The sequence below is a fragment of the Lentzea sp. DG1S-22 genome (assembly GCF_036321065.1).
Lineage (GTDB): Bacteria > Actinomycetota > Actinomycetes > Mycobacteriales > Pseudonocardiaceae > Lentzea > Lentzea jiangxiensis.
On sequence record NZ_CP143276.1, the window covers coordinates 1663361 to 1772227 of the forward strand.

Consider the following 108867-nt stretch of genomic DNA (forward strand, 5'->3'; position numbering starts at 1 on the left):
GAACGGGGCGAAGCGGCCGGGGTGGCCGCCGATGATCGCGAGCATCAGCGAGAAGCCGTACGAGGCCGCGCGCACGACCGACTGCGGGCTGCCGCCGACACCGATCCACGTCGGGAACGGCTCGGTGTGGGGCACGACGTCCTGCTCGTGCAGCGCCGCGCGGGTCTTGCCCTGCCAGGTGACCGGCCCGCCCCCCAGCAGCTCGGCGAACAGGTGCGTCTTCTCCTCGAACAGGTCCTCGTAGTCGGCGAGGTCGTAGCCGAACAGCGGGAACGAGTCCACACTGGACCCGCGCCCGAGGATGATCTCCGCGCGGCCGTCCGACAGCGCGTTGAGCGTCGAGAAGCGCTGGAACACGCGGACCGGGTCGTCGGAGCTCAGCACCGTGACGGCCGAGCCGAGGTGGATCGACGACGTGCGGGCGGCGATCGCGGCCAGCACCACGTCGGCCGCCGACAGCGGCATGTCCGCGGTGTGGTGCTCGCCGATGCCGAAGAAGTCGAGGCCCACCTGGTCGGCGAGCACGCCCTGGTCGACGAGGTTGCGGATGGTCTGCGCGTGCGACAGCGGGGTGCCGGAGGCGTCGTGGGTGACGTCGCCGAACGTGTCGAGCCCGAACGTGGTCATGACTTCTCCTTGATGTGCGTCTCGAACTCCTGCCTGCGGGCCGCGACCCCGAACAGCGGGCTGCCCGGTTCCAGCAGCCGTCCCGCGGCCAGCGGTCCCACCGGCACCGGGTCGAACCCGATGTCCCGCAGGAACGCCGCGACGACCTCGACGGCGCCGGGTGAGTCGCCGGCGACGCCGACGGCACGGCCCGCGGCGGGTTCCATGTCCTGGTAGGCGACGTGGTTGAGGGACTTGACGACGTCCGCGCCCGCCAGCCGCGCCGCCACCTGCTCGCTCGTGCCGAGGGGCTCGGCGGAGGGCGGCCAGTGGTTCATCGCGTCGACGACGACCTTGCCCGCGAACGCGCCCGGCTCCAGCGAGGAGAACCGGTGCCACGGGATGGCGAGCACCACCAGGTCCGCGTCGGCGACCGCGTCGGCCGCCGTGAGCGCCTTCGCGCCCGGCGCGAGGAAACCGACGATCATCTCGATCCGCGAGGGATCACCGGAGCCCGCGATGGCGACCTCGTGACCCGCGCCGAGGGCGAGGCGCGCGAGGACGGGACCGACGTGGCCCGCTCCGAGAACAGCGATCTTCACAGCACACCCGACCTGGTTGGTTGATGTGTCATCCGTATTAACCGGACCAGACCCCGTTTATTCCGGCGGGTCGCTTGCCGCGCAGACCGGCTGGGTCGTTGCGGTGCCCTTCTCCTCCGTGAGGGCGTTGTTGCCAGGTGGTCTGCGCGGCATCGCTTCGCTCAAGCGGGTGGTCGGTGATCCGCGCGAAGAACACCCCGGCGGTTCTTCGGCCGCGTTCCGCACCGCAGGTGACGCAGGGAGGAGTTTGCGTCCGGCCGGGTCCGAACAATGGCGCGGCGAGACGTTCCCCGGTGATTGCTGCGGTGAAACCCCGGATTTCCGCGGGTCGCCCCACCGGGCGAACCACGGCTGCTGACCAGCGTGATCTTCTCCGGTCGGGGTGCGCTCCGACGAGGGGAAATGACATTGCCGAATCGCGAAAGGATAGGCTCCCCTAATTTCTCCCGAATTGCGGGCTCCGCGCCGCGGTGGCATCGTCGCGATTACCGAACCTTTCCCACCACGGCAGGAGCGGACATGACCACTCTCGAGAACCCGGCGATGCCCGCAGTCCACGATTGCACTGTGAGCGACTGCTCCTACAACCACGACGGCTGCCACGCCTTCGCGATCACCGTGCGCGGTGACAACGGCGCGGCCGACTGCGGGACGTTCATCCCGCTGGGCACGAAGGGTGGCCTGGACAAGGTCATCGCCCAGGTCGGCGCCTGTTCGCGCACCGACTGCAGGCACAACGCCTCGCTGGAGTGCACGGCGCAGAGCGTGCGGGTCGGCCAGGGCGAAGGCGCCCACCACGCGAACTGCCTGACGTACGAGCGGCGCTAGGAGCGACCGGAACGGCGCAGGGCGGTGCACGCGGAGCCTCGACGCTCCCCCGTGCACCGCCCTGCGCCGTTGCGGCCCTAGCCCTCGTCGTCCTTGCGGTCGACGGCCCGGCCGAGCTCCCGCAGGCCGACGTTGACCGCGATGATCGCCACGGTCCCGGCCGCCGCGACGGCGTGCAGACCGGCACCCGCCAGCGACCCCACCGCCGCCGCGCACCAGAGCGTGGCCGCGGTGTTGAGCCCGCGCACCGACAGCCCGTCGCGCAGGATCACGCCCGCGCCGAGAAATCCGATGCCGGACACCACCTGGGCGGCGACCCGCGTGGGGTCGCCCTGGCCGTCGAAGCCCTGCGCGGACAGCAGGACGAACAACGCGGCCCCCACCGCGACGAGGACGTTGGTCCGCAGACCCGCCATCCGCGAGCGGTACTGCCGCTCGAAACCGATCAGCGCGCCGAGGCCCATGCTCTCGGCGATGCGCAATGTCATGTCGAAGACGTGCATCGTGTGACTCCCCTCGAGTTCAGGGGGTGTGCGTCACACGCCAGAACTGGAGCGTGCGAGGTGAGGGGACCTGCGCGGGCTACTGGCGCCTGGCATGTGTCGCTCACCTCGCTTCCTGTGCCTGGTGTCGGGACCGGGACTCAACGGTAGCGAACCGCGCGGGAGCCGCCCCGGAAGTGGGACGCGCGTCTCACTCCCAGTGGAAGTTCTCGCGCTCGAACACCAGCCGGTGCCCGGTCTCGCCCCGAAGCGCCCGCAGGGTGTCGTCGAGCATCGCCGTCACGCCGGGCCACACCGGCTTGTCGTCGGCACCGCTGTACTTGCCCCACTCCGTGACGCAGCCGTGCAGCGGGCCTGGGCGCAGGTCGACGAACAGCTCGTGCCCGGAACCGTCCGCCGCGACGGGCAACCACGCCGGCAACCAGATGTCCACGCACGGCGTTCCCGCGGGCTCGCGCAGCGCCACCGCCTCGTAGTCCTTCTCCTCGCCGATCGTGGCGAACGCGATGCCGCTGATCGCCTGCATCATCAGCGTGCGGAAGTGTAGGGCGCGGTCGAGACCGTGCGGCTGCCAGATGTCGGGTACGAGCGGCCAGTGGTGGTACGTCTCGCCGATGCCGCCGAACCGCCGCCACCAGCCGGTGACGTCGTCCGGCAGGGCGTAGCCGATCGCCTCCTCGGCGTCGGCGAGGTCGGTGGCCGTGGAAGGCGGGAGCAGCGCCGCGTCCAGGGCGGGGGCCTTTTCGCCGATCCAGCGCTCGATCTCGGTCCAGCTCATCCGCGGTACTAAAGCACGGCGAGCGGGGTGGGCCCGGAAGGGGGAGGGAAGGCGGTGTCGAGGTCGGCGAGGTCCTGGGTGGTCAGTCGCAGCTCCAGCGCCCGCGCGTTCTCCCGGACGTGCTCGGCGGTGCCCGCCTTGGGGATCGCGTTCACGTGCGGGAGCCGCAGCACCCACGCCAGCGCGACCTGGGCGGGGGTGGCGCCGTGCCGTCCGGCGACCGAGGCGAGCGCGGGGGAGTCCAGCAGCCGGCCCTGCTCGACGGGGGAGTAGGCCATGACCGGGATGCCGGTGGAGGCGTGCCACGGCAGCAGGTCGTGCTCGGGGCCGCGGCGGGAGAGGTTGTAGAGGATCTGGTTCGCCTGGCAGGAGCCCGGCAACGCCGTCAGCTCGCGCATGTCGTCCAGGTCGAGGTTGCTGACACCCCAGTGCCGGATCTTGCCGGACTCGACCAGCGCGGTGAAGCCCTCCAGGGTCTGCTCGAACGGCACACCGCCGCGCCAGTGCAGCAGGTACAGGTCGAGGCGGTCCGTGCCGAGCCGGCGCAGCGACGCCTCGCACGCCCTCACCGTCCCCGCGGCGGACGCGTGGGAGGGCAGCACCTTCGACACCAGGAACACCTCGTCGCGCCGGCCCGCGATCGCCTCGCCCACGAGCTCCTCGGACGCGCCGTTCGCGTACATCTCGGCCGTGTCGACGAGGCTCAGCCCCAGGTCGAGGCCGGTGCGCAGCGCGGCGATCTCGTCGGCGCGCCTGCCGGGGCGCTCGGCCATCATCCAGGTGCCCATGCCGAGCGCGGGGATCGTCTCGCCGGAGGGGAGCAGCACGGTCATGCCCTCCAGCTTGCCGGGTACGTTGGTCTGATGCGACGTACGGGCCTGGCCCTCCTCGTGCTGCTCGTCGCCGCCCTGGCGGTGGCGGCGCAGCTCGTGGACCTCCCCGACGGCGCCGAGCTCCGCGCCTTGGTCGACTCCGCGGGCGCCGGGGCACCGGTGGTGTTCGTGGCGGTGTGCGCGCTCGGCACGGCGGTGTTCTTCCCGAAGCCGGTGCTCGCGACGGCGGCGGGGCTGCTGTTCGGCGTGGGGTGGGGAAGCGCGCTCGCGATCGCGGGGTTCACCGCGGGGGCGATGATCGCGTTCGCCGTCGCCCGCGGGCTCGGCCGCGACGCGGTGGAGGGCTGGCTCGGGGAGCGGTTCGCCGTTCTCGAACGGGTCTTCTCGCGGCGCGGGGTCGAGGCGACGCTCGTGATCAGGTTGTTGCCGGTCCTGCCGTTCACGCTGGCCAACTACGGCGCGGGCGTGACGTCGGTGCGGGGCGGGCACTTCGCGCTCGGCACCGCGCTCGGGCTCGTGCCCTCGACGGTGCTCGCCGCGGTGCTGGGGGACGCGCTGAGCGACCTCGGCTCACCGCGTTCGATCGTCGTGTTGTCGATCTGGGCGGTCCTGGCGGCCGTGGGGGTGTGGTGGGGCCGGAACTTGATCACAGCGGCCGCACGGGCCTCCTAGGGGCCTTGACGAGACACGCAAAAAGCCGCCCCGGCGGGAGACCGGGACGGCTTGGAGCGTCTGCGACCTGTCAGGTCGAGATCAGGCCGTGCGGGTGCGGCGTCCGCGCAGCTCTTCGAGGCGCTCGTCGAGCAGCTCCTCGAGCTCGGGGATCGACCGGCGCTCCAGGAGCATGTCCCAGTGCGTGCGCGGCGGCTTGATCTTCTTCACCTCCGGCTCGACGCCGTCGATGATCTTCGACTCGGTGCCGTGGAGACGGCATTCCCAGGTCGGCGGCAACTCGGCGTCGTCGGAGAACGGGACCTCGAAGTCGTGTCCCTTCGGGCAGGCGTACCGCGCTGCCCGGCGCGGAGCGAGATCGTGGTTGCGATCGGTCTCGTAGCTGACTGCTCCGAGCCGGCTGCCACGCAAAACGCGGTCGGCCATGGCGGTGTCCTTTCGCTCGGCTCAGGGCCGGGGCCCAGGCTTCTTGCTCACCGTGTGCAACGCCCGGATTGCTCCGTTTGTTTCCGGTTCGCTCTCATGGTCGCCCACAGTGACGTCGTTCACTCGTCAACGAAGGCTTCCTACTAATGGATGCGATCGCCACAGGATCGTGACGCGTTATCAAGCTCCTGCGCTCATGCATCACTCTAATGGCCCAATGCAGGCCGTGGATAGCCGCCTAGGCCAACCGGAGTTGGCCACTTTGTGCGACGTCAGGCCCCAGGTCGCCCAACCGAAAGTGACGCCTGCAGAGCACCTGATAGCGCACAGTAGTTTCCGTGTTGTCGGTAACACCGTCGCTCTCCGTACCCGATCGGTGCTGTTCCGTGTCCGGAACCGTGTCGGCGACGAGAACGGTGTCCCCGGCCCGGATCACCTCTCCGGCGCGCACCCGTGCGTTGAACCTCCCGGGTACCCCGCACCAGCACAGGACCTCGACCTGGATGGCCTTCAGCTCGTCGGCGAGTTCGAACAGCCGCCGCGATCCGGGGAACATCTCCCCGCGGAAGTCGGTGGCGAGCCCGAAGCAGTAGACGTCGACCTGGACGTCGTCCGCGAGCTCCGCGAGCTGCTCCACCTGCGCCGCCGACAGGAACTGCGCCTCGTCCACGATCAGGTAGTCGACCCGCCGGCCCTCGGCCCACTCGGCGCGGACCAGGTGGCGGAGATCGTCGTCGCGGATCTCCGAGGCCGCCCGCGTGATGCCGATGCGGCTGGAGATCTGCGGCCTGCCGGACCGGTCGTGCCGGACCAGCAGCAGCCCGCGCCGGCCCTGGCGCGAGTTGTTGTGGTCGATCTGCAGGGCGAGCGTCGACTTGCCGCAGTCCATCGGACCGAAGAAGAACTTGAGGTGCCCGACCACCGGCGTCGAGCGCCGGGAACCAGCGACAGGGACAGCGGAAAGGGCGTCTGTCGGATCGGGGAGGGCGTCCACGGCGGGTCACCCTAGTGCCTGGATCCCGATCATGAGGAATCCCCACGGTCCGTCCCTCTCCATCGTCCGCCCCTCCGGGTGCAACCTGCTACTTCCGGGAAGGCATAGCCGTTGCCGCCGGTTTCGAAACATTGACTCTATTTATAATCTCTATTGCTTCAGTGTTAACTGAACTCAACCGTTACCGGTGGTTGACGAAGCGTTCGGCCGGGGGAGTGGACGTCGCCCCGAGGCGCGGCGGCACGTCCGGTCGTTGGCGGGTGGGCAACGTCAGGGGCGGAGGTCGTGTCGGGGCGGGGCAGGGGAGGACTGCGCCGCGTCGACAAGTGTGGTCCCAGTCGCCGAGCACTCGTTTTGGCTGATGAGATCCGGCTGTGCGTGCCGGCGCCCGTGTGGCAGAGCATGAAGTCGCCTCTCCGGCTCCTCCGTGCTCCTTAGCGTTCTTGATAATTTCAGTGTTGACTAAATAAAAAACCACCGGCAGTTGCTTCCCGGTATAGCTCGCGTCGCGATATATTCCGCGACATGAGTGGTCGAGTCATGTCCGAGCAGGCGTTCCTGGTGCTCACGGCACTGGCGGAGGAGCCGCTGCACGGGTACGCGATCGTGCAGGCGGTCGAGCAGCTGTCCGAGGGGCGGACGGTGCTGCGGGTGGGCACGTTGTACGGCGTGCTGGACCGGTTGGTGGCGGACGGGCTGGCCGAGCGCGACCGCGAGGAGGTGCACCAGGGGCGGCTGCGGCGCTACTACCGGCTCACCGACTCCGGGGTGCGGGCGTTGCAGGCGGAGGTGGCGCGGCTGAGCGCGAACGTGCGCGCGGCGAGCGCGGTGCTGCGGGGAAGGGGGTTGCAGGCGTGGGCGGGTCGGGCGTGAGGAACCTGGAGCGGCGGTACCGGTCGCTGCTGAAGGTGCTGCCGGGGTGGTACCGGCGGGACCGCGAGGAGGAGATGGTCGGGATCTTCCTGGCCGAGCGGACCGACGACCTCGACCTGGAGCACAGCTGGCCGGGGTGGGGGGAGACGTGGGCGGTGCTCGGGCTCGCGGTGCGCACGCACCTGGCGGCCGGTGCGGCGTTCACGGGTGTGCCGGCGAGGGTGGTGTGGCGCGGGGAAGCGGTGCGGGCGCTGGGGGTGCTCGGGTTGCTGCTGGGGCTGTACTACGCGACGGCGGCGGTGGTGGTCGTGCTCGCCGGCCGGCACGGTTCGGATCCCGTGTGGTGGCGGGTGCTGGAGCTGGCGCCGTTCGTGGCGTTCGCGGCGTTGCCGGACGGGCGGCGGACGTTCGCCAAGGTCGCGGCGGCCGCGCCGGTGGTCGTGTCGGTGCTGTCCGTCGGGGATGTGCGGGCGGCGTTGATGTCGGCGACGTTCGCGGTGCCGTCGCTGGTGACGTTCGCCTGTCTGTGCCTGGGGTTCCACCGCGAGGCGCCGACGCCGCCCGCGCGCAGGCTGCTGTGGTGGGGTGGGGGAGCGGTGCTGCTCGGCGTGGTCGGCGGGTTCGCCACGGGGACGGGGTTGCTGTTCGTCGGGCTGGTCACCGCGGCGGTGCGCGTCTTCGCGTTCGTGCGGGGTGACGCGGTGTTCGGGCGGGCGTTGTCGGTGTTCGCGTTGCTGCAGCTGGTTCCGCTGATGGTGCTGGCGGCGGCGTGGGGTGAGGTCACCACCGAGCGGAACGTGCTGGCGGCGGTGCTCCTGCTCGCGGTGGTGGCTCCTGTGCGGCGCGGGCGGCGGGTCCGGGCGTGACGAAGGGCGGTGCGCACCGGCACCGCCCTTCGTGGAGTGGTCAGACTAGTTCGGGTTCCCTGTTGCCGACGGCTTTGATGGCGCGCCGGACGGGGACGAAGATCAGCAGGACGAAGCCGGCGACGAAGAAGATGATCAGGGCGAGGATGGCGGGGCGCAGGCTGCCGGTGGCCTGGCCGACGCCGGCGAACACCAGCGGGCCGAGCCAGCTGGTGGAGCGCTCGCCGACCTCGTAGAGCGAGAAGTACTGCGCTTCGCGGCCGGGTGGCACCATCTGGCTGAAGAGGCTGCGGGACAAGGCGTTCGTGCCGCCGAGCACGATGCCGATGCCGGCCGCGACGAGGTAGAACGACGTCTCGTCGCCCGCTTGGACGAAGAACGCCGCGGTGATCACGACGATCCACACGACCAGGGAGCCGAGGATCGTCTTCTTGGCGCCGATGCGCTTGGCCACGGCTCCGTGCAGGACGCCGCCGATGAAGGCGACGAACTGGACGATCAGGATCACGGTGATCAGCGTCTGCTGCTCGAACTTGAGCTCGACGCTGCCGTACTGGGCGGAGACGTTGGCGACGGTGGCGATGCCGTCGGTGTAGATCAGGTAGGTGCCGAGGAACGCCAGGGTGAGCGGGAAGGCCTTGGCCTGCCTCAGGGTCGTGCCGAGTTCCTTGAAGCCGGCGGAGATGACCGAGGCGCCGTGTTCGCGGCCGTGCGGGCTCTGGTGCTCGGTCAGGGCGCGCAGCGGGATGATCGTGAAGGCGGCCCACCAGATGCCGGAGATGACGAACGCGATGCGGGCGGCGTCGCCGGAGGTGATGCCGAGGGCGTCGGCGGACAGGGTGATGCCGAGCTGGATGGCGAGGGCGACGCCGCCGCCGAGGTAGCCGAAGGCCCAGCCGCGGCTCGAGACGGCGTCGCGTTCGTCGGGGGCGGCGATCTCGGGCAGGAAGGCGTAGTAGACGACGACGCTGGAGCCGTAGCAGATGTTGGCGAGGACGAAGAGCAGGACGCCGAGCTTCCAGTTGGTGCCTTCGACGGCGGCGAGCGCGATGGTGGCCGCGGAGCCGGTGAAGGCGAAGAAGCCGAGCATCTTCTTCTTGTTCTGGGTGCGGTCGGCGATGGCGCCCATGACGGGCAGCACGATCACCTGGATGACGGTGGCGGCGGAGAGCAGGTAGCCCCACAGCGAGCCGGAGGGGAACTGCAGGCCGAGGAGCGTGACGTCGCAGCGGTCGAAGGCGTTGTCGTTCGCGCAGGGGTTGGCCCCGTTGAGCGCGGTGTCGGCCTTGGCGGCGTTGGTCGCGATGCTCGTGAGGTACAGCGAGAGGAAAACGGTGATCACGGACGTGGGGAACACGGAGTTCGCCACGTCGTACCAGACCCAGCCGCGTTGTTCCCTGCGGCGGCCTGCGGTGTTGGCGTCGGCGGCGTCGTCGCCCTTGACCTTCATGTCGGCGGACTGTACTTGTCCGCCGACGCCTCCCATGATCGGCTGTCCAACCTGTTACCAGCTGTTGCGGGACTGGAGAACTCGGCGCAGGACGTCGGGCCGGTCGGTCACGAGTCCGTCCACCCCGAGGTCGAGCAGGGCGCGCATGTCGGTCTCGTCGTCGATGGTCCAGACGTGGACCTCGAGGGCCCTGCGGTGGGCGGCTCGGACGAAGCGGCGGTCGACGATGTGCAGGCGTCCCTGGCTGACGGGGACCTGGGCGACCTGGCCGCGGACGGCGAGTCCGGCGAAGGGGACGCGGCCCGCGGCCCAGAGGGCGCCGGCGGAGCGGGGGCCCATGGAGGTGAGGAGTCCGGGTCCTGCGAGGCGGCGCAGGCGGGCGAGGCGGTTGTCGGAGAAGCTGGCGAGGCAGACGCGGTGCAGGGACTTGGCCTTGCGCAGCAGGGTGATGACGGGTTCGACGGCGTTCTCTGACTTGACGTCGATGTTGAAGAACGTGTCGGGGAGCTCCTCGAGGACGTCGGCGAGGCGGGCGATGGGTTCGCGGCCGCCGACGTTGGCGCGCTTGACCTCGGTCCAGGGGAGTGCGGAGACGACGCCGGTGGCGTCGGTGGTGCGGTCGAGGGTGTGGTCGTGGTGGACGACGACCTCGCCGTCGGCGGTGGCGTGGACGTCGGTCTCGATGTAGCGGTAGCCCTCCTGCACGGCCCTGCGGAACGAGCTCAGCGAGTTCTCCATGCCGGTGAGGTCGTCGACGTGCCAGCCGCGGTGGGCGAAGGCGCGGGGGTGTGGGCCTGCGAGGTAGGGATGTGTCACGCCGTGGAGTCTGCCTTCCGGCGGTGGCTCCGGGGTGGACGGTGGGTGGCGACACACTTTCTTCTTGTTCCCTATTATTTCAGTGTTGACCAAAATAAAACCCATCAACACGCAACGTGAACACATCCGCTCGACCTGAAATCACGCAAAGACGCAAGGGGCGATCGAAGTTGATCAAAATCGCCCCGGAAACGACACCAACGGACCGCCGGGTACTGTCCGGTTCCCTACGAAGGTCGGGCTTTCTGGCGCGTCGCTGGAGACCACCCACCGGCATTCGCTACCGTCGCGCGCCATGGAGCGCTCCATGGAGGCGGATGAGCCCAGGCACTGTGCGTGGTGCGGGAGGCGGTTGCCGGGGAGTGGGCGGATCGGCCGGCCGAGGCGGTACTGCGCGCAGCCGTGTCGTCAGCGGGCGTACGAGCGCAGGGCGGCGTTGCAGCGCGGTGGTCTGCCGGAGGACGCGGTGGTGCTGAGCACCGCGGAGCTGGCGGACCTGCAGGACAGGTTGTTCCAGCTGCGCTGTGCCGCGGAGGACGTGGTGACGGCGGCGCAGGACGGGGCGGAGAACGAGGAGCTGAGGAAGCTGGCTGCCGAGCTGGTGGAGTCGGCGAAGGGTTTGGAGCGGCTGCGATAGCCGTTCGCCAAGTAGCGAACCTACCGGCGTAGCGGGTTGCTTACGTCCGGTGATCGGACGATCATGACGCGCGTGACCTCCTACTGCCGCACGGTGCTGGACCGGGCGGGTGTCGGCTATGCCGTGACGGATGCGCGCGGGAACCTGTTGTGGTGCAACCGCGCGCTGGGTGCTGTGCTGGGGGTGCCGGTGGAGCAGGCGTACGGGCGGTCGTTGCCCGCGCTGCTGCCGGGGGTGCCCGAGGTGCCTGCTCCGGTGCGGGAGGTGCTGGCACCGGGGCCGAAGTGGCTCGAGGTGCGGTGCTCCCGGCTGGGTGACGACCTGATGTACGAGGTCGTGGACGTGTCGGCGTGGCGTGATCGTGAGCTGACGGTGACCCAGGAGGCGGACGCGTTGCGCCGGGCGCAGGCGTTGGGCCGGATGGGGACCTGGGAGTGGTCGATCCGCGAGGACCGGGTGACGTGGTCGGACACGTTGCTGGAGATGTTCGGGTTCGAGCCGGGGACGGCGTTCGACTTCGGGTTGTACTCGCAGCTGGTGCACCCGGAGGACCTGCCGATGATCGAGGAGACGCTGGACTCGGCTCTGAAGACGGGGTCGGTGTTCACGTACACGCACCGGATGTTGCGTCCGGACGGCAAGGAGCGGGTGTTCGAGTGCTTCGGTGAGGTCGTGCTGGGTGATGACGGCTCGCCGTTGCGGGCGTTGGGCACGGCTCATGACGTGACGCAGTCGTCGCGGGTGCACGACGAGCTGGTGCGGATGGCGGAGCAGGACCCGTTGACGGGGTTGCCGAACCGGCGGGCGTTGACGCGGGCGTTGGAGCGGGAGCTGGCGAACAACGGTTCGGGTGCGTTGCTGGTGCTGGACCTGGACAACTTCAAGGACGTCAACGATCTGCGCGGTCATGCGGTGGGTGACCGGGTGATGCGGATGTTGGCGTCGGCGTTGCAGTCCCGTTTGGGTGACAGGTTGATCGCTCGTCTGGGTGGTGATGAGTTCGCGGTGGTGCTGCCGGGGGCGTCGCCGAAGGACGCGTCGGAGGTGGCGGACGGGCTGCGGGACGCGGTGGCGGGTTTTCCGCTGGCGGGGACGGGGACGCCGGCGCGGATCACGGTGAGCACGGGGCTGGCGGAGTTCGGTCCGGGGGATTCGTGGGAGCTGGTGCTGGCGAACGCGGATCTGGCGTTGTACGCGTCGAAGGCGGCGGGCCGGGACCGGGTGACGGTGTACGAGCCGAACCACTATGCGGACACGGTGAAGCGGGTCAGTGTGCTGGACCGGTTGCGGGCGGCTCTGGCGGGTGGCGGTCTGGCGTTGTACGGGATGCCGATGGTGGAGTTGTCGTCGGGTGTGACGCTGGGTCATGAGTTGTTGTTGCGGTTGGAGGACGGGCAGGAGCCGTATCTGGGGCCTGCGGACTTCCTGCCGGTGGCGGAGCGGTCGAACCTGATCCTGGACGTGGACCGGTGGGTGTTGTCGACGGCGATCGACGCGTTGGTGGCGCAGCCGGATTCGCGGTTGCGGTTCAACGTGAACGTGTCGGGCCGGACGTTGGAGGACCCGGAGTTCGGGGATTTCGTGCTGGACAGGCTGGGGTCTGCCGGTGTGGCGCCGGGGCGGCTGGGGTTGGAGATCACGGAGACGGCGGCGGTGACGAACCTGGACGCGGCGGTGGCGCTGGCGACGCAGCTGCGGGGTTTCGGGTGCCGGATCACGCTGGACGACTTCGGTTCGGGGTTCGGGTCGTTCGTGCACCTGAAGCACTTGCCGATCACGGGGATCAAGATCGACGGTGAGTTCGTGAAGGGCATCGAGACCAGTGACGCGGACGCGGTGCTGGTGTCGGGGATCGTGCGGATCGCGGACGGGCTGGGGTTGTCGGCGGTGGCGGAGTGGGTGGAGCGTCCGTCGCAGGTGGAGGCTTTGCGGGCGTTGGGGGTGCGGGTGGGGCAGGGTTTCCACCTGGGCCGGCCGGTGCCGTTGCGTGATGTCGTGGACGCGGAGCGCGTGCGTCCGAATGGCGCATTGTCGTCTCGGGTGGTCGGAGCAGAGGATGGTGCGCGCTCCTGATCCCCGCCCGATGGGATGCCCGTGTCGTCTTGTGGTCTTCGTCGTCTTGAGTTGAGCGTTGCCGAGTCCGAGTTGTCGGTGGACTTCTTCGCCGGGGTGCTGGGGTGGACGGTGATCGCGGAGCCCGGTGGGTCGTTCTCGGGTTTCGTGGGTGATCGGCTGGCGGCTCGGGTCGTTGCGGGGGATCAGGGTTGGCACGTGTTCTTCGGTGGTGACGGGGCGCGGGCGTTGCGGGCGAATTCCTCTGTGGACGGTGGGCGGGTGTTGCACGGTCCGTGGGCGCCGCCGCCGCGGCATGGTGAGCCTTGCTGGGTGCAGTTGCTGACGAGCGCGCCGGCGGAGGACGACGCCTACTGGACCGCGGAGCTGGGTTGGGGGTCGGCGGCCGGGGATCGGGCGCTGGGGCTGTACACGTCGGCTCGGCACGGTGGGTCGCGGCCGGTGGCGGGGACGATGCGGTCGTGTCTGGGCGCGGTGTCGCACTGGGGTGTGTTCTTCGCGGTGGGCGACGTGGAGGCGGCGTGCGCGCGGGTGGTGGAGCTGGGGGGCGAGGTGGGTGCGGGTCCTGGTCTGCTGCCGATCGGCAGGGTGGCGTCGGTGGAGGGTCCGCACGGCGGGTACTGCGGGTTGCTGGAGAGGCCTGCGGGGTGGGGCGGGAACTGGGCGGGTTAGTGGCTCGGCGCAGCGCGTTGCCGGGCGGGTTCGCGGTCGGGCTGCCGCGAGGCGCCCGGCTGGGCGTGGATCACCTCGCCGGTGTTGCGGGCTTGAGCCGTTGGGTCATTGCTGCAGTTCGGGTGGGAAGCCGCCGGTGGCGATGGGGCCCCAGCTGTCGATGGTGATGCGGATGAGGGCTTTGCCCTGGCGGAGCATGGCGGCGCGGTACTCGTCCCAGTCGGGGTGTTCGCCTGCGATGCAGCGGTAGTAGTCGACGAAGTCCTCGAGGGCGTCGGGGAGGTCGAGGACTTCGGCGGTGCCGTCGACCTGGACGTAGGCGCCGTCCCAGTCGTCGGAGAGCACGCACAGGGTGACGGCGGGGTTGCGGCGGGCGTTGCGGACCTTGGCGCGCTGGGGGTAGGTGGAGACGACGATGCGGCCCTGTGCGTCGACGCCGCAGGAGACGGGGGAGACCTGCACTCCGTCGGTGCTGCTGCGGCGGGTGATGAGAACGCCGTGGTGGCGGGGGCGCAGGAACTCGAGCAGCTGTGGCCGGTCGACCCGGTCGGACGTGGCGATCTTCGGCATGATGTGCAGCATGGCACGGTTCACCTCGTTCGACGGCACGGAGCTCGCTTACCGGGAGGTCGGTGGGGGTGCTCCGCTGGTGGTGCTGGCCGGTGGTCCCGGCCGGGCTTCGGAGTACCTGGAGACGTTGGGCGGGCTGGAGGGGTCGCGGCGGCTGGTGGTGCTGGACAACCGGGGGACGGGGGAGTCCGGTGAGCCGGCGGATCGGGTGACCTATCGGCGGGACCTGCTGGTGCGGGACGTGGAGATGTTGCGCCGGCACCTGGGGCTCGCGGTGGTGGACGTGCTGGGGCATTCGGCGGGTGCGGGGATCGCGATGGGGTATGCGGCGGATTTCCCGGATCGGGTGGGGAAGCTGGTGCTGCTGGCGCCGGCGTTGCGCAGTGTGGGGTTGTCGCCGGAGCGCGGTGACTGGGAGGTGTTCCTGGCGGCGCGGGCCGGTGAGCCGTGGTTCGAGTCGGCGACGACGGCGTTGCGGCGCACCGGGGAGGGGGACGGTTCGGTGGAGAACCGGGTGGCGGTGTCGCCGTTGCTGTACGCGCGGTGGGACGAGCGGGCGCGGGCGCACGCGCGGGCCGAGCTGGGGCAGTGGAACTGCGAGGCGGCGCGGGGCTACAACGCCGAGGGGGCGTTCGTGCCGGGGGTGTTGCGGCGGGCGTTGGTGGAGTTCGACCACCCGGTGCTGGTGTACGCGTGTTCGGAGGATCCGATTTCGCCGGTGCGGCGGTGCCGGGAGTTGGCGGAGCTGTTTTCCGATGTGACGGTGTTCGTGCACGAGGGTGTGGGGCACTACCCGTGGGTGGAGGATCCGGGCACGGTCGCGCGGCAGGTGGAGGCGTTCCTGCGGGGCTGATCGGGTGGGGGCTGGTCGGGAGGAATCAGCGGGCTGCGGCGGTGGCGACGCGGTCGCGGCCGTTGTTCTTGGCCTGGTAGAGGGCTTCGTCGGCGGCGAGCAGCAGCGGGGACAGGTCGGTGGCGTTGTCGGGGAACACGGCGGCGCCGACGGAGGCGGTGAGGCCGGAGACGACCTGTTCGCGGCCGAGGCGGTCGACGGCGACGATGTGCAGGCTCGCGATTTCGAAGCGGATGCGTTCGGCGGTGGCGCGGACCTCGTCGGTGCTGACGCCGGGCAGCAGGACGGCGAACTCCTCGCCGCCGAAGCGGCCGACGAGGTCGTAGGAGCGCACGGAGTGTTTGAGGGCGTCGGCGACGGCGCGCAGGACCTTGTCGCCGGCGAGGTGGCCGTAGGTGTCGTTGATCTGTTTGAAGTGGTCGAGGTCGAGGATGAGCACGCCGACGGTGGACAGCAGGCGGCGGGCGCGTTCGATCTCGCGGCCGGCGACGTCGTGCCAGAAGGTGGCGTCGACGAGGCCGGTTTTGGAGTCGGTGCGGGCGGCGACGCGGAACTGGGGCAGCAGCAGGCCCATGTGCAGGGCCAGGACGGTGAGCAGCAGCAGCGGGGTGAGCCAGGGGCGGCTGCTCATCATGATCGCGAGTACGGAGCCCAGGCCGATGGAGGCGAGGATGATCAGCTGGTCGGAGGCGTTGCCCAGGGCGGCGCGGGCGGGCTGGTCGCGGTTGGTCATGACGATGGCGCCGACGACGAGGGCGTAGTTGACGAGCCAGTAGGCGAGGCCGGCGCTGGTGAGGGCGAGCAGTCCGAGGGGTCCGTCAACGTCAAGAGGCCGGTTCGAAAAGATGCGAAGAATGAGTTGCGCGGCGGCGCATGCGAGTACGACAGTGGCCGCGGAGAACACCTTGCGGAACAGGATCGCGCGTCGTTTGTAGACCCGGAGCCACGCGTGCAGGTAGCTGATGGTGATCAGCGCGACCAGCAGGGGCGTCGGTAGTACGAGTACGCCCGCGAACAGCCACACGGACTGCATGTGGGCGTGCGGCGAGCCTTCGCGGGAGATCTCGCGGATCCGCTCGATTCCCTGGGCTGCTTCGAGGTGCAGCACGGCGCCGCCGGCGAGCAGCAGGAACGACGGCCAGGTCAAGGCCTCGGCAGGGGTACGCCATGCGGTGGCGATCGTGACGAGGGACGCCGAAACGACCACCGTCACGACATAGGCCAGCACCGCAGGAGGAAGCGACCATAACCTCCATCGGCGCGGGTCGAGCCCAGGCACGCTGCCACCCCCACACCACCGTCAGGAAGAAACAACTGTAGCTACCGGGTAACTCAAAGTCGTGGCTCCATGTGGGGGACCTCACCCTGAGTAGTACTCACGATTTTCCGCACCCCTTTTTTCGAAGGAGATCCGTCATGATCGTTCGCACTTCCTCCCCGCGTCCCGTCCGCCCGAACGACTGGCAGCGTCCCAACGACTGGCAGCGCCCTAACGACTGGCGTTCGGGCGAGACCCGCTGACCCACCACACGAGCGCCGCACCGCCTGCCGCGAGCACGCCGAGTGCTCCGGCGGCGGCGACGACGAGGTGCGCGGCGAGTCGTTCGGCTGCCAGGCCGGCCAGGGCCACCCCGAGGCCCTGGGAGACGCGCAGCGCGGTGACGGCCAGGCCGAACGCCTGTCCGCGTGAGGAGTCCGGGACCGCGCGGATGAAGGTGGTGTTGGCGACCAGGTGGTAGGCGCTGGCCGCTCCGGACAGCGCGAACAACGTCACGCTGAGGGCCAGGCCCGGCCGTGTCGCGGCCGGGACGAGTGCGGCGCAGGCGGCGATGGCGAGCCAGGGCATCAGCCGCAGTTGCCGCTGGTGGTCCAGGCGTGCGACGAGGAGCATTCCGACGGCGGCTCCGGCGGCGTAGGCGCCGAAGATCAGGCCGACTCCGGCCGGTCCGGCTCCGAGCTGGGCCGAGTAGGGCGCGGCGAGGGCTTCGCCCGCGATGTAGAACCCGGAGACGCAGGCGAGGGCGACCAGTGCGCGCAGTCGCCGGTCGCCCCACACCAGTCGTGCCCCGCCGACGAGGTCGGCGGGCCAGGCCCGTGCGTGTGTGCCGCGTGGTGCGGGCCGGTCGAGCAGGAACACCCCGGTGAGCAACGCGGCGAGCAGGAACGTCACGGCGTCGGCGATGAGCACGGGGCCGGGTCCGAGCAGTGCCACGAGGGCTCCGCCGCCGACGAACCCGGCGACCTGCGCGACCTGGGTGACGGTGCTGAGCACCGCCTGGCCCAGGGGGTAGCGCTGGTCGGGCAGGATCTGCGGCAGCAGTGCCGCCCGTGCGGCTCCGTGGGGTGCGCCCGCGAGCTGGACGAGCACCAGCACGGCGGCCAGCAGCCACAGCGGCATCGCGGGGATGACCATGGCGAGCAGCAGTGCGGCGCGGACGAGGTCGGCGGTGACCATGACGTCCTTGCGGGCGAACCGGTCGGCCAGGCCGGACAGCAGCGGCCCGCCGACCAGGTCCGGCAGGAACGTCAGCGCGTAGGTCAGCGCGGTCAGGCCGGTGCTGGCGGTGCGGTCGTAGACGTGCACCGTGAGCGCGACCCTCGCGAACTGATCTCCGGCGACCGATACCGCGTGCGCCACGAACAGCGCGCGGAACTCGGTGTCACGGGCGAGGTCGCGGTATCCGGGCACGCCCTACAGGATGGACGACCAGAACCCGCACCGGTGATCGCGGACGAAGTCGGTCGCGCCGGTCGCGCCGGGTGCGAAGGACTGGACGGGGGCACGCCAGCCCGGGTCGCCGGTGCGGGCGAACCGTCCCCACGCCGCGATCATGTGGTCGGAGACGCGGCGCTGTGCCGGTGTGAGGGTCTGACCCAGGTCGAACAGCATCAGCAGCTCGGAGCCGTGGTAGGCGCCGTACTCGGGGAACGGCGGCAGGCCGGGGAAGATCATCGGCACGTCCGGGTCGGCGAACTCGTAGCCGGACACGCGGGTGTGCCGGCCCAGCTGGTCGCGGGTGTCCTGGGAGGGGCAGGCCCACGACCGGTCGGTCAGCACGTGGGCGATCTCGTCGCGCGCGTCGCCGTTGCCGTTGACGGGGTAGCGCGCGGCGACCGGTGCCGCGTGCGTTCCGAAGATCGCGGTCAGCAGCTCGCCGTAGGAGGTCTCGGGCAGCCCGGACGTGCGGGAAACCGGATGAAGAGGACTGGTGGGGTCCTTCGAAAGTCGTTGCCGGCGGCACCGGTTGCCGACATACCGACCGGTCGGTACCCTCCGTGCCGTGGGTGACACAACGCTTCCGCGGCGACCCGAGGTCGACGCGCTCGTCTTCGACTGGGGCGGCGTCCTGACCGTCTCCGTACCCGAGTTCGTCGGCTCCTGGCTGCACGCCGAGGCCATCGACCGCGACGTCTACGGCCGCATCATGCGCGACTGGCTCGGCCGCGACGCCCTGCCGGACAACCCCGTGTTCCGCCTGGAGACCGGCGAGCTGACCGTCGCCGAGTTCGAACGGCTGCTCGCCGCCGAGCTCATCACCACCAGCGGCGCGAAGATCGACGAGAACGGGCTGCTCAAGCGCATGTTCGGCGGCGCCACCCCCGACCCGGCGATGGTCGAGCTCGTCCGCGCCGCCCGCGCCGCCGGCCTGCACACCGCGCTGCTGTCCAACAGCTGGGGCGAGGGCTACCCCAAAGACCTGCTGCTCGAGCTGTTCGACACCATCGTCATCAGCGGCCGCATCGGCCTGCGCAAACCCGACGAGCGCATCTACCGGCACACCCTCGAGCGGATCGGCGTCCCCGCCGGCCGGGCGGTGTTCTTCGACGACGCCCCCGTCAACGTCGAAGCCGCCCAGGCCGTGGGCATGCACGCCTTCCGCCACACCGGCGCCGACGCCACCCGCGCTCACCTCGCCACCCTCGGAGTGAACCTGTGACCGACCTCCCCGGCCTCGACCTGGCCGCGCTCGCCACCCACCTCGGCACGGGCCCGCTGACCGGCGAGCTGTTCCGCGGCGGCCGCTCCAACCTCACCTACCGCGTCAGCGACGGCACCGACAGCTGGGTGCTGCGCCGCCCGCCGCTGGGCCACGTCCTGGCCACCGCCCACGACATGGCCCGCGAGTTCCGCGTCATCTCCGCCCTGGCCGGCACCACCGTGCCCGTGCCCGGAGCCCGCCTGCTCGTCGAGGACACCTCCGTCATCGGCGCGCCGTTCTACCTCATGGACGAGATGCCCGGCGCCGCCCTGCGCGAACGCTCCCAGTGCCCGTGGCTCACCGCCGAGCAGGCCACCGCCCTGTCCGCACGGCTGGTCGACGTGCTCGCCGACCTGCACTCGGTCGACCCCGCCTCCGTCGGCCTGCAGGACTTCGGCCGCCCGGAGGGGTTCCTCGCCCGGCAGGTCACGCGGTGGGGCAAGCAGCTCGACGCCTCCCGCAGCCGCGACCTGCCCGGCATCGACGAACTGCGCGACAAGCTCGCCGGCACCGTGCCCGACTCGCCGCGCGCCGCGATCATCCACGGCGACTTCCGCCTCGACAACGCCCTCGTCACCCGCGACCCGCTCGGCATCAGCGCCGTGCTGGACTGGGAGATGGCCACCCTCGGCGACCCGCTCGCCGACCTCGGCCTGCTCTACGTCTACTGGGAGGGCCTGGGCGCCGACCCGCGCGCCGGCAGCGACCCCATCACCGGCGGCGTCACCTCGCTGCCCGGGTTCCTCACCGCCGACGAGCTCGTCGCCCGCTACACCGCCCGCACCGGCACCGACACCTCCGGACTGGGCTGGTACATCGCCTTCGGCTACTTCAAGCTCGCCGTCATCGTCGAGGGCATCCACTTCCGCTTCGCCAGCGGCAAGACCGTCGGCGCCGGCTTCGACAAGCTCGGCGCGTTCACCGTTCCCCTCGTGCGGCGGGGACTCGCCGCGGCCCACAAGGAGCTCTGAGTCATGGACTTCGCCTACGACGCCAAGACCGAGGAACTGCGCGGCAAGCTCCTCGCGTTCATGGACTCCCACGTCTACCCCGCCGAAGCGGTGCTCGAGCAGCAGCTGCACGCCGCCGCCGACCCGTGGCAGCGCCAGCCGGTCCTCGACGAGCTCAAGGCCGAGGCCCGCCGCCAGGGCCTGTGGAACCTGTTCCTGCCCGACGCCGAGCACGGCGGCGGCCTGACGAACCTGCAGTACGCGCCGCTCGCCGAGATCACCGGCCGCAGCCCCCACCTCGCCCCCGAGGCCCTCAACTGCGCCGCCCCGGACACCGGCAACATGGAGGTGCTGGCGATGTTCGGCACCGACGAGCAGAAGAAGCAGTGGCTGCAACCGCTGCTCGACGGCGAGATCCGCTCGGCGTTCTGCATGACCGAACCCGACGTCGCCTCCTCCGACGCCACCAACATCGCCACCCGCATCGAACGCGACGGCGACGACTACGTCATCAACGGCCGCAAGTGGTGGTCCTCCGGTGCGATGAACCCCAACTGCGCCATCTTCATCGTCATGGGCAAGACCGACCCCGGCGCCGACCGCCACCGCCAGCAGTCGCAGATCCTCGTGCCCCGCGACACCCCCGGCGTCACCATCGAGCGCGAGATGCGCGTCTTCGGCTACGGCGACCACGCCCACGGCGGCCACGCCGAGATCGTCTTCGACGACGTCCGCGTCCCCGCCACCAACCTCATCGCCGGCGAGGGCGAGGGCTTCGCCATCGCCCAGGCCCGCCTGGGCCCCGGCCGCATCCACCACTGCATGCGCCTGATCGGCATGGCCGAACGCGCCCTGGAGCTGATGTGCCGCCGCGCCGTCTCGCGCGTGGCGTTTGGCAAGCCCATCGCCACCCAGGGCGTCGTGCAGGAGTGGATCGCCGAGGCCCGCGTGCGCATCGAGCAGGCCCGCCTGCTGGTGCTCAAGACCGCGTGGCTGATGGACACCGTCGGCAACAAGGGCGCCCACACCGAGATCCAGGCCATCAAGATCGGCACCCCGCTGATGACCGAATGGGTCCTCGACAAGGCCATCCAGGCCCACGGCGCTGGCGGCGTCAGCCAGGACACCCCGCTCGCCGAGCTGTGGGTCGCCGCCCGCACCCTGCGCCTGGCCGACGGGCCCGACGAGGTGCACCGCATGTCGCTGGCCAAGCGCGAGCTCAAGAAGTACCTCTAGTCCAGGAACAGGCAGAACGGGTGACCGTCCGGGTCGAACAGGACCCGGACGTTGTCCTGCGGCTGCACCCCGGCGAGCACCGCCCCGCACGCCAGGGCGTGCCCCACCGCCGCGTCCAGGTCGTCGACCTGCACGTCCAGGTGCTGCGACGCCGTCTGCGCGCCCGCCCGCGCCGGCCACACCGGCCGCCGGAAGTGCCGCTCGAGCTCGAACCCGAGCGACAACCCGCCCGGCGTCCTCACCAGCGCCCAGCCCTCGTCGTCGGTCTCGACGGTGCCGCCGAGCAGCCGCGCGTAGAACGCGGCGAGAGCCCGCGGCCGGGAGGTGCCGACGGTGACCGAGGTGAGGCGCACGGCTCGACGCTAGTGCGCCGCCTCGCGCGCCGCGAGCGCCGCCCGGCAGGCGTGCACGAAGTCCCAGAACACCTCGGTCGTGGTGTGCTTGCGGTCCGAGCGGGAGTTCTCGGCGAACATCGCCGCGCGCAGGGGAGTGGTCAGCTCCAGCTGGCCGCCTTGGCGCGAACGGGTGCGGTTGGCGATGTTGGACCGGTCGGAACCGCCCAGCACCGGGTGGTCGGCCGCGTCGACGGTGTGGAAACCGGCGCGGCGCAGCCGGGTCAGCAGCTCCAGGCGCAGCAGCGCGTCGCGGCCGCCGACCAGCACCGCCCGGTCGTGGTCCTCCAGGCCCGCCGCCGCGGCCGTGCAGCCGTGCAGGCCCAGTGCGTGCGCGGCGCCGGAGACCAGGGCGCGGGCCACGCGGTCGTCGCAGTTCGACGACGTCACGTGCAGCTCGTCGTTCGCGACCGGCCGCAGGCCCTCGAACATCCAGAAGTCGTGCGTCTGGCCGATCGGCACCCGCGTGGACGGGTGGAAACCCGCGATCGCCAGGCACAGCTCCGAGGTGCCGACTTCGATGCCGCCGCCGTGCGGGGCCAGGACGACCGACGGGGTGCGGGGACGGTGCCGCCTGAAGCGGCGCCGGTAGTCCACCCGTTCCACCAGTCGGGGATCGGCGTAGAGGTCGGAATTGGACGCGTAGACGTCCAACGCCGCCCACTGAGGCTGGGGTCTCATGGCGGGCGGAAGCCTACCCGGCATCACCCGGTCGGCCGCCGCCCGCCAGGGGGACTCACGCGTCGATCTGCTTGGGCGTCTCGTCGCCCGAGGTGATGGCGATCTTGCGGGGCTTCGCGCGCTCCGCGATCGGGATCCGCAGCGTCAGCACACCCGCGTCGCACTTCGCGTCGATGTGGTCGGTGTCGAGCGTGTCGCCGAGGAACAGCTGCCGCGAGAACACACCCAGCGGCCTCTCCGACACCTGCATCTCGACGTCCTTGCCGACCGGGCGGCGCTCCGCCTTCACGGTCAGCACGTTGCGCTCGACGTCGAGCTCGATGGCGTCGGGCGCAACGCCCGGCAGGTCGAACGACACCACGAACTCGTCACCGTCGCGGTAGGCGTCCATCGGCATCGCCGTCGGCCGCGACCACGTCCCGGTCGTGCCGAACATCTGCTGGGTCAGCCGGTCGAGCTCGCGGAACGGGTCAGTGCGCATCAACATCTGACACCTCCAGTCATCTCTCGTGGACTGTCAATGCGCTGCACCACTGTTGTAGCATGTCGTCGGAACGATGACAAGCAGGGATTGTCGTCGGAAGGATGACACCATGACGAGTGACTACGAGACCGTCCGGTCCGCGGCCGCCTCACCCGGCAGCGCCACCGAGGTGCTCGCGGCGTTGATGCTGCTCAGGCAGCTGCGCGACGAACTGTCCGGGTGGGAGCCCCAGCTCATCGAAGCCGCACGGGAACTGGGCACCAGCTGGGCCGACCTCGCCCCCGCCCTCGGCGTCGCCAGCCGCCAGGCCGCGGAGAAGCGCTACCTGCGCGTGCGGCGCACCGGCGAGAGCGGCACCGGCGACGAACGCGTGCAGGCCGAACGCGACCGGCGCGCCGGCGACAGGGCCGTCGCCGCCTGGGCCCGCGAGAACGCCGCCGTGCTGCGCGGTCTCGCCGCCCGCGTCGGCCCGCACGACGCCGCCGTGCAACAGGCCCTCGGAGAAGAGGACGCCGCCGGGCTGCTCGCACCCCTGGCCGACGCCGGACCCGGCCTGCGCGCGGGCCAGCCCGCGCTCGCCGAGCAGATCGCCGGCATCGGCGAGCACACCGACAGGCTGCGCGCCGACGCGCTACAGCAGCGCCAGCGAACCGGCTGAGGCGTCCAGCTCGGCCGGCACGCCCAAGGGCAGCGACCACGAACCGGCGCAGTGGCCGAACCCGAACTCGCCCAGCACCGGCACGCCCAGCCCGCCCAGGCGGTCGGCCAGCACCGCCGAGACGTCACCGCAGTCCGTCCACGACCCGAGCACGATGCCCGACACCGGCGCGAACCAGCCTGCCCGCAGCAGCTGGGTGAGGATCCGGTCCAGCCGGTAGGGCTCCTCGCCGACGTCCTCGAGCACCGCGATCGCCCCCGGCACCGGCACGGCCCACCGCGGCCCGCCCACCGACGCCGCCAGCAACGCCGCGTTCCCGCCCGTGAGCACCCCGCGGGCGGTACCGGGCACCACTGTCGTCCCGGCCCGCCACGACCGCCTGCCGGTGAACAGCACCTCGTGCAGCCGCCGCTGGGCCAGGGGGTCGTCGACGAAGTCCGCGGTGCCCGGCATCGGCCCGAACACCGTCGCCATGCCCACCGCGTTGAGCTCGGCGTGCAGCACCGTCACGTCCGAGGACCCCACGAACACCCGCGGCGGCAACGTCTCCCACGGCACGAGGTCGGTCATCCGCAGACACCCGTAGCCGCCGCGCACGCAGAACACCGCCGACACGTCCGAACACCACGCCGATACGAACTCCTCGGCCCGTGCCCCGTCGGAGCCCGCGAGGTACGGCAACGACCACGACCCCACCACAGGTGTGGTGACCTCCAGGCCCCACGAGCGCAGCACCCGCGCGCCCGCGGCCACCCTCGACGCCAGGGCCGGGCCGGCCGGGGACACCAGCGCGACCCGGTCCCCGGCGGACAGCAGGCCCACCCGGTCCTGGATCAACGGCTCAGGTCCAGCACCGGCACGCCCGGCGGCACGAACCCGAACGCCTGGCCGTAGAACGACAGCTCCGCCTCCAGCGCCGCCTTGATGTTCTCGGCCTTGCGGAAGCCGTGCTGCTCGCCTTCGAACGTGAGGTACGCGTGCGGGATCCCCGACCCCGCGAGGTCCGCGGCGAACCGGTTCGCCTGCTCCGGCGGGCAGATCTCGTCCTCCAGGCCCTGCAGCAGCAGCACCGGGCCCGACGCCGACCGCGCCTTGGTCGACGGCGAGCGTTCGGCGTAGCGCTGCGCGGCCTCGGGCAGCGCGCCGGCCAGGCCCTCGACGTAGCGCGACTCGAAGTCGTGCGTCTCGCCGCCCTGCGACGTCCAGCCCGCCAGGTCCAGGATCGGAAACGCCACCATGCCGCACCGGTAGACCCGCGTCGAGGTCAGCGACGCCGCCGCCGTCCAGCCGCCCGCCGAGCCACCGCGGATGCCCAGCCGCGCCGGGTCCGCGGTGCCCTCCTGCGCCAGCTGCCGGGCCACGAACGCGCAGTCCTGCACGTCCACCACACCCCACTGCCCGCGCAGCCGCTCCCGGAAGGCCCGCCCGTAGCCGGTGGAGCCGCCGTAGTTCACCGCCACCACGCCGATGCCGCGGCTGGTGAAGTACGCGATGTCGGTGTCGAGCTTGGGCAGCGCCCGGCCCGTCGGACCGCCGTGCACGTGCACCACGTACGGCGGCAGCTCGTCCTGCGGCCCGGCGAAGTCCGGGTTGGACGGCGCGTAGACGTAGGCCGGGATGTCGCCGAACACGCGCTCCACCGGCACCGGCAGGTACGCCGAGACCGGCGACCGCTGCCCGCCGGTGAGGTAGGTCAGCTCCCCGTTGGACAGGTCCAGGCGCACCACGGCGTAGTCCGACGTCGGCCCCGCCGCGCCGCACACCACCACGCCGTCGCGCACCGACAGGTCCGCCGCCCACGTCGGCAGGTCGGTCTGCACGTCGGTCACCGTCGCGCTGCGCTCGTCGAGCACCGCCAGGTGACCCGAGCGCACCACCAGGTAGCGCCCCGGTGAAAGCGTGGCGAACCAGCGGTTGCCCAGCCGCCACATCGGCCCGCCCAGCTCCTGCTCGCACGGCGCCAGGTTCACGCGGCTGCCGTCGGGGCGGACGCGGAAGAGGTTCCACCAGCCGTCCGGGTCGGTCAGCGCCAGCAGGTCCTCGCCCTCCCACTCGAACTGGCACACCGCCTCGGTCTTCGAGCCCGTGACGACGCGGTGCTCCGACGAGCCGACGTCGGCCACGCACAGCTCGGTGCCGTCCCACGGCATCTGCGGGTGGTTCCAGCCGATCCAGGCGAACCTCCTGCCGTCCGGACTGAGCTTCGGGCCGGTCATGAAGTGGTGCGACGCCCCCAGCACCCGGATCTCACCGGAACGGGTGATCGCGACCAGGTCGCGGTGCACGTCGGTGCGCGCGTCACCGGTGACGCTCTCGCGCACGCACCACACCTCGCCGTCCGGGCCCGCGGACAGGTCGGAGTAGCGCACGCCGTGGTGGCGCCGCGGCGCCTCGGTCAGCGGCACGGGCTCGGGCGAGGCGGGGTCGAACACGTAGACGCGCTGGTCGTCCCAGTGCGTGAACGCCACCCGGTCGTGCGCCAGGACCACGAACGGGCGGCCGCCGTACTCGTGCACCCGGTTGCGGGCGTTCCACGGCGCGGGCAGCACCTCCACGCCGTCGCGCACCAGAGCCACCCTGCCGCCCTCGGCGGGCCTGCTCTCGGCCCACCACACCTGCTCACCGTGCAGGTCGGCCCACTGGAACCCACCGCCGGCCGCACCGGTGTCGCCGGCCGTGATCGGCGAGGTCCAGGTCCCGTACGAAGCGATCTTCACCACAGCCCGACCCTATACGCGGAGTGTTTGGTGGGGGAGGACCTGCCGACGATCTCCGCGTGGCCTAGGGTCGTAGGTGCCATGGCTCGCGTCATCCACGTATTCCGCGCACCCGACCGGTTCATCGCCGGGACCGTCGGGCAGCCCGGCGACCGCACCTTCTACCTGCAGGCCTCCGAGCAGAGCAGGTTGATCAGCGTCGCGCTCGAGAAGCAGCAGGTCCAGGTCCTCGCCGAACGCATCGGCTCGCTGCTCGAGGAGGTGCACCGCCGCTTCGGCACCGACGTGCCCGACGACGCGCCGCCCGACGACCTCGACACCCAGCCCCTCGACGTCCCCGTCGAGGAGGAGTTCCGGGTCGGCACGATGGGCCTGGGCTGGGACGCCGAGTCCAACGCCGTCGTCATCGAGCTGCTCGCGATCTCCGAGGAGGAGGTCGACGAGGCCGTCGTGCTCGACGACACCGAGGAAGGCCCCGACGCCGTGCGGGTCTTCCTGTCGCCCTCGGCCGCCCGCGCCTTCGCCGAACGCGCCGACCGCGTCGTCAACGCGGGCCGCAAACCGTGCCCCCTGTGCGCCGAACCGCTCGACGCGGAAGGCCACATCTGCCCGCGGCAGAACGGCTACCGCCGCAGCGAAGAAGACTGACGTGGACACCTCCGCGGCCCTGCAGTTGCTCGAACACGGCCGCATCGAGGTGGAAGGACGCCTCGTCGACGCCTCCAACGCGACCCTGTTCTGCAAGATCTCGCTCGACGGCGTCGACGCCCAGTGCGTCTACAAACCCGTGCGCGGCGAGCGTCCGCTGTGGGACTTCCCCGACGGCACCCTCGCCGGCCGCGAGGTGGCGACCTACCTGATCTCCGCCGCGTCCTTCGGCCTCGTCCCGCCGACCGTGCTGCGGCCCGGCCCGTTCGGCACCGGCATGGTGCAGCTGTGGGTCGAGACCCGCGAGGAGGACGAGCTCGTCGACATCGTCGGCGTCGACGACGTCAAACCCGGCTGGATCCCCGTCTTCCACGCCCACGACCGCTTCGGCGACCCCGCCGTCCTCGTGCACGCCGACCACCCCCGCATCGCCGCCATGTCCGCCTTCGACGTCGTCGTCAACAACGCCGACCGCAAGGGCGGCCACGTCCTGCACGCCGTCGACGGCTCCGTGCACGGCGTCGACCACGGCATCTGCCTGCACGTCGAGCCCAAGCTGCGCACCGTGCTGTGGGGCTGGGCCCGCGAACCGCTGCCCGACCACGTCCTGGAACCGCTGCGCCGGCTGCGGCCCGCGCTGAACGGCGAGCTGGGGGAGTCGCTGCACGACCACCTCACCCGCGCCGAGGTGCGGGCCGTGGGCGAGCGGGTGGACAAGCTGCTGGCCGCCGGGGTGTACCCGGAGCCGTCCGGGGACTGGCCCGCCATCCCCTGGCCCGCCTTCTAGGTCAGCCGCACGGCGAGTCCGGTGAGCGCACGTCGCGGGAACGGGCCGTCACCACCCCGCGCACCGAAGCCCGGCCCAGCCGCCGGCCTGATCCCCGTCGAGCACCCAGCCTCCTGCAAGACGGGCTCCACCCCGCGGCGCACGATCACCGTCACCCACCCGCTGATCAGCGCAGCACCTGCCGCCCGGTGACACAGCCCAAATGAGATGGCGGGGTGTTTGACGCGCGGAGTGGCCTGGCCCTATCTTCGTCGTTCTGACCTGCGGAAACATCGAACTGTGCGTGCGGACTCGGTGAGATGACCTCTGTCGAGCGGATCGTCGTGGTGGGCGCGGCCGGCCTCGGTGCGTGGGCGGCCGCCTGCCTCGCGCGCCGGTTCGGGCCCGTGCACCTGATCGGTCCCGGCGGGGAGCGGCTCGCCGACGCCGGTGTCCGGCACCACCCGCACGCCACCGTCCGCGACCTCGACCTCGACACGCCCGCGGTCATCGTCGAGAACGACGGCGGGCGGTTGCAGCGCCTGGTGTGCGACCGGCTGGTCGTGGCGGGGTGGCCGGTGCCGCTGCTGCCGGCCAACCGGTGGGTCGTGGACGGCAAGGTCGCCATCGCCGGGGACGGCGCGGACCTGCGGCTGCTGTCGACCTGCTTCGACGCCAACGGCCTGTGGCGGCCCGCGCTCGCCGACTACCAGCTGCGCCGCCAGTCCGCAGCGGGTTCCCTGCTCTGAACGACCCCACGGCCGAGCTGAGGGACGCGAGATGGCACACCCGGCACGCGGGACCGGCGAACCGTGATCGACGACGACGCCCGGGCACGGCTGGTCCGGCGGTTCGGCGAGGCCGTGACCGGGTGGGTCGACGCCCTGCCCGGCCTGGTCGCCGAGCTCACCGCCCGCTGGGACCTCACGCTCGCCGAGCACGTGCCCGGCGGCACCGGCGCGACGTTCCTGTGCACCGGCGCGGTCCTCAAGCTCACCCCCGACCTCGGTGTCGCGGCCCTCGAGGCCCGCGCGCTCACCGCCTGGGCCCGCACCGGCGCGGTGGTCGACCTGCTCGACACCGACCTGCCGCGCGGCGCCCTGCTGCTCGAACGGATCCACCCCGGCACCCCCGCGACCGACCCGGCCCGGGTCGTGCCGCACCTGCACGACGCACCACCCGAGGGGTTCCCGCCGCTGCTCGCCCGCGTCGACTTCCTGTTCGAGACCCTGCTGCCCCGCCGCACCGGCACCTACTACGCCACCGAGCACCGCCGTGCGCGCAAACTCGCGCAAGACAACGTCACACCCGTGCTGCTGCACGGCGACATGCACCCCGGCAACGTCCTGCAAGGACCGCACGGGCCCCGGGCCATCGACCCGAGGGCCTGCGTCGGCGACCCGGCGGTCGACTGGTGCGACTTCGTGCACGGCGGCTACGACCTGCACGGCGCGGACGTCGACCTCGACCGCGTCCACGAGTGGCTCACCGCCTTCGCACCGTTCTACGGCTAGGGTCGGGCACCGTGCGTTCCCACGACTACGGCCACGACGTCCTGTCGGGCCGCAAGCGCAAGAAGGTCCCCGAGATCCCGGCCGAGCCCGGCCTCGTCGTGGAGGACCCCGCCAGCGGTTTCTGCGGCGCGGTCGTGAAGCTCGAGCACGGCCGGGTCGTGCTCGAAGACCGCCACGGCCGGCACCGGCTGTTCCCGCTCAACCCCGCCGGGTTCCTCGTCGACGGCGAACCCGTCACGCTCGTCAAACCCATGCCGGGGCGGCAGAAGCCGAAGATCAGCGCGTCCGGTTCGGTGAAGGTCGAGGGGCTGCGCGCGCGGACGGCCAAGGCCAGCCGCATCTGGGTCGAGGGCAAGCACGACGCCGAGCTCGTCGAACGGGTGTGGGGCCACGACCTGCGCGTCGAGGGCATCGTCGTCGAACCCCTGCACGGCGTCGACGAGCTGCCGCAGCGCATCGCCGAGTTCGAACCCGCACCGCACCGCCGCCTCGGCGTCCTGGTCGACCACCTCGTCGCGGGCTCCAAGGAGCAGCGCGTCGTCGACCGGATCACCGACGCCGACGTGCTGGTCACCGGCCACCCCTACGTCGACATCTGGCAGGCCGTGAAGCCCGCGGCCGTCGGGATCGAGGCGTGGCCGGTCGTGCCGCGCGGCGCCGACTGGAAGACCGGCGTGTGCGCCGAGCTCGGCTGGGGCGAGCCGTGGGAGGGCTGGCAGCGCGTCCTGGGCGCCGTCTCCAGCTACCGCGACATCGAGTCCGACCTGCTCGGCGCCGTCGAGCGGCTGATCGACTTCGTCACCGTTCCCCGCGACTGACCCGCGAGCAGTGCGCGACGATCACACCCTTCGGGGTCGTGACACACCGCCCGTGAGCGTGAACCGCGTCAGCGGCGCCGGCCCCTCGAACAGCCGCGCGCCGCTGCCCGGGTCAGCGGGGGGACCAGGCCGACGGCAGGCTCGGGCGACACGACGTACGTCACCGCCGCGTTCCTGTGCGCGGTGAACGGGTTGCCGCCGGTCGCCGACGCCCCGACGGCGGTGAAGTCCTCCCAGGTGCGGCGCCCGAACAGCACGGGCGGACCCGTTCCCGGCACCGGCCGTTGATCGATTTCGTCACGGTCGGGGGACCAGCACGGTGAATCCCGGCGCTGTGCACCGCCCGTTGGTGTATGTATGGGCGCATGGCCGCGCTGATCTGGCTGATCGTCGGGATACTGCTCGTCGTCGCCGAGGTTCTCTCCGGTGACTTCGTGCTGGTCATGCTCGGCGCCGCCGCGCTGGCCGCGGCGGGCGTGTCCGCGCTGGGTGCCGCCGACCTGGTGAGCGTGCTCGTGTTCGCCGCGACGTCGCTGGGGCTGATCGTCACGGCCCGGCCGCTGCTCAAGAAGCGCCTGCAGCTCGGCTCCGACGTCCGCATGCACCACGAGGCGCTGCTGGGCGGCAGGGCCGTGGCGCTGTCGCGGGTGGACGAGCACGGCGGGCAGGTCAAGATCGGCGGCGAGACCTGGAGCGCGCGCACCCTCGACGGGTCCGTGGTCGAAGAAGGCGAAGCCGTCACCGTTGTCGAGATCTCGGGGGCGACCGCCGTGGTCATCGCGGCCGTGTGACCCCGTAGAAGGATGTGAACGAGTTGGACCCGATCACCCTCGTGGTCGTGGCCGTCATCGCGATCTTCGTGCTGACCATCGCCGTGAAGTCGGTGCTGGTCATCCCGCAGGCGCAGGCCGCCGTCATCGAACGCCTCGGCCGCTTCCGCACCACCGCGGCGCCCGGCCTGAACATCATGGTGCCGTTCATCGACAAGGTGCGTGCCCGCATCGACCTGCGCGAGCAGGTCGTGTCGTTCCCGCCGCAGCCGGTGATCACCCAGGACAACCTCACCGTCTCCATCGACACGGTCGTGTACTTCCAGGTCACCGACCCGCGCTCGGCGGTGTACGAGATCTCGAACTACATCGTCGGCGTCGAGCAGCTCACGATCACGACGCTGCGCAACCTCGTCGGTGGCATGAGCCTCGAGGAGACGCTGACCTCGCGCGACCACATCAACGGCCAGCTGCGCGGTGTGCTGGACGAGGCGACCGGCCGGTGGGGTCTGCGCGTGGCCCGCGTGGAGCTCAAGTCGATCGACCCGCCGCCCTCCATCCAGGACTCGATGGAGAAGCAGATGCGCGCCGACCGCGAGAAGCGCGCCATGATCCTCAACGCCGAGGGCCAGCGCGAGTCGTCCATCAAGACCGCGGAGGGCCAGAAGCAGTCGCAGATCCTCGCGGCCGAGGGCGCCAAGCAGGCCGCCATCCTCGCCGCCGAGGCCGAGCGGCAGTCCTCCATCCTGCGCGCGCAGGGTGAACGCGCCGCCCGCTACCTGCAGGCGCAGGGCCAGGCCAAGGCCATCGAGAAGGTCTTCGGCGCGATCAAGGACGGCAAGCCCACCCCGGAGGTGCTGGCCTACCAGTACCTGCAGACGCTGCCGCAGATGGCGCAGGGCGACGCGAACAAGGTCTGGATGATCCCGTCCGACTACGGCAAGGCCCTCGAGGGCTTCGCCCGCATGCTCGGCGCCCCCGGTGACGACGGCGTGTTCCGCTACGAGCCGCCCGCCGACACCGACACCCGTCCCCGGCCCGAGGACGACGACGAGTCGGTCGCCGACTGGTTCGACACCGCCCCGGACCCCAAGGTCGCCGAGGCGGTCGCCGCCGCGGAGGCCGTGGCCCGCAAGGAGGTGCCGAGCCCCCTGAGCGCCCCGCCGCGGCCGGTGGCGGCCGCGGCGCCGGTGCCCGAGCTGGAGGCCGAGCAGCCCCGGTCGCTGCACCAGCCCGACGAGCAGCTCTGAGCGCCCCACAACACCCGCGCGGCGGCCCATCCCGATCACCGGGGTGGGCCGCCGCCGCGTCTGAGCAGGAAAAACGGAAAGTCCCGAAAAATTGTGGGGTCGTGTGTCGATCGAAGCGCCCGCCCGTTCGACCTGGGCGTGAAAGGGTCCACAAGGGACCCGCACGAACCACCCGGGAGAGACCACCATGAAGTTCATGCTGATCTGGCGCGTGACCTCCGACGAGGCGTGGAACAACCTCGGCGACATCGACTTCGACCAGATGCTCGAGACCGTCGGCAAGTTCAACGAGGAGCTCATCAACGCCGGTGTGCTGATCGCCGCCGAGGGCCTCGCCCCGGCCGAGGAGGGCGTGGTCGTCGACTTCTCCTCCGAACCGCCGGTCGTCACCGACGGCCCGTACGGGGAGACCAAGGAGCTGTTCAACGGCTTCTACCTGATCAACGTCCCCAGCATCGAGGACGCCGTCGAATGGGCCAAGCGCACCCCGATGACCGCCGCTGGGTTCAAGACCGAGATCCGCCGCGTGCCGACGATCGACGAATTCCCGCAGGACAACGAGTGGATCAAGAAGGAACGGGCCTGGCGCGAGGCGACCGGCCAGCTCTGAGCTGGCCGCGCTGATCTATTTTGGGCGCCATGAGCAGCGGTGACCCCACGGGACGCAAGGCCGTCGCGGCGGTGTGGCGCATCGACTCCGCGAGGATCATCGGTGCGCTCACCCGCTACACCGGCGACTTCGCACTCGCCGAGGACCTCGCCCAGGAGGCGCTGGCCGAGGCGCTGGTGACCTGGCCGCGCGAGGGCGTGCCGGCCAACCCGGCGGGGTGGCTGCTCACCGTCGGGCGGCGACGTGCGATCGACGCGTTCCGCCGCCGCAGCACCCGTGACGAGAAGTACGCCGCCCTGGCGCACCACCTGCCCGAGGGCGGCGCTCTCACCGGCGCCACCGAACCCGCACCGGCACCCGACGACGTGCTGTGGGACCCCGACCAGATCGACGACGACACCCTCGCGCTGATGTTCACCTCCTGCCACCCGGTGCTGTCGCGGGAGGCCGCGGTGGCGCTGACGCTGCGCGTGATCGGCGGTCTGACCAGTGACGAGATCGCACGGGCGTTCCTGGTGCCCACGGCGACGGTGCAGGCCCGCATCACCCGCGCCAAGAAGACCCTCGGCGCGGCGAACGTGCCGTTCGAGGTGCCGCCGGTCAGCGAACGCCCGGCCCGGCTCGCCCCGGTGCTCTCGGTCGTCTACCTGATCTTCACCGAGGGTTCCTCCGCGAGCTCCGGGGACGAGGTCATCCGCTTCGACCTGGCCGGGGAGGCGCAGCGGCTCGCGCGGATCCTGTCGCGGCTGATGCCCGGCGAACCCGAGGTGCACAGCCTGCTCGCCCTGCTGGAACTGACCGCCGCCCGCTTCCCGGCCCGCCGCGGTCCCGGCGGGGAGACCGTGCTGCTGCAGGAACAGGACCGGCGGCGCTGGGACCGCTCCGCCATCGCCCGCGGCCGCGCCGCGCTGGCCAGGGCCGCCCAGGCGGGCCGCGGCTACGGCTACTACGGGCTGCAGGCCGCGATCGCCGAGTGCCACGCGCTGGCCGGGTCGGTCGAGGAGACGAACTGGGACCGCATCGTCGCCCTCTACGACGGTCTCGACAAGCTCGCCCCGTCCCCGGTCGTGGACCTCAACCGCGCGGTCGCCGTCTCCATGGCCCGGGGACCGGCCGCCGCGCTGCCGCTGGTCGACGCGCTGGCGGCCGGTGAGGCGTTCAAGGGCTCCCACCAGCTGCCGGGCGTGCGCGGGGAGCTGTTGCGCCGCCTCGGCCGCCGCGACGAGGCCCGCGCGGCGTTGCAGCAGGCGATCGCGTTGTGCGGCAACGAACGCGAGCGCGAGGTGCTGACCAGGAAACTGGCGCAGCTGTGATCATCTGACCACGCGGGGTGAAACCCCAAATCCGTTAGGGCGACATCAGTGGCACTCGGCCGGGTGACGCGGGAATGATGTTGTGATGCACTCGCTGCCCGCCACCGTGGCCTCCGCACTCGCCGAGGCCGACAGCGAGAGCACCGACTGGCCCGACCGGTGGCAGGCGCTCACCGCCGTGTCGGTCGAGCTGCAGTCGTTGCTGGTCACCGACCCCGGACCGGAACTCGTCGCGCTGATCGAGCAGATCGTCACCCAGCTCGCGGACGGGGTCGCCGCGAGCCGGCGGCACCGCGTGGAGCTGGCCGAGCTGGCCCACCGCGTGCTGGACACCCACGCCCGCGCGTGCGCCGAGACCACGGCCGACCCCGTGCGGCTCGCCGACTGGCTGCTCGACCTGCAGCTGCAGCACCCCGAAGCGCCCGACGTCAGCCTCGCCGCCTACGCACGGGCCCTCGACGACGACGGCCTGCAGCGCTACCGCGACCGCGCCGTCGCGCTGTTCGAGCCGCTGCCGGTGATCGGGTTCGGCGAGACCGGCCGCTACGACCGCGCCCGCTGGGCGTTGCTGCGCGTCATGGAGGAGCTCGCCGAGTACACCGAGGACGTCGACCTGCAGCTGCTGGTGCTGTCCAAGGACCTGTCCTCGGGCTGGCACTACCTGCAGGTGGCGACCGTGCTGCGCGACAACGGCCGCTCCGGTGAGGCCCTGGAGTGGGTGGAGCGGGGCCTGCGCGCCGTGGGCGGCCGGGGTGCGGCGCTGCGGCTGATCGACCTCGCGGTGGAGGAGCACGTGCGGCGGGGCGCGCCCGAGCGGGCGGTGCAGGTGTGCCGGGAGGCGTTCCTGGCCCGGCCCAGCCTCGAGGTCTACCTCAAGATCCGCGCGCTGGCCGTGCACACCGACGGGTGGCCGCCGCTGCGCGCGGAGCTGGTCGAGCACCTCGTGCGGGACGGCAGCCGTCTGGCGATCGAGGTCTACCGGCGCGTGGTCGAGGTGGAGCTGGCACGCCGCGGCGTGCAGGAGCAGGACGTGGTCGTGGAATGGCTGCGGCAACTACGCGGCCTGCAGCCCGACGCGTTCGCCGACTACCTGGACCACATCAGGTCGCGGCACGTGGCGGACCGGGAACTGCTCGACGAGTTGTCCCGCCGCGGATTCTGATCGTTCCCACTTCGGATAGTACGTCTTCGTAATATATTAGTTCGCAGGACCGAGGCCGGAGGGGGTTCGGTCCGCCCACGGCCGGGCGCGTTCCAGCTGGGCGGAGACCGACAGCAGGGTGCACTCGTCGTGCTGGCGGCCCACGAGCTGCACCGCCAGCGGCAGCCCCGACGAGGTGCGCCCGGCGGGAACCGACGCGGCGGGGTTGCCGACGATGTTCCACAGCGGCAGGAACGTGGTGTAGCGGGCGGCGGCGAGCAGGGCGGTGACGACGTCGCGGCCGTCCCACTCGCCGACGCGGATCGGCGGACGGGTCAGCGCCGGGGTCAGCAGCACGTCGACGGAGGCGAACACCCGGTTCGCGTAGGCCGTGAGCGCCGTGTCGGATCCGGTGGCCCACCGCACCAGCCCGCGCGGCACGCGGCGTCCCAGCTCGGCGGCCGTGCGGGTGCGGGCCTCGACCAGGTCCGGCAGCTCCAGGCCGGCGCGCGCGAGGTGCGCGTTGTGCAGGTAGCGCAGCGCGAACTGCGTGGAGGCGGCGAGGTCGCGCATCGGCGGGTCCAGCCGCACGACGTCGTGACCGAGGTCGGTGAGCAGCGCGGCGGTGTCCTGCACGGCGTCGCGCACCTCGTCGGCGATCGGGATGCCCGGCCCCCACGGCCGCAGCGACACCCCGATCCGCAGCCGGCCGGGGTCGGTGCGCGCGGCCTCGGTGAAGCTGGTCCGGGGCGGGTGCGCGACGTGCGCGTCACCGGGGGCGGCGCCGTGGATCTGGTCGGCCACCAGCGCCCAGTCGCCGACCGTGCGGGTGAGGGGGCCCGCGACCACGAGGCCGCCGAGCATCTGCGGTTCCGGGGCGAGGGAGACGCGGCCGCGCTGGGGCTTGAGCGCGAACAGGCCCGTCACCGCGGCGGGGATGCGCAGGGAGCCGGCGCCGTCGGTGCCGATCGCCGCCGCCGCGAGGCCCGCCGCCACGGCCGCGGCCGAGCCGCCGCTGGACCCGCCGGGGGAGTGCGTGAGCGACCACGGGTTGCGCGTCGGCCCCGCCCAGCTGCTCTCGGTGTGCGGCCACAGCCCGAGCTCCGGCATGCGGGTGCGGCCGATGACCACGGCCCCGGCCGCGCGCAGCCGCGCCACGATCGCCGAGTCGGCCGGCTGCGGGGCGCGGGCGGCGTTGGTGCCCTTCGTGGTGGGCAGGCCCTCGACCGCGATGTCCTCCTTGACCGCGATCGGCACACCCAGCAGCGGCAGGTCCTCACCCGCCGCGCGGCGCGCGTCGGCCCGCTCGGCCTGCTGCAGTGCCTGCTCGGTGAACACGAGCCGGAACGCGTTGAGCTTCGGGTCGATGCGCTCGATGCGGCGCAGGTGCTCGAGGACCAGCTCGCGCGCGGTCACCTCACCGGACCGCACGGCGTGCGCCTGCCTCGCGACCCCGGCGAAACACAGCTGCGTCAGCTCCATGAACCGAATCCAAGCATCGACCGGTGATCTACGGAATGGGAGTGGTCCGCATGAAGGTCCTCGCGATGGCCGCGGCGGTCCTCGTCGCCCTGAGCACGCTGGTGTCACCGGCGTACGTCGTCACCCCGGTGTACCGCTACGAGATCATCGACCGCGCCAACAGCCGGCTGACCGCCAACAACGGTGTGCGCGTGCCGTACGACATCCACTCGCACCGGGACGGCTACCGCCAGGACTGCTCCGGCCACGTCTCGATGGCCGCGCGCCTGGACAAGCCCGGCCCGATCACCGTCGAGCTCGCGTCCGGGACGTGGTCGGAGCCGATCGCCATGTCCTCGCTCGAGCGCGGCGACATCGTCGTGGACGGCATCGGCGCCACCGCGCAGGACCGGCACGTCGTGCTCTTCGACCGCTGGGTCGACTCCACCCGCCGCGCCTACTTCGCCCACGAGCAGCGCGGCGGCTCAAGAACGTCATCGACAAGTGAGGCCGGGTGGTGCCCGCCGATCCCGGTGGGCACCCCCGCTCACGCGCCGCGGCGGCTGCGGTGCTGGGCGACGGCGACGCGGTTGGCGCACCTGGTGGAGCAGAAGCGCCGTTTGCCGTTGCGGCTGGTGTCGACGAACACCGTGTCGCAGCCCTCGCGGCCGCACCAGCCGATGCGCCCGGCGTCCTCGCAGAACAACGCCGCCATGCCCGCCGCGGTGTAGGCCTTGACCCGCACGTCGGTCGGCGCGTCCTCGCGGGCGTAGTGCAGGTGCGGGGCGCGGCCGTCGTGGGTGGAGATGTAGTGGGTGGTCGACGAGCGGGCGAGCAGGTCGTTGAGCAGCTCCACGGTGGGCGCGCGGAACACCTGGCGCAGCAGCTCGACCCAGTCCCGCACGTCACGTTCCTGCCGGGCGTCGAGCGATCCGAGGGGCTTGTAGTCGGAGGCTTCCAGCAGCTCGATCAGCGGCTGGGTGTGCTCGGCGTTGACCAGCTTCGCGGCCAGCTCGGCGGCCGCCCCGCCGTAAGGGTTGAAATGCACTAGACCATGACACCAGGCTGGGGGTCATGATCGCCACCTGCCCCGCCTGCCACTGGCCCTGCACCGCCGCCGTCTCCGCGCACGGCCCCGTCGCCTACCTGCGCTGCGTGTGCGGCCTGTTCCTCGTCGTGGAGAGCGGAACGGTCACCGCCACGGCCGGGACCAGCGCGTTCGCCCCGGTTCACCACACCGGTGGTGATCTTGCTAGTGTCGCGGACCGTGAGCCGTCGTGATCTGCTGTGCGACACCGCGATCCAGATCCTCGCGGTGGACGGCGGCCGGGGCCTGACCCACCGCGCGATCGACCGCGAGGCGGGCGTCCCCCTCGGCACCACCAAGAACTACTTCCCGACCCGCGAGGCGATCCTCACCGCCACCGCCGCGCGCATGACCGCCCTGCACCGCGCCGCCGTCGACCGCCTGCGCGAGACCACCCCGGCCGGCATCAGCGCCGCCGACGTCGCCGAGCTCTACCCGGCCCTGCTGCGCCGCGCGGTCGCCGACGACCCGACGCAGATGCTCGCCATGGTCGAGCTGTACCTGGAGGCGGTGCGCCGGCCGGGGGTGCGTGAGGCGTTGTCGGGCATGGTGCTCGCCAACGCCGAGGCCGCCGCCGCCCTGCAGCAGAAGGCGGGCCTGCCCTCCACCGTCCGCGACACCGGCCTGCTCGACGCCTACTTCCTCGGCGTGGCGATCTCCCTGCTGGCGCTGCCGCCGGAGACCCTGCGCACCGTCGGGCTCGACGACCCGTACGCGCTGGGCATCGGCGTGTTCTGCGCGACCGTGCCCGGCGCCGGCCCGCCGCGGGACCGCTCAGCCGGGCCGGGCTGAGCCCGGTTCCGCGATGCCGGCGTAGCGGTGTGCCAGCTGCCGGCACACCCGCACGAGTGCGGGCGGCCGCACCTCGGTGAGGTCGGTGTCGAACGTGGCGAGGATCCCGGCGATGCCGGCCCAGGACCAGGCGCCGAGCGTGAGGCGGCTGTGGCCGTCACGGCGGCGATGAGGACCGTGCGGCTGATCCTGGCCACCGACGCCGTTCCCGGCGCCCTGGCCACCGCCGCGCTGTGCCCGCTGCTGGCCGCCGCCACCCGGCTCCGCCGCCCACCCGCCGCGCACGCCGTGCCGGCCGGGGCCTCGCGGTCAGCGGTGGACGCGCACCCGTTGCTCGATCGCCGTCGCGACCAGCGCGATCGCGATGTCCGGTGACTTGCCGCAGCTCGCCGGGCGCGGCGGCACGGGCTGCTCGGCCAGCGACACCCGCCACTCGCGGCCGTCGGCGTGCCGCACGGTCGCGGAGTCCGCGGTCTCGGCGACGACGGTGAGCACGTCGCGCGTCTCGCCGATCCTCTCGCGCACGGCGACCTCGGCGACCTGGCCGCGCGGGGTGAAGCAGGACCGGCCGCGGCACCGGTCGGCGAGGATGCCCTCGGTGACGACGCGCTCGGCCAGCCGGTGGTCGATACGCCCGTACAGGTGACCGGTGGGCAGCAGGACACCGGTGGGCGCGAAGCGGTGCCCGCCGGTGTGCGTGCACTCCCACAGCCGCAGCGCGGTGGCGATCGGGCGGCCGTACAGCGCGCAGCACACGTCGCGTTTGCTGTTGGTGCAGATCAGCAGCAACGGGTCGTGCACCGGGGTGCCGAACGCGGTGGAGCGGCCCGCGCCCAAGGCCTCGAGGTCCAGTTCCAGCGCCTCCTCCGGGGACGCGAGATCGGCCTGCTCCAGCCACGATGCACCGGGCTTCGTCGAGGCCAGGTACAGGCGCCGGGTCGCGGGCACGTGGTCGTCGGCGTGGCGGCCGGGACGGCGGATGAGCAGGATCCGCACCCCGGTCCCGGCGGCGCGGCGGGCCAGTTCGGCGCCGAGTTCGGGGTCGAGGTGGCTCTCGGTCAGCGCGTCGCGGCCCCAGGGGCCCGGCTGCTCCAGGCACAGCCACGCCGTCGCGGTCGCGGCCGTGCCGGCCAGCGGTTCCCCCGCGAAGTCGGAGAGTGTCGAGCACCTCATCTGCACACTCTATACGGCCGTTCGGGTGAGGAGTAAGGGCAGCCTTACTCACGGTTCGTGGATGTCTCGAGGGCGGGCTTCACCTGTTGGGCCGCGATGAAACCAGATCGGGCGAGTGTCACGGCCCTGCGACTCGAAGCCGCGGTACTCCCCGACGGGGGTGGCGCTCAGCTCGTGGCGCCGCGGCGACTGCACGACGGCGCACCGGCACCGCGACAGCCAGGGGATTCGCGTGCTCGAACACATAGGGTGGCGGTATGACGACGGTGATCACCGGGGGAAGCCGGGGTATCGGTGCCGCGACCGCGCGCAGGCTCGTGCGCGACGGGCACCGGGTCGTGATCAGCTACCGCCAGGCCGCCGACGAGGCCCGCGCGCTGGAACAGGAGCTGGGCGTGCTCGCGGTGCAGGCCGACACCGCGAACGAGGACGACGTGGTGCGCCTGTTCGACGCGGCCGGCGACGACATCACCGGCGTGGTCAACAACGCGGGCATCACCTCCCCGTCCGGCCCGCTGGCCGAGCTGCGCACCGAGGACCTGCGCCGCGTCGTGGACGTGAACGTCGTCGGCGCGATCTTCGTCGCCCGCGAGGCCGCGCGGCGCATGACCCGCGGCGCGATCGTGAACGTCTCCTCCGGCGCGGCGACGCTGGGCAGCCCGGGGGAGTACGTGCACTACGCCGCCACCAAGGCCGCCGTCGACGCGCTGACGATCGGCCTGGGCAAAGAGCTCGCGCCGCGCGGCATCCGCGTCAACGGCGTGCAGCCCGGCACCGTCCGCACCGACATCCACCGGCTCTCCGGCCAGCCCGACCGCCCCGACCGCGTCGCCGGGCGGGTGCCCCTGGGCCGTCCCGGAGAGGTGGAGGAGATCGCGAACGCCATCGCGTGGCTGCTCTCGGACGAGGCCTCCTACGCCACGGGCTCGATCCTGCGGGTGACCGGCGGAACGTGACCGCGCGATCTGCGTCCGTTCGGCTCTGCGGGCATCCGGCGCGCTGCCCCTAAGCTTCACCGTCATGTCCGCGCCCGCGCTCACCGACTTCGTGCTCGCCCACACCTCGCCGGTGCCGGTGCCGCTGGTGCCGGAGGTGGTGCTGCACAGCGCGGTCGAGGCGATGGACCTGTGGGAACGCACCCGCCACGACCAGCCGCCGTTCTGGGCGTTCCCCTGGGCGGGCGGCCAGGCCCTCGCGCGGCACGTGCTCGACCACGCGGGTCTGGTCCGCGGCAGGAAGGTCTTCGACCTCGCGTCCGGCTCCGGCCTGGTGGCGATCGCGGCGGCCCTGGCCGGAGCCGAGTGCGTGACGGCCAACGACATCGACCCGCTCGCGCTCGCGGCCGTGGAGCTCAACGCCGCCGCCAACGGCGTCACCGTCACCGCCCTGGGCGGTGACCGGCTCGACGGCGATGCCCGCGGAGCCGACGTGGTGCTGGCCGGGGACGTGTTCTACGACGCGGAGATCACCGCCCTGGTGCTGCCGTTCCTGGCCAGGGCCGCCGCACGGGGTGCGCTGGTGCTGCTGGGCGACCCGGACCGCGCGCACCTGCCGCGGGACCGGTTCGCCGCCCAGGCCCGCTACGAGGTGCCGGTGCCGCTGACGCTGGAGAGCTCCGAGACCCGCAGCGCCACCGTCTGGCGCGCCTAGCCGAGCCGTTCCACCACGAACGCCGTCAGGAACCCGGCCGTCGTGCACAACCCGGTGTACAGGCGCGCGCGTTCGTAGGCCTCGGGGATCATCGTGTCCGCGATCATCGCCAGGATCGCCCCCGCCGCCACGGCGGTGATCACCGCGATCAGCTGCGGCGACGCCCCGTCGAGCAGCACGTTGCCCAGCGCCGCGGACACCCCGCTGGCCACCGCGATCGCACCCCACACCCCGAACACGTACCCGGCGCCGCGGCCCGCGCGTTTCATGCCCGCGACGCTGGAGAGCCCTTCCGGGACGTTGGAGATGACCACCGCCGCCAGCATCGCCACCCCGACCCCGCCACCGCCGAGCAACGACACCCCCAGCACCACCGACTCCGGCACGCCGTCGAGCAGCGCCCCGACCGCGATCGCCGACCCGCTGCCCTCCTGCTCGGACTCCGTGGGCTGGTTGCTGCTGCGCTTGCGGTGCCGGGCGCCACGGCGGGCGAGCACCGCGTTGGCCAGCACGTACGCCACCGCACCGCCGAGGAACCCCGCGGAGGTCGCGAGCAGGCCGCCGGTCTGCTCGGCCTCGTCCATCAGCTCGAACGCCGCGGCCGCCATCAGCACCCCGGCACCGAACGCCATCACCACGGCGACCACGTCCCGCGGTACCCGGACGAACCAGGCGACGAGCGCCCCCAGCACGAGCGCACCGCCGCCCGCCAACCCCCACACACCCGCTTCGACCCACTGAGGCATGCCCCGGGATGACCTTCGACTCCGCGAGCTACACCTGGAGATCACCACGCCCACCGAAGGCGGATGCCTGAAGCCGGGGAGCACCGCCGCCGAACTCCCACGCGCCCCTCGACCTGGCCGGTCCCACAATCCATGCGGACAGAGTCCGTCCTAAAGTGTCGGACCATGCTGGAAACCTCGGCGCGCCTGCTGCGCCTGCTCGCCCTGCTGCAGTCACGCCGCGACTGGCAGGGCGGCGAACTCGCCGACGAGCTGCAGGTCAGCCCCCGCACCGTGCGCCGCGACGTCGACCGGCTGCGCGAGCTCGGCTACCCCGTCAACGCCACCACCGGCTCCTTCGGCGGCTACCGGCTCGGCGCCGGCGCCGAGCTCCCGCCCCTGCTGCTCGACGACAACGAAGCCGTCGCCGTGGCCGCCGCCCTGCGCGCCAACCCCGTCACGGGCCTGCAGGAGGTCTCCCTGCGCGCCCTGCTCAAGCTGGAGCAGGTCCTGCCCTCCCGCCTGCGCCACCGCGTCGCCGCCCTCGACCAGGTCGAGTCCGTCCCGCACGACAACCCGGCCCCGGCCCTCGACCCGGAACTGCTCTCCACCCTCGCCGCCGCCTGCCGCGACAACGACACCCTGCGCTTCGACTACCGCTCCCACGACGGCACCTCCACCCGCCGCCGCGTCGAACCCCACCGCCTCGTCAACTGGGGCCGCCGCTGGTACCTCGTCGCCTTCGACGCCGACAGGCGGGACTGGCGCAGCTTCCGCGTCGACCGCATCGACCCGCCCCGGCCCCCGCACGGACCCCGCTTCACCCCGCGCGAGTTCGACGCCACCGGCTACGTCGCCTCCCGCGTCAGCCAGGCCGCCTGGCGCTTCCAGGCCCGCGTCCTCGTCCACGCCCCGGCCGACGCCGTCGCCGCCCGCATCCACGCCGCCGTCGGCACCGTCGAAGCCATCGACGACACCACCTGCGTCCTCGCCCTCGGCTCCGACTCCGTCGAGACCCTCGCCGTGTGGATCGGCCTGCTCGGCTTCGACTTCGAGGTCACCTCACCACCCGAGCTCGTGGCACACGTTCGCTCTCTTGCGGCCCGCTACGCCCGCGCCGTACAAGACTGAGCATGGCCATCACCGGACGGGACATCGAGCACTTGCTCTACACCGACACCCCCGACCCGGTCCTGGTCGTGCACCAGGGCTCGACGCAGATCGTGGCCGCCGCCGAGCTGGGCGGCCACACCGGCGCGGTCGTGGTGTGCTCGCGCACCGAGGTGCTGCGCAAGGTGGGGGAGCGCGACCTCAGCGAACAGGACCTGGCCGCGATCGCCGGGGCCCTGTCGGCGACCATTCAAGACCCAACTCAGCCGCCGCCACCTTGGCCCGCTTGAGCAGATCGGGTCGTCCTTCATACACATCCTCGTCGATTTCGGTGAGCAGTTCCTCTGTGGAGAGGTATGCGCGCGTCGCCGGGAACCGGAAGCCGCGCTCGTGCAGCCGTACCCACGCTTCCAACGCCTCAGTGCTGTCGTACACCCACTCCTCCGCAAAGGCCGAGAGGATCGCCAGGTCGTCACCACCGATCCCGATGCGAGCACACGACTCACGATGCCGCAGGGAGGCCTTGATCAATCGTTGCAGCACCGGCACACACCTCGACACGGGTGTCGCTGCGAGATCAACGAGAGTGATGGCATCGTTGATCGAATGCACGGACGTCAGGGGCTGCATCGCGTCCCGCCACGTCAGGCTGACCTCGTCCAAGGTGACGTACGGCTCCGACATCAGCAGCCATTCCGGCTCCGCCTCGGCACCCGCTCCCTTGTGCAGGCTGAGGTGGAAGTGCTGCTCGCGGTCGCGGGTCAGCCACACGCACCGCACGAAGCTCGCCCACTCCGCGGCGGACAGCCGCGACTTCCAGAACAGCGCCGCCCGCCGCCAGTCGTCGACGCCGAACCGCAGATCGGGCGCGTACACCTTCTCCCGCAGCACCAGCGTCAACGTCACGAGGTTGGCCGCGTACTTCGCCTCACGGGTGGAGTCGGGCAACGGGACCGGCTCGTAGGCCGTCCGCGTCACGCGACGGTCGTCCCTCGTCTCCAGCAGCCGCACGACCAGGTCGAACATCCGGTCGTCGTCCGCGAGCTCGCGCAGGAAGTCCAGGACGGGCTTGCTGGTGGTCAGCGCCATGAACGACAGCACCGAGTACAGCTCGGTGTCGTCCACGGTGGTCTTGCGACGCGACTTGGCCGCATCCTCACGGAGCAGATCCGTCAGCGTCCGCCAGACGAACCGCGCGACCAGGTACTCGCCGAAGGTGGCGTGCAGGAACTCGTAGGTGGCGAGCTTCGTGTCGTCGCCCCGCACCGCCTCGGTCTTCTGCACGAAGAAGAACCGCCCCAGCGCCAGGTCACCGGAGGACAGGGGAGTGCGCGCACCCACGGACCTGTCCGCCGAGCCGACCTCGAGCAGCGCGGCGAGGTCAGCCGTCACCTGGTCCCCGGTCACCCATTGCACGCCGCGGTTGAACATCGCGAGCGCCACCACCGACAACCGGTCCAGCTCGAACTCGACGTCGTCGTCCAGGCCCTCCTCGGTGCGTTCGACAGGGGACTTCTCGACCTCACGCCGGGCGAACCGCTCCAGCAGCCGCTCGTAGAGCTGTCCCCGGCTGATCTGCTGGTGGTCGCGCTGCAACGCGCCGTCCACCGCGTCGTACAACGCCAACATCAGCAACAGCAGCGGCTGCTCGGCCAGCTCCGGGTACTCCAGCGCCACCTCGGCGGGCAGCGGCGCACCGCCCTCGTTCCACACCCGCAGCCACTGCCGCACCTGCTCGTCGGAGAACGGCAGCAGCCGCACCACGTGCGACATCGGGGGCAACGCCAGACCCGCGCACACGCTGAGCCGGCTCGTCACCACGAACGCCGCCGGCCGTTCCTTGTCGGCGAGGTCGCGCTGGAGCTCCGCGATCGTCGTCAGGTACCGGTTCTGGCTCACCCCGGTCGCCTGCATCAGCTCGTCCAGCCCGTCGAGGACCACCACGGGCACCGAACCCCCGGTGGCGCGGGAGAACGCCGCCCAGCCCACGGGTTCGTCGAGCAGCCGCCGCAGGCCGTGCTCGATCTGCTGCCGCACGTCCGAGTCGGCCTGCGCGGTGCGCAGCTCGACCCGCACCACGGGCGTCCCCGCGGCCGACAGCCGCGCCGCCAGCACCTCCGTGAGCACCGACTTGCCCGACCCGGGGTCACCCAGCACCAGCAACGGCGACCACCACGCCTCGGCCGACGTCAGGTGGCCCGCCAGGTAGGCGTAGAGATCGGTCCGCTCCGGCCGGTGGGCCCAGTACCCGGCCGTCGAGGGCACCGTCTCCCGGTCGGTGTTCACCAGCAGCTGGAACCGGGGGTCGACGTACGCCTCACCGAGCACCGGGATCCGCTGCCCGCCGTCGGAGGGGACCAGCGGCCGTCGCAGCGCCGCCGAGTACACCGCCGCCAGCTCCGTGAGCCACACGTCGCGCACCGGCTCGGCCGTCACCTCGCGCAGCACGTCCTCCAGCCGCGCAAGCGCCGCCCTGGTGGCGCGGTGGTCCTCCATCGACGCCCAGAACGCCACCTCGGGGCAGTCCACCGCGAGCTGCCGGAACAGCTCCCGGTAGCGGCGCACCGCGCGCTCGGGCAGCACCCGGTACGACGCGAGCGTCCCCTCCTTCTCCGCCTCGGAGAGCTCGTCCCACGCCGCCGATCCCGTCGAGACCCGTTCGAGGTCGTGGTTGAGCTCCTCGTAGAAGGTGCGGACCACGACCAGGTTCGCCTCGTGGCTCCGGCCCGCCGACGGCACGGGCAACGGCTTCTCGAACGGGTGCCCGAACTGCAAAAGGGTCTCGTCTTCCGCCGAGAACGAGAACGGCAGCTCCAGCTCGCGCAGCACCTCGAAGTACGCCGTCACCACGATGACCGAGTGGGCCGCATGCAGCCGTTGCGTGCGGTCGTAGCGGTTGAGGCCACGGCGCTTCTCGGTCACCTTCGTGACGAGGTCGGAGAACAACCGGGTGAAGTCGGGCTTGGCGTCGAACAGGTCCAGCACCTGCCACAGCCCCAGCGACCCCGCCAGCAACGCACCGCCGAGCAGCCTGTCCATCGCGGCGACCACCGGGTGGTTCTGGCCGCCGAGGATCTTCACCGCTTCGACGTAGCTGTAGGTCGTCCGCACCCGGACGTGTCTACCTGATCTTGGCCGCGCTCATCCCGAGAACAACACCAAAAGACCGATCGCGATCAGCACGACGGGCAGGGCGAGGTGACCCCACTTCGCCAGAGCGCGCGCCACCACCTGGCGCGAGGCCAGGAACCAGCCCGCGAGACACCACACACCGACCAGCACCAGGAACACCACGACGTAGACCCACAACGAGTCCGCCACTGTGAACACCGGGACGTACACGCCGATGTTGTCGCCGCCGTTCGCGAGCGTCACGCCGGCCATCGCGAGAACACCCGGCGCGGCGTCCGGCTCGTCCTCGTCCTCCGACCCCCGCCACAGCGACCACGCCGCCTTGAGACCGAGCACCAGGGGGAGGAGACCGAGCCACGGGCGCACCTGCTCCGGCAGCAGGGAAGCACCGAGCGCGCCGACGACCGCGACGGCCAGGATGCCCGTGAAACCCAGGTACTGACCCGTCACCACCTGCCACGGCGACCGGGCCCGCGCGAAGAACAGCGCCAGCAGCACCAGGTCGTCGACGTTCGTCACCGCGAACATGCCCGCCGCCTGACCGACCACCCCCGGATCCACGGCGGCATTCTCACCCACACCGAAGCGGATAGATAATCCATATCTGTGCTAGCGTCGCACCGGTAAGTGGATGAACTATCCATATCGGAGGACGTCATGACACGCCGAGCAGTCATCACCGCCGGAACCGGCGGCATCGGACTCGAACCGCACTCGGACTCACCAGAGCCGGATTCGCCGTCACCGTCATCGGACGCAACGCCGAACGCGGCGCACGAGCCGTCGACACCATCAACGCACAGCAAGGGGAACCCGCCCAGTTCCACCAAGCCGACCTCGCCTCACTCGACCAGGTCCGCGCCCTCGCCGCCCGCATCACCACCGGGGGAGACCTCGACCTGCTCGTCAACAACGTCGGCGCCCTGTACCCCGACCACACCCTCATCGACGGCGTCGAAGCCTCCTTCGTCGTCAACCACCTCTCGCCCTACCTGCTCACCGAACTGCTCCTGCCCGCACTCACCCGCCGCATCGTCAACGTCACCTCCGGCGCCGTCATCACCGCCAAGAAGGTCTTCGACCACGTCGAACCACCCGGCGGCTACTACGGCTTCCACTGGTACGGACGCGCCAAGCTCGCCAACCTCGCCTACACCCTCGACCTCGCACGCCGACTCGACACAACCGCAGTGGACGTCCTCGCGGCCGACCCGGGGGGAGCGGCCACCGACATGACCGACGGAACCATGCACGACCCCAAAATCGTCTCACCGGGCCTGAGAGTGCTCTGGCCGCTCGTACGACGCACCTTCGAACGCTCCACCTCCGGCTCCGCCGCCGCCGCGGCGCTCCCGTCGATCGAAGCCGCCACCGGAACACACCCCAACGGCACCGTCATCGGCCGCCACGGCAAACCCGTCACACCCACCCGGACCGCCACCGACCCCCACGTGCAGCAAGCAGTACGCCGGCTCAGCGAACGCCACGCCCCACTCGGACGCATTCCGGATGGCGTATCCAATTAACCTGGAGAACATGACGCCCCAGCGAAAGGACGCCGCCCGCAACTGGGAGCACATCCTCACCGTCGCCAGAGAACTCGTCGACGAAGGAACCCCGCTGCAGCTCAACGACGTCGCCCGCCGCGCAGGCCTCGGCGTCGGCACCGTCTACCGGCACTTCCCGACCACCGAAGCACTCCTCGAAACAGTCGCCGCACCCCGCCTCGAAGCACTCGCGGACCACGGCGAAAAATCCCTCGACCACGACGACCCGTGGACCGCCTTCGCCGACTACCTCACCGAACTCGTCGAAGGCCAGGTCACCGACCCCGCCCTCGCCAAGGTCTCCGCCACCGCCCACGACGTCCTGCCCCGCACCACCGAACTCAAGACCCGCATCCTCACCGCCGGCGCCCAGCTCCTCGCCCGCGCCCGCGAGGCCGGAGCCCTCCGCCCCGGCCTCGACGACGCCGACCTCGTCCCGCTCATGTGCGGCATCTCCTACGCCACCTACGTCCACAGCGACAGCCCAGCCGACCGCCTCCCCACCGCACGCCGCTACCTCGACACCCTGCTCCGCGGACTACGCGCCTGACCGCGGGGGACCGGCAGCCACGAACGCCCGCAACTCCTCAAGCCCCCGCGCCCCACCATCGGTCAACATCCACGTCACACCCGCCGCCTCGTACCCCGCCACGTCCACCGGCAACTCAGCACCACCCCACAGCACCACATCACCCTCCACCGACCCACCCGACGCCACGAAATCCGCCTTCACCCGAGCGGCATCAGCAGGGGAGAGCACCACCAACCCCTCCGCACCGAACGTCGCCGGCACCACCCCCGCCGCATGCCCCGCCGCCCGGAACGGCACCGACCGCGGCCACACCCCACCAACCCACACCGGCACCTCCACCGGAGCAAACCGCACACCACTCACCCGGAACACCTCACCCCGGTGCTCCACCACCTCACCCGACAACAACCCCCGCAGCAGCTCCACCCCCTCCGACATCGCCTCCGCCCGCGACACCCGCTCGCCGAAGGGGGAGAAGTCCTGCGGCACACCCGCACCAATCCCCAGCACCAGCCGCCCACCGGACAACCGCTGCAACGTCGACGCCTCCAACGCCACCTTCCACGGCCGACGCCGCCCCAACGACGTCACCAACGGCCCCAGCACCACCCGCGACGTCCGCGCCGCCACCGCACCCAGCGTCACCCAGACATCCGCCACCACCGGCTCGTCCGGCACCACCACGTGGTCCCACAGGAAGAAGCCGTCCCACCCGGCCTCCTCCGCCGCCACCCCCAGCGACACCAGCACCGACGGATCACCCAGCGACTCACCGAACGAAGGAACATAGATCGCGTATCGCATGCCCCGAGTGTCCCAACCACCCCCGACAAGATCATCGACAAGACCCTGACCAGCACAAACGACCTAACGACCCTCGCCGGTCGCCCCGTCGAGCTGCTCCCGCAGGATGTCCGCGTGACCCGCGTGCCGCGCCGTCTCCGTCGTCACGTGCACCAACACGTTGAACAACATCACGTCAGGACGCGGCCACCACGGCACATGACCGGGGGAGTCCACCGCCAAAGCCCCGATCGTCGCGTCCGAATGCGCCCACACCCGCCGATAGCGCGCCACGATCTCCTCACGCGACTCCAGATCCGTCGCCCGCATGTCCTGACCCCGCGCCGACAGGTCGTCCCACCGCGGCATCGGCTCCGGGAACGGCCGGCCGAACACCTCACCGAAGTAGCGCGACTCCGACAACGCCAGGTGCTTCACCAGTCCCAGCAGGTTCGTCCCGGACGCGGTCAGCGGCCGCCGCACGTCCGCCTCGTCCAGCCCCTCGAGCTTCCACACCAGCACCTCGCGCAACTCACGCAGATCGCTGTGCAGGTACGCCTTCGCGAAGTCATCGATCATGGCCGAGCAGCCTGCCACTGCGGCCGCACGAGTCCCTAACGCCACGGTGACGAAAGGCGGTGGAGGCGTCGCCGCGAGAGCAGCAGGCGTCCGACATCGGCGATCCGGCGGTCCCGGGCAAGCCGGCGGGACGGACGGGTCGCGCCGGCGACGCGAAACGCCCGCAGAAGCCGTCTGGGCGAACCGGCGCGGTGCCGCCGGGTGTCGTCAGGACCGGAGGCGTCGCAGGAGACCGCCGGGACGGCAGCGGAGGCGGACCCGATCTCGGTTACTTGACATAATGTAGATTATCGGCGAAGCCGCGACCTGCGAAGATCGCATCGGAAGGGGCTGGAAACGCCCGTGTTGGCGCGTCTGCAAGGCACAGCCGACGGGCAGGCCCACTGCGCTTGCAGACGCTTCAACATCAGATCCACGGCGATGTCGGAGCGCGGTCGACACCGACGTGTCGTCAGTGAGACGTACGCGAAGGGGCGCCATTACGCTCACGATCCCCGACAAGTGACGCCACCCGGTCCAGCGTCGTCCGGCCGCCTGACCGATCCCGGCGAAACGGACATTTGATGCATAATCGCCATTATCCAGCACAGTGCACCTGGTGGACCCGCTCGCGCCGGCCGTGCCGCGTGAACGCCGCGACGAAGCGCCGCCAGGGCCCCGCAGCGCTCTCCCGTTCGCTCGATCGTGATCGTCCGACGCCGGGCTGAGAACACCGTCACCGCAGCTCACGCGGCTGCACACCGTGCACCGCTCCCCTCCCCTCGTGCGGGATTGTCGGTGCCGTGCGGTACAAGATCCATATGCACGTGCTCGCCGCCCAGGACGCCTTCTTCCTCGCCCGCCGGACCCGCAAGGACTCGCCGCACACCACGGCCGCCTACCAGCGGGATCTCGCCGGTGTGAACGCGCTCCTGGCGGAGACCCTCTCCTGCCCCGTCGAGGACCTGACCACCGAGCACCTCAGCGGGTCGCACCTCCGGCAGGCCTTCGGGTTGTTCGCGGACACGCACGCCAAGAGCTCGGTGCTGCGGGCGTGGTCGACGTGGAACCAGTTCCTGACGTTCTGCGTGGCCGAGGACCTGATCGCCGGCAACCCGATGGGGGCGGTCGCCCGGCCGAAGACGCCGCCGCTGGTGCCGAAGCCGCTGCGGGGTGAGGACACGCCCGAGCAGCTGCTGACGGCCGCGGCGGAGGGGGCGCGGAAGGGTCGTGACCCGTGGCCGGAGCGGGACGTGCTGGTGATCGCGCTGGGGTTGGTGGCGGGGTTGCGCAGTGCGGAGATGCGGACGTTGACGCTGGCGTCGATCGTGGGGCGGGAGGGTGACCGGCGGTTGCACGTGAAGGGCAAGGGCAACCGGGACCGGTCGGTGCCGATCGAGCCGCCGATGGAGCGGATCGTGGAGGCGTACCTGAAGAGCTGCAAGCGGCGGTTTCCGCAGGGGCGGTTCGACCGGGACAGCGCGTTGCTGCGGGATCGGCACGGTGAGCCGATCGGGCGGGGTGGGCTGGAGTACCTGGTGAAGTCGTGTTTCCGGTGGGCGGGGTTGCACGACCGGGTGCCGACGGGGGCGAACCTGCACGCGTTGCGGCACACGTTCGCGACGCGGCTGGCCGAGGACGGGGCGAGTGCGAGCGAGATCATGGCTTTGCTGGGGCATGCGAGTCTGGCGACGAGTCAGAACTACATCGAGGCGACGGCGCGGGAGCGTCGGGCGGCGGTGGCGAGCAACAGGACGTATCGGGCGTTGAAGGACATGTAGCTCGGATCGTCCGGCGGTGGTCGGGTGGGGTGCGGGACCCTGGGTGCGGTGGGTCGGTTCGGGGGTCGCCCGGTTGCCGGGCAGGTGGGCCGAGTGGGTGACCTGGTGGTGCGGAAACCGCATTTCAGGGGTACTCAATGAGAATGAGATCCGTGTGGCGTGGGGCCATCTCCTTCGGCTTGGTGACGATCGCCGTGCGTCTTTACACGGCTGTCGAGGAGCACGACTTCCGGTTCAACCAGGTGCACCGGGAGGACGGCGGGCGCATCAAGTACAAGCGCGTCTGTTCGGTGTGCGGTGAAGAGGTCGAGTATTCGGACATCACCAAGGGCTACGAGCTGGACGACGGCCGGATGGTGATCATGGAGAACGAGGACTTCGAGAAGTTGCCGGTGAAGACCGACAAGTCGATCGACGTCCTGGAGTTCGTGCCGGCGGAGGAGATCGATCCGATCTACTTCCAGAAGACCTATTACCTGGAGCCGGACAAGGCGGCGGCGCGTCCGTACGTGTTGCTCAGGGATGCGTTGGTGAAGACGGGTCAGCTGGCGGTCGTGAAGATCACGATCCGGCAGAAGGAGACGCTGGCGACGATCCGGGCGCGGGATGACGTGCTGGTGATGCACACGATGTTGTGGCCGGACGAGATCCGCAAGGCGGAGTTCGACTTCCTGGATTCGGACGTGGAGGTGCGGCCGCAGGAGTTGAAGATGGCGACGTCGCTGGTGGAGTCGATGGCGGGTGACTTCGATCCGGACACGTTCACCGATGACTACCGGGACGCTCTGGAGAAGGTGATCGCGGCGAAGGCGGAGGGTGCGGAGTTGCCCGAGCAGCCGGAGGCCGAGGACAAGGGTGATGTCATCGATCTGATGACGGCTCTGGAGCGCAGTGTGGAGAAGGCGAAGGCGGGGCGGAAGGGCGCGAAGAAGGCTGCTCCGAAGAAGAAGGCTTCGTCGGCGTAGATGGCCGGGCTCGAGGAGTACCGGCGCAAGCGGGATCCGGGGCGGACTCCGGAGCCCGTGCCTGCTGCTGCGGATGTGTTGCCGAGGGGTGGCAACGACACGTTCGTGATCCAGGAGCACCACGCGAGCAGCTTGCATTGGGATGTGCGGCTGGAGCGTGACGGGGTGTTGGTGTCGTGGGCGGTGCCGAAGGGGTTGCCGCCGACGACTGATGTGGTGCGGCTGGCTGTGCACACCGAGGATCACCCGTTGGAGTACGCCGAGTTCTCGGGTGAGATTCCGCGGGGTGAGTACGGCGGCGGTGAGATGTTCATCTGGGACCGCGGCCGGTACGAGACGGTGAAGTGGTCGGACCGCGAGGTCGACGTGGTGTTGCACGGTGAGCGGGCCAGGGGTCAGTTCGTGTTCTTCCGGTCGGGTGCGGAGGGCAGGAACTGGATGGTGAAGCGGCGGCATGCGGCGGTGCGGCCGGATTGGCAGGTGTTGCCGGAGCAGGTCAAGCCGATGTTGGCGGTGCCGGGGCCTCTTCCCTCCGATGATGACGGCCAGTGGGCGTACGAGTTCAAGTGGGACGGGGTGCGGGCGGTCCTGCGGGTGGAGGGTGGCCGGGTGCAGGCGTGGTCGCGGTTGGGCAACGAGATCACGGTGGCGTATCCGGAGTTGCAGGGTGTGGGTGAGCAGCTGGGGTCGACGGAGGCGTTGCTGGACGGGGAGATCGTGGCGTTGCGGGACGGGCGGCCGAGTTTCAGCGCGTTGCAGAACCGGATGCACGTGAGCAAGTCGGATGCGGCTCGGCGGGCGGCGCGGCAGTACCCGGTGACGTTGTTGTTGTTCGACCTGTTGCACCTGGATGGCACGTCGCTTCTGGGTTTGCCGTTTCACCGGCGTCGTGAGTTGTTGCGGGGGTTGGAGTTGCGGGGGCCGCATTGGCTGACTCCCCCGTCGTACGACGAGGACGGGGCGTCGGTGCTGGCGGCGAGCCGGGAGCAGGGTCTCGAGGGTGTGGTGGCGAAGCGGCTGGACTCGGTGTACCAGCCGGGGGCGCGGTCGCCGGTGTGGCGCAAGATCACGGATCTGATGGCGCAGGAGGTGGTGATCGGCGGCTGGCGGATGGGTGAGGGCAAGCGGGCCGGGGTGATCGGCGCGTTGTTGCTGGGTATTCCGCAGGACGGCGGGTTGGCGTTCGCGGGTTCGGTGGGTACCGGGTTCAACGACGCGGAGTTGGCGGTGCTGACGCCGCGGTTGCAGGCGTTGGCGCGGCGGTCGTCGCCGTTCGTGACGGAGATGCCGAGGGAGAGGTCGAGGGGCGCGAGGTGGGTGGAGCCGGAGTTGGTGGCGGAGGTGGTGTTCCGGCAGTGGACGCCGGACGGGCGGATGCGGTTCCCGGCGTGGCGGGGGTTGCGGCCGGACAAGTCTCCCGGGGAGGTGCGGCGGATTGAGCGGTGAGGTGCCGAAAGAGGTTGTGGTGCGGGTCGAGGACCGGGTGCTGAAGCTGACGAACCTGGACAAGGTGCTGTATCCGGGGTTCGGGTTCACCAAGGGTGAGGTGATCGACTACTACACGCGGATCGCGCCGGTGCTGCTGCCTCATCTGAAGGATCGTCCGGTGACGTTGAAGCGGTATCCGAACGGTGTGGACGGGAAGTGGTTCTTCGAGAAGAACGCGCCGGAGCACCGTCCGGAGTGGGTGCGGACGGTGCGGTTGGAGTCGCCGGGCAGTGCGAAGGGCAATGAGTCGGTCAACTACGTGATGGTGGATGAGTTGGCGACGTTGGTGTGGCTGGCGAATTTGGCGGCGTTGGAGTTGCACGTGCCGCAGTGGACGGTGGGGCCGCGTGGGGGTAAGCGGGATCCGGATCTGCTGGTGTTCGACCTGGATCCGGGTGCGCCGGCGACGGTGGTGGAGTGTGCGCGGGTGGCGGAGCGGATCCGGGTGGTGCTCGACGACGACGGGGTGGACTCGTGGGTGAAGACGTCGGGGAACAAGGGGATGCAGATGTACGCGTACGCGCCGGCGAAGGACACGTCGGAGTACGCGCGGGCGGTGGCGTTGCGGTTGTCGAGGGAGATGCCGGAGCTGGTGGTGGCGACGATGGCGAAGGCGCAGCGTCCGGGGAGGGTGTTGATCGACTGGTCGCAGAACAACCCGGCGAAGACGACGGTGGCGCCGTATTCGTTGCGGGCTCGTGAGCGGCCGGCGGTGTCGACGCCGGTGACGTGGGACGAGGTCGAGGAGTGCGAGGTCGTGGAGGATCTGGTGTTCACGGCGGATGAGGTGCTGGAGCGGGTCGGGGTTGTCGGGGACCTGTTCGGGAGTTGATGGTGTGGCGGGTCAGTGCGGGGGTGCTGGGCTGAAGCGGCGGCGGTAGTCCGAGGGGGTGAGGCCGGTTTCGCGGCGCAGGACGGCGCGGAGGTTGGCGGTGGTGCCGAGGCCGGTGCGGCGGGCGATGACGTCGAGGCGCTTCTCCCCCAGTTCGATCAGGCGGCGGGCCAGGGTGACGCGTTCGGCGGTGAGCCACGCGAGGGGTGTGGTGCCGAGTTGTGCCTGGAAGCGGCGGTGCAGGGTGGCGGGGCTGACGGCGGCGCGGGCGGCGAGCGCGGTGACGGTGAGCGGGGTGTCGAGGTGGTGCTGGGCCCAGGCGAGGACGGGGGCGAGGGACTCGTCGGGCAGGTCGGGGACGGGGCGTTCGACGAATTGGCGCTGTCCTCCGTCGCGGTGGGCGGCGAAGACGAGGCGGCGGCTGACGGAGTGGGCGGTTTCGGCGCCGTGGTCGCGGTGTACGAGGTGCAGGCCCAGGTCGAGGGCGGCGGCGCTGCCGGCGGAGGTGAGGATGTCGCCGTCGTCGACGAAGAGGACGTCGGGTTCGAGGTGGACGTGCGGGAAGCGGGTGCGGAACTCGCCGGTCCACTGCCAGTGGGCGGTGGCGCGGCGGCCGTCGAGGACGCCTGCTTCGGCGAGGGTGAAGGCGCCGCTGCAGAAGCCGACGAGGCGGGTTCGGCGGGCGTGGGCGCGGCGGATCGCGTCGAGGACGTCGGGGCGGCGGGGTGTGTCGACGTCGGGTCGGTTGGGGACGATGAGGGTGTCGGCGGTGTCGGCGATGGTGAGGTCGTTGACGCCGGTGAGGGTGAAGAAGCCGTCGCGCATGAGTGTGTGCGGGTCGGGTGAGCAGAGGCGGAAGTCGTAGAGCCGGCCGCCGAGTTCGGGGCGGTGCAGGCCGAAGATCTCGGTGGCGCAGCCGAGTTCGAACGGGTTGGAGTTCTCGTCGACGATCACGACGACGCGGTGCGAGGATTCTTGCGGCATGTGCGATTCCTGGCACTCACGGTCGTGTGGTGGCATGCGCGAGGCTCGTTTGCATGAATCCCATCGCTTTGGATGACGCCCTGGCTTCGTTCGACGTCCTGTGGAGTCCTCGGATCGTCACGCGTGTCAACGACTACGACGTGCGGATCGCGAAGGTCGAGGGTGAGCACGTGTGGCACGTGCACGACCACACCGACGAGTTCTTCCTGGTGCTGCGCGGCGAGTTGCAGATCGTGCTGCGTGAGGAGTCCGGGGAGCGCACGGTCGTGCTGCCGCGGGGTGCGGTGTTCACGGTGCCCCGCGGGACTTACCACAAGCCGGTCTCCCCCGGTGGTGCGTCGATCCTGATGTTCGAGCCGTCGGGGACCTCACGGTCGGTGACCGCCACGACGAGGTTCCCGGTCACGTGGATGCGACGACGGGGCACGTGCTGTGACGCCGGGCGGTGTTGTGGGCCTGCCCGGCGTCCCGTGATGCGGGTCGGCCCAGGCCGGCAGGACGATCTCCTGGCCGAGCAGGGTGATGCCAGGCCCAGGGTGGTGCCGACCTGTTCGGCCCAGCTCCCGTTTCGCCCGTGCTGAGCGCGCGGCTGGGGAACAATCCTGCCCGTGAGGTTCGGGGTGCTCGGTCCGGTGCTGGTCGACGGTGTGGGGGTCGCGGCGCCGCGGCAACGCGCCCTGCTGGCGATGCTGGTGCTCGCCGCCGGGCGGGTCGTGGGCCGCGACCAGCTGATCGGCGGCTTGTACGCCGAGCCTCCCGCCGGGGCGGCCAACGCCCTGCAGTCGCAGGTCTCGCGGCTGCGGCGCACCGTGCCGGGCCTGGTCGTCGAGCACCACCCCGCGGGGTACCGGCTCGTCGCCGATCCGGCCGAGGTCGACCACCGGCGGTGCCGCGACCTGCTGGCCGCCGGACGGGCGGCCGAGGCGCTGGCGTTGTGGCGCGGGCCCGCGCTCGCCGATGTCGAGGCGCCGTTCGCGCAGGTCGCGCGGCAGGCGTTGACGGAGCTGCTGATCGACTGCGCGATCGCGGGCGGCACGACGGCCCGGCTGCGCGAGCTGCTCGCCGGGCACCCGTTGCGCGAGGACCTGCGGGCGGCGCTGATCCGGGCCCTGCACCGCGACGGGCGGCAGAGCGAGGCGCTGGAGGTGTTCGCGCGGGGCCGTGAGCTGCTGGCCGACGAGCTCGGTGTCGACCCCTCCCCCGTGCTGGCCGCCGCGCACTTGGGCGTGCTGCGCGCGCAGGCGCCGCACCGGGGTGTGCCCGCTCAGCTGACCAGCTTCGTCGGCCGTGACGACGACCTGCGTCGCGTCGCCCGGTCGCTGCGGGAGTCGCGGCTGGTCACGCTCACCGGCCCCGGCGGCACGGGCAAGACCCGGCTGGCGGTCGAGGTCGCGCACCGCGAACCGGGTGAGGTGGCGTTCGTCGACCTCAGCGCCACCACCGACGTCGCACGCGCGCTGCTCGACGGCATCGGTGTGCGCGAGGCCGGGCTGCTGCCGGCGGGACCGGTCGGCGCCGAGGCACGGCTGCGCGAAGCGCTCGCGGCCCGCGAGGTCGTGCTGGTCGTCGACAACTGCGAACACGTCGTCGAGGAGGCCGCACGCGTGCTCGGCGGTGTGCTCGCCGCCTGCCCGGACGTGCGGGTCCTCGCGACCAGCCGCGAAGCGCTCGGCATCACCGGTGAGACGCTGAGCCCCGTGGGCGCGCTGGACGACGACGCCGCCACCCGCCTGTTCCTCGACCGCGCCCGGGCCGTGCGGCCCGGCTTCACCGCCGATCCCGCCCTGGTCGCGGAGGTGTGCCGCCGCCTCGACGGCATCGCCCTGGCCGTCGAGCTGGCCGCCGCCCGCGTGCGGTCCCTGCCGCCGGCCGAGGTCCTCGCCCGCCTGGACGACCGGTTCCGGCTGCTGTCGCGGGGCAGCCGCACCGCCGTGCCCCGCCACCGCACCCTGCACGCCGTCGTGGAGTGGAGCTGGGAGCTGCTCACCCCCGCCGAACGCGACCTCGCCGCCCGCTTCACCGTCTTCAGCGGCGGCGCGACCCTCGACGCCGCGCTGCGGGTGTGCGGGTCCGACGTCGACACCCTGACGTCGCTGGTGGACAAGTCGCTGGTCGAGGTCACCGGCGAGCGCTACCGGATGCTCGACACGATCCGCGCGTTCTGCGCGGAGCACGCGCCGGACCTGCGCGAGCGGCACGCCCGCTGGTTCCTCGCCCGCGTCCGGCAGGCCGAGCCGCACCTGCGCGCCCACGAGCAGATCGACTGGCTGGCGCGGCTCACCGCCGAGCACGACAACCTCGCCGCCGCGCTCACCTGGGCCACCACCGGCGACCTCGGTCTCGCCTTGGAGCTGGTCGCGGCGCTGGCCACCTACTACTGGTGCCGCGGGCTGCGCACCGAAGCCGCCCGCCACGCCGACGCCGTGCTGCACGCGTGCGGCGAGATCCCGCCTTCAGGCCGTGAGCAGGAGTACGCGCTGTGCCTGCTGCTGGCCTGGCCTGTCGCCACCGGCGACCAGAGCGCGCGCATCCGGCAGGCCGGCGCCCTGCTCACGGCCCTCGACGTCCCGCCGCGCTACCCGATCATGACGATGCTGTGGGGCATGGCGCTCGGCGCGCCGGAGAGCGACTCCGAGGTCCGGTACCACCGCGCGAGGCTGCTGGGCGACGACCCGTGGAGCGCGGCGCTCGCGCTGGTCGGCGACGGACTGCTGGCCCGCATGGGCGGGGACGTGGCCACGGCCGTGCAGCTGCTGCGCCGGGGCGCGGCGGCGTTCACGCGGGTGGGTGACCGGTGGGGTGCGGCGCTGGCGTTCACCCAGCTCGCCGAGATCGCCCTGGCCGAGGGCGACGCCGTGCACGCCCTGCGGCACGTCGAACGGGCCCGCGCGCTGCTCACCGAGCTCGGCGCCACCGAGGACACCGCCGAAGCCGTCTGCGGCAGGGCCCGGGCGAGGCTGGCCGCCGGTGACCTCGACGGCGCCCGGGCCGACTTCGTCCTCGCGCTCGGCCTCGCCCGGCGTGCCGGGGCACCGCTGGTGCGCGCGGGAGCCCACCTCGGCCTGGCCGGGCTCGCCCGCCTCACCGGGGACTTCGAGACCGCCCGGCAGGAGTGCGACCGGGCGTGGGAGCTGTGTCCGGGCGGCTGGTACGGGCCCGACGAGATGCGCTGCCACATCGCGGTCGAGCGGGGCCGCGTCGCCCGCTGCGCGGGCGACCCCGAGCAGGCCCGCCGGCACTTCGAGGACGCCCTGGAGCGGGCGCGGGCACAGCGCAACCGGGTAACCGAGCACGCCGTGCGCGCGGAACTCGCCTCCGTGGCCGTGTCCTGAGCCGACGCCACCACAGCCACGGCGGCAGCCGGTGGTGGGCGACGAAGGTCCACAGGTCGTCCTCGGCGCCGTCGTGGGGATGGCGGCGCAGCACCCGCAGGCACTCCCGCGACACCACGCCGTGCCGCCGCGCCACGTGCGCCAGCGCCGTCGCGCCCTGCCCGCGCACCTCGAGGCGGTTGTGGTCCAGCGCCCGCGCCACGCGGGGCAGCACGGCCCACGGGTCGGGGTGCGACAGGGCCAGGCCGATCACCGACACCCCCGCCAGGTCCTCGTCGCGGTCCAGCGCCGCGTCGACGTCCTCGGGGCGCGTGGTGCCCATCACCGCGGCGTGGCTGCGCCAGTCCAGGCCCTCGCCCCGCTGCGCGCGGTCCAGCAGGAACCGCCGCCGGCCGTCCGAGCGCTCACCGGTGCCCGCCCAGTCCGCGGCCAGGTAGCGCCACACGGCGGTGGTGTCGGCGCGGGTGGTCGCGGCGAGCACCCGGCACAGCGCCAGCACGTGCGCGGCATCGGTGGCCCCGGCGAGCTCGCCCAGCACTCCGGGCGGGCGGCCCAGGTCGTGCCACGTCAGCGCCGCGAGCGCCGCCGCCCCGGCGGCGTCCACCCAGCCGTCCGCGCCGCCCCGGCCGATCTCGGCGGGCGTCAGGCAGGCCCGGTGGCGGGCGTGTCCGGCCGGGATCACCCGGCGGCCCGCGGCCCGAGCACCGGCACCGCGGCCAGCAGGGCGCGGGTGTAGTCGTGGGCGGGGGTGAGGAGGATTTCTTCGGCTGGGCCTTGTTCCACGATGTTCCCCTGGTGCATCACCGCGACCCGGTCGGCGATCTGCCACGCCAGCCCTAGGTCGTGCGTGATGAGCAATGATGCAAGGCCCAGTTCGCGGCGCAACCGCAGCAGCAGCGCCACGACCTCCCCGCGCACGGAGGCGTCCAGCGACGCGACGGGCTCGTCGGCCACCAGCAGACGGGGCCGCAGCACCAGTGCCCCGGCGATCACCACCCGCTGCTGCTGGCCCCCGGACAGCTCGTGCGGCAGCGACCGCAGGTACAGGCTCGCCGGGCGCAGCTCGGCCCGTTCCACAGCGGCTGTGACCTGCGCTTCCTCGTCCTCGCGCAGCCCGTGCACCCGCAGGCCCTCCGCGACCGCCTCGAACACCGTGTGCCGCGGGTTGAGCGCGCTGGAGGGATCTTGCAGCACCAGCTGGACCTGGCGCCGGAACGCCTTGAGCGCCCTGCCTCCGCGCGGCACCTCCGCCCCGTCGAAGATCACCCGACCGGAGGACGGCCGGCGCAGCCCCATGATGGTGCGGGCGAGGGTCGTCTTGCCGGAGCCGGACTGCCCGACCAGCGCCACGACCTCCCCGTGCCCGACGGTCAGGTCCACCCCGTCGACCGCGCGCGTGCGGCCGTAGTCGACCACCAGGTCCCGCACCCGCAGCAGCGGTTCCGGAGCCGGCCGGGGCTCGGCCCAGCGGTGCCGCCGGTCGCCGATCACCGGGAACGCCGCCGTCAGCGCCGCGGTGTGCGGGTGGCGCGGGTTCGCGACCACCTCCCGCGTGCGGCCGCGTTCCACCAGCCGGCCGTGCTGCATCACCGCGAGGTCCTCGCACGTCTGCGCGAGCACCGACAGGTCGTGGCTGATCATCAGCAGCGCCAGGTCCCGCTCGGCCACCAGCCGCGTCATCAGCGCCAGCACCTGCGCCTGCACGACGACGTCCAGCGCGGTGGTCGGTTCGTCGGCGATCACCAGCCGCGGCCCGCACGCCAGCGCCATCGCGATCATGATCCGCTGCTTCTGCCCGCCCGAGAGCTCGTGCGGGTAGGCCCGCGCCTTCTGAGGCGGCAGCTCCACCTGTTCCAGCAGCTCGGCCACGCTGCCGGGCGTGCCGTGCAGGCGCATCGGCTCGGCGATCTGCTCACCCACGCGCCGCACCGGGTTGAGCGCGTGCATCGCCCCCTGGAACACCACCGACGCCGACGCCCACCGCACCGCCCGCAGCCGGCCCCACGACATCGTCCGCACGTCCTCGCCGTCGAGCAGCACCTGCCCGTCGACCCGCGCCGTCCTGGGCAGCAGCCGCAGCACCGACATCGCCACCGTCGACTTGCCCGACCCCGACTCCCCCGCCAGCCCGAGCGTCCGCCCCGGCGCCAGCGTCAGGTCCACGTCGTCGACGACGCGTTTCGGTCCGTAGTGGACGGTGAGGTTCCTCAGCTCCAGCACCGGCTTCACCTCCTCGGCGTCACGACGGCTTCGAGCGCGCGCCCCACGAGCGTGAACGCCAGCACCACGGCCACGATCGCCAGCCCCGGCGGCAGCAGGAACCACCACGCACCCTGCGGCACCGCCCCGTGCAGCTGCGCCTGGTGCAGCATCGCGCCCCACGAGATCCGCGCCGGGTCACCCAGCCCCAGAAACGCCAGCGTCGACTCCGCCACGATCGCCGACGCCACCGCCAGCGTCGCGTTGACCAGCACCAGCGGCACCACCGACGGCAGCACGTGCCGCGCGATCACGTGCGCGTGACCGCCGCCCAGCGCCCGTGCGCGTTCCACGAACGGACGCGCCTCGATCGTCAGCGTCTGCGCCCGCACCATCCGCGCCGTCGACGGCCAGCTGGTCAGGCCGATCGCGAGGATGATCGTGCCCAGGCCGCGCGGCAGCACCGTCGACAACGCGATCGCCAGCACCAGCGCGGGCAGCACCAGGAAGAAGTCCGTCACCCGCAGCAGCACCCCCGCCGGCAGGCCGCCGAAGTGACCGCTCACGACCCCCACGGCCGTGCCGATGCCCACCGCCAGCACCGCCGCCGTCAGCCCCACGAACAACGACGTCCCCGCCCCCCGGACCAGCAGCAGCGCCACCGACCGGCCGGTGTGGTCGGTGCCCAGCCAGTGCCGCGCGTCCGGCGCCTGCCACGGCGCCGCCGTCACCCGAGTGACGTCCAGGGACCCCGGATCGATCAGCAGCGGCGCGACGACGGCGACGACCGCCGCCACGGCCAGAACCGCCGCACCCGCCACCCCCGTGCGGTGCGTGAGGAACTTCGCGCTCATACCACCTTCACCCGTGGATCCAGGACACCGTGCAACACGTCGGCCAGCAGGTTCATCACCACGACCGCGCCCGCCGTCACGACCAGCAACCCCTGCAGCAGGAAGTAGTCCGGGCCCGTCAGCGCGTCGTAGAACAACAACCCCAGGCCCGGCCACGAGAACACCGTCTCCGTCGTGATCGCCCCCGACACCACCAGCCCGAACCGCAGGAACACCAGCGTGATCGCCGGCAGCACCGCGTTCGGCACGGCGTGGCGCCGCCGCACCAGGTCGTCGCGCAGCCCCTTGGCCCGCGCCGTCGTCAGGTAGGGGGCGTGCAGCTCCTCCAGCAACGACGACCGCATCACCAGCGCGTACTCCGCGCACACCACCGCCACCAGGGTGATCGACGGCAGCACCAGGTGGTGACCGACGTCGAGCGCCTGCGAGAGGAAGTCCGGCGCCGTGTCGGTGTCGCGCATGCCCCGCGACGGGAAGAAGTCCCCCGTCACCATCATCAGCAGCATGCCCAGCCAGAACGTCGGCACCGCCCACAGCGTCAGCGACACCCCCGTCGTGACCCGGTCGAACGCCGAGCCGCGCCGCCACGCCGCCAGCACCCCGAGCCACAACCCCAGCGCCACGGCGATCACCGTCGACGTGCCCACGAGCAGCAGCGTCGGTCCCAGCCGCTCGAGGACCACCTCGGCCACCGGGCGGCGGAACGTGAACGAGGTGCCCAGGTCGCCGCGCAGCAGCGCGGTGAAGTAGCTGAAGAACTGCTCGTGCAGCGGGCGGTCCAGGCCGAACTGCGCCCGCAGCGCGGCCTGGGCCTCCGGGGTCGTCGGCCTGCCGCGCGTCATCGACACCACGGGGTCGCCGGGCACCACCCGGAACAGGAAGAACCCCAGCACCGCCACCATCAGCAGGCTGAGTGCGGCCCCACCGGCCCGACCGAGCAGACGCACCTACTCGCGCTCCTCGGCCGTGGCCCTGCGCCGCCGCGTCACCAGCACCACCGCCAGCGCCAGCACCACGACCACCGCGCCGCCGATCGCGAGCCCGATCCACCGCGAGCCCTGCGCCTGGGCGACGCGCTCGGCCGGTTCGGCGCCGTAGTAGCCCCACATGCCGTTCTGCGCCATGATCACACCGCCCTGCGCGGGCTGCGTCGTGAACCGCGTGAAGCGATCGGACCGGTAGCCCTCCAGCGCGTTGTCGTAGGCCAGCACCACCGCGGGCACCTGGTCGTAGAACCGCGCCTGCAGCTGCTTGACGATCTCCACGCGCTTGTCCTCGTCGAACTCCGAGAGCTGCCGGGCGTAGAGCCGGTCGTAGGTCTCGTCGCAGAAGTAGGTGTCGGTGGTGCCGCCCTTGCCGTCCGCGCCCGGCCGCTGCGCACAGGTGTGCAGGCCGAGGATGAAGTCGGGGTCGATGTTGGCCGACCAGCCCGAGAACGCCAGGTCGTAGGTCGCGGCGGTGGTGGCCTCGTTGAGCTGGTTGTCCGACACCAGCCGCACGTCCAGCGCGATGCCCACGTCGCTCATCGACCGCTTGAGGTACTCGCTCGCCTGCTCGTCGTAGGCGCGCCCGGCCCGGCCGATCAGCCGCAGCGCGAACCGGGTGCCGTCGGCGCCGCGCGGGAACCCGGCGGCGTCCAGCGCCGCGCCGGCCGCGGCCGGGTCGAACGGGTGCTGCGCGGAGGCCTCCGGGCGCCAGTGCCACTTGCCGAACACCGGCGGCACCAGCCCGGCGCCCTTCTCCGCGTAGCCGAGGTTCACCCGCTGCACCAGCGCGTCGAGGTCGATCGCCTGCGCGAGCGCCCGGCGGACCCGGACGTCGCGCAGCGCGGGGTGCCCGTCGCCGATCGGCACGCCGGTGCGGGTCTGCGCGCCGGGGTTGATCATCAGCTCGGTGAAGCGGCGGCCCTGCGCCTTGTTGCGCGTGACGCCCGGCTTGCCCTGCAACGAGTCGAACTGCGCCGGCGCCATCCGGTTGACCAGGTCGACCTCGCCCTTGGCCAGCGCCTGCACCGCCGCGTCGGAGTTCTGGAAGTACACGAAGTGCAGCTCGTCGACCTTCGGCGCGCCCCGCCAGTAGGTCTTGTTGGCCCTGAGCTTGATGAACTGCCCCGCCACGTGCTCGGTGAGCACGAACGGCCCCGACCCGACCACCGGCATCGCGTCGTTGGCGTGGTCCTTGACGCTGCCGACCTTCTCCCACACGTGCCTGGGCACGATCGGCACGTCCAGCGCCAGCATCGTCACCTGCGGCGTCTTCGTCCGGATCACCACCGTCCGGTCGTCGGGCGCGGTGACGGACGCGAAGTTGGTGACGAAGCTGCCGTTGGCGGTGCGGGCCACCTCGTCGGTCAGCATCAGGTTGTAGGTGAACGCGACGTCGTGCGCCGTGATGGGCGCCCCGTCGGACCACTTCTTGCCGTCGGGGACGGTGAAGGTCCAGGTGAGCTTGTCCGCCGAGGACTCCCACCTGTTCGCCAGGCCCTCGGTGACCGCCTGGTCCGCCGCGGTGTAGGCGGTGAGGGGGTCGTACATCAACCGGCCGACCTCGGTGCTCGACTGGAACACCGCGAGGAACGGGTTCAACGAGTCGATCTGCTGCACGATCGCGACCTTGAGGACCACCGGTGGCCGCGCCGGCGCGGGCGGCGCCGACACCACCAGAAACGTTGCTGCTGCAAGCAATGCACCCAACTTCACCCGCACGAAATCCCCTCTTCCCCGGCAGTGCGCCGCTAACTTACCGAGATGTGCGGATCATGATCTCGGCGGACATGGAAGGCGCCACCGGAGTCACCTGGACCGGGGACGTCGTGCCCGGCACCGAGCAGTGGCAACGGTTCCGGCGCCTGTTCACGGGCGACGTCAACGCCTGCGTCACCGGCCTCGTCGCGGCCGGAGCGGACCAGGTGCTCGTCAACGAGGCCCACTCCTCGCAGCGCAACCTGCTGCTCGAGGACCTCCACCCCTCGGCGCGGCTGCTCACCGGCCGGCACAAACCGCTGTCGATGATGCAGGGCGTCGACTCCGATGTGGACGGTGTGGTGTTCCTCGGCTACCACACCGGCGCGGGCTCACCGGGCGTGCTCGCCCACACCTACCTGGAGAACTCGATCACCGGCGTGTGGCTCGACGGCGTCCTGGCCTCCGAAGGCCGCCTCAACGCCGCCCTCGCCGCCGAGCACGGCGTCCCGGTGCTGCTCGTGACCGGTGACGACCTCACGTGCGCCGACGCCGCCTCCTACGCGCCGTCCGCTCTCGGCGTGGCGGTCAAGCAGTGCGTGTCGCGGTACGCGGCCGTGTGCCTTCCCCCTGCCGTGTCGTCGTCACAGATCACACAGGCGGCCTCGGCGGCGATGGCCTCGGCAGGGCGGGTCGACGCCGTGGTGGCGCCGCACCGCATCGAGGTCGAGTTCGACGCCACCCACCTGGCGGAGGCGGCGGCGATCGTGCCGACCGTGGAGCTGACCGGGGTGCGGCGGGTCGGGTTCGACGCGGCGTCGATGACCGAGGCGATGAAGGCGTTCAAGGTGGTCACCCACATCGCGGGCGCGGCCGTGGAGGACCTCTACGGCTGACCGCCCCCCGCGGGGCCGTGCCGATTCCACGCGACCGCGCCGGTTACGGTGGCCACCATGACGCTGGACGTGGCGCAGCTGTGCGCGCAGCTCATCCGGTTCGACACGACCAACCGCGGCGGCGGCGAGGCCGCCGGGGAACGCGAGGCCGCCGAGCACGTGGCCGCGGTCCTGCACGACAACGGTGTGCCGCCGACGCTGCTCGAACCGGCGCCGCGCCGCACCAACGTGCTGGCCCGCGTCCCGGGCACCGACCCCTCGCTGCCCGCCGTGCTCGTGCAGGCGCACCTCGACGTCGTGCCCGCCGACCCCGCCGAGTGGAGCTTCGACCCGTTCGCCGGCGAGATCCGCGACGGGTTCGTCCACGGCCGCGGTGCCGTGGACATGAAGGACATGGCCGCGATGACGCTCGCGGTGATCCACCGCTGGCACGTCGAGGGGCGCCGGCCGCGCCGCGACGTCGTGCTGGCGTTCGTCGCCGACGAGGAGGACCAGGGCGCCTACGGGGCGCACTGGCTCGTCGAGCACCACGCCGCCCACTTCGCCGGCGTGCAGGCGGCCATCAGCGAGTCCGGGGCGTTCTCCTACGACGTCGACGGCGTGCGGCTGTACCCGATCGGCACGGCCGAGCGCGGCACCTCGCACATGAAGCTCACCGCCACCGGACGCGCCGGGCACGGCTCGCGCCGCAACGACTCCAACGCCGTCACCGCCCTGGTCACCGCGCTGGCCCGCATCGCAGCGCACGAACACCCCGTGCGCCTGACCTCGACGGCCGAGGCGTTCCTCGTCGGCGCCGGCAAAGCGCTGGGCGTCGAGGTCGACCTCGACGACGTCGACGGCACCATCGCCCGCCTCGGCCCGGCCGCGAAACTCGTCGAGAACACCGTGCGCTGCTCGACCACGCCGACCATGCTGCAGGCCGGCTACAAGGTCAACGTCATCCCCGGCAGCGCCACCGCCCACCTCGACGTGCGCACCCTGCCCGGCACCGTCGACGAGCTCGTCGCCACCATCGACGCGCTGCTGCCCGACGGCGTCACCTGCGAGTTCCTCGAGCACCAGCCGCCGGTCGAGGCCCCGATCGACACGCCCTGGTTCACCGCCATGGCCGAGGCCCTGCGCGACGAGGACCCCGGCGCCACCGTCGTGCCGTACTGCCTGGGCGGCGGCACCGACGCCAAGGCGTTCAGCAGGCTCGGCATCCACTGCTACGGCTTCTCACCGCTGCAGCTGCCCGCCGGCTACGACTACCGCGCCATGGCCCACGGCGTCGACGAACGCGTCCCCGTCGCCGGCCTGGAGTTCGGCGCACGGGTGCTGGACCGCTTCCTGTCGAGCTGACCGCGCGGCGCGGTCAGCGAGCCGATCAGCGCGGCGGCAACGGCAGCGGCACCCCCGGCAACCCGTCGATGCTCGCGACGTTGTAGGGCTTGTTGTTCGTGTACTCGCGGAACTCGTCGTCGCTCTTGCGGCCGAAGTAGTCCTTGTGCAGCTCCCGCTCGGACCTGTAGTCCATGAACGGCACCGCGAACCCGCACGTGTCGCTGATCAGCTCCGCGCGCACCACGACCACCGCCCGCAACGCCGGGCCGTCCGCCTCGCCGAAGCCCGCGACGAGCTCGGCGAAGCGCGGGTCGTCGCGGAACACCGGCTCACCGCGGCCGTGGATCCGCACGATGTTCGGCGGCCCCTCGAACGCGCACCACATCAGCGTGATGCGCCCGTTCTCGCGCAGGTGCGCGATCGTCTCGGCGTGGCTGCCGCCGAAGTCCAGGTAGGCCACCGTGCGGTCGTCGAGGATCCGCAACGTGCCCTGCCGGCCCTTGGGCGAGAGGTTGACGTGCCCGTCACCCGCCAGCGGAGCGCTCGCCACGAAGAACACCTTCTGGTTCTCGATGAACTCCCACAGCCGCGGCTCGATCCGCTCGTATTCCTTGCCCATGCCCCGCAGTATCGATCGCCTCGCGGACCCTGTCAGCCGCCTTTCCCAGGGGGTGAACCGGCTCCGGTGCCCCGTTCGCCCGCGGAGCGCCTCCCGGCCGGTCACGCCATGCCGGCGGCCTTGCGCGCCTCCCGCTCCACCCGGTCGCGGTGCGCCTGCCAGTCCTGCTCGGGCAGGTTCGAGTTCCCGGCCCGCAATCCGGCCATCCCGTCGAGTCCCTCGCGCAGGATGTCCGCGTGCCCGGCGTGCCGGTTCACCTCGGCGATCTGGTGCACGAGCAGCAGGTGCAGCGTCACGTACTTGCGCTCCTCGGGCCACCACGGCACCACCCCCGGCGCGTCCAGGGGCAGCTCCTCGATGCTCGTGTCCGCGAACGCCGTCGCCCGCGCGAACAACCCCAGCACGTCCTCCCGCGACTCCTCCGCCGTGGCGAACATGTCCGAGTTCGGGTCGGCATCGACGTCGTAGGGCAGCTCCTCGGGGAACGGACGGCCCAGGCAGTCGCCGAAGTAGCCCGCCTCCACACCCGCCAGGTGCTTCACCAGCCCCAGCAGGTTCGTGCCGGTCGGCGTCAGCGGCCGGCGCACGTCGTACTCCGACACGCCGTCCAGCTTCCACAGCAACGACTCGCGGGCGACCTTCAGGTAGCGGTGCAGGTCGGCTTTCACATCCTGGGCCATGCCGCTCACCCTGGCAGAGCGGAGCCGCGGGTGACGGCGATTCGCCCGAGACGGGCGTGGTGCCGAACGTCTCAGACGGCACCGGCGGTCTCGAGCACCAGCAGGTCCAAGTGGTCGACCACCGGCCCGGACTCCACCGCGCCCGCCGCCAGCAGCCGTCGCCGGCCCGCCGCGAACTCCTCCGCGGACAACGACCGCAGCAGCGTGTCCGCCTGCTGCCGCAGCGTCGAAGCCCTGTCCGCCAACGACGACGCCGTCACCTGCGGCACCGCCTCCAGCCGCGCCACCACGAACCCGAGGCCGTCCGCGACCTCCGCCGCCGTCGGAAACCCCGACAGGGCGCGCACCGCCTCGGGGAAGAACCGGAACAACCCGATCCCGCCGTGCCGTTCCCGGAACAACGACCGCAGCACCACCACTCCGCCCGGCCGCAGCACCCGCCGCAGCTCCGCGCCGCACGCGGCCAGGTCCCGGACGTGGTGCACCACCGTCGACATCCACACCACGTCCACCGACGCGTCCGGCAGCGGCACCGCGCAGGCGTCCCCGGCGAGCATCGGCAGCCCCGAGGCGGACCTCATGTCCGCCGACGGCTCCACCGCGACCACCTCCACGTCCGGGAACCACGCCGCGAACGCCCGCACGAACACCCCGGTCCCCGCGCCCAGGTCCAGCACCGTGCGGCCCGGCAGGAGGTACGGCGCCACCGCGTCACGCCACGACGACAGCCCGGACGGTGAGATCTCGCGGGCCACCCGGTACGAGGCGGCCTCCACGGCGTCATAGCGCGTCATCGCACCAGGCAACCCCATACGGATGGCGGGATGACAGTGAGGCTTCACACGGACTAAACATCGGGGAGCCATGTCCCTGCCGTGGTACGAAAGGGTTGCCCTGCATGCGAAAGACCCATCTCAGACCCCTGATCGGGGTAACCGTCGCAGCGAGCGTCGTGTTCGCCATGGGAGGCGTGCCCACCGGCGCGGCCCCCGGTGCCGGGGAAACGTCGACCAACTACCAGGTCGGCAACGTGCGCACCGTGGAACAGCGCACCAAGCTCGCCAAGTCCGGCGCCGCGATCGACTCGATCGAGGAGCACGGCATCGTCGTGATCACCGCGACCGAGCGCGAGGTCAAGAGCCTGCGGGCCCAGGGCTTCGAGGTCACCGAGCTGCCCAAGCGGCTGGAGGCGAACTCGGAGGTCGGCCCGTTCGACTTCCCCGCCGCGGACTCGAACTACCACAACTACGCCGAGATGACGGCGGTGATCAACAACGCCGTCGCCGCCTACCCGAACATCATCTCCAAGCAGGTCATCGGCAAGTCCTACGAGAACCGGGACATCGTCGCGCTCAAGATCAGCGACAACGTCGGCGTCGACGAGAACGAGCCGGAAGTGCTGTTCACGCACCACCAGCACGCCCGTGAGCACCTCACCGTCGAGATGGCGCTGTACCTGGTCAACCAGTTCACGACCCAGTACGCGAGCGACGCCCGCATCAAGGGCCTCGTCGACACCCGCGAGATCTGGATCATCCCGGACGTCAACCCCGACGGCGGCGAGTACGACATCGCGACCGGCACCTACCGGTCGTGGCGCAAGAACCGGCAGCCCAACGCCGGCTCCAGCAACGTCGGCACCGACCTCAACCGCAACTGGGGCTACAAGTGGGGCTGCTGCGGCGGTTCCAGCGGCAGCACCGGCAGTGACACCTACCGCGGGCCGAGCGCGGAGTCCGCGCCCGAGGTGAAGGTCGTCGCCGACTTCGTGCGCGGCCGCAACGTCGGTGGCAAGCAGCAGATCAGCGCGTCCATCGACTTCCACACCTACAGCGAGCTCATCCTGTGGCCGTGGGGCTGGACCTACGACGACGTCGCACCGGGCCTGACCCAGGACCAGCGCGACACGTTCGCCACCATCGGCCAGCAGATGGCCGCGACCAACAACTACACGCCCGAGCAGTCCAGCGACCTCTACATCACCGACGGGTCCATCCCCGACTGGCTGTGGGGCACGCAGGGCATCTTCGCCTACACCTTCGAGATGTACCCCGGCAGCGCCGGCGGTGGCGGCTTCTACCCGCCCGACGAGGTGATCCCGGCGCAGACCTCCCGCAACAAGGAGGCCGTGCTGCAGCTGCTCGAACGCGCCGACTGCCCCTACGAGGCCATCGGCAAGGAAGCGCAGTACTGCGGCACCACGCCGCCGCCCACCGGCAAGTACTTCGAGAACGCCGCGGACTTCCAGATCCGCGACAACACCACGGTCAACTCCCTGATCGCGGTGGCCGAGGTGACCGGCAACGCCCCGTCGACCCTCAAGGTCGGCGTGGACATCAAGCACACCTACCAGGGCGACCTGAAGGTGGACCTGGTGGCGCCGGACGGCACCGTCTACGTCCTGCACAACCGCAGCGGCGGCGGCACCGACAACATCAACACCACCTACACCGTCAACGCCTCCAGCGAGGTCGCCAACGGCACGTGGCAGCTGAGGGTGAACGACAACGCCGCCCAGGACACCGGGTTCCTCGACAAGTGGAGCCTGCAGTTCTGACCGGCTGAGGTCAGGGCGCCGCAGTCGCGGCGCCCTGACCCGCGTAGTCCCGCACCCGCACCGAGTCGTACACGCGCACGCCACCGGAGCTCAGCTTGGCCAGCGGCCGCGCCAGCCACGACGGCAGCGACGTGAACACCTGCATCCCGCGCGTCAGTCCCCACACACCGGTGCGGGTCGCCGGGATGAGCGTCTTGGCCATCCCCAGCGCGAACGTCCGGCTGGCATGCACGAGGTCGCGCATGTCGTCCTCGTAGCGCGCGAACGCCGCCCCGTGGTCCGTGTCCGAGGCCAGCTCGCCCGCCAGCACGTAGGCGCCCACCACGGCGAGGCTCGTGCTGCCGCCGATCGCCGGACCGGGGCAGTAGGCCGCGTCGCCGACCAGCGCGACCCGTCCGCGTGACCAGGTGTCGCCCCGCAGCTGGGTGATCGAGTCGAAGTAGAAGGGCCTGTCACCGTCGAGGTGGCCCATCCAGGCGTCCACCTCCGGGTGCAGCCCCGCGAACGCCTCGCGCAGCAGCTGCTTCTGCCGCGCCACGTCCCGGTGGTGGTAGGACAGCTCCCCGGACCGGAACAGGAACACCGCCCGCGCGTCGTCGAGGTGCCGCGCCCCGTACACCGCGGCACTGCGGCCCGGTCCGATGTGGCCGGTCATCTCGCCGGGCCTGCCCGCCTCCCGCGGCACCGACAGCACCGCCAGGTAGGCGCCCACGAACGTCTTCGCGACCTCGCCGAACACCAGCCGCCGGACGTTCGAGTGCAGCCCGTCGGCGCCGATCACCAGGTCGAAGCGCCGCGGCGCGCCCACCTCGAACGTCACCTCGCCCTCGGCGCCGATCGAGGTGATCGAGTCGCCGAACACGTACTCCACGTCCGCGCGCGTGGCGTCGTGGTAGATCTCGCTCAGGTCGTCGCGCATGACCTCGACGTGCCGGTCCGCCGCGGCCGCGAAGATCTTCGTGACGTCACCGGTGACCGGCTTGCGCGTGCCCTCGCGCAGCACGGAGATGCGTTCGGTGCCGGTCGCCAGCGCCTCGATGCGCGGCAGCACGCCCATCTTCTCCGAAATGGCCATCGCGGGCGTGAACAGGTCGACCGCGTGCCCGCCGGTCTTGCGCAGCACTGGCGACCGTTCGACCACTGTCACCTCGTGCCCGTACCGCGTGAGCCAGTAGGCCACCACCGGTCCCGCGACGCTGGCCCCGGAAACGAGTATGCGCACGTCACACCCCCTTACTTAACGGTCGGTAAGTCCCCGGGTCGACTGTAGCACCGCGACTTACCGACCGTTAAGTAGGATTCGGGTCGTGGCACGACAGTCCGACACCAAGCAGCGGATCATGCAGACCGCGAGGGAGCTGTTCGCGCGCCAGGGCGTGCAGCAGACCAGCCTGCAGGAGATCGCCGACCGCCTCGGCATCACCAAGCCGGCGCTGTACTACCACTTCGCCTCACGCGAGGACCTCGTGCGCAGCATCGTCACGCCGCTGCTCGACGACGGCGAGAAGTTCCTCTCGCGCATGGAACAGCGCTCCGACGTGACACCGCGGGAGATCGTCGAGGGCTTCTTCGACTTCCACCACCGCCACCGCAAGGACATGTTGCTGCTGCTCACCGAGATGACGACGCTCGCGGAGCTCGGCCTGATCGACGTCGTGCTCGCCTGGCGCGGCCGGCTGACCCGCATCGTGTTCGGACCGGACGCGCCCCTGTGGCAGCAGACCCGCGCGGTGCTGGCGTTCGGGGGCCTGCAGGACTGCACCATGCAGTTCCCCGACGCGCCGTTCGACGAGTTGAAGGCGGCGGCGGTCGAAGCCGCGTGCGCCGCCCTCGGCACCGACTCGTAGCGCCCCGGGCCCCACAGGGCCGGCGGGACATCATGATCCGCACCACACCAAGATCAACCGGCCGTGCCCGGAGGCCGGGGAACACCGGTCACCCGACATGTTCCGCTTCCCGGGGAAGTTGCTGCGGCAGCGCGATTCCAGGCACCCCGGACACCTCTGGGATCTCGCGCACCAGATGAGAAACGGCTCTCGAAAAGCGGGCTCCGCCCCCGTGGCCGCGGGGTAGGGTCCCGGACACCACACCACCGCCGGGAGAAACATGCGCGCCGTCGAGATCAGACCTGGGGTCCGGATCCGCTGGGTCGAGGTGCCGGGCGCGACGCCCGCCCGCGTCTACCTGCACGGCCTGGGCGCGTCGTCGGCGCCCTACTACGCCGAGGCAGTCGCGCACCCCCTGCTCGCCGGCCGCCGCAGCCTCATGATGGACATGCTCGGCTTCGGCATCAGCGACCGCCCCAGCGGCTTCGCCTACTCGCTCGAGGGCCACGCCGACGCCCTCGCCGTGGCACTGGCCAAGATCGGGCTGCGCCGCTGCGAGATCATCGGCCACAGCATGGGCGGCGCCGTCGCCATCGTGCTGGCCGCACGCCACCCCGAGATGGTGCGCTCCCTCGTGCTCGTCGACCCCCACGTCGACCCCGCCACACCCTCGCTGGGCGCCCCCGGCAGCCGGGGCATCGCCGCCTACAGCGAGGCCGAATTCCTCAGCCACGGCTACGACCGCGTACTGCGCGACGTCGGCCCGCACTGGGCCGCCACCATGCGCATGGCCGGCCGCGAAGCCCTCTACCGCAGCGCCGTCGACCTCGTGCGCGGCACCTCGCCGACGATGCGCAAGCTGTTGCTGGAACTGGACATCCCGCGCGTGTTCCTGCACCCCGAGGACGCGCCCCCCAGCGGGGGACGCGAACTCGCGGGCGCCGGCGTCCAGATCGTCTCCGTGCCGAACGCCGGCCACAACATCATGATCGACAACGTCGAGGGCTTCGCCCGCGCGGTCGCCCAGCAGCGCCTGTCGGTCTAGCCGAGGACCCACGGCACGCAACGGTCCGTATGACCAGCCCACGTAGCCGGCCGTGTTCGTGCATCCCGCACTGAAGGTCCCAGTGCACGGGCTGCAAGGAACCCGCGCCGGTGGTGCCCCGGCCGACGACGACACCCTGGTCGTTGATCCTCCTGGCGATCGCGTTCGGGGCGTGTCAGGTCAGCGTCCCGGTACCGTCCCAGCGCGCCGCGTGACTGGCCCCGTCCGGGCCTACGGCGTGACCGACCCCATCGCCGCCCCAGCGAACCGCATTGGAGTCATTGATCCCGATGCCTTGTTCGTGCGAGTAGCCAGGCACTGGGTCCAGCATGCTCAGTTCCAACCGGAAAGCGCGGCTCCCGCTGGCGACCCCGCGGCACCGGCTGTGACACCGCCCCGGTTGATGGCGTTCCTGCTGGCGCTCATCGCGTCGGTCGGCAAAGCGAAGATCTGGCCGTTGCCCGACTGCACTCATTTCACGACTCGGGAGCCTCCGGGAGGATTCCGAGTCGTTCCGACCACGAGGCCCGCGTCGTTGACGGCCTGCGCGGTCGACTTCTCGCTAACAGGACGAAGATCGAGTGAGGCACCGCCGGACGGAGGGCCGGTCCAGCAGCCGCGAGCTTCTCGACGCGCAACCCGCGCACGCCATCCTCGATGGGTGCGCGGGACGAGGGGTCAGCGGCGCTTGGCTGGCTGCGCCGTCCAGTGCGCGGGCCGCGTCAACGAGGCGGGCAGCTTCGTCCTCGCGTCCCCGCGCGCCGCGTTGACCTGCGGCTGGGTCAGGAACAGGCACGTGCTCAGGTCCGCGCCCGACAACTCCGCACCCCGCAGGTCCGCGCCGATCATGTCCGCCCGTGACAGGTCGGAGCCCGTGAGGTCCGCGCCGATCAGGTACGCACCGCGGAAGTCGGCGTTGCTCAGGTTCTTGTTGCGCAGCCGTGCGCCGATCAGGTCCGCGCCCCGGTACGACTTGGCGCTGGTCCGCAGCCGTTCGCTGGTGCGCAGCAGCAGGACGTTGACCTTGGCCCGGATCTCCGCGACGTCGAGCGCCAGGATGTCGTCCGGCGAGGCGACCGTGTGCCGCTCCACCTCGGCGTAGGCGGTGACGAGGTCGTCGTGCGGGTCGAGACGGCGCGCCTCGGCGAGGTAGAACAGCAGCTCGTGCAGCTGCCGGACCACGGGGAACACCGCGAACATCCTCTGCCGCTCGCCGGTGCGCCAGTCGATGCCGCGGAACACCGTCTGCGAGACCTTCTGACCGGCGCCGAAGCAGTCGTAGACCGTGCAGCCGGGGTAGCCCTTCTGCCGCAACCGGTCGTGGATGCCGCAGCGGTGGTCGGCCAGCAGGTTGCGGCACGGCGTGCCCGCGTCCTTGGAAGCCGCGAAATCGGCCGACTTCGCGAACGGCAACGCGACGCAGCACAACCCGAAGCACTGGGCGCAGTCGCCCTTCAGCTCGTCCATCGCCGATCAGCCTACTTCGCCCTCGCGCGGCTCTCGCCGTGCAGGCGGACCTCGGCCGTCACGGCCACCGCACCCTCCGGACGCGTCCCGCGGTCGCGGTAGCGGAACAGCAGCCGCTGGATCGACGCGCCGATCTCCGCCCTCTCCTCGGGCGTCACGTGGATGAGCGCGCTGAACGACTCCTCGGTCGCCGCCGGTTCGTCGGTCTCCCACCGCAGCTGCCACGGACGCGCCTTGCCGCCCCGGTGCGGCGCCTCCTCGATCAACCCCAGCTCGGCGAGCCGCCGCAGGTGGAACGAGCACAGCCCGGAACTCTCGCCGAGCCGCGCGGCCGCCTGGGTCGAGGTGAGCGTGCCGTGCTCGGCGAGCAGATCGAGCAGGGCGACGCGTACGGGGTGGTCGGGCAGCGGGCGACGGGGCATGATCACCACCCTACCCGTTGCTTTGCAAAGACTGCTACTTTGCAAAGCATGTCTTCCCGAGGTACCCCGCTCCGCATCACCGTCGTGGGCGAGGAGGTCCTGCACCGCCGCTGCCGCGAGGTCACCGAGTTCGGCACGCCCGAGCTCTCCCGCCTCATCGACGACATGTTCGCCACCAACCACGTCGCCGAGGGCGCCGCCATCGCCGCGAACCAGGTCGGCGTCGACCTGCAGCTGTTCGTGTGGGACATGACCGACGAGTGGGGCGTCCACCACACCGGCCACATCCTCAACCCGGTGCTCGACGACCTGCCCGCCGACCGCCGCCGCCTGCTCGAAGAGCCGGAGGGGTGCCTGTCGGTGCCCGGCCCGTACCGCGTGGTCGCCCGCCCCGACCGCGCCGTCGTGCGAGGCCGCGACAAGGACGGCACCCCGATCGTCGTCGAGGGCAGAGGCTATTTCGCCCGCTGCCTGCAACACGAGACCGACCACCTGCACGGCCGCCTCTACCTCGACCGCCTCACACAGCGCGAACGCAAGTCGGTGCTGCGCGAGATGGCCGCCGTTCAGGACGAGGTCTTCGCCCGCCGAGCCGCCCGCAGTTCCTCCGCGGCCTCGTCGAGCTGACGTTCCGCGCGCTCGGCACGCGTCAACGTCTGAGCGCGCGCGTCCTCGACGACCGCGAGCGTTTGCCGTACCGCGGCGACCTGGTCGGCGCCTTCCTGCCTGACCTGCACCAGCCGCGCCTCGAACTCCCGTCGTGACCGCTCCAACTCGGCACGTGCGTCGGCGGCGGCCTGCTCGGCCCGTTCCGCCCGCACCACCGCCTGGTCGCGCGCCTTCGCGGCCCGGCTCACGGTCTCCGCCGCCTCGGCCCGAGCCCGTTCGGTGGCTTCGGCCGCCTGAGCGACCTCACTGCGTGCCCGCTCCGTGCTCTCGTGGGCCTCGGCTCGCACCCGTTCGACCTCGGCACGGGCTTCCGCCCGTGCTCGCTCGACCTCGGCCTGCGCCTCGGAGCGGGCCTGTTCGATCTCCTTGGCAGCCTGTCGCCGGGCCTGCTCGGCGTGCTTCACCGCGTCGGCCTTCGCCTGCTCGGCCTCGGCCCTGACCTCCTCGATCAGCGCCGCCGCCTGCGCCCTGACCTCGGCGATCTCCGCCTCGGCCCGTTCCCCGGCGGCCCGCGCGGCCTGCAGAGCCTCGTCCCGCTCGGTCACCGCGGTGTCCACGGCGTCATCGGCCTCTTCCGCCGCGCGCACCGCCTGCTCCGTGGTCTCCTCGGCCACCTTGCGCGCCTGCTCGGCCTCACGCCGGCGCCGTTCCGCGGAGGCCACCTCGGCCTGGGCCTCCGCCACCTTCCTCGCCGCCTCCGCCTCAGCGGCCTGGACCATGCTCTCGGCCACGCTCGGGTCCGCCATCGCGTTCAGCTCGCCGACGGCCCTCCCGAGTGTCTGCGTCATCTGCTCGGACAGCACCCGGAACCGGTCGAGGAGCTCTTCGGCCCTGATCTTGGCGGTACCGGAGACCCTGGGGAGATTCGTCACGGTGACGACCTCCAGGTTTTGCTCGGGCGCTTCCGCGAGCCTCTGCCGCTCCCTCCACGCGCGCCACCGGGTGTGCTCGGGCAGGTCGCAGTACTCCGACGGCCTGCCGGGGCCTCCACCTCGGAAAACAGGGCGTTCACAGCCGGGGAAGTTGCAGCTCGTCTCCACGGCGATATCGTAGCAGAATTACGTGTTCAATAACGTTAAGTAACGCAACGCTACTCAATGGGGCGGGAAAAGTCTGGCCGCCGATAAGTGAACGTTATCGGCGGCCAGTATTCCGGACGGATTGCGTGCATCGCGCGTTGGTGCCGCGCTCCGCAGCACAACTGCGGAGCGCGGCACCAAGTGGTGGCTACCGGTGCGACACCGCACCCCGGAAGACACCGGCGTGGTCAGCGAGCTCGATCATCAGCATCAACAAGCCGCGACGCCGAGCACGAGCCCGACCGCAGCCATCCCCCTCGGGTCCCGGACGAACGGCATCTCGCCGTTGACCAGGTAACCGATGTACGGAATCGCGATGGGCGCGACGAGAACCGTCGCGACAACATCCCTCACTCCGAGCCTCATCGATCTCACCTCCTTCCACCGCTCCCTCTTCACCGGCCGTCCGGCGGCAGGCAGGTGCGCAGTGCTCCTCGTCGCCAGGACCAAGACACCGCTCACCAGGGCAGGAGGGCGTTGTCGACGGTGCGTGTCAGCGGGTGCCGACCGCGCGGAGGGTGGCGAGGACCAGGGACCGGGTGACCGTGACGACCTCGCTGACGGAAACCTGCTCCTGGGGACTGTGGGCCACCCGCACGTCGCCCGGCCCGTACTGGAGGGTGGGGATGCCCTCCCCCGCGTACAGCCGCAGATCGCTGCCGTAGGGAGCGCCCTGCTCGGAGGGGCGTCCGGTGCCGGTGACGTCGGCGTGCGCCTCACCCACCAGGGCGGCCAGAGGATGCCCCGCCGGGAGCCGCCCGCTGGCGAACTGACCACCGGGCCACGTCACGACGGCCGGGTGCGCCCGCAGCCAGGGGTCCGTGGCGCAGGCCTCGGCCACGCACGCTTCGAGCTCGGCCCGTGCGCGAGCTGGGTCCTCCCCCAGTGCCACGCCCAGCCGTCCTTCGACCACCAGCAGGTCGGGCACGGTGCTGGCCCAGTCACCGGCCCGGACCGTGCCGATCGACAGCGGGTACGGGATCTCCCAGGCCGACATCAGCGGGTCGGTGTCGGCGTTGCGACGCGTCTCCAGCCGGGACAGCGCCTGGTGGATGGGCAGGTAGGCGTCGATGGCGCTGACCCCGGCGTAGCGGGTGCTGCCGTGGGTGGCCTGGCCCGCGACCTCGATGCGGAACGTCAGGGCGCCGGCGTTGGCGACCATGAGCGCGCCGCTGGTCGGTTCGGCGATGATGCAGGCGTCGCCGGTGTGCCCGCGCCGCAGCGTGCCGAACGCCCCGAGCCCGCCGTCCTCCTCGCTGACGACGAAATGGGCCGCGACCTGGCCGTTCAGCCTCGTGCCCGCTGCTCGGACCGCGCTCAACGCGGCGAGGATCGCCACCACGCCGGCCTTCATGTCGCACGCGCCCCGGCCGTGCACGACATCGCCGTCCACCCGTGGGCGGAACGGGTCGCCCTTCCACTGCGCGAGGTCACCGGGCGGCACGACGTCGACGTGTCCCTGCAGGACCAGCGATGGACCGTCGCCCTGCGTCCGGGTGCCTGCGACCAGGCCCCACGCCTCGGTCCGCGCAGCCTCGCCACCGGGGAAGTCCGGGTGCGACCGCAGGGCGGGCAGGTCCATCGACCACAGGTCGACGTCCAGGTCCAGCCGCTCCAGGTGCCCGGCCAGCACGTGCTGCAACTCGGACTCCGCGGCGGTGCCCGTCACGCTCGGCACCTCGAGCAGGTCCAGCAGGAGCCGGCCGATCGCCGCCTCGTCCACCACGGCCAGCGCCGCCGCCTCGACATCGTTGATCCTCACGAGCCGGAGGTTAGGGTCGGGCGGGCAGCGCAAACAATCCGCAAAACCCGCTTTAAACAGCGGTTTCTTGCAAATTTGGAGGGCCTCTGGCGCTTCTTTGCGCGAGAACGGACGCTCTTGCTCATGGACGTCATCGACGAAGCGATCATCCGGTGCGTAGTGCGCGACGCCCGCGCCACCTACGCCGAGATCGGCAAGGCGGCCGGGCTGTCCCCGTCCGCCGCCAAGCGACGACTCGACCGCCTCGTGGCCACCGGCGCGATCCGCGGGTTCAGCGCGGTGGTCGACCCGCAGGCGGTGGCCTGGCACACCGAGGCGTTCGTGGAGATCTACTGCACGGGCAACCCGACCCCGGCCGCGCTGCGCAAGGCGCTCGACGACATCCCGGAGGTCATCGACGCGTGTACTGTCTCCGGCGCGGCCGACGCGATGCTCTACATGCTGGCCAAGGACATCCCGCACCTGGAACAGGCGATCCAACGGGTGCGTTCGACCGCTCTCGTCCAACGGACCGAGAGCGCCATCGTGCTGTCACGGCTGCTCACGAGGCCACGTCTCTAGCGGCTCAGACGCAGGTTCGCCTCGTCCGCGGCGTCGGTCATCCTCTGCAGGAACGTCGCCACGACCTCGAGCTCCTCGGCGACGCCGCGTGGTGCGTGACCCCGATGGGCGGTGGCGGCGCCTCGCTCGCCCTGGTCAGCGGCTACGTCCTGGCCGCCTGCCTCTCGACGACCGAGGGACTCGCGGGCTACGAGAAGTGGATGCGGCCCCTGGTCGGCGACGTCCAGGACTTCCCGAGCTGGATGGTGCCGTTCGCCTACCCGCGCACGCGGCTCGGCCTGGGCCTGACCCGCGTGGTCAACAAGGTGATGACCTCACGGCTGCTCGCCCCGCTGACCGAGAGGATGACCCAGGTCGCCGACACGGATCAGGCGCTGCCGCCGATCGCGGCGGCGCACCACTGATCAAGGGGCGGGCCACGCCCTGAGCACGGAGTCGAGCGCGTCGAGGGTTCGCGTCCACGACGCCTCGACCCCGCGCGGATGGCTGTGGAACGCCCCGGCCCGCTCCAGCGACACGTACCCGTGGAAGGTGCTGTGCAGCAGCCGCACGGCGTCGGTCTGGTCAGGTTCCCACAGGTCGTAGCCCCGCAGGAGCGCGCGGGTCAGCTCGGCGTGCCGGCCCGCGGCACTGGTCGCGGCCGTGTCCGGGTCCAGCGCCATCTGGGTCGCGGTGTAGCGGCCGGGGTGTTCGCGGGCGTAGGCGCGGTAGGCGCTGGCGAACGCGACGAGGGCGTCCTTGCCGGAACGGCCGCCGATCGCCGCGGCGACGCGGTCGGCCAGTTCGGCGAGCGCGAGGACGGCCAGGCGGACCCGCAGGTCGTGGGCGTTGCGGATGTGCGAGTACAGCGAGGCGTCCTTCACGCCGAAGTGGCGGGCCAGGGCGGACACCGTGACGTTCTCGAAGCCGACCTCGTCCGCCAGGTCCGCCGCCGCCTGCGTCAGGCGGTCCGCGGTGAGCCCCGCACGTGCCATCCGTCACTGCTCCTAGGGTCCTTAATAATTTGCCTAGGACCTCTAGGCAAGCCTAGCGTCCCGGGACGTGAAGCCGCTGACCGAACTCGAGATCCGCGCGTCCTTCGTCAATTCCACCAAGGGCGAGGCGAAGCGCATGCACGTGCCCAGGGATCTGGGTGACCGGCCGTGGGACGACCTGGACTTCCTCGGCTGGACCGACCCCGCGGCGCCGGACCGCTCGTACCTCGTGGCCGAGCTGGACGGCAGGCTCGTCGGCATCGCGCTGCGGCGGGCCGCTCAGGCGGGGCGGGCGCGCAAGACGTTGTGCGCGTGGTGCCTGACCACGCACTCCGGGGACGGGGTGTCGCTGATGACCGCGCGCAAGGCCGGGAAGTCCGGGCAACTGGGCAACTCGGTCGGCGCCTACGTGTGCGCCGACCTGGCGTGCTCGCTCTACCTGCGCGGCAAGAAGAGCGCGGGCCCCGGCTCGCGGTTCAAGGAGGCGATCACGCTCGGCGAGCAGGTCGAGCGGATGCTGGCCGGCGTGAACGCGTTCGTCGAGCGGGTGTGCTCGTAGGCGTCAGAGTTCGAGGACCAGCTCGGCGCTGCACGCGCGGGCGCACGGCCACGGGTCGCCGCACTCGGTGCAGCCGCTGGTGGCGGGCAGGTGCGTGTCGAGCACCTGGACCGCTCTGATCCGGTAACGCTCCAGGTCCGACTCCCAGTTGTGGCGGGAGCCCGCGGTCGCACTGGTCATGGTCATCAGTCCTCGGGTCGAGGGTTTTGCCGCACACAAGGATGCACCCGAATCCGGTCGTTCGGGTGGCAATCAGGCGATTCCCGACCATCGGAGGGTATGGCGTTCGACAGCACGCCCGTTGAGCTGCGAGGGGATGCGCGCGCCATCGACGGCACGCACATCCCCTCGGCGTGTCACCACGGATCGGGCAGGCCCCGTCCCGTCGTGATCAGGCTGTGCAGGCTGCCGTTGACGTAGTGCAGCCACGCCGTCGAACACGCGCCGAAGCACTCGACGTCCGGCACCAGACCGACGTGCGTGAACCTCAGCCCGGTGCCATCACCGGCGGGAACGATGTCGAACACGACCTCGCTGCCGGTCCACTCCGCCGGCTCCGCGACGAACGACAGCCGGCTGTCGGTGACCAGCCACACCACCCGCCGGCCCGGCTCCAGCTCGGTGACGCGCTGACGGCTGTAGTGCTGCGGCGGGTGCCGGTAGGTGAACTCGGCGCCCACCTCGTCGGTGCGTCCCTCGACCTCGCCGGTCCACCAGGCGCGCACGTCCAGGACGGCCGCGCAGACCTCGTCCGTCGACTGCTCGACCACGTACGACGTGGTGTAGCCCCGTTCGACCCCTGTCGTCACGACGACTCCTTCTCGCGCTGGATCCGCTCGGCGATGCGCTTGATCCGCTGCAACCGGGCGTCCCAGGTCGCCCCGACCGCGGACAGCTGCGCCACCGCCCGCGCGAGCTGCGCCTCGTCGACCTCGTAACGGCGTTCGCGCCCGGCAGCGGTCGCGTGCACCAGGCCGACGCGGTCCAGCACGCCGAGGTGCTTCGCGACGGCCTGCCGCGTGACCGGGAGCCGATCGCTCAACGTCGTCGCGGTGCCTCCACCGTCGCTGAGCAGCAGGTCGAGCATCCGGCGACGGGTCGGGTCACCCACCGCGGACCACAGCTCGTCGTCGATCGCCGTGCTCACGAGCGCGCGACCAGACTCGTGGCGCGGGCGACCAGGCGCGGCAGGAAGTGGTTCCAGCCCTGGAGGTGGTCGTTGTACGCCTGCTCCAGCACGGCGGCCTCCCAGCCGCGCTCGCGGAAGCCGGTCTCCCTGAACTTGAGCAGCGTGCCCCCGCCCGACGGCTCCAGGTCGATCGTGACGAGCAGCGAGTTGTCCGGCGCCGCCGTCTCACCCCGGTCGTAGACCCAGCGGAACGCGAACCTGCGGGGCGGGTCGGCCTCCACGACGGTGAGCTGCTCGACCTTCGCCTCCGGCGAGGCCGGGTCACCGAACGTGATCGTGCCCGTGCCGCCGACGACCGCGTCGAACTCGGCCTCGTCGGGCCACCACTCGCGCAGGTGCTCGGGCGAGCTGACCACCTCGTAGACGACCTCGGGGCTGGCGTCGATGCGCAGCTCGCGTTCGATGCTCCCGTGCTCCATGCGTGCTCCCGTGACTCGAAGTGCAACCCTTGGTTGCGCATCAAGTTAGCCCATGGAGCCGCGACATGCAACTCATGGTTGCACGTTGACGGTCCTGACCAGTCGCAGGAACGACGCCCACTGGTGGGCCGCGAGCGGCAGCTCGACCGAGGGCGACTTGCTGTCCCGCAGGCCGACGCCCCGGCCCACCTCCACGCAGTTCATGTCGGGCGTGCTGTAGCTACTCTTCCGCCACCTGGTCACCACAAGCCTCCTCACCGATGATGTCGGTGATCAGCTTTCTCGTTTGCGCCTCGTCCAACGCCGTCCGTCCGAGTGACTTCAGCACGTCCTCGTACAGACCCACCGAGGGCTGGTCCTCCAGGAAGACCGTCGCTCCCTGGCTCTCGACGTAGACGATCGGCGGGATCTTCTTGAAGGTCAGCATGTCGAAGGAGCCCGCGAGCCCGTCGTGCGGCCCGGCCGCAGTGGGAACCACGCGCAGCGTCAGGTAGGGACGCACGGACATCCGCAGCAAGTGGTGGAACTGGTCCGCCATCACGTCCGGACCTCCCACGGGCAGGCGGAGGGCCTGTTCGTGGAGGTAGATCGTGACGATTCGGCCGCCATCGAGCGCCGTCCTCTGCCGAGCCATCCGATTGCTGATCACGACCGCCCGCTCGTCTTTCGACAACCGGCTCGATGCGTTGACCAGATGAGTGGTGTAGTCAGGTGCCTGGAGAAGGCCGTGCACGACATTCATCGACCACCCAGTCACACCCGTTGCGATTTTCTCGTGTTCCCGCAGTGTGCGCGCTCGGTCCGTAAGGCCCGATTTCGTGGGTTGTAGCCAATCGCGGACGTTCGTGTCGTGGTGCAGGGCCATCAGGTGGTCGAACTCAGCCGGTGGCGTGCGCAGGAGGCCCAGCAGTTTGGCCAGGTCGAGGTCGCTGACGCCTTCCTTGCCGTTGACCAGTTCCGAGACTTTGGCTTCCTGCCAGCCGAGCAGATCAGCGGCGGCTCGGTTGGTCAGGTCGGACGCCCGCAGCAGCGCCCGTATCGCGTCGCCGAACTCGCGGCCGCGCACCGTTGATCTCCGCAAAGGCATGGCGGAAAAGGTAGAGCCGCATTTCCGTTTGGCTCCACCCATTCCGCGCAGGACAACCTGAAAGCATGCTCTTTGGCGGTCTTCCAAACTTTCCTACGGCGCCACGGCGCGCCGCACGGTGTCGCGCAGGAAGTCGCGGCGGCGTTCGTGGACCTCGGGGTCCTCGTCGGCCGTGGCGGCGTAGACGTTGCTGACCGGGGACCACGCCATCGACATCGCGATCACCACGGCCATCACGTCGAACGGGTCGCCGGCGCGGACCAGCCCCGCCTCCTGCGCATCGGCGATCGCGCGCAGCTTCTCCTGGTCGATGCGGTCGGCGACGAGGTGGCCGGTCGGGCGGCGTTCGAGGCGGTTCCACGTCGCCAGCCGGATCAGGTCGGGCCGGTCGAGGTACTCGTCGTAGAGGCGCACGGCCCAGCCGGCGAGATCGGTGGCGTCGATGGGGACGACGTTGACGATCCGTTCCAGCGACCCCAGGAAGATCGCGTCGAAGAGGCCGTCCTTGTTGCCGAAGTAGGCGTAGAGCTGGGCTTTGTTGGTGCGGGCTGCCGCGACGACCCGTTCGATGCGGGCTCCGGCGATGCCGTGTTCGGCGAACTCGCGGGTCGCGACGTCGATGATGCGCTGCCGGGTGGCCTCGCCCCGGGCGGTCAGCTGCTGGTCAGCCATGGGTCGCACTCTACCGACAGAACAGTCGGTTTACTTTTCCGCCGACGCGGCCTAGCCTCGAAATAGACCGAACAGTCTGTTTGAAGGAGCGTCATGCGCAGCACCACCGGTTGGCAGGCCCACGACGGCACCCTGCAGAAGGAGCCGATCTCGCGGCGTGACCTGCGGTCCGACGACATCGCGGTCCGGGTCGACTTCTGCGGCGTCTGCCACACCGACCTGCACGGCCTCAAGGCCCACGACGGCGAAAGCCCGCTCGTCCCCGGCCACGAGTTCACCGGCGTCGTCACCGAGGTCGGCCCGGACGTGACCGCGTTCCGGGTCGGCGACGCCGTCGCCGTGGGCAACATCGTCGACTCCTGCGGGGCGTGTTCGATGTGCGCGGCGGGGCAGGAGAACTTCTGCCGTGAGTTCCCCACGCTCACCTACGGCGGCAAAGATCGCCACGACGGAACGACGACGTTGGGCGGCTTCTCCCGTGAGTACGTCGTCCGCGACAGGTTCGCCTACCCCCTGCCCTCCGGCCTGGACCCGGCGGCCGCGGCGCCGCTGATGTGCGCGGGAGTCACCGTGTGGGAGCCGCTGCGTGCACTGGGCGTGGGCCCGGGGATGCGCGTGGCGGTGGCCGGCCTGGGCGGGCTCGGGCACCTCGCGGTGAAGTTTGCCGTGGCGCTCGGTGCCGAGGTGTCGGTCGTGAGCCGGTCCGCCGATCGCGCGGAGGACGTCGTGCGGCTCGGTGCGCGCGATGTCGTCGTCTCCAGCGATCCGGAGAGCGTGCAGGCGTCGCGTGACCGGTTCGACGTCCTGATCGACACCATCCCCGTTGCGCACGGCCTCGCCCCGTACCTCGCGCTGGTGGCGATGGACGGGACGCTGAGCCAGGTCGGATACCTCGGCGGCATCACCGTGGAGGCGATGGCCCTGCTCGTCGGCCGCAAGAAGCTGACCTCCGGCGGCAGCGGCGGTGTCCCCGCCACCACCGCGATGCTGGAGTTCTGCGCCGCCCACGGGATCACCGCCGACGTCGAGGTGCTGCCGTCCGCCCGCGTGAGCGAGGCCTTGGACCGGCTCGAACGCGGTGACGTGCGCTACCGGTTCGTGCTGGACATGTCCGACCTCGGCTGACCAGCCCGCGCGTCGTGCAGGCCTTGGGTCCTTGAACGCACTCCGAAGCCGCGCTCACCTGGTCCGCGATCACGGCTCACTCGTTCACGATGGCAATCGCCCGTACCGGCATGGTGCCCATTCCAACAACTGGCATCGGCAAAGCCGTGAACCGGGCGCCGCGTGCAGGCACCTGCTCCAGGTTCGTCAGATGCTCGACAATGGGAATACCCGCGCGCAACAGCCCTTGGTGCGCCGGCCGACTCGGATCAGTGGCGTCATCGATGTTGAGAGAGTCGATACCGACCAACGCGGGCTCGACGGCGATCAACGCGTCGACAACATCTGACGTGAGGAACGGATGTCCGTCCTGGTAGGTGTCAGTACCCCAATGACGGGACCAGCCGGTGTGGAACAGCACCGCGAATCCCTTCATCTCCGGGAGGATCGGATCACCGGGCTGCACCACGACGACAGGCACATCCGCAACTCGTTCCAGTGGAAGACCTGCCGTGTCGTAGCCGTCCTGGTGGTAGTGCAACGGCGTGTCCAGGTAAGTTCCGGTGTTTGCGATCAGCTCGATTTGCCCGATCTCGAACGACACGCCAGGCGCCATACGGGCAGCGGTTTCCTCGCGGCTCACGTAAGTCGTGACACCCGGTGTTTTCATGCCACGTATCGTCGTCATCCCGTGATGAATGGGATGGCTGAGATCAATGATGCGACGCATGGGCACAGTATGAAGTGCTCTCTGACGGCAGCGTTCAGCCGGTCCACCAAAAACTAAAGCAGCCAAGTTTCAAGGCAGCCCCTGACGGACACGAGCGGAATCGTCACCGCGTGCATCAGGCCGTGGTGCGCCGTGCCGACTCCGCCAGCCGCTCGGCGAGCGCGGCCACCAGGTCTCGCAGCTCCTCCGGCCGCTCGACCACGAACGGCAGGTCCAGCGCCGCGAGCACACCGGGCACCCAGTCGAGCCGCTCCACCCTCAGCTCGACCCGCGACCACGGCCCGTCCTCCTCCACGACCGCGACGCTCGCGGGCAGCCGGGTGCGGATCTGCTCGGCACTCCCGCGGATCCGCAGCACCACCTCGTGCCGGTACGGCGCGGTGGCGAGCCCGGTCAGGAGGCGCTGCGCCGGGTCGAGGCCGTCCGGCGGGTCGAACGTGCCCGGCAGCGTCCTGGCGTGCGCGACGCGGTCGAGCCGGAACGTCCTGTCCTCGCCGATCGCGGGATCGGTGCCGGTCACGTACCACCGCCCCGAGTGGGCGACGAGGCCGTGCGGGTGCAGCGTGCGTTCGCTCTGCCGGCCGTCGGCGGAGGTGTAGCGGACCGCGACAGGCCGGTGGTGGGTCACCGCGTCGGCGATCGCCAGCAGGACCGACGCGTCCGGGACCGCCGGCTCTCCGGCCGGGGCCGTGAAGGCGACCGAACCGAGCACGGCGTCGAGCCGGTGACGCAGCCGTGCGGGCAGCACGCGCCGGATCTTGGCCGTCGCCGTCTCGCTCGCCGAGTCCGTCATCAGGCCTGATCGGCGGCCCGCGACCAGGCCGAGCAGCACGGCGAGGGCTTCGTCGTCGGTCAGCATCAGCGGCGGCATCCGGTACCCGGCGGCGAGCCGGTAGCCGCCGTGGCGTCCCCGCACCGACTCGACGGGGACCTCGAGGTCGAGCAGGTGGCCGACGTAGCGCCGCACGGTCCGCTCGTCGACTCCCAGGCGGTCGGCGAGTTCGGCCACGGTTCGGACGCCTCCCGACTGCAGCAGTTCGAGCAGCGTCAGCACGCGAGCGATGGGCCGGGGCACGTCCTGAATTCTCCCTCGAATACCGGGCGGGTTCTGCCCGGTATTGCTCCTAGCGTGCGGTCATCAACCCATTCGAGGAGAGAACCGTGCACTTCGTCTCGATCCGCGTCATCACCGCCGACGTCGCCCGCCTCGTCGGCTTCTACGAACGCGCCACCGGCGTGGCGGCCGACTGGGCCACCGAGGACTTCGCCGAGATCAGGACCACCTCGGCCACCCTCGCGATCGGCAGCACCCGCACCGTCGGCCTGTTCGCGCCGGGCTGCGCCGAACCGGCCGCCAACCGCAGCGTGATCGTCGAGTTCCTGGTTGACGACGTGGACGCCGTGCACCGCGGCCTGGCGGAGTTCGCCGAGGTCGTCGCCGAGCCCGCGACCATGCCGTGGGGCAACCGGTCGCTGCTGGTCCGCGACCCCGACGGCACCCTGGTCAACTTCTTCACGCCGGTGACCCCGGCCGCTCTGGCGCGGCAGGGCTTGGCGTCCGTGGACTAGCGCGAACGTCCAAGGCGGGTCGCCGGGCAGGTCGGGCGTGAATGCCTGCGCCTCAACGGCTGTCCGGCGACCGCGAGCCCGTCCGATTCGCGCAGCTCCTCCCCCATCCGCGCGACCCTACTCGGGAGATCGCTACCCTGGTTCCCGTGTCCGGCCCCGGCAGCTCGCGAACCCGTGCGCACCTCGCACGCGTCCTCGCCGTGCTCGCCCTGGTGGCCGGAGTCGCGATGATGCAGGGCACCCCGTGCGAAACGGAGTTCGCCTGGACCGCCCAGTGCCCCACGTCGAGCACGCACGCGGTCGTCCACTCCGACCAAGCCGGCGAGGGCGGGCTGATCGAGGGCATCCTCGTCGCCGGTGCCTGCCTGGTGGTGGCGCTCGCGGTGCTCATCGGGTTCGCCGTGCTGCGCCGGACCGGGTCGTTCCGGGTGCTGTGGCAGCGCCTTCCCGACGCACTGTCCTCTCCTTCACGGCGGCTGGAAGTGCGGCTGTCGCAGCTCTGCGTGCTGCGGGCCTAGGCCGAACCCGTTCTGCGGTTCGGTCCTGCCAGCCTTCGTGGAGGTTTCCCAGTCATGTCCAAGAACGCCCGGTTGTCCCTGATCATCGTCGGTGTCGTGGCGGTGGTGGTCGCCGGTTTCTTCCTGTTCGGCCGCAACGACACCACAGCGGCGCCGCAGTCCGCCGGCGGCAAGGTGACGGTTGTCGAGTACCTCGACCTCGAGTGCCCGTCGTGCCGGGCCGCGCATCCCGGGGTCGAGCGGTTGAAGAGCGAGTACGGCGAGCGCGTCACGTTCGACGTGCGGCACTTCCCCATTCCCAGCCACCGCAACTCCGAGCTGGCCGCCGTCGCGGTCGAGGCGGCGGGGGCGCAGGGCAAGCGGGACGACATGTTCCGGATGATGTTCGACGCGCAGCAGGAGTGGGCCGGGCAGCAGACGTCGCAGCGCGCGGTGTTCACCGGGTTCGCGCAGGAGCTCGGGCTCGACGCCGCGGCGTTCGAGAAGGCTCTGGACGACCCGGCGCTGCGGGAGCGCGTTCTCGCCCAGCGGTCGGAGGGCGCGAAGGCCGGGGTGCAGGGCACGCCGACGTTCTTCGTCAACGGCACCAAGTTCACCGGGGCGCCGAGCTACGACAACCTGAAGGCCGCCATCGAGAAGGTGATGCCGTGAACCGGGTCGTCGCGTGGGTGCTCGCGGTCGGCGGGGCGGTCGGCTTCGTCGCCTCCCTCGTGCTGACGATCGAGAAGATCGCGCTGCTCAAGAACCCGTTCTACGTGCCGACGTGCAGCATCAACCCGGTGCTGAGCTGCGGCTCGATCATGAAGACAGCGCAGGCCGAGCTGTTCGGGTTCCCGAACCCGCTGCTCGGCATCGCGGGCTTCGCGGTGGTGACGACGCTCGGCGTGCTGCTGCTCGCGGGCGTCGAGCTGCCGTCGTGGGTGTGGATCGGGCTGCAGGTCGGCGCCACGGCCGGGGTGGCGTTCGTGCACTGGCTGATCGTCGAGTCGCTGTACGTGATCGGCGCGCTGTGCCCGTACTGCATGGTCGTGTGGGTCGTGACGATCCCGATCTTCTGGTACACGACGCTGCGCAACATCAAGCCGACGTTCCAGTACCACAGCGTCGTGCTGCTGCTGTGGTACCTGCTGATCGCGGCCGCGGTGCTGCAGGCGTTCTGGTTCTACTTCTCGTCACTGGTCTAGACGCGGGCCCCTGGGCCGAGGACGCCGAGCAACGCGAGCGCCTCGGCATCAGGGGATCCCTGCGGCGCGCTGTAGAGCACGAGGTGCTGGTCGCGGTCGGTGAGGGCGAGCGAGTCGCAGTCGACGGTGACCTCGCCGACGACCGGGTGGCGGAAGGCCTTGCGGAGCGTGGGCGCGGCCTGCACGTCGTTGCGCTCCCAGAGGCGGGCGAAGTCGGGGCTGCCGGTGCGCAGTTCCTCGACCAGACCGCTCACCTCGGGGTCGGACGGGTAGCGCGCGGCGGTGGCGCGCAGCTGCATGACGACGTGCAGGCGGAACTCGGCCGCGTCGGAGATCCCGTAGAGCGGGGTGCCGGCCGGTACCGGTCCGAGGAACGCGCGGCGGGCGAGGTTGCGGTCGCGCGAGCTGACCTCGGCGAAGTCCTCCATCAGGGCGGCCGCGAGGTCGTTCCACGCGAGCACCTCGAACACCGCCGACGTCACGAACCCGGCCGTCTGCGGCAGCCGTTCCAGCAGCGCGAGGATGCTCGGGCGCACGTCACGGCGGTGCGTGCGGGTGCGGATCGGCGCGGTGCCCGCCAGCAGGTGCAGGTGGTCGGACTCGGCGTCGGTGAGCTTCAACGCGCCCGCGATCCCGGCCAGCACGTCACCGGACGGCCACGGCGCCCTGCCCTGCTCCAACCGCACGTAGTACTCGGTGGAGATGTGCGCGAGCACCGCGACCTCCTCGCGGCGCAGGCCCGGTGTGCGGCGGCGCGGTCCGGACGGCAGGCCGACGTCCTCCGGGCGGAGCCGCTCGCGGCGGCTGCGGAGGAACTCCCCGAGCTCCTGTTTGCTCATACCCCGAGTCTGCCCTCCGAACGGCCGCGGATCCTGGTACAGCCTGTACCTGAATGCGGTGCGGCGAACGCGGTGACATGGGTGCCATGACCAACGACATCGCACCCATCGGACTGCTGACCGGCAAGGTCGTCTTCATCACCGGCGCCAGCCGCGGCATCGGGGAGGCCGCGGCCAGGCTCTTCGCCGCCGAAGGAGCCTCGGTCGTGCTCGCCGCCCGCGGCAAGGCCGCCTTGGACAAGATCGTCGGCGAGATCCGCACCGACGGCGGCGTCGCGGACGCCGTCGAGCTCGACCTCGCCGACCGGGCGAGCGTCCGCGCCGCCGTCGGCCGGGTGGAGGAGCTGCACGGACGGCTCGACGGCGCGTTCAACAACGGCGCGGCGATCCAGCAGCCCGGCCCGCTCGACACCACCAGCGACGACGACATCGACCTGCAGTTCGCCGTGAACTTCCGGTCGCACTGGACCGCGATGAACGCCGAGGCCGCGCTCATGCGCCGCGGCGGTGGCGGCGCGATCGTCAACACCTCGAGCATCGGCAGCCGCCGCGCCAACCCCGTTCTGCCCGCCTACGGCGCCATGAAGCGGGCGCTCAACAGCATCACCGAGTCGGCCGCCGTCACGTGGGCCCGCGAGGGCATCCGGGTCAACGGCATCACCCCCGGCGGCACCGACACGCAGATGATCGAGGAGTGGGAGGCCGCGACCCCCGGGGTCGTCGGGCACATCACGGCCACGACGCCGCTCGGGCGCATGGCCGAACCCCGCGAGGTCGCCGAGGTCGCCGCGTGGCTGCTCAGCGACCGCGCGTCGATGGTGAGCGGCGCGATCGTGCCGGTGGACGGCGCCGCCGGCGCGTGAGTCAGGGGTGCGCGGCGAGGAGCGTGCGCAGGCCGTCGATCCCGGTGAAGTGGTGGCCTCGCATGCCGACCAGTTCGGCGGCGCGCACGTTCTCGAGCCGGTCGTCGACGAACAGGATGTCGTCGTCGCCGAGCCGGTCGCGGCACCACTCGAAGGCGCCGCGCTCCGGCTTGGCGTGGCCGATGCGGCACGAGAACGCGCAGACCTCGAACAGGTCGAGCCACGCGTGCGTGCGTTCGAAGTTGCGTGCGAGGTCCTCGGGGATGTTCGACAGCAACGCGATGCGCCTGCCCGCGTTGGACAGCTCGTGCAGCAGGGCGACCATCTCGTAGTCGACGCGGCTCCAGCTGGCGACGTCCTGCTCCACCAGCGGCGGGTGGCCGACGCGCTCCCAGTACTCCTGTGCGGTGACGTCGCCGCGGTCGTAGGCGGGGCGGTGCGCCCAGTAGGCGTCCCAGAACTCCGGCGCGGTGCTCATCTCGCGCATGACCTCGGGCGACTGGTCGCGGGCGATCACGCCGAACATGTCGAACAGCACGATCATGCCGTCACCACCGGAACACCCGCGGCCGTCAGTCCCGCGTCGCCCTCGGCGTCGGTCACCACGGCGTCCAGGGCGGACACCGGCGCGACGAACGCCAGCGCGGTGCGGGTCAGCTTCGAGGCGTCGACCGCGGCGATCACGCGCCGGGCCGAGGCGATGGCGGTGCGCTTCACCGAGGCGTCCTCCAGGTCGAAGGCGGTCAGGCCGTGTTCGGCGGACAGGCCGCAACAGCCGATCACAGCCGTGTCGAAGCGCAGGGCCTGCAGCGAGGCCAGGGTCAGCGGGCCGGTCAGCGCGAGCTCGCCGGGCCGGGGACGGCCGCCGGGCAGGAGCAGCGTGAGCATGGCCGACGACGACAGCGCGTTCACGGCGTGCAGCGACAACGGCATGACGGTGAGCCGTCGGTCGTGCAGCAGCCGGGCCACCTCCAGGCAGGTGGTGCCGCTGTCGAGCACGACGGACTCGCCGTCGGCGATCAGGCCGGCGACGGTGGCGGCGATGCGGCGCTTGGCGTCCATGTTCTCGTCGGCGCGGAGCGCGAACGGGGGCTCCTCGCCGCGCAGCAGCAGGCTGCGCGCGCCGCCCCGGTAGCGTTCGAGGACGCCCTGGGCCGCGAGGACCTCCAGGTCGCGGCGGATGGTCATCTCGGAGGCGCCGGTGAGCGACGCGAGCTCCGCGACGCCGAGGGAGCCGGCGTCGCGGACCGCCTCGGAGATCTGCTTCAGTCGGGACACGATCGCGATTGAACAACAGTGACGTTCGAAACTCAACCTTTCGAACATTCGACGCGTTCGTTAGCGTGAGCGTGTGAACGCTCTCAGGGCCGCGCGGGCCGCCACCTTCACCTACTTCGCCCTCAACGGGTTCCTGCTCGGGCTCTGGCTCGTGCACATCCCGACGGTCGAGGACCGCACCGGCATCACCCACGCGGAGCTCGGCCGGCTGTTGCTGCTGCTCGGGCTGGGCGCGTTCCTCGGCATGCGCGCGGGCGGCAAGGTGACCGACCGCATCGGCGTGAAGCTGATGGTGCCGATCGCCGGTGTCGTGTGCAGCGTGACGGCGTTCCTGCCCGGCGTCGCCGTCAACCAGTGGACGCTCGGTGCGGCACTGCTCATCTTCGGCTTCGGCAACGGCCTGATCGACGTCACCATGAACGCGCACGCCGTCGTCGTGGAACGGCACTACCGGCGTCCGGTCATGTCGGCCTTCCACGCCACCTGGTCCCTGGGCGGTGTGGCCGCGGCGCTGACCGGCGCACGCACGCTGAGCTGGGAGCTCTCCCCCGGCACCACCCTCGGCGCCGCCGCGGTGCTCGGTGTCGTCGTCAGCCTGGTGACCGCGAGGTTCCTGCTCGACGAGAAGGAGGAGCAGCACGCCGCCGCCGAGCAGACCGGCAAGCGCAAGGTGCCGCGCAAGATCTGGGTCATGGCGGTGCTGGCCCTGCTGGTGATGCTCAGCGAGGGCGCCGCGAACGACTGGAGCGTGCTGCACCTGCAGGACGTCCTGGACGCCTCGCCGCAGATCGCGGCCCTCGCCTACGGCGCGTTCGCCACGACGATGACCATCGGCCGCCTGCTCGCGGACCGCGTCACCGCGAAGATCGGCCCGATGGCGGTGCTGCGCTGGGGTTCGGTGATCGGTGCCGCCGGCATCGCGACCGCCGCGCTCTCGCCGTGGATCTGGCTCGCGCTGGTGGGCTGGGCGATCGCGGGCATCGGCCTGTCGGGCACCGTGCCGCAGCTGTTCAGCGCGGCGGGCCACTACGAACCGGGTGCCGCGGCGGCCAACGTCTCCCGCGTCGCCGGGCTCGGCTACCTCGGCGTGCTGGCCGGACCGGCGGTGATCGGCTGGCTGACCCACGTCGTGCCGCTCAACATCGCGTTCCTGCTCCCGGTCGCGCTGTGCCTGGTCGCCGCGCTGTCCGCAGGCGTTTTGCGCGCCGAACCCTCCGAGGAGAAGGTCTCGGCGTGACAATGCCCGCATGGATCTCTCCGAGACGGATCTCACCGCGCTGGACCTCACCACCGCGCACCTGGCCGATGCCTGCATCCGGGCGGACATCCCGGTCCGCACGGTCAGCCTGAAACCGGTCATCCCCGGCACCAGGACCTCCGGCCGCGTCCTGCCCGCCCGGCACGCGGGCAGCGTCGACGTCTTCCTCGAGGCCGTCGAGCGCGCTCAGCCCGGCGACGTGCTCGTCGTCGACAACGACGGCCGGACCGACGAGGCCTGCGTGGGTGACCTGATCGTGCTCGAAGCACAGCAGGCGGGCCTCGCGGGCGTCGTCATCTGGGGCCTGCACCGCGACACCCAGGACATCCGCGCGATCGGGCTGCCGGTGTTCAGCCTCGGCGCCAACCCGACCGGCCCGCTGAGCCTGCGCGACCGCGCCCCCGAGGCCCTCTCGACGGCCGAGGTCGACCAGTGGACCGTTACGTCCGACGACGTGGTGTTCGGCGACGACGACGGCGTGCTGTTCGTGCCCGCCGCGGACGCCGCCGCGCTGATCGAGAAAGCGCGCGGCATCCGTGACGTCGAACGAGCGCAGGCCGAGCGCGTGCGGCAGGGTGAGTCCCTGCGCAGCCAGCTGAGGTTCACCGACTACCTGGCGAGCGGGCTCACGTTCCGCGAGCACCTGCGCAAGATCGGCGGCGCGGTCGAGGAGTGAGCAACATGATCGCGGACAGGTACGCGGCCCGTGCCGACGCCTTCGAGGCCAAGGTCGCGCGGGTGCGGGACGACCAGTGGGACAACCCGTCGCCGTGCGCGAAGTGAACCGCGCGCGGGGTGGTCCACCACGTCATCGACATGCACGGCGTGATGCTCGGTGTCGCCATCCCACGCACCGGCAGCCCGCTGGACGACTTCCGCGAGGCCCGGCGGCAGGTCTACGCCGCCCTGACCTCGGACCGCGCTTCTTCGGAGGTCTCCACGCCCGCCGGGCCGATGACGCTCGAGGACCACATCGACCAGGTCGTGAGCGACGACCTGGTCCTGCACGGCTGGGACCTCGCCCGCGCCACCGGCCAGGACGAGACCATCCCGCCCGCCGACGTGCGGCGCCTCTGGGCGACGGCGACCTCCGTGCCGCCCGAGCTGATGGAACGCTTCCGCACCCCCGGCGCGTTCGGTCCCGGCATCGAGGTCTACGGCGCCGAGGTCCCGGCGCCCGCCGACGCTCCGCTGCAGGACAGGCTGCTCGGGTATGTGGGCAGGGACCCCGTGTCGAAAAAGTTCTGAGCACTTCGACGGCTGTTCGGAAGGCCACCGCTCGAGAGGAGCTCAGCAACATGGACTGGACCCTGGAAGTCGTCGTCGTGCCCGTGTCCGACGTGGACCGGGCGAAGCACTTCTACGCCGAGCAGCTCGGCTTCACCGTCGACCACGACACGGCGTTCGGCGAGGACACCCGCGTCGTCCAGCTCACGCCGCCCGGATCGGCCTGCTCGATCGTGATGGGCCGCGGCATCGCGAAGGGCGAACCCGGCTCGCTCAAGGGCGTGCAACTCGTCGTCTCCGACCTGGAGAAGGCCCGCGCGCAGCTGCTCGAACGCGGCGTCGAGGTGGGCGAGATCGTGCGCATGAACGACATGGACGGAGGGTCGTTCGTCTTCTTCGACGACCCGGACGGCAACAGCTGGGCCGTGCAGGAGATCAAGGCCCGCGCGGCCGGTGGGGAGTGGAAGTGAAGTACATGCTGGTCAGCTACGGCGGCAGCCAGGAGGACTGGGAGGGTCTCGCCGCCTGGTCCGACGAGGACATGCACCGCATGATCGCCTACATGCGCGACCTGGACGCCGAGCTGCGCGCATCCGGCGAGCTGCTGCAGTCCGAGGGGCTGAGCGGCCCGGCGCGGGCGTTCGTGGTGCGCGGCAGCGACTCCGGACCGGTCGTGGTGGACGGGCCGTTCGCGGAGTCCAAGGAGGTCATCGCCGGGTACTGGGTCGTGGACGTCGTCAGCCGCGAGCGGGTGCTGGAGATCGCGCAGAAGTGCTCGGCCTGTCCCGGGCCGGGTGGCAGGGTGCTGAACCAGCCGATCGAGGTGCACCCGGTCATGGGAGCGCCGGACGTGGACGCCCAGACGCTGGCGCCGTACCAGCGGTGAGCGGTGAGGGGCCGGGTGCGCACCCGGCCCCTCAAGCCGTCACCTCAGGTCGTAGGCCCGGATGATCGTCTGCCGCACCTCACCCCCGGCGTCCGCGGCCTGAGCTTGGAACGACACGTTCTTGGCCCCGTGCGGGTGGATCAGCGTGACCTCCCAGCCGCCCCGGGTCTTGCGCAGCGGCACCGGCTTCCACGAGGCACCCTCGTCGAAGGACACCCGCACCGCCGGCGTCTTGACGTCGGTGACCTTGCCCGTCCCGTTGCGCTCCACCGTGATCGGCACGGTGACGACGCGGCCGGCGCGGTTGTGCTCGTCGAGCTTCGGCGCGAACCGGACGGCCAGCAGCGGCACCGGCTGGTAGTCCTCGCCGGCGACGTGCTGCGAGGTGAACGTCCAGTCGGTGGTGATCCGCGACGACTGCGAGTCGCGGGCCGACTCGGTGTGCACCTGGTAGCGCTTCTTCTCCGCCGGCAGGCCCGGCAGGTAGGCGTAGCCGGAGTAGGGCTGGTCGGAGATGACCTCGCCGTCGAGCGTCACGGTCGTGCGGGCGGCCGTCTCCTGGGCGTAGCCGATCATGTTCTCGGCGCCGTGCAGGCCCACGTCCAGGCGCAGCAGGTCGCCGTAGCGGCCGGCGTGGCGGACGTAGCGGGCGTCGTGCGGCAGGCTCGGGCCGTAGACGGCGCTGTTCCAGTGCTCGGTGACGGTGCGGCCGAGCCGGAACACGCGGCCCACGCCGGAGTACTGGCTGCCGTAGGACGGGTACTCGCCGAGCTTCGCGAACTCCACCAGCGAGCCGTCCCAGGCGACGCCGGGGGTGTAGTACTCCTCGAGCCGCAACGGCAGCGGGCCCGAGGCGCCGTTGTCGCGCTGGCCGATCGAACCCGGTATGCGGGCGTGCGTGACCGAGTCGACCCTGGCCAGTTCCCGGTCCTGCACCGAACGCTGCAGGTTCGCGGGCACGCGGGTCGTCTCGGCGATCCGCACGTGGTACTGGTACGGGCTGCCCGCGAAGCCGCCGTTGCCGTCGGGCCGGGCCAGGACGCTCTGGGCGTGGAACCGGAACTTCGGCCACGACGTCGTGGACGGGCGGACCAGGATGCCCTCGAAGTTGTTGAGGAAGTACGAACCGCCGGTGGCACCCCAGTTGGCCTGCATGTCGAAGACCAGTTCCGAGGACGCCGGAGCGGCTTGTTTCTCCACCGTGATCGCCGGCTGGACGCCCTGCCGTGCGTCGAGGACGAGGTCCACGGGGCCGTTGACCTGCAGCGCCGGTTCGGCCAGCACGGTCGTCGAGCCGCGCTTGGTCGGGTCGGCGTTCGGGGTGTAGATGGAGCCGTCGAGGAAGAAGGTGCCCTTGGGCAGGCGCTGCACGAGGGTGTCCGCCGGCAGCGACCGGAAGTAGGCCTTGGGCTGGTTCACGTCCACGAAGCGGTAGGTGTGGTTCGTGGTCGGCTGGCCGGTGGCGTCGACGAACCGGACCTTGACGTCGTAGCTCTCGACCTCCTTGTTCACGCCGACGGTCACGCGCACGCCGTCGGAGGAGACGATCGCCGCGCCGTACACGCCGTCGGGCACGTTGGCACGCGTGTCGGCGGTGATCGTGGCGTCGGCGGTGCCGCCCGCGGGGATCGTCAGCTTCGCGGGCGAGACGCTGAACAGGCCCTCGGCCGCGGGCTTCACGTCGGCGACGCGCAGGTCGAGCGTCACGTCGGCGGAGCCGGTGTTGCGGTAGGTGACCTTCTGCGTGATGGGCTTGTCGTCGTCGTGCGGCCACTGCGCGGTGCCGAGCGAGAAGCCGCCGTGGTCGGTGGAGACCGCCGCGGACGCGCCACGGCCGATGTCGAGCCGGCCCGCGCCCTGGTCGTAGACCGTGAGCGACGGGTTGGGCCGGGCGCTGTTCATCAGCGCCGCCTTGAGTTCCTCGGCCTTCCACGTCGGGTTCTTCGCGGCCAGGACCGCGGCCGCGCCCGCCACGTGCGGGGTGGCCATCGAGGTGCCGGACAGTGCGACGTGCGTGTCGCCGACGGGTGTGCCGATGCGGCCGTTCCTGGCCTTGGCGGCCACGATGTCGACGCCCGGCGCGGTGATGTCGGGTTTGACGGCGTTGTCGACCCAGCGCGGGCCTCGCGAGGAGAACTCGGCGAGCTTGTCCTCGCGGTCGACGGCGCCGACGGTGAGGGCGGCGTCGGCGGCGGCGGGCGAGCCGATCGGGCCGCCGGAGTTGCCCGCGGCGACGACGAACAGCGCGCCGGTCTGCGCGGTGATCCGGTTGAGCGCGAGCGACATCGGGTCGGTGCCCTCGTCGGGCCACGAGCTGCCGAGGCTCATGTTGACGACCCGGGCCTTGGTGGCGGCCCACTCCATGCCGGCGATGATGTCGCTTTCGTAGCCGCCGCCGTGGTCGCCGAGCACCTTGCCGTTGACGATCTTCGAGTCGGGCGCGACGCCCCGGTACCTCCCGTCGCCGCCGACGGTCGCGGCGACGTGCGTGCCGTGGCCGACGCGGTCGTCGGTGGTGTCGCTGTCGCTGAAGTTCTTCGACTCCACGACCGCACCGGCGAGGTCCGGGTGGGTCTCGTCGACGCCGGTGTCGAGGACGGCGACGGTGACGTCCTTGCCGGTGAAGCCCTTCTCCCACGCCAGGGGCGCGCCGACCTGCGCGGCGCTGCGGTCCAGTGACGCGGTGACCTTGCCGTCCAGCCAGATCCTGCCGGTGCCCGCCGTCCGCGCACCGGCCCAGAACCCGCCGTCCTTGCCGACCGCGAACGCGCGGGCGTCGATGCTGGGCAACGACTCGGCGCCCGCCGCGCTGATCCCCTGCCCCTGCACGATCAGCGGGATGGTCCGGCTCGACGCGTCGTCGTAGCCGGAGCGGGCGAGCAGCGAGACGTCGAACAGCCGCTCGTCCAGTTCGCCGGAGCTCAGCCGGGCCTGGGCGTCGAGCGGGACGACGTGCAGGTCGCCCCGCGAGTCCTTGAACGTGCGGAACCCGACGTCCTCCCGGCCGCGGGCGGCTCTGGCCCGCACCTTGCCGTTGTCGACGGTGACCTCGTCACCGGTGATGAGCGTGACCTTGGTGGTCAGCCCGTCGGCACGCACCTCTTGCGGCGGTGGTGCCGCCGAAGCCGGGACGGCTGCCGTGGCGGCCACGACGGCAGCCGTCAGTCCTGCGGCCAGATGTGATCTTTTCAAAGCGAACTCCCCTAGTTCACCGAAGGAGGAATAGCCCTCGGTGATTAGGACACTTCGCACAGTGGCGGAGTTGCAGCGTCCGGCCCGTCAGGTGTTCACAGAACTGTCTGGACGGCCCGTTCGACGGCGGCCTCGACGTGCAGGCGGGTGGTCGGGAACACCGGCAACGGCACGTCAGCCTGCGAGATCAGCAGTTCGATCTCCGTGCAGCCGAGGATGACGCCCTCCGCGCCTTCGAACCGGGCGATCACGTCTTGATAGGCGCGGCGGGACTCCTCGCGGACGATGCCGACGCACAGCTCGTCGTAGATGATCCGGTGCACGGTCGCGCGGTCCTCGGGTGACGGGAGAAGCACCTTGAGCCCGTGCGACTCCAGCCGTTCGCGGTAGAACGGCTGGTCCATCGTGAACCCGGTGCCGAGCAGCCCGACGGTGGTGAGCCCCGCGGCCTTGATCGCGTCGGCGGTCGTGTCGCCGAGGTGGACGACCGGGATGTCGACGGCGGCGCTGACCTGGTCGTAGACCTTGTGCATGGTGTTGGTGCAGATCAGCAGGAGGTCGGCCCCGCCGGCCTGCACCTGCGCGGCGGCCTGGGCGAGCGCCTTGCCCGCGTCGTCCCACCGGCCTTCGACCTGCATGCGCTCGATCCCGGCGAAGTCGACGGAGTGCAGCACGACCTTCGCCGAGTGCAGCCCGCCGAGCCGTTCGCGCACGAGCACGTTCGCCAGCCGGTAGTACTCCGCGCTGCTCTCCCAGCTCATCCCGCCCAGCATCCCGATCGTCAGCATGGCGACAGTCAAGCACTCCAGCGCGGGTCGCGGCCGGTGGTGGCCAGCAGCCGCTCGAACGGCGACGCGTCCGCGGGCACCTCGGCGGGCTCCTTGAAGACCTTCCACTCGACGGCCATCGGCCCCATCTGACCGACCAGGCCCGAGACCGCGGCGAACACCTCGGGGTCGGGCTCGAAGCGCTGCCCCGTGGCCTGCGCGAGGTCGGAGGCGTGGATGGTGAGGTCGAGCAGGGCCAGGCCGCCGACGGTCTGCGCGGGCAGGTTCATGTTCCCGGCGATGCCCTCGGTCGCGCCGGGCTGACCCCACGCCTGCACGAGCTTCGCGGACTCCGCCGGGTAGCGCTCGCGCCAGTCCGGGTAGGCCGGGGTGTGGCTGAAGTCGGCGTCCTGCTTCGCGGCGAGCTTCTGGAACTCGACGACGACGTGCAGCAGGTGGTCGAGCAGGGCGCGGACGTCGTAGTCGGTGCACGGGGTGGGCTTGGACAGGTCTTCGTCGGTGATGTTCGCGATGACGGGCAACGCGTGATCGCGCGCGCGATCGAGCAGAACGCTGAGCTTCATGCCGTAGACGCTATTTCGGCGTGTGCGGACGTTCTTGAAAAAACGCGCCAACCTAGGATCGGCGCGTGCAGGGGCCGCGCCGGGACACTCGGGGGATCGTGGACGCGCGCGAGCTGTTCGCCCGTGTCCGGTTCCGCCGACGTCTGCCGTGCGCCGAGCTGCAGCCGTACCTGGAGCACTACTGGCTCGTCGACGGTGAGCTCGACACGCCCTACACCACACACGTCGTGCCGCATCCGTCCGTGAACATCGTGTTCGAGCACGGGCACGCACAGCCGGAGCTCGCGGGCGTCGGGCTGGGGTTGTTCAGCCGCGTGCTGGAGGGACGGGTCCGGGTGGCGGGCGTGCAGTTCCGGCCCGGCGGGTTCCGGCCGTTCCGTCCGGAGCCGGTGTCGCGGTGGACCGGCCGGCACGTGCGGCTCGACGTCCCGTCCGCACTGGTGCTCGACGTCGACGACGAGGACGAGCGGGTCGCCGCGCTCGACGGGTTCCTGCTGGGTCTCGGACCGACGCCCGATCCGCAGGCGACGCTGGCGATGGAGCTGGTCCACCGCATCCGGGACGACCGGGAGATCCGGAAAGTCGCGGACTTCGCGCGGACGTGCGGCGTGGCGGTGCGGACGCTGCAACGGCTGTTCGCGGACTACGTCGGTGTGAGCCCGAAGTGGGTCATCCTGCGGTACCGCATCCACGAGGCGTTGGAGCGCGCCGAGTCGGAGGTCGAGTGGGCCCGCCTGGCCGCTGACCTCGGCTACAGCGACCAGGCCCACCTCGTCCGTGACTTCACGCAGACCGTGGGTGTCTCGCCCACGGCGTACGCGCGCGCTCTCACCTGAAGTACTCGCACAGCTCGATCAGGATGCCCTCGGGTCCACGGACGTAGCAGGTCTTCAACATCTCCTGGTAGGTCTCGATGTTCCGGACGACCTCGGCGCCGTGCGGCTTGATGCGGGCGAGGGTGGCGTCGAGGTCGTCGACGACGAACGCGACGTGCCGCAGACCCAGGGCGTTGATCGGTGCCCGGGAGCTGCCGTCGACGCTCCGCGGGGTCCTGAACTGGCTGAACTCGATCCGGTATCGCTCGTCCGGTGTCTTCAGCATGGCGATCTCGCTGACCGAGCCGTCGAGCCCGATGACGCCGTCGACGAACTCGCCCTCCGCGTGCGCCTTGCCTTCGAGCTCCATGCCGAGCGCCTCGAAGAACGCGACGGCGGTCGCGAGGCCGGTGACCGTGATGCCCACGTGGTGCATGCTCTTGATGCTCATGTCCGGGGGACGGAGCCGCCGCCGCGTTCTCGACATGAAAGTGGACCAGTTTCGCGGGCGGGTTTTGGCTCTCCTGGCTGGACCGCTTCGGCGGCAGAGTCGTCGGCATGACTCTCGCCTTCCTGCTCACGACGTTGCTCGCCGTCGCCACCCCCGGCACCGGTGTGCTCTACACGCTCTCGGCCGGTCTCGCGCACGGCCGCAAGGCGAGCGTGATCGCCGCGTTCGGCTGCACGCTGGGGATCGTGCCGCACGTGCTGGCCACCATCACGGGCCTGGCGGCGCTGCTGCACGCGAGCGCGCTGGCGTTCGAGGTCGTGAAGTACCTCGGTGTCGCCTACCTCGTCTACCTGGCGTGGGCGACGTGGAGGGACAGGGCCGACCTGGTCGTCGACACCTCGGCCGCCCCGGCGTCCGCGCGCAAGGTCGTCGTGTCGGCGGTGTTGCTCAACCTGCTCAACCCGAAGCTGACGATCTTCTTCGTGGCGTTCCTGCCGCAGTTCGCGACCGGGTTCGGCCCGATGCTCGCGTTGAGCGGGGTGTTCATGGCGCTGACGTTCGTGGTGTTCGCGGTCTACGGCGTGTTCGCCGCGTCGATGCGCGACCGGGTGCTGGCCCGGCCGCGCGTGGTGGTGTGGCTGCGGCGCTTCTTCGCCGCGTCGTTCGCGGCGCTGGGCCTCAAGCTCGCTCTGACCTAACCGCAGGCGGCGGCCCGGTCGAGCAGCAGGACCTTCTCCCGTTCGTTGCGGGTGAGCGCGGCGGCCTTCTCGAACTCGGCCTTCGCCTCCTTCGTGCGGCCGAGCTTGACGAGGAGGTCGCCGCGCACGCTGGGCAGCAGGTGGTAGCCCTGCAACGCCTTCTCGCCGGCGATCTCGTCGACCAGCGCGAGCCCGGCGGCGGGCCCGAAGGCCATCGACAGCGCCACCGCGCGGTTGAGCTCGACGACCGGGGACGGCGAGATCCGCGCGAGCACCTGGTAGAGCGCGGCGATGCGCTGCCAGTCGGTGTCCTCGGCGCGGCGCGCACGGCCGTGGCACGCGGCGAGGGCGGCCTGCACGTAGTACGGGCCGGGCGGCTGGTTGAGGGCTTCGGCGCGTTCCAGGGCCTTCAGGCCGCGGCCGATGAGCAGCCAGTCCCACTTGCCGCGGTCCTGCTCCAGCAGCAGCACGGGTTCACCGCCGGGGCCGGTGCGGGCGCGGGAGCGCGAGGCCTGGATCTCCATCAGCGCGACCAGGCCGTGGACCTCGGCCTCCTTCGGCGCGAGCTCGGCCAGCACGCGGCCGAGCCGCAGCGCCTCGGCGCACAGCTCCGGCCGCATCCAGTCCTCGCCCCTGGTGGCGGAGTAGCCCTCGTTGAAGATCAGGTAGAGGACCTCGAGGACGCTCGCGAGCCGGGTCGCCAGCTCGGGACCCTCCGGCACCTCGAACGGCACCCCGGCGTCGGCGAGGGCCTTCTTGGCGCGCACGATCCGCTGCGCCACGGTCGACTCGCTGACCAGGAACGCGCGGGCGATCTCCTCGGTCTTGAGGCCGCCGAGCATCTTCAGCGTCAGCGCGACCCTGGCCTCGGTGCCGAGCACCGGGTGGCAGGCGGTGAAGATGAGGCTCAGCAGGTCGTCGCCGATCTCGTCGTCGACGCCCTCACTGGCGTCCGGCGTGGCCTCCTGGACCTCCCGGCCGATCTCCTCGACCTTGCGGTGGAGGTTCTCGCGCCGCCGGATCTGGTCGATCGCCCGGCGCTTGGCCGTGGTCGTGAGCCACGCTCCGGGATTGCGCGGCACGCCTTCGGCCGGCCACTGCTCCAGCGCCGCGACCAGCGCGTCCTGCGCCATCTCCTCGGCCAGGCCGACATCGCGCGTGTACCGGGCCAGCGCGGCGATGACCTTCGCCGACTCCATCCGCCAGACCGCGTCGATGGTGCGGTGCACCGAGGTGGTAGCCCCCATGGAGGCATCAGACCACAGCCACCTGACGTATTTCCACGACGCACGCCGGGAGGTGGATGCGCTTGACCCGCTCGAGGGCCTCGGCGGCGTCGCGGACGTCGATCAGCCAGTACCCGGACACCCCGCAGGCGTCCGGCACCAGGTCACCCGCGTCGAGCAGGACGCCCGCGCGGACGAGGGCCTCGCCGTGCAGCGCCGCCAACGGGACCGGGCTCCTGACGAACACCATGAACCGCACCGGACCTCCTCGTTCGCCTCTCACCGGGACGTCGAACGAGGAGGTGCCGGAATCGACAGCATGATCGGTGGCGCATGCCGTCAGGCCGTGAAGTCGGCCTTGTGGTCGTGAGCCCACTGCGCGAACGTCCGGTAAGGCCGTCCCATCAGCCGTTCGTAGTCCTCGGTCACGACGAACTCGTAGTCGGAGAAGTCGTCGGCGTCCCCGCCCTCGTAGCCGCCGAGCCCGAGGACGTACCGCGCGATCTCCTCGGGCCAGCCGACGCTGACGTAGTACGCGAGCGCCTCCTCCACGGTGACGTCGCGGAACGTCAGCGTCCGGCCGAGCACCTCGCCGAGCGCCGCGGCCATCTGCCGTTGCGTGATCGGCGGCGGCCCGGTCAGCGTGTAGGCCCGCCCGGCGTGACCGTCCTCCCGCAACGCCTTGAGCGCCACGTCGGCGATGTCGGCCTCGTGGATCGGCTGGCCGAGCTCGTCGGGGTTCGGGTGCACGATCGTGCCGTCCTCGCGGATCGACGGACCCCACAGGTCGATCTTGTTGACCGCGAACTCGCCGGGCCGCACGTGGGTCCACTCGGCGCCGGATGCCTCCACGGCCTGTTCGACCGGCAGGTGGTGGGTCTTGTCGTACCCGTGCGTCACCGCGCCCGAGGACAGGGTGACGATGCGCCGCACGCCTGCTCGCACCGCGCGGTCGACGACCTCCTGGGCCGTCGGCGGGTGCACGAACAGGTACAGCTTCTCGACACCGTCGAACGGCAGGCTGTCCGGGTCGTCGAGGTCCGCCTGCACGACCTCCACGCCGGCCGGGAACCGCGCCTTGGCCGGGTCGCGGGTGATGGCCCGCACCGGCCCGGCGAGCCCGGCCACCACCAGCCGCCCGACGTTGCCCGTCGCCCCGGTCACGAGCGTCGTCATCGCAGACCCCCTTCGATGCCGTCGAGCAGCTTGTCGAGCCCGTAGTCGAACGAGCCGCGCACGTGGTCGGCGAGCGAGCCCTCGATGTCGTAGGCGTCGGCGTTCCACAGCGCCGTCATGGTCGGGTAGCGCTCGACGTCGAAGTAGTCGTCCCAGAACACCTGCCGGGCACCCCACCACGAGTCGCCGGACTCCCCGGTCGCCGCCGCGAGCTGCTGGTCGTCGACCTCCGACGCCGCCGCGCCGTGCACGAACCCCTCGACGGCGACGTGCGCGACGGTCACCTGCCGGGGCTCGAGCCCCGAGTCGGCCAGCGCGGCGAGCAGGAACTCCTGCCCGTCCATCAGCCCGGGCCCGAGCGGAGGCCGCACCATCGACACGTCCCGCATCCACGGGTGCGCCTGGTAGACCTCGCGCGTGCGGTCGGCGTAGTGCTTGACCCGCTCCCGCCACGTGCCACCGGCGCTCAGCTCCCGTTCCTGCAGCACCGCGTCGGTCATCAGGTCGATCAGCTCGGCCTTGCCGGGCACGTGCGTGTAGAGCGACATCGTGCCGACGGTCAGCTCCTGCGCGACGCGGGCCATCGACATCGCGCCGAGCCCCTCGCGGTCGGCCACCGCGATCGCCGCGGTGACGATCTGGTCGACGCTCACCTTGGGCCTCCTGCCGACCGGCTTCGGCTCCGGCGGCGTGCGCCAGAGCAGTGCGAGCGTCCTGGCCGGGTCTCCCCCGCCGCTGCGTTCGGCGGCCATCCGTCCACCCCATTTCCGTAGGCCATACGGAAACATTACCGTACGTCCTACGGAAATGCGCCCCGGTTGACGTACCAGGTGACTTCGACCAGGTCGGGGCGGGTGGCGGTCAGCTCAGCACACACCTCGCGGACGACCAGGAGTCCCACCGCCCGACACCTGCGCTCACCGCCGCCCAGCGGTGGGCCGGCCGAGAACCCGCGGGACGCGAGGTGCTCGCGCAGGGCCTCGGCGGCACGGTCGCCGGTCGCGGTCACCTCCCGCGCGCAGGAGCCGGAGCCGCAGTGCCCCTGACCTTCCACCACCCGCAGCCCGGCCGGCGCCGGCAGCACGCCCTCGTCACCGGGCTTGGCCTCGTAGTCGCCGAACTCGACGCCGAACGCGATCACCACGCCCAGCCCCGTCAACGCCACCAGCCGGAGCGACCCCCTCGGCCACTGCCGCTCCACGAGCACGCCGATCACGCAGACAACCGCCGCGAAGACCGCGTACAGCCAGTACGACTCGGCCTCCGACGGCACCCACGACCCGGACGCCCACAGCGCCCGCGGCACCACGAACCACGCGAGCAGCGCCACCAGGATCGCACCGACGGCCACACCGGTCCGCGGCGAGCGGGACAACCAGGCCCACAGTGCGATCGGCAGCATTCCGAAGAGCAGCGCCCCCAGCGTCGACATGATCGTCAGTAAAGCGGAAACGCCGCCCCGGTCAGCCGGGACGGCGTTTCTCTGTGGTGGGAGCCGGGAACTAGGAGCGCCAGGCCAGCGCGGTGAGCATCTCCCTGCCGCGCTCGGCGCTGCGCGGGTGGCTCAGGACGTCGTAACGACCGGCCACGAGCTGGGTGGTCGAGGCGAAGTCACGCTTGCCGCGCGTCGCCGCGTACCGGGTGGCGGCGCTGGCCAGGCCGAAGACCGTACCGACGACCAGACCCGTGACGATCGGGGCGAGGGCGCCGCCGTTCGAGAACAGGCCCAGCAGCAGACCGACGAACAGACCGAACCAGGCACCCGACGCGGCACCCGCGCCGAGCACGCGGCCCCAGGTCAGGCGTCCGGTGACGCGTTCGACGATCATCGGCTCGACGCCGACGATGGTGACGTCCGCGACCGGGAAGTCGTTGTCCGCCAGGTGGTCGACCGCGCGCTGCGCCTCTTCGTACGTCGCGTACGAGCCGATGGGCCAGCCCGTGGGCGGGGTGGGCAGTGCGTTGACGCCGGTGGAATTGGCTCCGGTGGCGAACGGAGTCGCGGTGGTCATTTCCAACACCTCCGAAATGCGATCCCCTACACCCGGTACTACGAACGCGGCGCCGATTCTGTTCCCGGAGTCGAGCCGATGTGACTCAGCTCCCTGTCGGTCAGCGTGATGTCCAGCGATTCCAGCGTTTTCCCGAGGTCTTCCACCTGAGAAATCTCAGGTTCCTCCCCCGCGTGCTCGACGGTGAGCTGCCGGCCGACCAACCGGCGGCTCAGCCCCGGTTCCAGACGCATCACGACGAGCTGGCGGCTGAACGGCGAACGCTCGTGCGTGGCGACGTAGTAGTTGGCGGCCGTGTAGTCGACGGGGCGTTGCTCGACGTCGTCCTCGAACGCGTGCTGCAACTCCCACCGGCCTGCCACCTCCTTCTCCAGCACCCACCGGCGGTCCTCGCGGCGCAGCCGGTGCGGCCAGCCGGCCTGGTCGACGACCGCGCCGTCGGCCAACGGCATCGGGTGCAGCATCCCGGCGCCGAACCCGACGTCGACGAGGTGGTCGTCCACGATCGACATCATGTGCGTGCGCGGTCCTGTCATCACGCGGCTCATGCGCCGTGCGACTGTGTAGCCGAGACGTTCCAGCACGGCGGTGAACAACAATTGGTGTTCGTAGCAGTAACCGCCGCGGCGGCGCCCGACCAACTTGTCCTGGATGTCGGCGAGGTCGAGTGACGGCACGATGCCGAGCATCACGTCAATGTTCTCGAACGGAATGGCGCGCACATGCGCTTCGTGCAACTCCGTCAACGAACTGGATGCCGATGCTCCCGTGCGCGCGAAGTATGCGTCTAAATCAAGCAATTCCGTCTGCCACATGGCTTCCCCCTGAGTCAGTTGCCACTCTTCTCTCGTCAGCGCGTACTCGACCTCTCCGTATTCCGAGCCGGGCAACGGATCGGGGAAGTCGACGTGGAAGGTGCGGACGTGGCGCAGCCCGCACTTGCGCAGCACGCGCCGCGAGCCGGCGTTGACGAACATCGTGGTGGCGACGACGCGCCGCACGCCGCCGGTGGTGAAACCGCGTGCGATCAGGGCCGACGAGCCTTCGGTGGCGTAGCCGAGGCCCCAGAACGCGCGGTGCAGCCGGTAGCCGAGTTCCACGACGTCGGTGCCGTGGAACTCGAACCAGCCGACGAACGCTCCGGTGGCCTTCTCGAAGGCCAGGTGGAAGCCGGGGCCGAGGTGGTTCCCGACCGGCGCCGGGTCGAGGAACCGCATGACCTCGGGGTCGGCGTGCAGCGCCGTCAGTGCGCCGGCGTCGGACGCACGGGCGGGACGCAGGATCAGGCGTTCGGTCTCCACGCCCCGAATCCTGTCCCGCCCGTCCACCGCTTTTCGGCTACGGCACGTCCTTGGGCTTGATGGACTCGAGCACGGCGCCCTTCGCGTCCCGCACGACCACGCGCGAGTCCGGGTGGCGGTCGATCAGCGGCGCGGCCAGCACGAACGTGCCGCCGCCGATCGACGCGGGCACGTCGGCCAGACCCGGACGGGTGTAGGTGATCGATGCGGCTCTGGGGTCGGTGACCAGGCCGACGGCCGCGAAGGTCGAGCTCGCCATCGCGCCCGCCTCGCCGGGTTCGGCCGGCTCGCGCAGCGTGAAGTCGTAGAACGCGGCGAACGCGGCGACGGTCGTGCCGCGGACCTCGTCGAGGTCCTCGGTCTCGTGCACGGTGGCGGCCGCCGTCCAGTCCTCCTGCCTGCAGTAGAGCAGCAGGTCGCCGAAACGCCCGAGGCGCATCGTGGTGGTGGCGCCGAGTCGGACGGTGAGCGCGTGCGCGAACTGGTCGGCGTCGGGGACGGGCCGGTCGCGCAGGCACCGGGCGAACTCCCGCTCTTCCGCGGTGTCGCGGTCCGCGGGCGGCAGCGGCCGGTCGACGACCGCCTCCGTCGGTCCCGGTACACCCCGAACGGCGAACTCCGTGCCGCTGACCAGTGCTTTCGTCCCGGTCTCGGCGTGGGTGTAGCCGCTGGGCTCGAGGAACAGGCCGTCGACGACGGCGGGCAGCGCGCTGTTGCGGGCCGGGTCGGAGATC

General features: G+C 71.3%; 125 protein-coding genes and 2 pseudogenes (2 of these 127 only partly in view). 60 read left to right on the forward strand and 67 right to left on the reverse strand.

Annotated features, from left to right (window positions below):
* A protein-coding gene (locus V1227_RS07200; RefSeq protein WP_329791702.1) for an LLM class flavin-dependent oxidoreductase crosses the window boundary here: on the reverse strand, positions 1-627 show its 5' portion. Its footprint begins 393 nt before the window's first position; 627 of the gene's 1020 nt are visible here — the first part of the coding sequence; the start codon lies at positions 625-627; the stop codon falls past the left edge of the window.
* Positions 624-1208, reverse strand: a complete 585-nt coding sequence (locus V1227_RS07205) for an NADPH-dependent F420 reductase (protein ID WP_329791703.1) — start codon at positions 1206-1208, stop codon at positions 624-626. The genes V1227_RS07200 and V1227_RS07205 overlap by 4 nt, the downstream gene beginning before the upstream one ends.
* Before the next feature lie 519 nt (positions 1209-1727).
* Between V1227_RS07205 and V1227_RS07210 the strand changes: the two genes are divergently transcribed.
* A complete protein-coding gene (locus V1227_RS07210; RefSeq protein ID WP_329791704.1) occupies positions 1728-2036 on the forward strand; it encodes a DUF1540 domain-containing protein in 309 nt (102 codons plus the stop codon).
* A gap of 77 nt (positions 2037-2113) precedes the next feature.
* Here V1227_RS07210 and V1227_RS07215 read toward each other — a convergent pair whose 3' ends face one another.
* The 3 genes from V1227_RS07215 to V1227_RS07225 all read right to left on the reverse strand — a co-directional run bounded on the left by V1227_RS07215 (position 2114) and on the right by V1227_RS07225 (position 4150).
* Entirely contained in the window at positions 2114-2539 is a 426-nt protein-coding gene (locus V1227_RS07215; protein ID WP_329791705.1) for an MgtC/SapB family protein, read from the reverse strand.
* Positions 2540-2729: 190 nt separating this feature from the next.
* Positions 2730-3317, reverse strand: a complete 588-nt coding sequence (locus tag V1227_RS07220) for an SMI1/KNR4 family protein (protein ID WP_329791707.1) — start codon at positions 3315-3317, stop codon at positions 2730-2732.
* Positions 3318-3325: 8 nt separating this feature from the next.
* Complete coding sequence (locus V1227_RS07225) at positions 3326-4150, reverse strand: aldo/keto reductase (protein ID WP_329791709.1); 825 nt, start codon at positions 4148-4150, stop codon at positions 3326-3328.
* Between the two features lie 30 nt (positions 4151-4180).
* On the opposite strand from V1227_RS07225, the gene V1227_RS07230 reads away from it, so the two are divergent.
* Positions 4181-4822 (forward strand): TVP38/TMEM64 family protein, encoded by a 642-nt coding sequence (locus tag V1227_RS07230; RefSeq protein WP_329791711.1) that lies wholly within the window; start codon positions 4181-4183, stop codon positions 4820-4822.
* 81 nt (positions 4823-4903) lie between these two features.
* Here the strand turns inward: V1227_RS07230 and V1227_RS07235 are convergent, their stop codons facing one another.
* Together V1227_RS07235 and V1227_RS07240 are read right to left on the reverse strand one after the other, a co-directional pair.
* Positions 4904-5248, reverse strand: a complete 345-nt coding sequence (locus V1227_RS07235; RefSeq protein WP_065919117.1) for an RNA polymerase-binding protein RbpA — start codon at positions 5246-5248, stop codon at positions 4904-4906.
* Between the two features lie 238 nt (positions 5249-5486).
* Positions 5487-6242, reverse strand: coding sequence for a thymidine kinase (locus tag V1227_RS07240; RefSeq protein ID WP_329791713.1), 756 nt, complete (start codon positions 6240-6242; stop codon positions 5487-5489).
* Positions 6243-6767: 525 nt separating this feature from the next.
* On the opposite strand from V1227_RS07240, the gene V1227_RS07245 reads away from it, so the two are divergent.
* Positions 6768-7115, forward strand: a complete 348-nt coding sequence (locus V1227_RS07245) for a PadR family transcriptional regulator (protein WP_245733957.1) — start codon at positions 6768-6770, stop codon at positions 7113-7115.
* Positions 7112-7981 (forward strand): hypothetical protein, encoded by an 870-nt coding sequence (locus V1227_RS07250; RefSeq protein ID WP_329791714.1) that lies wholly within the window; start codon positions 7112-7114, stop codon positions 7979-7981. The genes V1227_RS07245 and V1227_RS07250 overlap by 4 nt, the downstream gene beginning before the upstream one ends.
* 40 nt (positions 7982-8021) lie before the next feature.
* On the opposite strand, the gene V1227_RS07255 is transcribed toward V1227_RS07250, so the two are convergent.
* Positions 8022-9431 carry an MFS transporter gene (locus tag V1227_RS07255; RefSeq protein ID WP_329791715.1) on the reverse strand — a complete coding sequence of 470 codons (1410 nt, stop codon included), beginning with the start codon at positions 9429-9431 and terminating at the stop codon, positions 8022-8024.
* A 54-nt stretch (positions 9432-9485) separates the two neighbouring features.
* Positions 9486-10247 (reverse strand): glycerophosphodiester phosphodiesterase, encoded by a 762-nt coding sequence (locus V1227_RS07260; RefSeq protein WP_329791716.1) that lies wholly within the window; start codon positions 10245-10247, stop codon positions 9486-9488.
* A 295-nt stretch (positions 10248-10542) separates the two neighbouring features.
* Between V1227_RS07260 and V1227_RS07265 the strand changes: the two genes are divergently transcribed.
* The 3 genes from V1227_RS07265 (at position 10543) to V1227_RS07275 (ending at position 13629) form a co-directional block, all read left to right on the forward strand.
* Complete coding sequence (locus V1227_RS07265) at positions 10543-10884, forward strand: hypothetical protein (protein WP_030475304.1); 342 nt, start codon at positions 10543-10545, stop codon at positions 10882-10884.
* A 72-nt stretch (positions 10885-10956) separates the two neighbouring features.
* The gene (locus V1227_RS07270; protein WP_329791717.1) at positions 10957-12957 is read left to right on the forward strand and encodes a putative bifunctional diguanylate cyclase/phosphodiesterase; all 2001 of its coding nucleotides are present in this window, start codon (positions 10957-10959) and stop codon (positions 12955-12957) included.
* A 51-nt stretch (positions 12958-13008) separates the two neighbouring features.
* Positions 13009-13629 (forward strand): VOC family protein, encoded by a 621-nt coding sequence (locus tag V1227_RS07275; protein ID WP_329791718.1) that lies wholly within the window; start codon positions 13009-13011, stop codon positions 13627-13629.
* A 105-nt stretch (positions 13630-13734) separates the two neighbouring features.
* On the opposite strand, the gene V1227_RS07280 is transcribed toward V1227_RS07275, so the two are convergent.
* The gene (locus tag V1227_RS07280) at positions 13735-14199 is read right to left on the reverse strand and encodes a PPOX class F420-dependent oxidoreductase (RefSeq protein ID WP_329793972.1); all 465 of its coding nucleotides are present in this window, start codon (positions 14197-14199) and stop codon (positions 13735-13737) included.
* A gap of 10 nt (positions 14200-14209) precedes the next feature.
* Between V1227_RS07280 and V1227_RS07285 the strand changes: the two genes are divergently transcribed.
* Positions 14210-15052: an alpha/beta fold hydrolase gene (locus tag V1227_RS07285; RefSeq protein ID WP_329791719.1), complete on the forward strand. Its 843-nt coding sequence runs from the start codon at positions 14210-14212 to the stop codon at positions 15050-15052.
* Positions 15053-15077: 25 nt separating this feature from the next.
* Here V1227_RS07285 and V1227_RS07290 read toward each other — a convergent pair whose 3' ends face one another.
* From V1227_RS07290 to V1227_RS07300, 3 genes are all read right to left on the reverse strand, one after another.
* Positions 15078-16331 carry a GGDEF domain-containing protein gene (locus tag V1227_RS07290; protein WP_329791721.1) on the reverse strand — a complete coding sequence of 418 codons (1254 nt, stop codon included), beginning with the start codon at positions 16329-16331 and terminating at the stop codon, positions 15078-15080.
* Between the two features lie 210 nt (positions 16332-16541).
* Positions 16542-17741: an MFS transporter gene (locus tag V1227_RS07295; RefSeq protein WP_329791723.1), complete on the reverse strand. Its 1200-nt coding sequence runs from the start codon at positions 17739-17741 to the stop codon at positions 16542-16544.
* Between the two features lie 3 nt (positions 17742-17744).
* The gene (locus V1227_RS07300) at positions 17745-18344 is read right to left on the reverse strand and encodes a carboxylesterase family protein (protein ID WP_329791725.1); all 600 of its coding nucleotides are present in this window, start codon (positions 18342-18344) and stop codon (positions 17745-17747) included.
* Here V1227_RS07300 and V1227_RS07305 point away from each other — a divergent pair.
* The 3 genes from V1227_RS07305 to V1227_RS07315 are packed head-to-tail and all read left to right on the forward strand — an operon-like array spanning position 18334 to position 21218.
* Positions 18334-18990, forward strand: a complete 657-nt coding sequence (locus V1227_RS07305) for an HAD family hydrolase (protein ID WP_329791726.1) — start codon at positions 18334-18336, stop codon at positions 18988-18990. The two genes, V1227_RS07300 and V1227_RS07305, sit on opposite strands and share 11 nt — an antisense overlap.
* Complete coding sequence (locus V1227_RS07310; RefSeq protein ID WP_329791727.1) at positions 18987-20003, forward strand: phosphotransferase family protein; 1017 nt, start codon at positions 18987-18989, stop codon at positions 20001-20003. Before V1227_RS07305 ends, V1227_RS07310 begins: the two co-directional genes overlap by 4 nt.
* Positions 20004-20006: 3 nt before the next feature.
* Positions 20007-21218 (forward strand): acyl-CoA dehydrogenase family protein, encoded by a 1212-nt coding sequence (locus tag V1227_RS07315; protein ID WP_329791728.1) that lies wholly within the window; start codon positions 20007-20009, stop codon positions 21216-21218.
* Here the strand turns inward: V1227_RS07315 and V1227_RS07320 are convergent.
* Genes V1227_RS07320 through V1227_RS07330 form a run of 3 tightly spaced genes read right to left on the reverse strand, consistent with a single transcriptional unit; the run spans position 21215 to position 22778 of the window.
* A complete protein-coding gene (locus V1227_RS07320; RefSeq protein ID WP_329791729.1) occupies positions 21215-21571 on the reverse strand; it encodes a VOC family protein in 357 nt (118 codons plus the stop codon). The genes V1227_RS07315 and V1227_RS07320 overlap by 4 nt on opposite strands.
* A 9-nt stretch (positions 21572-21580) precedes the next feature.
* Positions 21581-22291: a poly-gamma-glutamate hydrolase family protein gene (locus tag V1227_RS07325; protein ID WP_329791731.1), complete on the reverse strand. Its 711-nt coding sequence runs from the start codon at positions 22289-22291 to the stop codon at positions 21581-21583.
* Positions 22292-22346: 55 nt separating this feature from the next.
* Positions 22347-22778 (reverse strand): Hsp20/alpha crystallin family protein, encoded by a 432-nt coding sequence (locus tag V1227_RS07330; protein WP_329791732.1) that lies wholly within the window; start codon positions 22776-22778, stop codon positions 22347-22349.
* A gap of 106 nt (positions 22779-22884) precedes the next feature.
* Between V1227_RS07330 and V1227_RS07335 the strand changes: the two genes are divergently transcribed.
* A complete protein-coding gene (locus tag V1227_RS07335; protein WP_236224025.1) occupies positions 22885-23433 on the forward strand; it encodes an HSP18 transcriptional regulator in 549 nt (182 codons plus the stop codon).
* Here the strand turns inward: V1227_RS07335 and V1227_RS07340 are convergent.
* Positions 23407-24270 (reverse strand): S66 peptidase family protein, encoded by an 864-nt coding sequence (locus V1227_RS07340; RefSeq protein ID WP_329791733.1) that lies wholly within the window; start codon positions 24268-24270, stop codon positions 23407-23409. The two genes, V1227_RS07335 and V1227_RS07340, sit on opposite strands and share 27 nt — an antisense overlap.
* The gene (locus V1227_RS07345; protein WP_329791734.1) at positions 24267-26153 is read right to left on the reverse strand and encodes a dipeptidyl-peptidase 5; all 1887 of its coding nucleotides are present in this window, start codon (positions 26151-26153) and stop codon (positions 24267-24269) included. Before V1227_RS07345 ends, V1227_RS07340 begins: the two co-directional genes overlap by 4 nt.
* Before the next feature lie 78 nt (positions 26154-26231).
* On the opposite strand from V1227_RS07345, the gene V1227_RS07350 reads away from it, so the two are divergent.
* From V1227_RS07350 to V1227_RS07370, 5 genes are all read left to right on the forward strand, one after another.
* Positions 26232-26798 carry a DUF3090 domain-containing protein gene (locus tag V1227_RS07350; protein ID WP_329791735.1) on the forward strand — a complete coding sequence of 189 codons (567 nt, stop codon included), beginning with the start codon at positions 26232-26234 and terminating at the stop codon, positions 26796-26798.
* A 1-nt stretch (position 26799) separates the two neighbouring features.
* Positions 26800-27585 (forward strand): SCO1664 family protein, encoded by a 786-nt coding sequence (locus tag V1227_RS07355; protein ID WP_329791736.1) that lies wholly within the window; start codon positions 26800-26802, stop codon positions 27583-27585.
* Positions 27586-27884: 299 nt separating this feature from the next.
* A complete protein-coding gene (locus V1227_RS07360) occupies positions 27885-28313 on the forward strand; it encodes a hypothetical protein (protein ID WP_329791737.1) in 429 nt (142 codons plus the stop codon).
* Positions 28314-28376: 63 nt separating this feature from the next.
* Entirely contained in the window at positions 28377-29078 is a 702-nt protein-coding gene (locus V1227_RS07365) for an aminoglycoside phosphotransferase family protein (protein ID WP_329791738.1), read from the forward strand.
* A gap of 11 nt (positions 29079-29089) precedes the next feature.
* Entirely contained in the window at positions 29090-29896 is an 807-nt protein-coding gene (locus tag V1227_RS07370; RefSeq protein ID WP_329791739.1) for a DUF3097 domain-containing protein, read from the forward strand.
* Positions 29897-29964: 68 nt separating this feature from the next.
* Here the strand turns inward: V1227_RS07370 and V1227_RS07375 are convergent, their stop codons facing one another.
* On the reverse strand, positions 29965-30153 hold the full coding sequence (locus V1227_RS07375) for a hypothetical protein (protein WP_329791740.1): 189 nt from the start codon (positions 30151-30153) through the stop codon (positions 29965-29967).
* Positions 30154-30261: 108 nt separating this feature from the next.
* Between V1227_RS07375 and V1227_RS07380 the strand changes: the two genes are divergently transcribed.
* The 5 genes from V1227_RS07380 to V1227_RS07400 all read left to right on the forward strand — a co-directional run bounded on the left by V1227_RS07380 (position 30262) and on the right by V1227_RS07400 (position 35001).
* Complete coding sequence (locus V1227_RS07380; protein WP_236224018.1) at positions 30262-30687, forward strand: NfeD family protein; 426 nt, start codon at positions 30262-30264, stop codon at positions 30685-30687.
* Positions 30688-30710: 23 nt separating this feature from the next.
* Positions 30711-31916 (forward strand): SPFH domain-containing protein, encoded by a 1206-nt coding sequence (locus tag V1227_RS07385; protein ID WP_329793974.1) that lies wholly within the window; start codon positions 30711-30713, stop codon positions 31914-31916.
* 187 nt (positions 31917-32103) lie between these two features.
* Positions 32104-32526, forward strand: coding sequence for a YciI family protein (locus tag V1227_RS07390; protein ID WP_329791741.1), 423 nt, complete (start codon positions 32104-32106; stop codon positions 32524-32526).
* 29 nt (positions 32527-32555) lie between these two features.
* On the forward strand, positions 32556-33839 hold the full coding sequence (locus tag V1227_RS07395; protein WP_329791742.1) for an RNA polymerase sigma factor: 1284 nt from the start codon (positions 32556-32558) through the stop codon (positions 33837-33839).
* 85 nt (positions 33840-33924) lie between these two features.
* Positions 33925-35001, forward strand: a complete 1077-nt coding sequence (locus V1227_RS07400) for a hypothetical protein (protein WP_329791743.1) — start codon at positions 33925-33927, stop codon at positions 34999-35001.
* A gap of 36 nt (positions 35002-35037) precedes the next feature.
* Here V1227_RS07400 and V1227_RS07405 read toward each other — a convergent pair whose 3' ends face one another.
* The gene (locus V1227_RS07405) at positions 35038-36462 is read right to left on the reverse strand and encodes an amidase family protein (RefSeq protein ID WP_329791744.1); all 1425 of its coding nucleotides are present in this window, start codon (positions 36460-36462) and stop codon (positions 35038-35040) included.
* Positions 36463-36988: 526 nt separating this feature from the next.
* On the reverse strand, positions 36989-37489 hold the full coding sequence (locus V1227_RS07410) for a CGNR zinc finger domain-containing protein (protein WP_329791745.1): 501 nt from the start codon (positions 37487-37489) through the stop codon (positions 36989-36991).
* A 26-nt stretch (positions 37490-37515) separates the two neighbouring features.
* On the opposite strand from V1227_RS07410, the gene V1227_RS07415 reads away from it, so the two are divergent.
* Both V1227_RS07415 and V1227_RS07420 read left to right on the forward strand, forming a co-directional pair.
* A complete protein-coding gene (locus tag V1227_RS07415; protein WP_329791746.1) occupies positions 37516-37722 on the forward strand; it encodes a hypothetical protein in 207 nt (68 codons plus the stop codon).
* Positions 37709-38320 carry a TetR/AcrR family transcriptional regulator gene (locus V1227_RS07420; protein ID WP_329791747.1) on the forward strand — a complete coding sequence of 204 codons (612 nt, stop codon included), beginning with the start codon at positions 37709-37711 and terminating at the stop codon, positions 38318-38320. Before V1227_RS07415 ends, V1227_RS07420 begins: the two co-directional genes overlap by 14 nt.
* Here the strand turns inward: V1227_RS07420 and V1227_RS07425 are convergent.
* Complete coding sequence (locus V1227_RS07425) at positions 38303-38605, reverse strand: hypothetical protein (protein WP_329791748.1); 303 nt, start codon at positions 38603-38605, stop codon at positions 38303-38305. The two genes, V1227_RS07420 and V1227_RS07425, sit on opposite strands and share 18 nt — an antisense overlap.
* A 24-nt stretch (positions 38606-38629) precedes the next feature.
* Entirely contained in the window at positions 38630-39493 is an 864-nt protein-coding gene (locus tag V1227_RS07430; RefSeq protein WP_329791749.1) for a sucrase ferredoxin, read from the reverse strand.
* 257 nt (positions 39494-39750) lie between these two features.
* Between V1227_RS07430 and V1227_RS07435 the strand changes: the two genes are divergently transcribed.
* Together V1227_RS07435 and V1227_RS07440 are read left to right on the forward strand one after the other, a co-directional pair.
* On the forward strand, positions 39751-40449 hold the full coding sequence (locus V1227_RS07435) for an SDR family oxidoreductase (protein ID WP_329791750.1): 699 nt from the start codon (positions 39751-39753) through the stop codon (positions 40447-40449).
* Positions 40450-40513: 64 nt separating this feature from the next.
* The gene (locus V1227_RS07440; RefSeq protein ID WP_329791751.1) at positions 40514-41143 is read left to right on the forward strand and encodes a class I SAM-dependent methyltransferase; all 630 of its coding nucleotides are present in this window, start codon (positions 40514-40516) and stop codon (positions 41141-41143) included.
* Here V1227_RS07440 and V1227_RS07445 read toward each other — a convergent pair.
* The gene (locus V1227_RS07445; protein ID WP_329791753.1) at positions 41140-41889 is read right to left on the reverse strand and encodes a ZIP family metal transporter; all 750 of its coding nucleotides are present in this window, start codon (positions 41887-41889) and stop codon (positions 41140-41142) included. The two genes, V1227_RS07440 and V1227_RS07445, sit on opposite strands and share 4 nt — an antisense overlap.
* Positions 41890-42054: 165 nt before the next feature.
* Between V1227_RS07445 and V1227_RS07450 the strand changes: the two genes are divergently transcribed.
* Both V1227_RS07450 and V1227_RS07455 read left to right on the forward strand, forming a co-directional pair.
* Positions 42055-42999, forward strand: coding sequence for a helix-turn-helix transcriptional regulator (locus V1227_RS07450; RefSeq protein ID WP_329791755.1), 945 nt, complete (start codon positions 42055-42057; stop codon positions 42997-42999).
* A gap of 2 nt (positions 43000-43001) precedes the next feature.
* Positions 43002-43268, forward strand: a complete 267-nt coding sequence (locus V1227_RS07455) for a hypothetical protein (protein WP_329791756.1) — start codon at positions 43002-43004, stop codon at positions 43266-43268.
* Here the strand turns inward: V1227_RS07455 and V1227_RS07460 are convergent.
* Together V1227_RS07460 and V1227_RS07465 are read right to left on the reverse strand one after the other, a co-directional pair.
* Positions 43180-46089 carry an NACHT domain-containing protein gene (locus V1227_RS07460; RefSeq protein ID WP_329791757.1) on the reverse strand — a complete coding sequence of 970 codons (2910 nt, stop codon included), beginning with the start codon at positions 46087-46089 and terminating at the stop codon, positions 43180-43182. The two genes, V1227_RS07455 and V1227_RS07460, sit on opposite strands and share 89 nt — an antisense overlap.
* 30 nt (positions 46090-46119) lie before the next feature.
* Complete coding sequence (locus V1227_RS07465; RefSeq protein WP_329791758.1) at positions 46120-46671, reverse strand: cadmium resistance transporter; 552 nt, start codon at positions 46669-46671, stop codon at positions 46120-46122.
* Between the two features lie 188 nt (positions 46672-46859).
* On the opposite strand from V1227_RS07465, the pseudogene V1227_RS40575 reads away from it, so the two are divergent.
* From V1227_RS40575 to V1227_RS07480, 3 genes and pseudogenes are all read left to right on the forward strand, one after another.
* Positions 46860-47315: pseudogene (locus V1227_RS40575) on the forward strand (SDR family NAD(P)-dependent oxidoreductase); the annotation flags it as partial.
* Positions 47316-47342: 27 nt separating this feature from the next.
* Complete coding sequence (locus V1227_RS07475; protein WP_329791760.1) at positions 47343-47636, forward strand: hypothetical protein; 294 nt, start codon at positions 47343-47345, stop codon at positions 47634-47636.
* A 10-nt stretch (positions 47637-47646) separates the two neighbouring features.
* Entirely contained in the window at positions 47647-48207 is a 561-nt protein-coding gene (locus tag V1227_RS07480) for a TetR/AcrR family transcriptional regulator (RefSeq protein ID WP_329791761.1), read from the forward strand.
* On the opposite strand, the gene V1227_RS07485 is transcribed toward V1227_RS07480, so the two are convergent.
* Together V1227_RS07485 and V1227_RS07490 are read right to left on the reverse strand one after the other, a co-directional pair.
* Positions 48196-48993, reverse strand: coding sequence for an LLM class flavin-dependent oxidoreductase (locus V1227_RS07485; protein WP_329791762.1), 798 nt, complete (start codon positions 48991-48993; stop codon positions 48196-48198). The genes V1227_RS07480 and V1227_RS07485 overlap by 12 nt on opposite strands.
* Before the next feature lie 63 nt (positions 48994-49056).
* Positions 49057-49551 carry a DinB family protein gene (locus V1227_RS07490; protein WP_329791763.1) on the reverse strand — a complete coding sequence of 165 codons (495 nt, stop codon included), beginning with the start codon at positions 49549-49551 and terminating at the stop codon, positions 49057-49059.
* Between the two features lie 782 nt (positions 49552-50333).
* Here V1227_RS07490 and V1227_RS07495 point away from each other — a divergent pair.
* The 4 genes from V1227_RS07495 (at position 50334) to ligD (V1227_RS07510) (ending at position 54596) form a co-directional block, all read left to right on the forward strand.
* Positions 50334-51311 carry a tyrosine-type recombinase/integrase gene (locus V1227_RS07495; RefSeq protein WP_329791764.1) on the forward strand — a complete coding sequence of 326 codons (978 nt, stop codon included), beginning with the start codon at positions 50334-50336 and terminating at the stop codon, positions 51309-51311.
* 143 nt (positions 51312-51454) lie between these two features.
* The gene (gene ku, locus V1227_RS07500) at positions 51455-52276 is read left to right on the forward strand and encodes a non-homologous end joining protein Ku (protein WP_329791765.1); all 822 of its coding nucleotides are present in this window, start codon (positions 51455-51457) and stop codon (positions 52274-52276) included.
* Complete coding sequence (gene ligD, locus V1227_RS07505; protein WP_329791766.1) at positions 52277-53722, forward strand: non-homologous end-joining DNA ligase; 1446 nt, start codon at positions 52277-52279, stop codon at positions 53720-53722.
* Between the two features lies 1 nt (position 53723).
* Entirely contained in the window at positions 53724-54596 is an 873-nt protein-coding gene (gene ligD / locus V1227_RS07510) for a non-homologous end-joining DNA ligase (protein WP_329791767.1), read from the forward strand.
* A 12-nt stretch (positions 54597-54608) separates the two neighbouring features.
* Here ligD (V1227_RS07510) and V1227_RS07515 read toward each other — a convergent pair whose 3' ends face one another.
* Positions 54609-55580 (reverse strand): GlxA family transcriptional regulator, encoded by a 972-nt coding sequence (locus V1227_RS07515; RefSeq protein ID WP_329791768.1) that lies wholly within the window; start codon positions 55578-55580, stop codon positions 54609-54611.
* Between the two features lie 53 nt (positions 55581-55633).
* Here V1227_RS07515 and V1227_RS07520 point away from each other — a divergent pair.
* The 3 genes and pseudogenes from V1227_RS07520 (at position 55634) to V1227_RS07530 (ending at position 59648) form a co-directional block, all read left to right on the forward strand.
* Positions 55634-56016 (forward strand): annotated as a pseudogene (locus V1227_RS07520) (cupin domain-containing protein).
* Positions 56017-56188: 172 nt separating this feature from the next.
* Positions 56189-58912 (forward strand): BTAD domain-containing putative transcriptional regulator, encoded by a 2724-nt coding sequence (locus V1227_RS07525; protein WP_329791769.1) that lies wholly within the window; start codon positions 56189-56191, stop codon positions 58910-58912.
* A 34-nt stretch (positions 58913-58946) separates the two neighbouring features.
* Positions 58947-59648: a hypothetical protein gene (locus tag V1227_RS07530; RefSeq protein WP_329791770.1), complete on the forward strand. Its 702-nt coding sequence runs from the start codon at positions 58947-58949 to the stop codon at positions 59646-59648.
* Here V1227_RS07530 and nikE read toward each other — a convergent pair.
* The 4 genes from nikE to V1227_RS07550 are packed head-to-tail and all read right to left on the reverse strand — an operon-like array spanning position 59591 to position 64622.
* Positions 59591-61141: an ABC transporter ATP-binding protein gene (nikE, locus tag V1227_RS07535; protein WP_329791771.1), complete on the reverse strand. Its 1551-nt coding sequence runs from the start codon at positions 61139-61141 to the stop codon at positions 59591-59593. The genes V1227_RS07530 and nikE overlap by 58 nt on opposite strands.
* Positions 61138-61965 carry an ABC transporter permease gene (locus V1227_RS07540; RefSeq protein ID WP_329791772.1) on the reverse strand — a complete coding sequence of 276 codons (828 nt, stop codon included), beginning with the start codon at positions 61963-61965 and terminating at the stop codon, positions 61138-61140. Before V1227_RS07540 ends, nikE begins: the two co-directional genes overlap by 4 nt.
* Positions 61962-62912 (reverse strand): ABC transporter permease, encoded by a 951-nt coding sequence (locus tag V1227_RS07545; protein WP_442916468.1) that lies wholly within the window; start codon positions 62910-62912, stop codon positions 61962-61964. The genes V1227_RS07540 and V1227_RS07545 overlap by 4 nt, the downstream gene beginning before the upstream one ends.
* Positions 62913-64622 (reverse strand): ABC transporter substrate-binding protein, encoded by a 1710-nt coding sequence (locus tag V1227_RS07550; protein ID WP_329791773.1) that lies wholly within the window; start codon positions 64620-64622, stop codon positions 62913-62915.
* A gap of 92 nt (positions 64623-64714) precedes the next feature.
* Between V1227_RS07550 and V1227_RS07555 the strand changes: the two genes are divergently transcribed.
* Positions 64715-65542 (forward strand): M55 family metallopeptidase, encoded by an 828-nt coding sequence (locus tag V1227_RS07555; protein ID WP_090100893.1) that lies wholly within the window; start codon positions 64715-64717, stop codon positions 65540-65542.
* Between the two features lie 57 nt (positions 65543-65599).
* Positions 65600-66886 carry a M20/M25/M40 family metallo-hydrolase gene (locus tag V1227_RS07560; protein WP_329791774.1) on the forward strand — a complete coding sequence of 429 codons (1287 nt, stop codon included), beginning with the start codon at positions 65600-65602 and terminating at the stop codon, positions 66884-66886.
* Between the two features lie 25 nt (positions 66887-66911).
* Here the strand turns inward: V1227_RS07560 and V1227_RS07565 are convergent, their stop codons facing one another.
* The 3 genes from V1227_RS07565 to V1227_RS07575 form a co-directional block, all read right to left on the reverse strand.
* A complete protein-coding gene (locus V1227_RS07565; RefSeq protein WP_329791775.1) occupies positions 66912-67487 on the reverse strand; it encodes a pyridoxamine 5'-phosphate oxidase family protein in 576 nt (191 codons plus the stop codon).
* Positions 67488-67588: 101 nt separating this feature from the next.
* Positions 67589-68167: a DinB family protein gene (locus tag V1227_RS07570; protein ID WP_329791776.1), complete on the reverse strand. Its 579-nt coding sequence runs from the start codon at positions 68165-68167 to the stop codon at positions 67589-67591.
* Positions 68168-68238: 71 nt separating this feature from the next.
* A complete protein-coding gene (locus V1227_RS07575; protein WP_329791777.1) occupies positions 68239-68961 on the reverse strand; it encodes a class I SAM-dependent methyltransferase in 723 nt (240 codons plus the stop codon).
* Between the two features lie 167 nt (positions 68962-69128).
* Between V1227_RS07575 and V1227_RS07580 the strand changes: the two genes are divergently transcribed.
* Entirely contained in the window at positions 69129-70724 is a 1596-nt protein-coding gene (locus V1227_RS07580; protein ID WP_329793976.1) for a M14 family metallopeptidase, read from the forward strand.
* Positions 70725-70734: 10 nt separating this feature from the next.
* On the opposite strand, the gene V1227_RS07585 is transcribed toward V1227_RS07580, so the two are convergent.
* A complete protein-coding gene (locus tag V1227_RS07585; RefSeq protein WP_329791779.1) occupies positions 70735-71946 on the reverse strand; it encodes an FAD-dependent monooxygenase in 1212 nt (403 codons plus the stop codon).
* A gap of 85 nt (positions 71947-72031) precedes the next feature.
* Between V1227_RS07585 and V1227_RS07590 the strand changes: the two genes are divergently transcribed.
* A complete protein-coding gene (locus V1227_RS07590; RefSeq protein WP_329791780.1) occupies positions 72032-72571 on the forward strand; it encodes a TetR/AcrR family transcriptional regulator in 540 nt (179 codons plus the stop codon).
* A 259-nt stretch (positions 72572-72830) separates the two neighbouring features.
* Positions 72831-73595, forward strand: a complete 765-nt coding sequence (locus V1227_RS07595) for an alpha/beta fold hydrolase (RefSeq protein WP_329791781.1) — start codon at positions 72831-72833, stop codon at positions 73593-73595.
* Positions 73596-74273: 678 nt separating this feature from the next.
* Here the strand turns inward: V1227_RS07595 and V1227_RS07600 are convergent.
* Both V1227_RS07600 and V1227_RS07605 read right to left on the reverse strand, forming a co-directional pair.
* Positions 74274-75062, reverse strand: coding sequence for a pentapeptide repeat-containing protein (locus V1227_RS07600; protein WP_329791782.1), 789 nt, complete (start codon positions 75060-75062; stop codon positions 74274-74276).
* Between the two features lie 11 nt (positions 75063-75073).
* Positions 75074-75484, reverse strand: a complete 411-nt coding sequence (locus V1227_RS07605) for a winged helix-turn-helix domain-containing protein (RefSeq protein WP_090101161.1) — start codon at positions 75482-75484, stop codon at positions 75074-75076.
* Positions 75485-75532: 48 nt separating this feature from the next.
* Between V1227_RS07605 and def the strand changes: the two genes are divergently transcribed.
* On the forward strand, positions 75533-76111 hold the full coding sequence (def, locus tag V1227_RS07610; protein WP_329791783.1) for a peptide deformylase: 579 nt from the start codon (positions 75533-75535) through the stop codon (positions 76109-76111).
* Here def and V1227_RS07615 read toward each other — a convergent pair.
* The 3 genes from V1227_RS07615 to V1227_RS07625 form a co-directional block, all read right to left on the reverse strand.
* Positions 76051-77193 (reverse strand): hypothetical protein, encoded by a 1143-nt coding sequence (locus V1227_RS07615; RefSeq protein ID WP_329791785.1) that lies wholly within the window; start codon positions 77191-77193, stop codon positions 76051-76053. The two genes, def and V1227_RS07615, sit on opposite strands and share 61 nt — an antisense overlap.
* Before the next feature lie 249 nt (positions 77194-77442).
* The gene (locus V1227_RS07620) at positions 77443-77694 is read right to left on the reverse strand and encodes a hypothetical protein (protein ID WP_329791786.1); all 252 of its coding nucleotides are present in this window, start codon (positions 77692-77694) and stop codon (positions 77443-77445) included.
* A 31-nt stretch (positions 77695-77725) separates the two neighbouring features.
* The gene (locus V1227_RS07625) at positions 77726-78994 is read right to left on the reverse strand and encodes an ArgE/DapE family deacylase (RefSeq protein WP_329791787.1); all 1269 of its coding nucleotides are present in this window, start codon (positions 78992-78994) and stop codon (positions 77726-77728) included.
* Between the two features lie 123 nt (positions 78995-79117).
* On the opposite strand from V1227_RS07625, the gene V1227_RS07630 reads away from it, so the two are divergent.
* Both V1227_RS07630 and V1227_RS07635 read left to right on the forward strand, forming a co-directional pair.
* Positions 79118-79555, forward strand: coding sequence for an Lrp/AsnC family transcriptional regulator (locus V1227_RS07630; protein ID WP_329791789.1), 438 nt, complete (start codon positions 79118-79120; stop codon positions 79553-79555).
* A gap of 95 nt (positions 79556-79650) precedes the next feature.
* Entirely contained in the window at positions 79651-79959 is a 309-nt protein-coding gene (locus tag V1227_RS07635; RefSeq protein ID WP_329791790.1) for a hypothetical protein, read from the forward strand.
* Here V1227_RS07635 and V1227_RS07640 read toward each other — a convergent pair whose 3' ends face one another.
* Entirely contained in the window at positions 79960-80529 is a 570-nt protein-coding gene (locus V1227_RS07640; RefSeq protein ID WP_329791791.1) for a TetR/AcrR family transcriptional regulator, read from the reverse strand.
* A gap of 67 nt (positions 80530-80596) precedes the next feature.
* Between V1227_RS07640 and V1227_RS07645 the strand changes: the two genes are divergently transcribed.
* Positions 80597-81088 carry an FBP domain-containing protein gene (locus tag V1227_RS07645; protein WP_236224376.1) on the forward strand — a complete coding sequence of 164 codons (492 nt, stop codon included), beginning with the start codon at positions 80597-80599 and terminating at the stop codon, positions 81086-81088.
* Positions 81089-81091: 3 nt separating this feature from the next.
* Here the strand turns inward: V1227_RS07645 and V1227_RS07650 are convergent, their stop codons facing one another.
* From V1227_RS07650 to V1227_RS07680, 7 genes are all read right to left on the reverse strand, one after another.
* Positions 81092-81268, reverse strand: coding sequence for a hypothetical protein (locus V1227_RS07650; protein WP_329791792.1), 177 nt, complete (start codon positions 81266-81268; stop codon positions 81092-81094).
* 176 nt (positions 81269-81444) lie between these two features.
* On the reverse strand, positions 81445-81897 hold the full coding sequence (locus V1227_RS07655) for an SRPBCC family protein (protein WP_329791793.1): 453 nt from the start codon (positions 81895-81897) through the stop codon (positions 81445-81447).
* Positions 81894-82235, reverse strand: a complete 342-nt coding sequence (locus V1227_RS07660; protein WP_236224373.1) for an ArsR/SmtB family transcription factor — start codon at positions 82233-82235, stop codon at positions 81894-81896. The genes V1227_RS07655 and V1227_RS07660 overlap by 4 nt, the downstream gene beginning before the upstream one ends.
* On the reverse strand, positions 82232-82696 hold the full coding sequence (locus V1227_RS07665; protein WP_329791794.1) for an SRPBCC domain-containing protein: 465 nt from the start codon (positions 82694-82696) through the stop codon (positions 82232-82234). Before V1227_RS07665 ends, V1227_RS07660 begins: the two co-directional genes overlap by 4 nt.
* Before the next feature lie 72 nt (positions 82697-82768).
* Positions 82769-82900 carry a DUF397 domain-containing protein gene (locus V1227_RS07670; RefSeq protein WP_329791795.1) on the reverse strand — a complete coding sequence of 44 codons (132 nt, stop codon included), beginning with the start codon at positions 82898-82900 and terminating at the stop codon, positions 82769-82771.
* Positions 82901-82916: 16 nt separating this feature from the next.
* The gene (locus V1227_RS07675) at positions 82917-83762 is read right to left on the reverse strand and encodes a Scr1 family TA system antitoxin-like transcriptional regulator (RefSeq protein WP_329791796.1); all 846 of its coding nucleotides are present in this window, start codon (positions 83760-83762) and stop codon (positions 82917-82919) included.
* A 114-nt stretch (positions 83763-83876) separates the two neighbouring features.
* Entirely contained in the window at positions 83877-84455 is a 579-nt protein-coding gene (locus V1227_RS07680; protein ID WP_329791797.1) for a TetR/AcrR family transcriptional regulator, read from the reverse strand.
* Between the two features lie 93 nt (positions 84456-84548).
* On the opposite strand from V1227_RS07680, the gene V1227_RS07685 reads away from it, so the two are divergent.
* Positions 84549-85580 carry an NAD(P)-dependent alcohol dehydrogenase gene (locus tag V1227_RS07685; protein ID WP_329791798.1) on the forward strand — a complete coding sequence of 344 codons (1032 nt, stop codon included), beginning with the start codon at positions 84549-84551 and terminating at the stop codon, positions 85578-85580.
* A 76-nt stretch (positions 85581-85656) separates the two neighbouring features.
* Here V1227_RS07685 and V1227_RS07690 read toward each other — a convergent pair whose 3' ends face one another.
* The gene (locus V1227_RS07690) at positions 85657-86289 is read right to left on the reverse strand and encodes a cyclase family protein (RefSeq protein WP_329791799.1); all 633 of its coding nucleotides are present in this window, start codon (positions 86287-86289) and stop codon (positions 85657-85659) included.
* Positions 86290-86404: 115 nt separating this feature from the next.
* Positions 86405-87364: a helix-turn-helix transcriptional regulator gene (locus V1227_RS07695; protein ID WP_329791800.1), complete on the reverse strand. Its 960-nt coding sequence runs from the start codon at positions 87362-87364 to the stop codon at positions 86405-86407.
* Positions 87365-87450: 86 nt separating this feature from the next.
* Between V1227_RS07695 and V1227_RS07700 the strand changes: the two genes are divergently transcribed.
* The 4 genes from V1227_RS07700 to V1227_RS07715 all read left to right on the forward strand — a co-directional run bounded on the left by V1227_RS07700 (position 87451) and on the right by V1227_RS07715 (position 89560).
* Complete coding sequence (locus tag V1227_RS07700; protein ID WP_329791801.1) at positions 87451-87858, forward strand: VOC family protein; 408 nt, start codon at positions 87451-87453, stop codon at positions 87856-87858.
* 146 nt (positions 87859-88004) lie between these two features.
* Complete coding sequence (locus V1227_RS07705) at positions 88005-88376, forward strand: hypothetical protein (protein ID WP_329791802.1); 372 nt, start codon at positions 88005-88007, stop codon at positions 88374-88376.
* Positions 88377-88430: 54 nt separating this feature from the next.
* Positions 88431-89027: a DsbA family protein gene (locus V1227_RS07710; protein WP_329791803.1), complete on the forward strand. Its 597-nt coding sequence runs from the start codon at positions 88431-88433 to the stop codon at positions 89025-89027.
* Positions 89024-89560 carry a vitamin K epoxide reductase family protein gene (locus V1227_RS07715; RefSeq protein ID WP_329791804.1) on the forward strand — a complete coding sequence of 179 codons (537 nt, stop codon included), beginning with the start codon at positions 89024-89026 and terminating at the stop codon, positions 89558-89560. Before V1227_RS07710 ends, V1227_RS07715 begins: the two co-directional genes overlap by 4 nt.
* Here V1227_RS07715 and V1227_RS07720 read toward each other — a convergent pair.
* Positions 89557-90399 carry a helix-turn-helix transcriptional regulator gene (locus V1227_RS07720; RefSeq protein WP_329791805.1) on the reverse strand — a complete coding sequence of 281 codons (843 nt, stop codon included), beginning with the start codon at positions 90397-90399 and terminating at the stop codon, positions 89557-89559. The two genes, V1227_RS07715 and V1227_RS07720, sit on opposite strands and share 4 nt — an antisense overlap.
* An 86-nt stretch (positions 90400-90485) precedes the next feature.
* Between V1227_RS07720 and V1227_RS07725 the strand changes: the two genes are divergently transcribed.
* Entirely contained in the window at positions 90486-91262 is a 777-nt protein-coding gene (locus tag V1227_RS07725; RefSeq protein ID WP_329791806.1) for an SDR family NAD(P)-dependent oxidoreductase, read from the forward strand.
* A 1-nt stretch (position 91263) separates the two neighbouring features.
* Here V1227_RS07725 and V1227_RS07730 read toward each other — a convergent pair whose 3' ends face one another.
* Both V1227_RS07730 and V1227_RS07735 read right to left on the reverse strand, forming a co-directional pair.
* Complete coding sequence (locus V1227_RS07730; protein ID WP_090100957.1) at positions 91264-91806, reverse strand: HAD-IA family hydrolase; 543 nt, start codon at positions 91804-91806, stop codon at positions 91264-91266.
* A complete protein-coding gene (locus tag V1227_RS07735; RefSeq protein WP_329791807.1) occupies positions 91803-92540 on the reverse strand; it encodes a DeoR/GlpR family DNA-binding transcription regulator in 738 nt (245 codons plus the stop codon). Before V1227_RS07735 ends, V1227_RS07730 begins: the two co-directional genes overlap by 4 nt.
* A gap of 73 nt (positions 92541-92613) precedes the next feature.
* Here V1227_RS07735 and V1227_RS07740 point away from each other — a divergent pair, with 73 nt between their 5' ends.
* The 5 genes from V1227_RS07740 to V1227_RS07760 all read left to right on the forward strand — a co-directional run bounded on the left by V1227_RS07740 (position 92614) and on the right by V1227_RS07760 (position 95911).
* Positions 92614-93777, forward strand: a complete 1164-nt coding sequence (locus V1227_RS07740; RefSeq protein ID WP_329791808.1) for an MFS transporter — start codon at positions 92614-92616, stop codon at positions 93775-93777.
* Positions 93778-93787: 10 nt separating this feature from the next.
* Positions 93788-94474, forward strand: coding sequence for an RraA family protein (locus tag V1227_RS07745; protein WP_329791809.1), 687 nt, complete (start codon positions 93788-93790; stop codon positions 94472-94474).
* 119 nt (positions 94475-94593) lie between these two features.
* A complete protein-coding gene (locus tag V1227_RS07750; RefSeq protein WP_329791810.1) occupies positions 94594-95046 on the forward strand; it encodes a TIGR03086 family protein in 453 nt (150 codons plus the stop codon).
* A gap of 50 nt (positions 95047-95096) precedes the next feature.
* Positions 95097-95495, forward strand: a complete 399-nt coding sequence (locus V1227_RS07755; RefSeq protein WP_329791811.1) for a VOC family protein — start codon at positions 95097-95099, stop codon at positions 95493-95495.
* A 5-nt stretch (positions 95496-95500) separates the two neighbouring features.
* Positions 95501-95911 (forward strand): YciI family protein, encoded by a 411-nt coding sequence (locus V1227_RS07760; protein WP_329793977.1) that lies wholly within the window; start codon positions 95501-95503, stop codon positions 95909-95911.
* Between the two features lie 39 nt (positions 95912-95950).
* Here the strand turns inward: V1227_RS07760 and V1227_RS07765 are convergent, their stop codons facing one another.
* From V1227_RS07765 to V1227_RS07775, 3 genes are all read right to left on the reverse strand, one after another.
* Positions 95951-99103 (reverse strand): S8 family serine peptidase, encoded by a 3153-nt coding sequence (locus V1227_RS07765; protein ID WP_329791812.1) that lies wholly within the window; start codon positions 99101-99103, stop codon positions 95951-95953.
* A 95-nt stretch (positions 99104-99198) separates the two neighbouring features.
* Positions 99199-99891, reverse strand: coding sequence for an aspartate/glutamate racemase family protein (locus V1227_RS07770; protein WP_329791813.1), 693 nt, complete (start codon positions 99889-99891; stop codon positions 99199-99201).
* Between the two features lie 8 nt (positions 99892-99899).
* Entirely contained in the window at positions 99900-100454 is a 555-nt protein-coding gene (locus V1227_RS07775; RefSeq protein WP_329791814.1) for a TIGR03086 family metal-binding protein, read from the reverse strand.
* A gap of 65 nt (positions 100455-100519) precedes the next feature.
* Here V1227_RS07775 and V1227_RS07780 point away from each other — a divergent pair, with 65 nt between their 5' ends.
* Positions 100520-101290 (forward strand): AraC family transcriptional regulator, encoded by a 771-nt coding sequence (locus V1227_RS07780; RefSeq protein WP_329791815.1) that lies wholly within the window; start codon positions 100520-100522, stop codon positions 101288-101290.
* Here the strand turns inward: V1227_RS07780 and V1227_RS07785 are convergent.
* Positions 101283-101720 carry a VOC family protein gene (locus tag V1227_RS07785; protein WP_329791816.1) on the reverse strand — a complete coding sequence of 146 codons (438 nt, stop codon included), beginning with the start codon at positions 101718-101720 and terminating at the stop codon, positions 101283-101285. The genes V1227_RS07780 and V1227_RS07785 overlap by 8 nt on opposite strands.
* A 107-nt stretch (positions 101721-101827) precedes the next feature.
* Between V1227_RS07785 and V1227_RS07790 the strand changes: the two genes are divergently transcribed.
* A complete protein-coding gene (locus V1227_RS07790; protein WP_329791817.1) occupies positions 101828-102418 on the forward strand; it encodes a LysE family translocator in 591 nt (196 codons plus the stop codon).
* Here the strand turns inward: V1227_RS07790 and V1227_RS07795 are convergent.
* The 8 genes from V1227_RS07795 to V1227_RS07830 form a co-directional block, all read right to left on the reverse strand.
* On the reverse strand, positions 102415-103665 hold the full coding sequence (locus tag V1227_RS07795) for an RNA polymerase sigma factor (protein WP_329791818.1): 1251 nt from the start codon (positions 103663-103665) through the stop codon (positions 102415-102417). The two genes, V1227_RS07790 and V1227_RS07795, sit on opposite strands and share 4 nt — an antisense overlap.
* Positions 103666-103672: 7 nt before the next feature.
* A complete protein-coding gene (locus V1227_RS07800) occupies positions 103673-103903 on the reverse strand; it encodes a hypothetical protein (RefSeq protein ID WP_329791819.1) in 231 nt (76 codons plus the stop codon).
* An 80-nt stretch (positions 103904-103983) separates the two neighbouring features.
* Positions 103984-104820 (reverse strand): NAD(P)H-binding protein, encoded by an 837-nt coding sequence (locus V1227_RS07805; protein ID WP_329791820.1) that lies wholly within the window; start codon positions 104818-104820, stop codon positions 103984-103986.
* The gene (locus tag V1227_RS07810; RefSeq protein WP_329791821.1) at positions 104817-105572 is read right to left on the reverse strand and encodes a TetR/AcrR family transcriptional regulator; all 756 of its coding nucleotides are present in this window, start codon (positions 105570-105572) and stop codon (positions 104817-104819) included. The genes V1227_RS07805 and V1227_RS07810 overlap by 4 nt, the downstream gene beginning before the upstream one ends.
* A 47-nt stretch (positions 105573-105619) precedes the next feature.
* The gene (locus tag V1227_RS07815) at positions 105620-106252 is read right to left on the reverse strand and encodes a hypothetical protein (RefSeq protein ID WP_329791822.1); all 633 of its coding nucleotides are present in this window, start codon (positions 106250-106252) and stop codon (positions 105620-105622) included.
* A 70-nt stretch (positions 106253-106322) separates the two neighbouring features.
* A complete protein-coding gene (locus tag V1227_RS07820; RefSeq protein WP_329791823.1) occupies positions 106323-106832 on the reverse strand; it encodes a general stress protein in 510 nt (169 codons plus the stop codon).
* A gap of 38 nt (positions 106833-106870) precedes the next feature.
* Positions 106871-108133 (reverse strand): GNAT family N-acetyltransferase, encoded by a 1263-nt coding sequence (locus V1227_RS07825; protein WP_329791824.1) that lies wholly within the window; start codon positions 108131-108133, stop codon positions 106871-106873.
* Positions 108134-108170: 37 nt separating this feature from the next.
* Positions 108171-108867, reverse strand: the 3' portion of a protein-coding gene (locus V1227_RS07830; RefSeq protein ID WP_329791825.1) for a hypothetical protein. It continues 560 nt past the right edge of the window; only the last 697 of its 1257 coding nucleotides appear in the window; its start codon lies off the right edge, out of view — the gene reads right to left on this strand; its stop codon occupies positions 108171-108173.

What these genes read in the sequence shown, in the direction of transcription:
- def (WP_329791783.1), top strand. Translation starts at nt 75,533, where the DNA reads ATGTCTTCCCGAGGTACCCCGCTCCGCATCACCGTCGTGGGCGAGGAG.
- V1227_RS07235 (WP_065919117.1), bottom strand. Translation starts at nt 5,248, where the DNA reads ATGGCCGACCGCGTTTTGCGTGGCAGCCGGCTCGGAGCAGTCAGCTAC.
- V1227_RS07480 (WP_329791761.1), top strand. Translation starts at nt 47,647, where the DNA reads ATGACGCCCCAGCGAAAGGACGCCGCCCGCAACTGGGAGCACATCCTC.
- V1227_RS07710 (WP_329791803.1), top strand. Translation starts at nt 88,431, where the DNA reads ATGTCCAAGAACGCCCGGTTGTCCCTGATCATCGTCGGTGTCGTGGCG.
- V1227_RS07335 (WP_236224025.1), top strand. Translation starts at nt 22,885, where the DNA reads ATGACGAGTGACTACGAGACCGTCCGGTCCGCGGCCGCCTCACCCGGC.
- V1227_RS07315 (WP_329791728.1), top strand. Translation starts at nt 20,007, where the DNA reads ATGGACTTCGCCTACGACGCCAAGACCGAGGAACTGCGCGGCAAGCTC.
- V1227_RS07440 (WP_329791751.1), top strand. Translation starts at nt 40,514, where the DNA reads ATGTCCGCGCCCGCGCTCACCGACTTCGTGCTCGCCCACACCTCGCCG.
- V1227_RS07330 (WP_329791732.1), bottom strand. Translation starts at nt 22,778, where the DNA reads ATGTTGATGCGCACTGACCCGTTCCGCGAGCTCGACCGGCTGACCCAG.
- V1227_RS07230 (WP_329791711.1), top strand. Translation starts at nt 4,181, where the DNA reads ATGCGACGTACGGGCCTGGCCCTCCTCGTGCTGCTCGTCGCCGCCCTG.
- V1227_RS07430 (WP_329791749.1), bottom strand. Translation starts at nt 39,493, where the DNA reads ATGAGGTGCTCGACACTCTCCGACTTCGCGGGGGAACCGCTGGCCGGC.
- V1227_RS07725 (WP_329791806.1), top strand. Translation starts at nt 90,486, where the DNA reads ATGACCAACGACATCGCACCCATCGGACTGCTGACCGGCAAGGTCGTC.
- V1227_RS07280 (WP_329793972.1), bottom strand. Translation starts at nt 14,199, where the DNA reads ATGCCGAAGATCGCCACGTCCGACCGGGTCGACCGGCCACAGCTGCTC.
- V1227_RS07790 (WP_329791817.1), top strand. Translation starts at nt 101,828, where the DNA reads ATGACTCTCGCCTTCCTGCTCACGACGTTGCTCGCCGTCGCCACCCCC.
- V1227_RS07605 (WP_090101161.1), bottom strand. Translation starts at nt 75,484, where the DNA reads ATGCCCCGTCGCCCGCTGCCCGACCACCCCGTACGCGTCGCCCTGCTC.
- V1227_RS07485 (WP_329791762.1), bottom strand. Translation starts at nt 48,993, where the DNA reads ATGCGATACGCGATCTATGTTCCTTCGTTCGGTGAGTCGCTGGGTGAT.
- V1227_RS07580 (WP_329793976.1), top strand. Translation starts at nt 69,129, where the DNA reads ATGGGAGGCGTGCCCACCGGCGCGGCCCCCGGTGCCGGGGAAACGTCG.
- V1227_RS07820 (WP_329791823.1), bottom strand. Translation starts at nt 106,832, where the DNA reads ATGACCACCGCGACTCCGTTCGCCACCGGAGCCAATTCCACCGGCGTC.
- V1227_RS07630 (WP_329791789.1), top strand. Translation starts at nt 79,118, where the DNA reads ATGGACGTCATCGACGAAGCGATCATCCGGTGCGTAGTGCGCGACGCC.
- V1227_RS07720 (WP_329791805.1), bottom strand. Translation starts at nt 90,399, where the DNA reads ATGAGCAAACAGGAGCTCGGGGAGTTCCTCCGCAGCCGCCGCGAGCGG.
- V1227_RS07670 (WP_329791795.1), bottom strand. Translation starts at nt 82,900, where the DNA reads ATGAACTGCGTGGAGGTGGGCCGGGGCGTCGGCCTGCGGGACAGCAAG.
- V1227_RS07595 (WP_329791781.1), top strand. Translation starts at nt 72,831, where the DNA reads ATGCGCGCCGTCGAGATCAGACCTGGGGTCCGGATCCGCTGGGTCGAG.
- V1227_RS07600 (WP_329791782.1), bottom strand. Translation starts at nt 75,062, where the DNA reads ATGGACGAGCTGAAGGGCGACTGCGCCCAGTGCTTCGGGTTGTGCTGC.
- V1227_RS07215 (WP_329791705.1), bottom strand. Translation starts at nt 2,539, where the DNA reads ATGCACGTCTTCGACATGACATTGCGCATCGCCGAGAGCATGGGCCTC.
- V1227_RS07665 (WP_329791794.1), bottom strand. Translation starts at nt 82,696, where the DNA reads ATGGAGCACGGGAGCATCGAACGCGAGCTGCGCATCGACGCCAGCCCC.
- ligD (WP_329791766.1), top strand. Translation starts at nt 52,277, where the DNA reads ATGGCCGGGCTCGAGGAGTACCGGCGCAAGCGGGATCCGGGGCGGACT.
- V1227_RS07650 (WP_329791792.1), bottom strand. Translation starts at nt 81,268, where the DNA reads ATGACCAGTGCGACCGCGGGCTCCCGCCACAACTGGGAGTCGGACCTG.
- V1227_RS07455 (WP_329791756.1), top strand. Translation starts at nt 43,002, where the DNA reads ATGGCCATCACCGGACGGGACATCGAGCACTTGCTCTACACCGACACC.
- V1227_RS07730 (WP_090100957.1), bottom strand. Translation starts at nt 91,806, where the DNA reads ATGATCGTGCTGTTCGACATGTTCGGCGTGATCGCCCGCGACCAGTCG.
- V1227_RS07570 (WP_329791776.1), bottom strand. Translation starts at nt 68,167, where the DNA reads ATGGCCCAGGATGTGAAAGCCGACCTGCACCGCTACCTGAAGGTCGCC.
- V1227_RS07685 (WP_329791798.1), top strand. Translation starts at nt 84,549, where the DNA reads ATGCGCAGCACCACCGGTTGGCAGGCCCACGACGGCACCCTGCAGAAG.
- V1227_RS07540 (WP_329791772.1), bottom strand. Translation starts at nt 61,965, where the DNA reads ATGAGCGCGAAGTTCCTCACGCACCGCACGGGGGTGGCGGGTGCGGCG.
- V1227_RS07450 (WP_329791755.1), top strand. Translation starts at nt 42,055, where the DNA reads ATGCTGGAAACCTCGGCGCGCCTGCTGCGCCTGCTCGCCCTGCTGCAG.
- V1227_RS07220 (WP_329791707.1), bottom strand. Translation starts at nt 3,317, where the DNA reads ATGAGCTGGACCGAGATCGAGCGCTGGATCGGCGAAAAGGCCCCCGCC.
- V1227_RS07805 (WP_329791820.1), bottom strand. Translation starts at nt 104,820, where the DNA reads ATGACGACGCTCGTGACCGGGGCGACGGGCAACGTCGGGCGGCTGGTG.
- V1227_RS07210 (WP_329791704.1), top strand. Translation starts at nt 1,728, where the DNA reads ATGACCACTCTCGAGAACCCGGCGATGCCCGCAGTCCACGATTGCACT.
- V1227_RS07770 (WP_329791813.1), bottom strand. Translation starts at nt 99,891, where the DNA reads ATGCTGACGATCGGGATGCTGGGCGGGATGAGCTGGGAGAGCAGCGCG.
- V1227_RS07760 (WP_329793977.1), top strand. Translation starts at nt 95,501, where the DNA reads ATGCTGGTCAGCTACGGCGGCAGCCAGGAGGACTGGGAGGGTCTCGCC.
- V1227_RS07745 (WP_329791809.1), top strand. Translation starts at nt 93,788, where the DNA reads ATGGATCTCTCCGAGACGGATCTCACCGCGCTGGACCTCACCACCGCG.
- V1227_RS07285 (WP_329791719.1), top strand. Translation starts at nt 14,210, where the DNA reads ATGGCACGGTTCACCTCGTTCGACGGCACGGAGCTCGCTTACCGGGAG.
- V1227_RS07325 (WP_329791731.1), bottom strand. Translation starts at nt 22,291, where the DNA reads ATGAGACCCCAGCCTCAGTGGGCGGCGTTGGACGTCTACGCGTCCAAT.
- V1227_RS07515 (WP_329791768.1), bottom strand. Translation starts at nt 55,580, where the DNA reads ATGCCGCAAGAATCCTCGCACCGCGTCGTCGTGATCGTCGACGAGAAC.
- V1227_RS07245 (WP_245733957.1), top strand. Translation starts at nt 6,768, where the DNA reads ATGAGTGGTCGAGTCATGTCCGAGCAGGCGTTCCTGGTGCTCACGGCA.
- V1227_RS07575 (WP_329791777.1), bottom strand. Translation starts at nt 68,961, where the DNA reads ATGACGCGCTATGACGCCGTGGAGGCCGCCTCGTACCGGGTGGCCCGC.
- V1227_RS07640 (WP_329791791.1), bottom strand. Translation starts at nt 80,529, where the DNA reads ATGGCACGTGCGGGGCTCACCGCGGACCGCCTGACGCAGGCGGCGGCG.
- V1227_RS07380 (WP_236224018.1), top strand. Translation starts at nt 30,262, where the DNA reads ATGGCCGCGCTGATCTGGCTGATCGTCGGGATACTGCTCGTCGTCGCC.
- V1227_RS07490 (WP_329791763.1), bottom strand. Translation starts at nt 49,551, where the DNA reads ATGATCGATGACTTCGCGAAGGCGTACCTGCACAGCGATCTGCGTGAG.
- V1227_RS07405 (WP_329791744.1), bottom strand. Translation starts at nt 36,462, where the DNA reads ATGGAGCTGACGCAGCTGTGTTTCGCCGGGGTCGCGAGGCAGGCGCAC.
- V1227_RS07225 (WP_329791709.1), bottom strand. Translation starts at nt 4,150, where the DNA reads ATGACCGTGCTGCTCCCCTCCGGCGAGACGATCCCCGCGCTCGGCATG.
- V1227_RS07255 (WP_329791715.1), bottom strand. Translation starts at nt 9,431, where the DNA reads ATGAAGGTCAAGGGCGACGACGCCGCCGACGCCAACACCGCAGGCCGC.
- V1227_RS07680 (WP_329791797.1), bottom strand. Translation starts at nt 84,455, where the DNA reads ATGGCTGACCAGCAGCTGACCGCCCGGGGCGAGGCCACCCGGCAGCGC.
- V1227_RS07690 (WP_329791799.1), bottom strand. Translation starts at nt 86,289, where the DNA reads ATGCGTCGCATCATTGATCTCAGCCATCCCATTCATCACGGGATGACG.
- V1227_RS07815 (WP_329791822.1), bottom strand. Translation starts at nt 106,252, where the DNA reads ATGTCGACGCTGGGGGCGCTGCTCTTCGGAATGCTGCCGATCGCACTG.
- V1227_RS07755 (WP_329791811.1), top strand. Translation starts at nt 95,097, where the DNA reads ATGGACTGGACCCTGGAAGTCGTCGTCGTGCCCGTGTCCGACGTGGAC.
- V1227_RS07350 (WP_329791735.1), top strand. Translation starts at nt 26,232, where the DNA reads ATGGCTCGCGTCATCCACGTATTCCGCGCACCCGACCGGTTCATCGCC.
- V1227_RS07810 (WP_329791821.1), bottom strand. Translation starts at nt 105,572, where the DNA reads ATGGCCGCCGAACGCAGCGGCGGGGGAGACCCGGCCAGGACGCTCGCA.
- V1227_RS07775 (WP_329791814.1), bottom strand. Translation starts at nt 100,454, where the DNA reads ATGAAGCTCAGCGTTCTGCTCGATCGCGCGCGCGATCACGCGTTGCCC.
- V1227_RS07400 (WP_329791743.1), top strand. Translation starts at nt 33,925, where the DNA reads ATGCACTCGCTGCCCGCCACCGTGGCCTCCGCACTCGCCGAGGCCGAC.
- V1227_RS07560 (WP_329791774.1), top strand. Translation starts at nt 65,600, where the DNA reads ATGACGCTGGACGTGGCGCAGCTGTGCGCGCAGCTCATCCGGTTCGAC.
- V1227_RS07435 (WP_329791750.1), top strand. Translation starts at nt 39,751, where the DNA reads ATGACGACGGTGATCACCGGGGGAAGCCGGGGTATCGGTGCCGCGACC.
- V1227_RS07390 (WP_329791741.1), top strand. Translation starts at nt 32,104, where the DNA reads ATGAAGTTCATGCTGATCTGGCGCGTGACCTCCGACGAGGCGTGGAAC.
- V1227_RS07265 (WP_030475304.1), top strand. Translation starts at nt 10,543, where the DNA reads ATGGAGCGCTCCATGGAGGCGGATGAGCCCAGGCACTGTGCGTGGTGC.
- ku (WP_329791765.1), top strand. Translation starts at nt 51,455, where the DNA reads ATGAGATCCGTGTGGCGTGGGGCCATCTCCTTCGGCTTGGTGACGATC.
- V1227_RS07565 (WP_329791775.1), bottom strand. Translation starts at nt 67,487, where the DNA reads ATGGGCAAGGAATACGAGCGGATCGAGCCGCGGCTGTGGGAGTTCATC.
- V1227_RS07785 (WP_329791816.1), bottom strand. Translation starts at nt 101,720, where the DNA reads ATGAGCATCAAGAGCATGCACCACGTGGGCATCACGGTCACCGGCCTC.
- V1227_RS07795 (WP_329791818.1), bottom strand. Translation starts at nt 103,665, where the DNA reads ATGGGGGCTACCACCTCGGTGCACCGCACCATCGACGCGGTCTGGCGG.
- V1227_RS07445 (WP_329791753.1), bottom strand. Translation starts at nt 41,889, where the DNA reads ATGCCTCAGTGGGTCGAAGCGGGTGTGTGGGGGTTGGCGGGCGGCGGT.
- V1227_RS07415 (WP_329791746.1), top strand. Translation starts at nt 37,516, where the DNA reads ATGATCGCCACCTGCCCCGCCTGCCACTGGCCCTGCACCGCCGCCGTC.
- V1227_RS07360 (WP_329791737.1), top strand. Translation starts at nt 27,885, where the DNA reads ATGACCTCTGTCGAGCGGATCGTCGTGGTGGGCGCGGCCGGCCTCGGT.
- V1227_RS07395 (WP_329791742.1), top strand. Translation starts at nt 32,556, where the DNA reads ATGAGCAGCGGTGACCCCACGGGACGCAAGGCCGTCGCGGCGGTGTGG.
- V1227_RS07475 (WP_329791760.1), top strand. Translation starts at nt 47,343, where the DNA reads ATGACCGACGGAACCATGCACGACCCCAAAATCGTCTCACCGGGCCTG.